The sequence below is a fragment of the Isobaculum melis genome, assembly GCF_900111355.1.
Lineage (GTDB): Bacteria > Bacillota > Bacilli > Lactobacillales > Carnobacteriaceae > Isobaculum > Isobaculum melis.
In genome coordinates, this window is the sequence record NZ_FOHA01000010.1 from 1 (window position 1) to 107310 (window position 107310).

General features: G+C 34.4%; 117 protein-coding genes and 1 pseudogene. 36 read left to right on the forward strand and 82 right to left on the reverse strand.

The window, feature by feature from the left end; genetic code table 11:
- Positions 1–346 precede the first annotated feature (346 nt).
- Positions 347–937 (reverse strand): glycerol-3-phosphate 1-O-acyltransferase PlsY, encoded by a 591-nt coding sequence (gene plsY / locus BMW29_RS08335; protein ID WP_092652550.1) that lies wholly within the window; start codon positions 935–937, stop codon positions 347–349.
- Between the two features lie 174 nt (positions 938–1111).
- On the opposite strand from plsY, the gene BMW29_RS08340 reads away from it, so the two are divergent.
- The 11 genes from BMW29_RS08340 to BMW29_RS08390 all read left to right on the forward strand — a co-directional run bounded on the left by BMW29_RS08340 (position 1112) and on the right by BMW29_RS08390 (position 14234).
- Positions 1112–1540: a CoA-binding protein gene (locus BMW29_RS08340; protein ID WP_092652330.1), complete on the forward strand. Its 429-nt coding sequence runs from the start codon at positions 1112–1114 to the stop codon at positions 1538–1540.
- 175 nt (positions 1541–1715) lie between these two features.
- The gene (gene parE, locus BMW29_RS08345; protein ID WP_092652332.1) at positions 1716–3719 is read left to right on the forward strand and encodes a DNA topoisomerase IV subunit B; all 2004 of its coding nucleotides are present in this window, start codon (positions 1716–1718) and stop codon (positions 3717–3719) included.
- Positions 3706–6150: a DNA topoisomerase IV subunit A gene (parC, locus tag BMW29_RS08350; RefSeq protein ID WP_092652334.1), complete on the forward strand. Its 2445-nt coding sequence runs from the start codon at positions 3706–3708 to the stop codon at positions 6148–6150. Before parE ends, parC begins: the two co-directional genes overlap by 14 nt.
- Positions 6151–6495: 345 nt before the next feature.
- Positions 6496–8742, forward strand: a complete 2247-nt coding sequence (gene pflB, locus BMW29_RS08355) for a formate C-acetyltransferase (RefSeq protein ID WP_092652336.1) — start codon at positions 6496–6498, stop codon at positions 8740–8742.
- 66 nt (positions 8743–8808) lie between these two features.
- The gene (gene pflA / locus BMW29_RS08360) at positions 8809–9573 is read left to right on the forward strand and encodes a pyruvate formate-lyase-activating protein (RefSeq protein ID WP_092652337.1); all 765 of its coding nucleotides are present in this window, start codon (positions 8809–8811) and stop codon (positions 9571–9573) included.
- A gap of 104 nt (positions 9574–9677) precedes the next feature.
- Positions 9678–10622 carry a LysR family transcriptional regulator gene (locus tag BMW29_RS08365; RefSeq protein WP_092652339.1) on the forward strand — a complete coding sequence of 315 codons (945 nt, stop codon included), beginning with the start codon at positions 9678–9680 and terminating at the stop codon, positions 10620–10622.
- Between the two features lie 45 nt (positions 10623–10667).
- Entirely contained in the window at positions 10668–11597 is a 930-nt protein-coding gene (locus BMW29_RS08370; protein WP_092652341.1) for a manganese-dependent inorganic pyrophosphatase, read from the forward strand.
- A gap of 176 nt (positions 11598–11773) precedes the next feature.
- Positions 11774–12115 carry a hypothetical protein gene (locus BMW29_RS08375; protein ID WP_092652343.1) on the forward strand — a complete coding sequence of 114 codons (342 nt, stop codon included), beginning with the start codon at positions 11774–11776 and terminating at the stop codon, positions 12113–12115.
- A 116-nt stretch (positions 12116–12231) separates the two neighbouring features.
- Positions 12232–12693, forward strand: a complete 462-nt coding sequence (locus tag BMW29_RS08380) for a DUF4303 domain-containing protein (protein WP_245706258.1) — start codon at positions 12232–12234, stop codon at positions 12691–12693.
- A 63-nt stretch (positions 12694–12756) separates the two neighbouring features.
- Complete coding sequence (locus tag BMW29_RS08385) at positions 12757–13758, forward strand: serine hydrolase domain-containing protein (RefSeq protein ID WP_092652347.1); 1002 nt, start codon at positions 12757–12759, stop codon at positions 13756–13758.
- A 20-nt stretch (positions 13759–13778) separates the two neighbouring features.
- Positions 13779–14234: an 8-oxo-dGTP diphosphatase gene (locus BMW29_RS08390; protein WP_092652349.1), complete on the forward strand. Its 456-nt coding sequence runs from the start codon at positions 13779–13781 to the stop codon at positions 14232–14234.
- 99 nt (positions 14235–14333) lie between these two features.
- Here the strand turns inward: BMW29_RS08390 and BMW29_RS08395 are convergent, their stop codons facing one another.
- A complete protein-coding gene (locus tag BMW29_RS08395; protein WP_092652351.1) occupies positions 14334–14819 on the reverse strand; it encodes a cysteine hydrolase family protein in 486 nt (161 codons plus the stop codon).
- A gap of 10 nt (positions 14820–14829) precedes the next feature.
- Positions 14830–16629 carry a M3 family oligoendopeptidase gene (locus BMW29_RS08400; protein ID WP_092652352.1) on the reverse strand — a complete coding sequence of 600 codons (1800 nt, stop codon included), beginning with the start codon at positions 16627–16629 and terminating at the stop codon, positions 14830–14832.
- A gap of 141 nt (positions 16630–16770) precedes the next feature.
- On the opposite strand from BMW29_RS08400, the gene BMW29_RS08405 reads away from it, so the two are divergent.
- The 13 genes from BMW29_RS08405 (at position 16771) to BMW29_RS08465 (ending at position 24308) form a co-directional block, all read left to right on the forward strand.
- On the forward strand, positions 16771–17820 hold the full coding sequence (locus tag BMW29_RS08405; RefSeq protein WP_092652354.1) for an immunity protein Imm33 domain-containing protein: 1050 nt from the start codon (positions 16771–16773) through the stop codon (positions 17818–17820).
- A 131-nt stretch (positions 17821–17951) separates the two neighbouring features.
- Positions 17952–18344 (forward strand): hypothetical protein, encoded by a 393-nt coding sequence (locus tag BMW29_RS08410; protein ID WP_092652356.1) that lies wholly within the window; start codon positions 17952–17954, stop codon positions 18342–18344.
- A gap of 114 nt (positions 18345–18458) precedes the next feature.
- The gene (locus BMW29_RS08415) at positions 18459–19190 is read left to right on the forward strand and encodes an ABC transporter ATP-binding protein (RefSeq protein ID WP_092652358.1); all 732 of its coding nucleotides are present in this window, start codon (positions 18459–18461) and stop codon (positions 19188–19190) included.
- Positions 19177–19968 (forward strand): ABC transporter permease, encoded by a 792-nt coding sequence (locus BMW29_RS08420; RefSeq protein ID WP_092652360.1) that lies wholly within the window; start codon positions 19177–19179, stop codon positions 19966–19968. Before BMW29_RS08415 ends, BMW29_RS08420 begins: the two co-directional genes overlap by 14 nt.
- Before the next feature lies 1 nt (position 19969).
- Positions 19970–20692 (forward strand): ABC transporter permease, encoded by a 723-nt coding sequence (locus BMW29_RS08425; protein WP_092652362.1) that lies wholly within the window; start codon positions 19970–19972, stop codon positions 20690–20692.
- Positions 20693–20730: 38 nt separating this feature from the next.
- On the forward strand, positions 20731–21207 hold the full coding sequence (locus BMW29_RS08430; protein ID WP_092652364.1) for an RNA polymerase sigma factor: 477 nt from the start codon (positions 20731–20733) through the stop codon (positions 21205–21207).
- A complete protein-coding gene (locus tag BMW29_RS08435; RefSeq protein ID WP_092652366.1) occupies positions 21204–21533 on the forward strand; it encodes a zf-HC2 domain-containing protein in 330 nt (109 codons plus the stop codon). Before BMW29_RS08430 ends, BMW29_RS08435 begins: the two co-directional genes overlap by 4 nt.
- A gap of 18 nt (positions 21534–21551) precedes the next feature.
- Positions 21552–21986: an NUDIX domain-containing protein gene (locus BMW29_RS08440; protein ID WP_092652368.1), complete on the forward strand. Its 435-nt coding sequence runs from the start codon at positions 21552–21554 to the stop codon at positions 21984–21986.
- Positions 21987–22103: 117 nt separating this feature from the next.
- Complete coding sequence (locus BMW29_RS08445; protein ID WP_092652370.1) at positions 22104–22346, forward strand: hypothetical protein; 243 nt, start codon at positions 22104–22106, stop codon at positions 22344–22346.
- 43 nt (positions 22347–22389) lie between these two features.
- Entirely contained in the window at positions 22390–22803 is a 414-nt protein-coding gene (locus BMW29_RS08450; protein ID WP_092652372.1) for a metallophosphoesterase family protein, read from the forward strand.
- Positions 22804–23017: 214 nt separating this feature from the next.
- Positions 23018–23467 (forward strand): SMI1/KNR4 family protein, encoded by a 450-nt coding sequence (locus tag BMW29_RS08455; RefSeq protein ID WP_092652374.1) that lies wholly within the window; start codon positions 23018–23020, stop codon positions 23465–23467.
- A 10-nt stretch (positions 23468–23477) separates the two neighbouring features.
- Positions 23478–23795: a hypothetical protein gene (locus tag BMW29_RS08460; protein ID WP_092652376.1), complete on the forward strand. Its 318-nt coding sequence runs from the start codon at positions 23478–23480 to the stop codon at positions 23793–23795.
- 27 nt (positions 23796–23822) lie between these two features.
- The gene (locus tag BMW29_RS08465) at positions 23823–24308 is read left to right on the forward strand and encodes an Imm26 family immunity protein (protein ID WP_092652378.1); all 486 of its coding nucleotides are present in this window, start codon (positions 23823–23825) and stop codon (positions 24306–24308) included.
- A gap of 639 nt (positions 24309–24947) precedes the next feature.
- Here the strand turns inward: BMW29_RS08465 and BMW29_RS08470 are convergent.
- The 5 genes from BMW29_RS08470 to trpX form a co-directional block, all read right to left on the reverse strand.
- Complete coding sequence (locus BMW29_RS08470; protein WP_092652552.1) at positions 24948–26309, reverse strand: Nramp family divalent metal transporter; 1362 nt, start codon at positions 26307–26309, stop codon at positions 24948–24950.
- A gap of 451 nt (positions 26310–26760) precedes the next feature.
- Positions 26761–27336, reverse strand: a complete 576-nt coding sequence (locus tag BMW29_RS08475) for a recombinase family protein (RefSeq protein WP_092652380.1) — start codon at positions 27334–27336, stop codon at positions 26761–26763.
- A 383-nt stretch (positions 27337–27719) separates the two neighbouring features.
- Positions 27720–28487, reverse strand: coding sequence for an ABC transporter ATP-binding protein (locus BMW29_RS08480; protein ID WP_092652382.1), 768 nt, complete (start codon positions 28485–28487; stop codon positions 27720–27722).
- Positions 28488–28491: 4 nt separating this feature from the next.
- Complete coding sequence (locus BMW29_RS08485) at positions 28492–29379, reverse strand: ABC transporter permease (protein WP_092652384.1); 888 nt, start codon at positions 29377–29379, stop codon at positions 28492–28494.
- Positions 29379–30374, reverse strand: coding sequence for a tryptophan ABC transporter substrate-binding protein (trpX, locus tag BMW29_RS08490; RefSeq protein ID WP_092652386.1), 996 nt, complete (start codon positions 30372–30374; stop codon positions 29379–29381). Before trpX ends, BMW29_RS08485 begins: the two co-directional genes overlap by 1 nt.
- 497 nt (positions 30375–30871) lie before the next feature.
- Between trpX and BMW29_RS08495 the strand changes: the two genes are divergently transcribed.
- Positions 30872–32560, forward strand: a complete 1689-nt coding sequence (locus BMW29_RS08495) for an NFACT RNA binding domain-containing protein (RefSeq protein ID WP_092652388.1) — start codon at positions 30872–30874, stop codon at positions 32558–32560.
- A gap of 137 nt (positions 32561–32697) precedes the next feature.
- Here BMW29_RS08495 and BMW29_RS08500 read toward each other — a convergent pair whose 3' ends face one another.
- From BMW29_RS08500 to BMW29_RS08585, 18 genes are all read right to left on the reverse strand, one after another.
- On the reverse strand, positions 32698–33483 hold the full coding sequence (locus tag BMW29_RS08500; RefSeq protein WP_092652390.1) for a Cof-type HAD-IIB family hydrolase: 786 nt from the start codon (positions 33481–33483) through the stop codon (positions 32698–32700).
- Positions 33484–33551: 68 nt separating this feature from the next.
- Positions 33552–34181, reverse strand: coding sequence for an orotate phosphoribosyltransferase (gene pyrE / locus BMW29_RS08505; RefSeq protein ID WP_092652392.1), 630 nt, complete (start codon positions 34179–34181; stop codon positions 33552–33554).
- Position 34182: 1 nt separating this feature from the next.
- A complete protein-coding gene (gene pyrF / locus BMW29_RS08510; protein WP_092652394.1) occupies positions 34183–34896 on the reverse strand; it encodes an orotidine-5'-phosphate decarboxylase in 714 nt (237 codons plus the stop codon).
- 2 nt (positions 34897–34898) lie between these two features.
- Complete coding sequence (locus BMW29_RS08515) at positions 34899–35816, reverse strand: dihydroorotate dehydrogenase (RefSeq protein ID WP_092652396.1); 918 nt, start codon at positions 35814–35816, stop codon at positions 34899–34901.
- Entirely contained in the window at positions 35816–36592 is a 777-nt protein-coding gene (locus BMW29_RS08520; RefSeq protein WP_245706259.1) for a dihydroorotate dehydrogenase electron transfer subunit, read from the reverse strand. The genes BMW29_RS08515 and BMW29_RS08520 overlap by 1 nt, the downstream gene beginning before the upstream one ends.
- A 17-nt stretch (positions 36593–36609) precedes the next feature.
- On the reverse strand, positions 36610–39789 hold the full coding sequence (carB, locus tag BMW29_RS08525; protein ID WP_092652400.1) for a carbamoyl-phosphate synthase large subunit: 3180 nt from the start codon (positions 39787–39789) through the stop codon (positions 36610–36612).
- Entirely contained in the window at positions 39782–40855 is a 1074-nt protein-coding gene (locus tag BMW29_RS08530) for a carbamoyl phosphate synthase small subunit (RefSeq protein WP_092652402.1), read from the reverse strand. The genes carB and BMW29_RS08530 overlap by 8 nt, the downstream gene beginning before the upstream one ends.
- A 30-nt stretch (positions 40856–40885) precedes the next feature.
- On the reverse strand, positions 40886–42166 hold the full coding sequence (locus tag BMW29_RS08535; protein WP_092652404.1) for a dihydroorotase: 1281 nt from the start codon (positions 42164–42166) through the stop codon (positions 40886–40888).
- A 75-nt stretch (positions 42167–42241) separates the two neighbouring features.
- Positions 42242–43159: an aspartate carbamoyltransferase catalytic subunit gene (locus BMW29_RS08540; protein ID WP_092652406.1), complete on the reverse strand. Its 918-nt coding sequence runs from the start codon at positions 43157–43159 to the stop codon at positions 42242–42244.
- 25 nt (positions 43160–43184) lie between these two features.
- Positions 43185–44480, reverse strand: coding sequence for a solute carrier family 23 protein (locus BMW29_RS08545; protein ID WP_092652408.1), 1296 nt, complete (start codon positions 44478–44480; stop codon positions 43185–43187).
- Positions 44481–44664: 184 nt separating this feature from the next.
- Entirely contained in the window at positions 44665–45210 is a 546-nt protein-coding gene (pyrR, locus tag BMW29_RS08550) for a bifunctional pyr operon transcriptional regulator/uracil phosphoribosyltransferase PyrR (protein WP_425431599.1), read from the reverse strand.
- Between the two features lie 213 nt (positions 45211–45423).
- The gene (locus BMW29_RS08555) at positions 45424–46332 is read right to left on the reverse strand and encodes an RluA family pseudouridine synthase (RefSeq protein WP_092652412.1); all 909 of its coding nucleotides are present in this window, start codon (positions 46330–46332) and stop codon (positions 45424–45426) included.
- A gap of 14 nt (positions 46333–46346) precedes the next feature.
- On the reverse strand, positions 46347–46805 hold the full coding sequence (gene lspA / locus BMW29_RS08560; protein ID WP_092652414.1) for a signal peptidase II: 459 nt from the start codon (positions 46803–46805) through the stop codon (positions 46347–46349).
- 238 nt (positions 46806–47043) lie between these two features.
- Positions 47044–49707 (reverse strand): DEAD/DEAH box helicase, encoded by a 2664-nt coding sequence (locus BMW29_RS08565; protein ID WP_218139658.1) that lies wholly within the window; start codon positions 49705–49707, stop codon positions 47044–47046.
- Complete coding sequence (locus BMW29_RS08570; RefSeq protein ID WP_092652416.1) at positions 49694–51466, reverse strand: site-specific DNA-methyltransferase; 1773 nt, start codon at positions 51464–51466, stop codon at positions 49694–49696. The genes BMW29_RS08565 and BMW29_RS08570 overlap by 14 nt, the downstream gene beginning before the upstream one ends.
- Positions 51467–51964: 498 nt before the next feature.
- A complete protein-coding gene (locus BMW29_RS08575; protein WP_092652418.1) occupies positions 51965–53335 on the reverse strand; it encodes a M20/M25/M40 family metallo-hydrolase in 1371 nt (456 codons plus the stop codon).
- Between the two features lie 386 nt (positions 53336–53721).
- The gene (locus BMW29_RS08580; protein WP_092652420.1) at positions 53722–54144 is read right to left on the reverse strand and encodes a hypothetical protein; all 423 of its coding nucleotides are present in this window, start codon (positions 54142–54144) and stop codon (positions 53722–53724) included.
- Between the two features lie 19 nt (positions 54145–54163).
- Complete coding sequence (locus BMW29_RS08585; RefSeq protein WP_177165727.1) at positions 54164–55162, reverse strand: nucleoid-associated protein; 999 nt, start codon at positions 55160–55162, stop codon at positions 54164–54166.
- Positions 55163–55589: 427 nt separating this feature from the next.
- Between BMW29_RS08585 and BMW29_RS08590 the strand changes: the two genes are divergently transcribed.
- Positions 55590–57086: a PTS transporter subunit EIIC gene (locus BMW29_RS08590; RefSeq protein WP_218139660.1), complete on the forward strand. Its 1497-nt coding sequence runs from the start codon at positions 55590–55592 to the stop codon at positions 57084–57086.
- A gap of 4 nt (positions 57087–57090) precedes the next feature.
- Positions 57091–57768 (forward strand): N-acetylmannosamine-6-phosphate 2-epimerase, encoded by a 678-nt coding sequence (locus BMW29_RS08595; protein WP_092652426.1) that lies wholly within the window; start codon positions 57091–57093, stop codon positions 57766–57768.
- 48 nt (positions 57769–57816) lie between these two features.
- Here BMW29_RS08595 and BMW29_RS08600 read toward each other — a convergent pair whose 3' ends face one another.
- The 12 genes from BMW29_RS08600 to BMW29_RS08655 all read right to left on the reverse strand — a co-directional run bounded on the left by BMW29_RS08600 (position 57817) and on the right by BMW29_RS08655 (position 66725).
- A complete protein-coding gene (locus tag BMW29_RS08600; RefSeq protein WP_092652428.1) occupies positions 57817–58647 on the reverse strand; it encodes a MurR/RpiR family transcriptional regulator in 831 nt (276 codons plus the stop codon).
- Between the two features lie 100 nt (positions 58648–58747).
- Positions 58748–59317 (reverse strand): histidine phosphatase family protein, encoded by a 570-nt coding sequence (locus BMW29_RS08605; protein ID WP_092652430.1) that lies wholly within the window; start codon positions 59315–59317, stop codon positions 58748–58750.
- A gap of 62 nt (positions 59318–59379) precedes the next feature.
- Positions 59380–60075, reverse strand: coding sequence for an HAD hydrolase family protein (locus tag BMW29_RS08610; RefSeq protein ID WP_177165728.1), 696 nt, complete (start codon positions 60073–60075; stop codon positions 59380–59382).
- Positions 60076–60278: 203 nt separating this feature from the next.
- A complete protein-coding gene (locus tag BMW29_RS08615) occupies positions 60279–60989 on the reverse strand; it encodes a GntR family transcriptional regulator (RefSeq protein ID WP_092652434.1) in 711 nt (236 codons plus the stop codon).
- Positions 60990–61016: 27 nt separating this feature from the next.
- A complete protein-coding gene (locus tag BMW29_RS08620; RefSeq protein ID WP_092652436.1) occupies positions 61017–61808 on the reverse strand; it encodes a BtpA/SgcQ family protein in 792 nt (263 codons plus the stop codon).
- Positions 61801–62766, reverse strand: coding sequence for an IF-2B domain-containing protein (locus BMW29_RS08625; RefSeq protein WP_092652438.1), 966 nt, complete (start codon positions 62764–62766; stop codon positions 61801–61803). The genes BMW29_RS08620 and BMW29_RS08625 overlap by 8 nt, the downstream gene beginning before the upstream one ends.
- A gap of 12 nt (positions 62767–62778) precedes the next feature.
- A complete protein-coding gene (locus BMW29_RS08630) occupies positions 62779–63507 on the reverse strand; it encodes an amidohydrolase family protein (protein ID WP_092652440.1) in 729 nt (242 codons plus the stop codon).
- Between the two features lie 16 nt (positions 63508–63523).
- Entirely contained in the window at positions 63524–64336 is an 813-nt protein-coding gene (locus BMW29_RS08635; protein ID WP_092652442.1) for a PTS system mannose/fructose/sorbose family transporter subunit IID, read from the reverse strand.
- A gap of 14 nt (positions 64337–64350) precedes the next feature.
- Positions 64351–65103, reverse strand: a complete 753-nt coding sequence (locus BMW29_RS08640; RefSeq protein ID WP_092652444.1) for a PTS mannose/fructose/sorbose/N-acetylgalactosamine transporter subunit IIC — start codon at positions 65101–65103, stop codon at positions 64351–64353.
- Positions 65104–65115: 12 nt separating this feature from the next.
- On the reverse strand, positions 65116–65601 hold the full coding sequence (locus BMW29_RS08645) for a PTS sugar transporter subunit IIB (RefSeq protein ID WP_092652446.1): 486 nt from the start codon (positions 65599–65601) through the stop codon (positions 65116–65118).
- A 12-nt stretch (positions 65602–65613) separates the two neighbouring features.
- A complete protein-coding gene (locus BMW29_RS08650) occupies positions 65614–65997 on the reverse strand; it encodes a PTS sugar transporter subunit IIA (RefSeq protein ID WP_177165729.1) in 384 nt (127 codons plus the stop codon).
- A complete protein-coding gene (locus tag BMW29_RS08655; RefSeq protein ID WP_092652450.1) occupies positions 65994–66725 on the reverse strand; it encodes an amidohydrolase family protein in 732 nt (243 codons plus the stop codon). The genes BMW29_RS08650 and BMW29_RS08655 overlap by 4 nt, the downstream gene beginning before the upstream one ends.
- 209 nt (positions 66726–66934) lie before the next feature.
- On the opposite strand from BMW29_RS08655, the pseudogene BMW29_RS14225 reads away from it, so the two are divergent.
- Positions 66935–67063: pseudogene (locus BMW29_RS14225) on the forward strand (IS3-like element ISErh1 family transposase); the annotation flags it as partial.
- Positions 67064–67201: 138 nt separating this feature from the next.
- Here BMW29_RS14225 and BMW29_RS08660 read toward each other — a convergent pair.
- The 7 genes from BMW29_RS08660 to BMW29_RS08690 form a co-directional block, all read right to left on the reverse strand.
- The gene (locus tag BMW29_RS08660) at positions 67202–67450 is read right to left on the reverse strand and encodes a helix-turn-helix transcriptional regulator (RefSeq protein WP_092652452.1); all 249 of its coding nucleotides are present in this window, start codon (positions 67448–67450) and stop codon (positions 67202–67204) included.
- 1 nt (position 67451) lies between these two features.
- On the reverse strand, positions 67452–67898 hold the full coding sequence (locus BMW29_RS08665; RefSeq protein ID WP_092652454.1) for a hypothetical protein: 447 nt from the start codon (positions 67896–67898) through the stop codon (positions 67452–67454).
- A gap of 185 nt (positions 67899–68083) precedes the next feature.
- Positions 68084–68410, reverse strand: a complete 327-nt coding sequence (locus BMW29_RS08670; protein WP_092652456.1) for an antibiotic biosynthesis monooxygenase — start codon at positions 68408–68410, stop codon at positions 68084–68086.
- 15 nt (positions 68411–68425) lie between these two features.
- A complete protein-coding gene (locus BMW29_RS08675) occupies positions 68426–69850 on the reverse strand; it encodes an ABC transporter ATP-binding protein (protein WP_092652458.1) in 1425 nt (474 codons plus the stop codon).
- Positions 69847–70545, reverse strand: a complete 699-nt coding sequence (locus BMW29_RS08680) for an energy-coupling factor transporter transmembrane component T family protein (protein WP_092652460.1) — start codon at positions 70543–70545, stop codon at positions 69847–69849. The genes BMW29_RS08675 and BMW29_RS08680 overlap by 4 nt, the downstream gene beginning before the upstream one ends.
- Entirely contained in the window at positions 70520–71137 is a 618-nt protein-coding gene (locus BMW29_RS08685) for an MptD family putative ECF transporter S component (RefSeq protein WP_092652462.1), read from the reverse strand. The genes BMW29_RS08680 and BMW29_RS08685 overlap by 26 nt, the downstream gene beginning before the upstream one ends.
- 1 nt (position 71138) lies before the next feature.
- The gene (locus BMW29_RS08690) at positions 71139–72305 is read right to left on the reverse strand and encodes a hypothetical protein (protein ID WP_092652464.1); all 1167 of its coding nucleotides are present in this window, start codon (positions 72303–72305) and stop codon (positions 71139–71141) included.
- 184 nt (positions 72306–72489) lie between these two features.
- On the opposite strand from BMW29_RS08690, the gene BMW29_RS08695 reads away from it, so the two are divergent.
- The gene (locus tag BMW29_RS08695) at positions 72490–72957 is read left to right on the forward strand and encodes a DUF2798 domain-containing protein (protein ID WP_092652466.1); all 468 of its coding nucleotides are present in this window, start codon (positions 72490–72492) and stop codon (positions 72955–72957) included.
- Between the two features lie 97 nt (positions 72958–73054).
- Here BMW29_RS08695 and BMW29_RS08700 read toward each other — a convergent pair whose 3' ends face one another.
- The 3 genes from BMW29_RS08700 to thiD all read right to left on the reverse strand — a co-directional run bounded on the left by BMW29_RS08700 (position 73055) and on the right by thiD (position 75136).
- Positions 73055–73624: a YdeI/OmpD-associated family protein gene (locus BMW29_RS08700; RefSeq protein WP_092652468.1), complete on the reverse strand. Its 570-nt coding sequence runs from the start codon at positions 73622–73624 to the stop codon at positions 73055–73057.
- Positions 73625–73750: 126 nt separating this feature from the next.
- The gene (locus BMW29_RS08705) at positions 73751–74302 is read right to left on the reverse strand and encodes an ECF transporter S component (protein ID WP_092652470.1); all 552 of its coding nucleotides are present in this window, start codon (positions 74300–74302) and stop codon (positions 73751–73753) included.
- A gap of 9 nt (positions 74303–74311) precedes the next feature.
- Positions 74312–75136 (reverse strand): bifunctional hydroxymethylpyrimidine kinase/phosphomethylpyrimidine kinase, encoded by an 825-nt coding sequence (gene thiD / locus BMW29_RS08710; RefSeq protein ID WP_092652472.1) that lies wholly within the window; start codon positions 75134–75136, stop codon positions 74312–74314.
- Positions 75137–75474: 338 nt separating this feature from the next.
- Here thiD and BMW29_RS08720 point away from each other — a divergent pair, with 338 nt between their 5' ends.
- Positions 75475–76920 carry an aminotransferase-like domain-containing protein gene (locus tag BMW29_RS08720; RefSeq protein ID WP_092652476.1) on the forward strand — a complete coding sequence of 482 codons (1446 nt, stop codon included), beginning with the start codon at positions 75475–75477 and terminating at the stop codon, positions 76918–76920.
- Positions 76921–77032: 112 nt separating this feature from the next.
- The gene (locus BMW29_RS08725) at positions 77033–77365 is read left to right on the forward strand and encodes a hypothetical protein (RefSeq protein ID WP_092652478.1); all 333 of its coding nucleotides are present in this window, start codon (positions 77033–77035) and stop codon (positions 77363–77365) included.
- A 54-nt stretch (positions 77366–77419) separates the two neighbouring features.
- On the opposite strand, the gene BMW29_RS08730 is transcribed toward BMW29_RS08725, so the two are convergent.
- From BMW29_RS08730 to BMW29_RS08775, 10 genes are all read right to left on the reverse strand, one after another.
- Positions 77420–78325: a magnesium transporter CorA family protein gene (locus BMW29_RS08730; protein ID WP_092652480.1), complete on the reverse strand. Its 906-nt coding sequence runs from the start codon at positions 78323–78325 to the stop codon at positions 77420–77422.
- Positions 78326–78366: 41 nt separating this feature from the next.
- A complete protein-coding gene (locus BMW29_RS08735; RefSeq protein ID WP_092652482.1) occupies positions 78367–78795 on the reverse strand; it encodes a MarR family winged helix-turn-helix transcriptional regulator in 429 nt (142 codons plus the stop codon).
- 150 nt (positions 78796–78945) lie between these two features.
- Positions 78946–79392 carry a hypothetical protein gene (locus tag BMW29_RS08740; protein ID WP_092652484.1) on the reverse strand — a complete coding sequence of 149 codons (447 nt, stop codon included), beginning with the start codon at positions 79390–79392 and terminating at the stop codon, positions 78946–78948.
- A gap of 176 nt (positions 79393–79568) precedes the next feature.
- Positions 79569–80306 (reverse strand): SDR family oxidoreductase, encoded by a 738-nt coding sequence (locus BMW29_RS08745; protein ID WP_092652486.1) that lies wholly within the window; start codon positions 80304–80306, stop codon positions 79569–79571.
- Between the two features lie 27 nt (positions 80307–80333).
- On the reverse strand, positions 80334–81050 hold the full coding sequence (locus BMW29_RS08750; RefSeq protein WP_092652488.1) for a dihydrofolate reductase family protein: 717 nt from the start codon (positions 81048–81050) through the stop codon (positions 80334–80336).
- Positions 81047–82213, reverse strand: a complete 1167-nt coding sequence (locus BMW29_RS08755) for an MFS transporter (RefSeq protein ID WP_092652490.1) — start codon at positions 82211–82213, stop codon at positions 81047–81049. Before BMW29_RS08755 ends, BMW29_RS08750 begins: the two co-directional genes overlap by 4 nt.
- A 42-nt stretch (positions 82214–82255) precedes the next feature.
- Complete coding sequence (locus BMW29_RS08760) at positions 82256–82570, reverse strand: carboxymuconolactone decarboxylase family protein (RefSeq protein WP_092652492.1); 315 nt, start codon at positions 82568–82570, stop codon at positions 82256–82258.
- Positions 82571–82599: 29 nt separating this feature from the next.
- Positions 82600–83007 (reverse strand): cupin domain-containing protein, encoded by a 408-nt coding sequence (locus BMW29_RS08765; RefSeq protein WP_092652494.1) that lies wholly within the window; start codon positions 83005–83007, stop codon positions 82600–82602.
- 36 nt (positions 83008–83043) lie between these two features.
- On the reverse strand, positions 83044–84027 hold the full coding sequence (locus BMW29_RS08770) for an aldo/keto reductase (protein ID WP_092652496.1): 984 nt from the start codon (positions 84025–84027) through the stop codon (positions 83044–83046).
- A gap of 108 nt (positions 84028–84135) precedes the next feature.
- A complete protein-coding gene (locus tag BMW29_RS08775; protein WP_092652498.1) occupies positions 84136–84543 on the reverse strand; it encodes a MerR family transcriptional regulator in 408 nt (135 codons plus the stop codon).
- A 226-nt stretch (positions 84544–84769) separates the two neighbouring features.
- Between BMW29_RS08775 and BMW29_RS14230 the strand changes: the two genes are divergently transcribed.
- The gene (locus BMW29_RS14230) at positions 84770–84856 is read left to right on the forward strand and encodes a putative holin-like toxin (protein WP_425431600.1); all 87 of its coding nucleotides are present in this window, start codon (positions 84770–84772) and stop codon (positions 84854–84856) included.
- Between the two features lie 460 nt (positions 84857–85316).
- On the opposite strand, the gene BMW29_RS08780 is transcribed toward BMW29_RS14230, so the two are convergent.
- From BMW29_RS08780 to BMW29_RS08820, 9 genes are all read right to left on the reverse strand, one after another.
- Positions 85317–86087, reverse strand: coding sequence for an ABC transporter permease (locus BMW29_RS08780; RefSeq protein WP_092652500.1), 771 nt, complete (start codon positions 86085–86087; stop codon positions 85317–85319).
- Between the two features lie 80 nt (positions 86088–86167).
- Complete coding sequence (locus BMW29_RS08785) at positions 86168–87082, reverse strand: ABC transporter ATP-binding protein (RefSeq protein WP_092652502.1); 915 nt, start codon at positions 87080–87082, stop codon at positions 86168–86170.
- A 91-nt stretch (positions 87083–87173) separates the two neighbouring features.
- The gene (gene arsB / locus BMW29_RS08790; RefSeq protein WP_245706260.1) at positions 87174–88256 is read right to left on the reverse strand and encodes an ACR3 family arsenite efflux transporter; all 1083 of its coding nucleotides are present in this window, start codon (positions 88254–88256) and stop codon (positions 87174–87176) included.
- 131 nt (positions 88257–88387) lie between these two features.
- A complete protein-coding gene (locus tag BMW29_RS08795; protein ID WP_092652506.1) occupies positions 88388–88666 on the reverse strand; it encodes an ArsR/SmtB family transcription factor in 279 nt (92 codons plus the stop codon).
- 160 nt (positions 88667–88826) lie between these two features.
- On the reverse strand, positions 88827–89372 hold the full coding sequence (locus BMW29_RS08800) for an NADPH-dependent FMN reductase (RefSeq protein ID WP_092652508.1): 546 nt from the start codon (positions 89370–89372) through the stop codon (positions 88827–88829).
- Positions 89373–89487: 115 nt separating this feature from the next.
- Positions 89488–89844, reverse strand: a complete 357-nt coding sequence (locus BMW29_RS08805; protein WP_092652510.1) for a nuclear transport factor 2 family protein — start codon at positions 89842–89844, stop codon at positions 89488–89490.
- A 57-nt stretch (positions 89845–89901) separates the two neighbouring features.
- Complete coding sequence (locus BMW29_RS08810) at positions 89902–91083, reverse strand: MFS transporter (protein ID WP_092652512.1); 1182 nt, start codon at positions 91081–91083, stop codon at positions 89902–89904.
- Positions 91084–91156: 73 nt separating this feature from the next.
- Positions 91157–91447 (reverse strand): ArsR/SmtB family transcription factor, encoded by a 291-nt coding sequence (locus BMW29_RS08815; RefSeq protein ID WP_092652514.1) that lies wholly within the window; start codon positions 91445–91447, stop codon positions 91157–91159.
- Positions 91448–91540: 93 nt separating this feature from the next.
- Positions 91541–92251 carry a DNA alkylation repair protein gene (locus BMW29_RS08820; protein ID WP_092652516.1) on the reverse strand — a complete coding sequence of 237 codons (711 nt, stop codon included), beginning with the start codon at positions 92249–92251 and terminating at the stop codon, positions 91541–91543.
- 323 nt (positions 92252–92574) lie between these two features.
- Between BMW29_RS08820 and BMW29_RS13990 the strand changes: the two genes are divergently transcribed.
- Positions 92575–92748 (forward strand): hypothetical protein, encoded by a 174-nt coding sequence (locus BMW29_RS13990; RefSeq protein ID WP_177165730.1) that lies wholly within the window; start codon positions 92575–92577, stop codon positions 92746–92748.
- 180 nt (positions 92749–92928) lie between these two features.
- Here BMW29_RS13990 and BMW29_RS08825 read toward each other — a convergent pair whose 3' ends face one another.
- On the reverse strand, positions 92929–93387 hold the full coding sequence (locus tag BMW29_RS08825) for a hypothetical protein (protein ID WP_092652518.1): 459 nt from the start codon (positions 93385–93387) through the stop codon (positions 92929–92931).
- A 313-nt stretch (positions 93388–93700) separates the two neighbouring features.
- Between BMW29_RS08825 and BMW29_RS08830 the strand changes: the two genes are divergently transcribed.
- Genes BMW29_RS08830 through BMW29_RS08840 form a run of 3 tightly spaced genes read left to right on the forward strand, consistent with a single transcriptional unit; the run spans position 93701 to position 95968 of the window.
- On the forward strand, positions 93701–94348 hold the full coding sequence (locus tag BMW29_RS08830) for an ArsR/SmtB family transcription factor (protein ID WP_092652520.1): 648 nt from the start codon (positions 93701–93703) through the stop codon (positions 94346–94348).
- 18 nt (positions 94349–94366) lie between these two features.
- Positions 94367–94687 carry a DsrE/DsrF/TusD sulfur relay family protein gene (locus tag BMW29_RS08835; protein WP_092652522.1) on the forward strand — a complete coding sequence of 107 codons (321 nt, stop codon included), beginning with the start codon at positions 94367–94369 and terminating at the stop codon, positions 94685–94687.
- A gap of 21 nt (positions 94688–94708) precedes the next feature.
- Positions 94709–95968, forward strand: a complete 1260-nt coding sequence (locus BMW29_RS08840) for an MFS transporter (protein ID WP_092652524.1) — start codon at positions 94709–94711, stop codon at positions 95966–95968.
- A gap of 365 nt (positions 95969–96333) precedes the next feature.
- Here the strand turns inward: BMW29_RS08840 and rplS are convergent, their stop codons facing one another.
- From rplS to BMW29_RS08910, 14 genes are all read right to left on the reverse strand, one after another.
- Positions 96334–96681, reverse strand: a complete 348-nt coding sequence (gene rplS, locus BMW29_RS08845; RefSeq protein ID WP_092652526.1) for a 50S ribosomal protein L19 — start codon at positions 96679–96681, stop codon at positions 96334–96336.
- Between the two features lie 148 nt (positions 96682–96829).
- Positions 96830–98179: a gluconate:H+ symporter gene (locus BMW29_RS08850; RefSeq protein WP_092652528.1), complete on the reverse strand. Its 1350-nt coding sequence runs from the start codon at positions 98177–98179 to the stop codon at positions 96830–96832.
- A gap of 26 nt (positions 98180–98205) precedes the next feature.
- Positions 98206–99744, reverse strand: coding sequence for a gluconokinase (gntK, locus tag BMW29_RS08855; RefSeq protein WP_092652530.1), 1539 nt, complete (start codon positions 99742–99744; stop codon positions 98206–98208).
- A 13-nt stretch (positions 99745–99757) separates the two neighbouring features.
- Entirely contained in the window at positions 99758–100654 is an 897-nt protein-coding gene (gene gnd, locus BMW29_RS08860) for a phosphogluconate dehydrogenase (NAD(+)-dependent, decarboxylating) (protein ID WP_092652532.1), read from the reverse strand.
- Between the two features lie 183 nt (positions 100655–100837).
- Positions 100838–101521: a FadR/GntR family transcriptional regulator gene (locus BMW29_RS08865; protein WP_092652534.1), complete on the reverse strand. Its 684-nt coding sequence runs from the start codon at positions 101519–101521 to the stop codon at positions 100838–100840.
- Positions 101522–101632: 111 nt separating this feature from the next.
- Entirely contained in the window at positions 101633–102100 is a 468-nt protein-coding gene (locus tag BMW29_RS08870) for a DUF7832 domain-containing protein (RefSeq protein WP_092652536.1), read from the reverse strand.
- 122 nt (positions 102101–102222) lie between these two features.
- Positions 102223–102948, reverse strand: a complete 726-nt coding sequence (gene trmD / locus BMW29_RS08875) for a tRNA (guanosine(37)-N1)-methyltransferase TrmD (protein ID WP_092652538.1) — start codon at positions 102946–102948, stop codon at positions 102223–102225.
- Entirely contained in the window at positions 102948–103463 is a 516-nt protein-coding gene (rimM, locus tag BMW29_RS08880; RefSeq protein ID WP_092652540.1) for a ribosome maturation factor RimM, read from the reverse strand. Before rimM ends, trmD begins: the two co-directional genes overlap by 1 nt.
- A gap of 114 nt (positions 103464–103577) precedes the next feature.
- Positions 103578–103817 carry a KH domain-containing protein gene (locus BMW29_RS08885; protein ID WP_177165731.1) on the reverse strand — a complete coding sequence of 80 codons (240 nt, stop codon included), beginning with the start codon at positions 103815–103817 and terminating at the stop codon, positions 103578–103580.
- 17 nt (positions 103818–103834) lie between these two features.
- Entirely contained in the window at positions 103835–104107 is a 273-nt protein-coding gene (gene rpsP / locus BMW29_RS08890; RefSeq protein WP_092652542.1) for a 30S ribosomal protein S16, read from the reverse strand.
- A gap of 132 nt (positions 104108–104239) precedes the next feature.
- Complete coding sequence (gene ffh, locus BMW29_RS08895) at positions 104240–105661, reverse strand: signal recognition particle protein (RefSeq protein ID WP_092652544.1); 1422 nt, start codon at positions 105659–105661, stop codon at positions 104240–104242.
- Between the two features lie 21 nt (positions 105662–105682).
- Positions 105683–106033: a putative DNA-binding protein gene (locus BMW29_RS08900; protein WP_092652546.1), complete on the reverse strand. Its 351-nt coding sequence runs from the start codon at positions 106031–106033 to the stop codon at positions 105683–105685.
- 229 nt (positions 106034–106262) lie between these two features.
- Positions 106263–106769 (reverse strand): LURP-one-related family protein, encoded by a 507-nt coding sequence (locus BMW29_RS08905; protein WP_092652548.1) that lies wholly within the window; start codon positions 106767–106769, stop codon positions 106263–106265.
- 341 nt (positions 106770–107110) lie between these two features.
- On the reverse strand, positions 107111–107310 hold a 200-nt coding region (locus BMW29_RS08910; protein WP_177165670.1), incomplete at its 5' end, for a transposase.

Genomic DNA, 107310 nt, shown 5'->3' on the forward strand with positions numbered 1-107310 from the left:
CCCTCGGAGAGACAACAATCCTCTTCATAAAGAACCTTATAACTTTTTCCCATAGAAACATCCAATGCAAGTACATAAGCCATATTTTCATCTTCTTTCTTTTTTTTCGAAAGGTTCTTCACTGTTTCATTTCGTTCCTAATTTCCTAAACACGAGCTCGAAGCCCCAACATACTTAAACCAGATTTTAAAATGACAGTGAAGGAGATCGTTTTTTTGTAGGGACTCGAAGTCCATCAGGTTATGATCGATCTTCCTTTCACTTCTTACTATATACCTAAAAATAGGGAAATAGAGGGTAAAGTCATCCGTCGATGACTTTACCCTCTATTCTTAGTATGTTTTCTTTACTTATCCGATTTTTGATAACCCAAGCCAAATGGTACTTTATTCTCAGTGCCATTTATAATACGTTTGATATTTGCACGATGACGTAGAATGACAAATACCATCAAAACACCAGCAACAGTGGTTAAAATCCAATCTTTAAACAGGAAGCTTAATAGGAAAACAAGTGTGATTCCTAACATACTTGCAACACTGACCATTCTTGTTAAATAAAGCAAGCTTAAAAAGATGGCAACAGCAATACAAAAAAATAGGGGATGATAACCAAGTAAGATACCGGCGCTTGTTGCTACCGCTTTTCCTCCTTTAAACTTCGCAAAAATAGGGAAGGTATGTCCCATAACTGCTGCAACACCAACTAAAATCGGATTGATATCACTTTGAAATAATAGAGGTAAGAGTGTTGCGATTGTTCCTTTTAAAATATCCATTACTAAAACGGTAGTTCCAGCTTTTTTGCCAAGTACTCTAAAGGTATTAGTTGTTCCAGAATTACCACTACCATGTTCTCGTATATCTTCATTGAAGAAAATTTTTCCTATCCAAACACCTGAAGGAATTGATCCCAGTAAATAAGCAATGACAAACATTAATATTGTATTAATCAATTTTATTCTCTCCTAAATTCAATCTATGTTTGTTATTTTATCATTTTATGAGGCTTGTTACCAGCTATTAAATGATAAAGTCTTGGAACTTAGTTTGTGGTTTAGGTTGAATGTGGTGTACAATGGAGGATAGGAGAAAAGAAGGGGGAAGTGACAATGACATTTATTAATCCAAGTAATGAAGAAATTTATAGTATTTTAGAAAAAGCAAAAAGAATTGCGGTAGTAGGCTTAAGTAATAAACCAGAGCGCACAAGTTATCATGTGAGTCAGGTGATGCAGTCTGCTGGTTATGAAATTATTCCAGTTAATCCAGTGTTGGCTGGGCAAAAGATTCTTGGTGAAACTGTTTATGCTACATTACAGGAAGTTCCAGGACAGATAGATATTGTTGATATTTTCCGTCGTTCTGAATTTTTGTTAGATATCGCAAAAGAGTTTAATAAAATTGATGCAGATGTCTTCTGGGCACAATTAGGGATTGAAGATGAAGAGACGGCTACTTATTTGAAGGAACATGGTCATCAGGTAATCATGAATCGTTGTATTAAGATTGAATATGGTAAGATGAATGAAGTGAAATAAATTTTAAAAAAGCCACCTTGGCTTTTTTGAGTTATTGATAAAAAAGTTACAAGCATCAATTGGCACAACTTCTCTATAAGTTAGACTTTTATTTTTATCTGAGATAGAGTATCATAATAGAGATGCAATATAAGCATAAGTTCGGCTGTTTAAGCAAGCTAAAGGAGATTTATGAATGAGCAAAGGGAATTATGAATATAATGATGAAGCGATTCAGGTTCTTGAAGGACTTGAAGCGGTAAGAAAAAGACCCGGCATGTATATTGGTTCTACTGATAGTCGCGGGTTACACCATCTTGTCTATGAAATTGTAGATAATGGGGTGGATGAAGCACTTTCTGGTTACGGAAAAGAAATTAATGTCACAATCCATGAAGATAATAGTATTAGCGTACAAGACCAAGGGCGTGGTATGCCTGTTGGGATGCACGCTTCTGGTATTCCAACTGTTCAAGTTATTTTTACTGTGCTTCATGCAGGTGGTAAATTTGGTCAGGGCGGCTATAAAACATCAGGTGGTTTACATGGTGTTGGTGCCAGTGTGGTAAATGCCTTATCCGAATGGTTAACCGTTACGATTATTCGTGATGGAATTAAGTATGAACAAAAATTTAAAAATGGTGGTATTCCAGATGAAACGCTGGTTAAAATAGGGAAAGTCAGTGCACCTAATGGAACAACAGTTCATTTTAAACCAGATTTAACTATTTTTTCTACCATTAATTTTTCTTATGATATCTTGTCAGAACGCTTAAGAGAGTCTGCCTTCTTATTAAAAGGATTGAAAATTAATTTAGTCGATAAAAGAAATGATGTTAGCGATACTTTCTTTTATGAAGAGGGAATTAAAGAGTTTGTTGGCTATTTAAATGAAGAAAAAGATACTTTACATCCAGTTGCTTATTTCTCTGGTGCAAGTAGTGAAATTGAAGTTGAGTTTTCTTTCCAATACAATGATGGGTATTCTGAAAATATTTTATCTTTCGTTAACAATGTGCGGACAAAAGATGGTGGAACACATGAAGCTGGGATGAAATCTGCAATGACCAAAGCTTTTAATGAGTACGCTCGAAAAACGGGTTTATTAAAAGAAAAAGATAAAAATCTTGAAGGAACGGACTTCCGTGAGGGGTTAGCCGCAATTATCTCTGTCCGAATTCCAGAAGAATTACTACAATTCGAAGGGCAAACAAAGAGTAAATTAGGAACACCTCAAGCAAGACAAGCTGTTGATGCTGTTGTAGGAGAGCAATTAGGCTTCTATTTAGTTGAAAATGGTGAGATGAGTCAAATGTTCGTGCGTAAGGCGATTAAAGCTAGAGAAGCACGTGAGGCAGCTAGAAAAGCACGGGAAGAATCTCGTAATGGGAAGAAGCGCAAGAAAAATGAATCCTTACTTTCTGGGAAGCTAACACCTGCGCAAGGAAAGAATCCTAAGAAAAATGAATTGTATCTTGTCGAAGGAGATTCTGCGGGTGGTTCAGCGAAGCAAGGAAGAGATCGAAAATTCCAAGCGATTCTGCCATTACGTGGAAAAGTGTTAAACACTGAAAAAGCCAAATTACAAGATATTTTAAAAAATGAAGAAATTAATACCATGATTTATACAATCGGTGCTGGTGTTGGTGCTGAATTTGATATTGAAGACTGTAACTATGATAAAGTCATTATCATGACCGATGCGGATACGGATGGCGCTCATATTCAAGTCCTCTTACTAACTTTCTTCTATCGCTATATGAAACCATTAATTGAAGCTGGGAAAGTCTATATTGCCTTACCACCTTTATATAAAGTTTCAAAGGGAGCAGGAAAAAAAGAAGTTTTAGAGTATGCTTGGACAGATGAGGAACTAGAAGGTAAAACACAAATCATTGGTAAAGGGTACATCTTACAACGCTATAAAGGGCTTGGTGAGATGAATGCTGATCAATTATGGGATACAACAATGAATCCTGATACACGTACGCTAATTCGTGTGCGTATTGATGATGCAACGCAGGCTGAGAAGCGTGTGACAACATTAATGGGGGATAAGGTTGAGCCGCGTCGTAAATGGATTGAAAGTCATGTTGAATTTTCACTAGAAGAAGGTGGCAGCATTCTAGAAAATAATAACATTATGGAACAAGCTGAATTAATTGAAGAAGAAGGAAGTGACATTCATGGATCCGAATAGAGTGGATGTGCAAGAGTTAACATTAGAAGAAGTCATGGGAGACCGCTTTGGTCGCTATTCAAAATATATTATCCAAGAGCGTGCATTGCCTGATATTCGTGATGGGTTAAAACCTGTGCAACGTCGTATTTTATATGCGATGAATATGGAAGGGAATACGGCTGAAAAAGGTTTTAGAAAATCTGCTAAAACAGTCGGTAATGTTATTGGTAACTATCATCCACATGGAGATACCAGTGTTTATGAAGCCATGGTTAGAATGAGTCAAGACTGGAAACTACGGAATGTCTTAGTCGAAATGCATGGGAATAACGGGAGTATGGATGGAGATCCTCCAGCCGCAATGCGTTATACGGAAGCACGATTGTCTAAAATTGCTTCAGAAATGCTCAAAGATATTGATAAAGAAACCGTTGATTTTGTTTTAAACTTTGATGATACAGAAGAAGAGCCAACAGTATTACCTGCGAAGTTTCCTAATTTATTGGTCAATGGTGCAACGGGTATTTCTGCTGGTTATGCAACAGATATTCCACCGCATAACTTAGGTGAAGTCATTGATGCAACAACTCATTTACTAGATCATCCTGATGCGACATTTGAGGATCTAATGAAGTTTATTAAAGGACCAGACTTCCCAACAGGTGGAATTCTGCAAGGTCTTGACGGAATTAAGCAAGCCTATGCAACTGGTAAAGGTAAAGTCATTGTTCGTTCTAAAACGCATATTGAAGATTTACGTGGCGGTAAACAACAAATTATCGTGACGGAAGTTCCTTATGAAGTAAATAAATCTGTTTTAGTTAAAAAGCTTGATGAAGTCCGTTTAAACAAACGTATTGAGGGCATTGCTGAAGTGCGAGATGAATCTGATCGTACTGGATTACAAATTGCAATTGAGCTGAAAAAAGAAGCCAATGCAGCTGGTATTTTGAATTATTTATTAAAAAATACAGATTTGCAGGTAGCTTATAACTTTAATATGATTGCAATTGATGATAAACGACCAAAATTAATTGGGATTGTTCGCTTCTTATCAGCATATATTGATCACCAAAAACAAGTGATTACGCGTCGTTCTATCTATAATCTAAAAAAAGCTGAAGCGCGTGCACATATTGTTGAAGGCTTGATTAAAGCCTTATCCATTTTGGATAAAGTGATTGCAACGATTCGTGAAAGTAAAGATAAAAAGAATGCCAAAGAAAACTTAATGGAATCTTTTGACTTTACTGAAAAACAAGCTGAGGCCATTGTTTCCTTACAATTGTACCGCTTAACAAATACAGATATCACAGCTTTAGAAGCTGAATCAGCAGAGCTAAAAGCATTAATCAGCTCTCTTAAAGAAATCTTAAATAGCGATGCAGTGATGGTTGATGTGATTAAAAGCGAGTTAAAAGAAGTAAAAAAACAATTTAAAACACCTCGTTTAACCGTTATTGAAAATGAAATTGAAGAATTAAAAATTGAAACTGAAGTTCTTGTTGTACAAGAGGACGTGATGGTATCCGTAACAAGCGATGGTTATCTAAAACGTAGTAGCTTACGTTCTTATGGTGCTTCAAAACCAGAAGAAATTGGTGCAAAAGAGGGAGATTACCCAATTTTTATTCAGCAAATGAATACGATGCACCATCTCTTAATGTTTACCAATAAAGGGAATTACATCTACCGACCTGTTCATGAAATTCCTGATTTAAAATGGAAAGACATGGGAGAGCATATTTCTCAAACAATTGGTTTAGATATGGATGAGCGGATTATTAAAGTCATTGGCTTAGAAAAATATCTACCAGAAGCTAATTTTGTCTTTGTTACCAAAGCAGGCATGGTCAAACGGACGCTTGTAACAGAATATTTACCAACAAGATATATTTCTAAATCTGCTAAAGCTATGAAATTAAAATCAGATGATGATGTTTTATTAAACATTTGGTATGTGGAGCAACCAGAAAATATGGAAATTTTCTTATCTACGTATTTAGCTTATGGCTTAAGATATGATTTATCTGAAGTTCCTGTTGTTGGTTCAAAAGCAGCAGGAGTAAAAGCGATTAGCTTAAAAGCAGATGATCATGTGATTAGTGGTATTGTTGTACCAAAAGATGAAAAAGCTAGTGTGATGATTCTAACTCAAAGAGGTTCCGTCAAGAAAATGGCGATTCATGACTTTGATAAACAATCTCGCGCCAAACGAGGATTAATGATTTTAAGAGAATTAAAACGCAATCCACACAGAGTTTTCTATATGGATTTGGTAACTGGTAAACATCAATTACTTGTCCAGACAGATAAAGAGAAAGAATTTACAATCAATAGTGCTGATTATTCAGTAAGTGATCGTTATTCAAATGGTTCGTTTATACTTGATGAACAAGAAGATGGTAGACCTCATCAAGTTTTGAAGAGCTTAGAACAATTAAATTAAATTAGTCGGAAAAACTCTTTAGCAATGTAAAAAGTTGCTAAAGAGTTTTTTTACTTCAGTACCTTTTTCACAAAGACAAGGTTCCTGTTCTAATATAACTTGAATAAACCTTATCTGTATTAGTACAGTTATCTGATGTTGGATGGTACAGTTTAATAAAAAATAAAAAAATGAAAAAATGCTTAGAAACGCTTTATAGATGCGCATTGTTCATTTATTCACTTGAATGTTATTCTTTTTTTCATGTCACTACTTGTCTTTTTTTTCGTCTGTGTTATACTAAGGATGTAAAAACTGTATTAATTGTGAAGAATTGAATTTGAAAACTCTGAGGAGGAACTTTTAATGGAACAATGGAATGGATTTAAAGGCGACGCATGGAAAACATCGGTAAACACACGTGACTTTATTCAAAATAACTACACTGAGTACACAGGTGATGACCAATTCTTAGAACCAATCGCACCAAGTACAGATAAACTATGGACAAAATTACAAGAATTATTTGAAGTGCAACATGAAAAAAATGGTGTATACGACATGGATACAAATGTCCCTGCAACAATCACTTCACACGCACCAGGATATTTAATTAAAGAAGAAGAAAAAATCGTTGGTTTACAAACTGATGTACCTTTGAAACAAGCATTCATGCCTTTTGGTGGAATTAAAATGGCAAACAATGCCTTAACTTCAAATGGCTATGAAGTCGATAAAGAAATGACTGACATCTTTACTGACTGGAGAAAAACACATAACCAAGGTGTTTTTGATGCTTATACAGCAGAAATGAGAATGGCTCGTAAAAATAAAATTATCACTGGTTTACCAGATGCTTATGGTCGTGGCCGTATCATTGGTGATTATCGTCGTATCGCTTTATACGGTATTGATTTCTTAATGGCTGAAAAGAAAAAAGACCATGACAATACTGGTAACAAAGTCATGACTGATGATGTGATTCGTTTAAGAGAAGAAATCTCAGAACAATACCGCGCATTAAACGATCTTAAGAAAATGGCTGCTTCATATGGTTTTGATATCTCACAACCAGCTAAAAATTCTCAAGAAGCTATCCAATGGTTATACTTCGGTTACCTAGGTGCAATTAAATCACAAAATGGTGCTGCAATGTCTATCGGACGTATCTCAGCATTCTTAGATATCTATATCCAACGTGATTTAGAAGCTGGAGCCATCACTGAATTCGATGCACAAGAAATGATTGACCACTTAATCATGAAATTACGTATGGTTAAATTCGCACGTACACCTGATTACAACCAATTATTCTCAGGTTACCCAATTTGGGCAACTTTATCTATTGCTGGTATGGGATTAGATGGCCGTTCATTAGTTACTAAAAATGATTTCCGTATTTTACACACTTTAACAAATATGGGACCATCACCAGAGCCAAACTTAACTGTTTTATATTCATCTCATTTACCAACTGGTTTCAGAACTTATGCAGCTAAAATTGCAAAAGAAAGTTCTTCAATCCAATTTGAAAATGATGATTTATTACGTGCTAACTGGGGTTCAGATGACTGTGCAATCGCATGTTGTGTATCTGCAACAGTTATTGGTAAAGATATGCAATTCTTTGGCGCTCGTGCAAACTTAGCTAAAGCCGTTCTTTATGCAATTAACGGTGGGGTTGATGAAATTACTAAAATGCAAGTTGCTCCTAAATTCCGTCCAATGACTGGTGATAAACTAGACTTTGATGAATTTATGGACAAATATAAAGACATGATGGATTGGTTAGCAGAATTATATGTTAACACATTAAATGTGATTCACTATATGCATGATAAATATGCTTATGAAGCACCACAATTAGCCTTAATGGATAGTGACTTAAAACGCACTTTCGCAACAGGTATTGCTGGTATTTCACATGCAGCTGATAGCTTAATGGCAATTAAACATGGTAATGTTGAAGTTATTCGTGATGAAGATGGCATGGCAATTGATTACAAACCAACAAAAGAATTCCCAACTTATGGAAATGATAGCGAAGAAGCAGATGCAATGGCAAACTGGATTTTAGAGTACTTTATGACACAAATCAAACGTCAACATACGTACCGTAATTCAACACCAACTACTTCATTGTTAACAATCACTTCTAACGTCGTTTATGGTAAAGCAACTGGTAATACTCCAGATGGACGTAGAGCAGGTAAACCACTTGCACCAGGCGCTAACCCAAGCTATCAAGATGGTAAATTCTTAGGTGAGAAAAATGGTTTATTAGCTTCACTTAACTCAACAGCTCGTTTAGAATATACTTGTGCTTTAGATGGTATTTCAAATACGCAAACAATCAATCCTACTGGTTTAGGTAAAGATGAAGGCACTAGAATTGATAACTTACGTAATGTAATGGATGGATACTTTGATAAAGGTGGTTACCACTTAAACGTTAACGTATTTACTAATGAATTATTATTAGATGCGCAAGCACATCCTGAAAAATACCCTAACTTAACGATTCGTGTATCAGGATACGCCGTTAAATTCCGTGATTTAACTCCTGAGCAACAAGCAGACGTTATTTCAAGAACTTCACATGACAGACTATAATCATTAAATAAATAGAAGAAGGGATGGCTCATAGTCATCCCTTTTTATCAAAGAAAGAGGGATCACATGACAAATCCTGTTGAAGGCAGAATTCATTCTACAGAAAATTTTGGTACGGTAGATGGACCTGGTGTAAGATTTATCGTTTTTGCCCAAGGTTGCCGTATGAGATGTCAATTTTGTCATAATCCAGATACTTGGAAAATTGGATCTGGTGGGAGAGTTGTTACAACTGATGAAGTATTGCAGGAGGCCTTAAAATATCGTTCTTACTGGGGCGAAAAAGGTGGTATTACTGTAAGTGGTGGAGAACCTTTGCTACAATTAGACTTTTTAACCGATTTATTTAAAAAAGCAAAAGCTGAAGGGATTCATACAACCATTGATACTTGTGGTAAGCCCTTTACTCGTGAAGAACCATTCTTTAGCCAATTTGAAGAACTGATGAAATATACTGATTTATTATTGTTTGATATTAAGCATATTGATAATGAAGCACATAAAATCCTAACCAGTTTAGGGAATGAAAATATCTTAGAAATGTCCCAATATCTATCTGAAATCGGTAAGCCAGTTTGGATTCGTCATGTTTTAGTTCCTGAGCGTTCTGACTATGATGAATATTTGATTCGTTTAGATGCTTTTATTAAAACCTTAAAAAATGTTAGAAAAGTTGAAATATTGCCGTACCATAAAATGGGCATTTATAAATGGGAAACTTTAGGGATTAAATATCCATTAGAAGGTATTGAACCACCAACTGAAGATCGTGTTTTAAATGCTAGAAAGCTATTGCATACAGATGATTATACAGGCTATTTGGAAGATTAATGTATAAAATAATAAAAAAGAGCAATTATTAGTTGCTCTTTTTGTCGTTCTTTAATATGATAGTTATTAGTGGAATGTGATCAAAAGAAAAGAGGAGACAAAAGATGCAAAACCAATCTGACAATGTATTCTCATCTAAAACCTTAAATTATTTTTTACAGCTATCAGAAACGATGAACTATACGCAAGCTGCTCAATTACTTGGTATTACGCAGCCAGCCTTAACTCAGCAAATTAAAAAGCTAGAAAGAATTGTTGGGGCACCACTTTTTTATTCAATCGGAAAGAAACTCCATTTATCAGAAGCTGGTAAAACAATGCTGCGAACCACACATGAAGTCTATGAACTGTTGAATACTGCAACTGATGAAATTCAGCAAAGCACAAGTGCTGATATTGGGCGAATAAGGGTAGGGATTCTATCTTCAATCGAATTAAGAGTCTTTACTGATTTTATTATTGAATACTTTAAAAATCATCCTAAAATTGAAATAGCTGTTTATACATTATCCAGAAAAGAAATTTGGGAAAAATTAGAAAATAATAAGATTGATTTAGCCATTATGTACTTGCCAGATGAAAGCATAAAAAATTGGAAGCCTTATAAAACCCGTAAAATTATTGAAGAAGAACTTTTATTCTTACACCATGATCAAGCACTTGAGAAAAAGAAAAAAATTCGTTTAGCGCAAACACTTTCAAATAGTTGGACGATGTATCCTGATTCATTTTATTTAAATGATATGATTAAAGAACACTATATTAATCATATGACAGATTTACCAACATTTTCAGTTTGCTTTACAACACCACAACAAATTTTCCGATTTAGTAATGCCACTGAATTTTATACAGCCTTACCTAAGTCTTATATTCGTGTTCATGAGCAAGAGGCTAGCCTAAAAGCTATTCCATTTGAACCAAGTATTAAATTTGATATGGTCTTTGTCTATCGTTCTGAAAAAGAAGATATTCCACGCATCCATAGTTTCCTTACTGGTTTTGATGATTATTTAAAAAAGATTGACTATTTAGCGAAATTAAATTAACCATAATATTATTATGTTAACTAAATTTAAAAGGAGTTTTTATTTATGACAAAAGTACTCATTTTCGGACATCAAAATCCAGATACAGATGCAATTACATCTGCGATTTCATTTGCTTATTTACAGAATGCACTAGGAGTGGAAGCTGAGGCTGTAGCTTTAGGCCCAGTTAGTGAAGAAACAGCCTTTGCCTTAAACTATTTTAACACTACAGCGCCACGTGTGATTGAAACAGCTTCAAATGAAGTAGATGCAGTGATGCTAGTAGATCATAACGAAGCACAACAAAGTGTTTCTGATATCAAAGATGTAAAAGTCTTAGCAGTGGTTGACCATCACCGTATCGCCAACTTTGAAACAGTCGATCCATTGTATTACAGAGCAGAGCCAGTAGGTTGTACTAATACAATTATTTATAAATTATTTAAAGAGCACAATATTGAAATACCAAAAGAAATCGCTGGCTTAATGGCTTCAGCTATTATTTCAGACAGCCTATTATTTAAATCTCCAACATGCACGCAAGAAGATATTGAGATTGCAAATAAATTAGCTGCAATTGCTGGAATCGACTTAAATGTATATGGCTTAGATTTATTAAAAGCGGGCACTAACTTAGCAGATAAAACAGTTGCACAATTACTAAATATGGATGCAAAAAGCTTCCCAATGGGAGACAAATCAGTTCGTGTTGCCCAAGTAAATACTGTTGATGTTGAAGAAGTCTTCCTGAAGCAAGCTGAACTAGAAGCAGAAATGGCTGTAGAAAATGAAAAAAATGGCTATGATTTATTTGTACTAGTTGTAACAGATATACTAGCAAGTGATTCAGCTATTTTAGCAGTCGGAGCTCCTTTAAGTGCAGTAGAAAAAGCATTTAATGTAACCTTAGAACATAATCGAGCTTTATTAAAAGGTGTTGTCTCACGTAAAAAACAAGTCGTACCTCAATTAACAGAAGCGTTAAGTAAATAAAATATCAAATAAATGTGGCACTCCTAACTTTTATAATTGTTAGGAGTACATTTATTTCTACTAATTTATCATTGAACCAAACTAAAAGAAAATGATATGATAGTATTAAATACATATACAAGGATGATGAAATGACATTAAAAAAAGTGCGACAGTATTATTAAGGAGATAAAAATATGAACAATGAACAAAGAGCAATGAAGTTGATTAAAAAATATGGACTTAGACCAAAAGTGAACCATCATTCTGAAATTCAAATGCTTTTACAAAAAGAAATTGATGATTATCAAAAAGGGAGTAGTGACTATCTTCGAATACTTTGTGGTATGCTTTATTCATTAGGTTTTATAGAAGATATCCCATTAATCAAAAAAGCAAAATATAGCATCAATATGGATGTTGGCGCAATGATTGATTTTGACTGGATTGATCCTGAAACCTGGGAATGTCATGAAGATTCAGAACGTGAACAATTATTGGCGAGTTTTGAAGCATACTATCAAAATTATTTTAACTAAAGGGAGTCAGATAATGAAAAATCAATTAACAGCATTTAGCAAAGTATTTAAAGAAGAAATTGGCAAATTTATGCCTAAGTTTCTTGAAGGAGTACAAAAATGAAACCGTATATGGCATGGCTTTTGTAACAGATGATTTCTTTGAAACTTTATATTGTGTCTTAAGCACTAAAGAACAATTTGAAGATTATCAGAAAAAGAATCCTGATTATACTACATATAAAGGACAGGAATGGGCCACATATGAATGGTTATATGGTGATAGTAATGTTGAAAATTCACCTTTTGGTAACAAGTTTTATCCGATTTTATCTAAACTTTCAAGTGAATTGGCTTTGCCTTATGATATGCATGACGAAAACAAACAGGCCTTTATCGCTGCTTTTATTGATGCCATTACTGAAGGTGTATTAGCTATACCAGATGAAGTATTTACAAGCAATCAGCAAAATAAAGAGACTATTACCTTTTTTATCAGCATATCAGATAACGACTATGCGGAGACAATAGAAAATGAATCTGCTAAACGTATGAATCATCAGGAACTTGCAAATCATTTTATTCAACGTTTTAATTAAATAAAGTGGTTAGCATCCTGAAGAATAAAAATAATTTTTTATATAGAAACGGAGTGGATATACATGCAAGAACAAATAACAGCTATTATTCCTAAAGAGTTCAGTGGTGTCATTAGTATTACGAAGAATCATCAATCTATTTACCAAAAAGCATTTAATTACGCTGATAAACCCAATAAAAGACTAAATCAGCTTGATACTAAATTTGGGATGGCTTCAGGCTCCAAAACATTTATAGCATTAGGTATTTTAACATTAATCGAAGAAGGTAAGTTGGCTTTAACAGATACTATTGGAGCTTTAATGAACATCGATTGGAAGCAAATAGATGCTGAAATTACTGTAGAACAATTATTAACCCATACATCAGGCATTCCAGATTATTTTGATGAAGATGTGATGACAGATTATGCAGAGCTCTGGGAAAACTTGCCTAATTACCGTATGCGCAAGTCGACAGATCTAATTCCTTTATTTATTGATAAAAAGATGGATTTTCCAAAAGGAACGAAGTTTAAGTATTCAAATACTGGCTATGTTGTCTTAGGACTAATCATTGAAGCTGTAACAAAAGAAAAATTTGATACTTATCTTGCAAAAGAACTATTTCCAACAATCGGAATGAATCAAACGGGATATTATGAGCTAGATCGATTACCTGGAAATTGCGCAGCCGGCTATCTTTTTGATGAACCTACTCAACAATTTTATAGCAACATTTATAGTATTGATGCAAAAGGGAGTGGAGCTGGAGGAGGTTTTACGACTGCAGACGATATTCATTCACTATGGAAACAGCTTCTTACCAATCAAGTCCTATCTGAAGCGATGACTAGAGAAGTACTTAGTCCTCAAACAGAAGATACTTACAGCTATGGTTTTTGGTTTATGAAAAATGAAGAAGGCAGAGCAATTCCGTATATGTTAGGTTTTGATCCTGGTGTTCGCTTTATTAGTTCCTACAATTTAGACAAGGATATCAATATTACGATTCTTTGTAATGTAGAATTTGATGAGGTGGTAGCACTTCATAGAGAGATTAAAGGATTGATGGATAGGCTCTAAAAAAGGAGTGTTGATGAATAATGTCTAGAGCAGAGAAAGTTATTTTAACCAATATGTGTATGATTTATGACGATGCTGGTAAGATATTGGTTCAAAATCGTTCAAATAAAAATTGGCCAGGAATTACTTTTCCTGGTGGACATATTGAAAAAAACGAAGCTTTTCATGATGCCGTGATTCGTGAAGTAAAGGAAGAAACCGGATTAACGATTAAAAATCCTATTTTATGTGGTACAAAGCAATTTCAAACAACATCAGATGAGCGATATATTGTTTTGTTTTATAAAACCAATCTTTTTTTTGGTGAGCTTGTTTCTTCAAGTGAAGGGGAGATATTTTGGATTAAGCGGAAGGAGCTTTTGCAGTATCCATTAGCACCGGACTTTGAAGAAATGCTGGCTATTTTTGAATCAGATACAAAATCAGAATTTTATTATCAAACAACTGAAGATGGTGTTGAAATAAAGTTATTTTAGGCTTTGATTCAGCTCATATAAAAGCACCAAAACTAAAAAATTAGTTTTGGTGCTTTTAATTTCTAAATTTTCTATTGTTGCTGCAGTTAATAGATTTAATTAAATAAATGTTAAAAAGCGATGGTTCCAGATATTTTCATGATGCTCAAGAATTGTTTTTGCACCTAATAAATCATCATTAAGTGTAGTGGACAAGCCTTTCTTCATTGTACAATGGTAGCCCAAACCATGAGCCATTCTGATGGTTGTATCTACACAATATTGTGTTTGCGCACCACAAAATTCTAGCTCAGAAATTTCATGCCGATCCAATAAGGCTTTTAAGTCTGTTTCAAAAAAGCTATTAGGATGTTTTTTTCCAATATAAAAATCTTCAGACTGGGCATCTAAAGCAGCCATTAATTCCCAATTTTCACTCCCTGCATCTAAACCCGGTCCCTCATGTTGGACAAAGATAATTGGTAAGTCATGACTGCGGTAATGTGCAATTCTCTTATTTACTCCAGCCAAAACTTCATCTAAGCGATACAAGCCAATATCTAAACCTTTTTGTAAATCAATAATAATCAATGCTTTGTTTCCCATATTTTGCCTCCTAATCTGTGATAGCCATAAAGCGAGCAACATCTTCTAAAACTAAATCAATCCCAGCTTGCCAAAAATCAGGCTTGGTTAAATCAACACCTAAATGTTTCATTGCTAATTCTTCAGTTGTCATGGCAGCAGTATCCTGTAAGAGGGCAATATATTTCTCTTCAAAGCCTTTGCCTTCCTCTAAAGAACGTGCATAGATCCCTAAACTAAACAAATAGCCAAAAGTATAAGGGAAGTTGTAAAATGACAGGTTTGTTTTATAAAAATGTAGTTTACTTGCCCAAAAATGTGGGTGGTAAGAGCTTAGCATATCTAAATAAGACTCTTTTTGTGCAGCTTCCATTAAATCGCATAATTGATCTTCTGATAGGACACCATTTTTTCTTTCCTCATAAAAATTGGATTCAAAAATAAAACGGGCATGGATATTAAAAAACATTGTTGTTGCATTTTCAATTTTATTATCTAATAAATTAATTTCCTCAGCAGTAGACGTTGCTTCTTTAACAGTCGCATCTGCCACAATCATTTCAGCAAAGGTACTTGCAGTTTCAGCGACATTCATCGCATAGTCACGGTTTAAAGCAGGTAATTCACGCAATACATGACCATGAAAAGCATGGCCTAATTCATGAGCTAAGGTAGAGACATTCCCAGGAGAACCACCAAAGGTCATAAAGATGCGAGATTCACCGCTTTCAGGGAAAGTTGTGCAATAACCACCAGGTCTTTTGCCAGGTCGATCCTCCGCTTCAATCCAAGCTTTTTCAAAAGCAGATTGCGCAAATTGTGCCATTTTATCCCCAAACTTACCAAATTGTTTGATAATAAAGGCCGCAGCTTCATCAAATGAATATACTTGTGGTGTTGCATCGCCAACAATAACTGGTGCAGCAACATCTTGCCAAGCTAACTTTTCTTTACCTAAAAGGGAAGCTTTACGGTCAAAGAAAGGCTTAAAGGCGGCTTTGTTTTTTGTAATGGTTTCCCACATTGCATCTAGTGTTTCTTTTGACATGCGATTATAGCTCAATGGTTCTTCTAAGTAGTCCTCAACACCATGAGCTTTATAATCAGTAAGCCTAGAACCTGCCAAGTGGTTTAATGTATCCGCAAATAGGGGAGCAGATGCTTTCCAAGAGGCTTCCCATGATTCAAACATTTGCTCTCTAACAGCAGCATCAGGATCATCCATCATTTTATTTTGGGCTTGACCAGCAGAAAGATAGGAAATTGTGCCATCAGCTTCTTTAAATGGAAATTGAATTAAATTAACAATTCTACCATAATGTTCACCCCAAGCATGAATACCATCAATATTTAAAGCATTCAGTAATACTTCTTCTGGTTCATTTAATAATGCTTGTGCTTTTTCTCGTGTTTCCTTTAGAACAAAGGCAATTGGCTCAAATTGCTCTGAAGTAAGTAGTTGGTTAAACTCTGACTCAGATAAGCCACCTATTTTTTTAATCAATAACGTCCAAGCTGTTAAATACTCACTGTTCAAACTAGCAAGTAGACCAGCTAATTTTGTAGCATTTTTATCAGATACATTGGCAGAAGCGCAACAGTTAACAAAGTTAAGACATTGTCTAAAACCAAATGTAACCGTCTCTTTTAAAGCTAATAGGGCAGCAAATTGTTGATAATCCGGTTTATCTTGCTGTGCATCCCATGCAACTACATGTTGTTCAAACAAAGCAAGTTCTGCTTTTAATTGGTTCATTCTTTCTTGTAAATCAGCTGACGTAGTACCACCAGCAAAAATTGTTTCTAAGTCCCAAGTTTCTGAATATGTCATATTTACACCTCATTTTTAACTACTATTATATCCTACATAAAAGAAAGATGATAGGAATTGTTGGAATTTTTTGATAATAAGAAAAATAATGGATATTTATTTTTTAAGAATGATGTTATGATTTATGAGAGGTGAAAAAACATGGGACAAGAAGAAGTGAAAACATATATTGAGAATGCAGGAGCTTGTATTGTGACTAAATCTGTTTTAAATAAAGAAACTGAGATAAAATGGTTGTTTCGCGATGAAGAGTTTGGTAATGGTTGGATTATTTCTGGAAAAGATGATTCTCAAGAATATATAGATCATTCAGAAAATTTAGCAGTAGTAAATTTCAATGTTTTAGCAAATATTGAGCCTCTTGTTGTACATATATATAGTATGCCTACTGGTGATTTAGAATTTGTAGAAGATGATACTGGCAAATATTTTATCGATACAAAAACTGGGCAAGAAATACGAGAAAAATATAAAACGCCGTTTGAGTTAGCACTTGAAAAACATTTCCGCTTTTTACGTAAAGATTATTATTCTGATGAATTTTTGAGCAGTCTGTTTATAGAAACAGAGAAAATTACTCTTTTTATTATTGGTACAGTTGATATTCCTTCTGGAGAAGTGATTGTAGCTGATCCAATATGTTATTTATATAATCATGCAGTCTCTAAGCCTTTAAATCGCACCATTCCAATAGGTGCTTATCCAGTTGAAGTTGCTATTTGTCAATCAGACATTGCTGGTACTCGAATTTCAGCAGCTAGATTAAAAATAAGAGAAAATAAGATTGTAAGGTATGAACTAGCTCTGGAAAAAGGGCAGATAATTGATCAAATAGGGGAATCAGGTGTATTTGGTGGTGTAGGAATCGATGCAGGTATTGCCAGTTTTTGTGATGGAAAAGTAAGAGATGAATATTTAGTATTTTTAGAAGAGTGGCACAAGACATATCCTAAAGGAAATCATTACGATGATTATTTTGCGACTTATTTTCAACAAAGTTATGAAGCACATCCAACAGGTCAACGAGAAGAGGGAGACTTTATTGAATGGGCGATTCCACAAACTGGAAACCGAATAACAATGTTTGCTAGTGGATTAGGGGATGGGTTTTACTCGATTTATTGGGGATTGGATGAACAAAATCAAGTTTGTGAAATCATCATACCATTTATGAATGTAGCTTATTTTTAAAGAGGGAGATAAATTATAATGGAGTTAGCTTATATGAGTCAAGACTTAAGTAAATTCATTCAAGAGGAGCACTTGAATGCTTTAGAGATTACTAATTTTTAATATTTATGAGAATATAAGAGGTGAAAAAAATGACAGACATCTATACTTTTTGTGATCAAGAATTGCCAAAATTAGTCACGGCTATTTCATTGATGCAGAACAAACAATATGAAGACTGTAATGAGCTTGTGTCTGCTTTATATGAAAATTTTCAAGATAATTTTGCTACTACTATCCCAAAAATCTATCTAAACAAGTTCCAATATAGACATTGGGAAAATTTAGTATTAAAGAATCTAATAGAACTACTGGAAAAGTTGGAATTTTTACTTGTAAAAAATAATGCGATTTCTAAAAATATTGTAATGGCCTATTTTGAAGGAGCTAGTGAGTCCATAAGAGAAGACCAGCATGAGCCTATTGCTGCTGAAAAAGCAATCATTTTGGTTGTGAAAGGACTCATTTATGCTTATAGTGCTTAATTTTAAAATAGCTAGAAACTTATTCATCTCATTGAATAAGTTTTTTTATTTTTTTGAAACGTTTCTTCTACTTCTGAGTCTTATAAATGTAAGTAAATTTTAGGAGGCATAAATATGGAACAATCAAAAACTTTGAAGCTAACGAATGTAAGAAAAAAACATGGGCGCAAGGAAATTCTTAAAGGCGTTTCATTTGAAGCAAGGCCTGGTCGAGTGACCGCATTTCTCGGACCAAATGGGGCAGGGAAAAGTTCTACTCTTCGTATCCTACTCGGGCTAGATCGAGCGACATCTGGTTCAGCTACTTTTGGCGGAACAAACTATCGAGAATTTACAACACCTTTAAAAATCGCCGGTGCTGCTTTTGATGGCATTGGTGGCGTGCCATCTAGGAAAGTGCAAACACATTTAAAAATAATCGCTCAGAGTAATCAGATTTCGTTTCGTCGTGTTTTAGAGGTCATGGAATTAGTCGATTTAACTGATAAAAGTAAAGCGCAGCTTGAAACTTTATCTTTAGGAGAAGGACAACGCCTTGGACTTGCTGCTGCCTTATTAGGTGACCCACAATATCTCATTTTAGATGAACCAACTAACGGACTTGATCCAATGGGAATTCGTTGGTTTCGCACATTTATTCGTCAGCAAGCAAGCATTGGGAAAACTGTTTTACTTTCTTCACATTTTCTTTCTGAAATAGAAGCGGTTGCTGATGATATTGTTGTGATCAACCATGGAGAGATTATTGCAACTGGTGAACTCAAAACAGTGCTACAAAGCATTGAATCTTTAGAAGATGTATTCTTTTCATTGACGGAAGGCGGGGATCTAAATGAAACGATTTAGTCGCAGCATTTATACTGAATTTATCAAAATTAAGACGACCCGAGCTTGGTGGATTGTTTGCGGCATTGTACTGATTGTTCAGCCAGTTATTGCGTTAATCGGAGCCAAGCAAATGGCACAAATAGGTCTGAATGCAACACCAGAGACACATCCTGAACTAGCGGTAGCCCTTCCACCAATTGATTATTTTGGCTTTGATTCAACTTTACTAGGTTTACTTCCAATGGTTATTTTAGGTGGAATATTCGGTGCAAGTGAGTATAAAAATCATCAATTGCGCACCTATTTTCTATACAATAATCACCGTCTTCAAGGTTTTTTAACAAAGAGTTTTACTTTACTGATTATGCTCACAATTGTATCCTTCATTTCTATTTTTACAACAATTGCAATCACTCATATTGGCTTAGGTCATCTTGGCTTACAACCTATTCAGTTAAGCCCAATTGCTTGGCAATTCATTGGCTTAACCTTGTTGAATTGGGTGTTTTTAACAATGTTTGCCTTTTTCCTTGGCATGCTTTTTCGTACAGCAATGGTTCCTTTAATCTTTTTAGTACCACAAATTTATAATTTAGGTGAATATCTTGCTGAAAAATGGTCGTGGGGTACTTATCTACCAGTTGCAGCTGGTAAACAAATATGCGGGATATCAACTGATACGATTCTACCTCATGATCCAATTAAAGGTGGAATCATATTGGGACTATGGACAATCATTGCCTTCGTTGCAGCAGGATATTACTTTAAAAGAAGAGATGTAGGAGGTGCATATTAATATGCTTTATTTGTTAAATAGTGAGTGGACAAAATTTCGTTCTTATCGTTGGTGTCTTTTTGGTGCAATGAGTGCGATTTTGATTGCACCAATGATGCTATTCTTTACAACAACAGGCAAAGAAACTTTCCAACTAAATGACTGGTTTTCAAACTTTCTACAAGGTTTAAACTTAGGACAAGTAGGAATTATTATTGCTGCAGCAGCTTTTTTTGGACAAGAATACACACATAAGGCTTTACGAACAACATTCCTGGCTGTTCCAACACGCCTAAAAGTTTTACTAGCAAAAAGTATCATGCTATTCATCATCGTGCTTGTAACAATCGCAATCTCAATTATATTATGTTTGATTGTTGCAATTTCCCAACCAAATGAAGCATTAACCATGACCTTCCTTTTAAAAATGCTGGGCCAAATAGCATTAATAGGCATTAGTTGGCTGCAACTAGCTATGATAGCTGCTAGTTTAACCATTCTCACAAAATCCTTGATAGTGCCAATCGCCATACTATTTTCACTGATTCTAGGAGTAAGCCGATTGTTATTTTTAGTTTCTACAACTGCAAAATATCTTCCTGATTTAGCTACAATGAATCTATTTCTGATGAATCAATCAACAACCTTTTTAGAAATAGGGGAGGGGATGATGACTCAGTTTGGCTGGTTAGCCTTATTAGGTACAGTTGCTGTTTACTTGACGTATCATCGTGATGTACAATAAATAGTAGCTAGTTTCATTAAAAGTAGGGAGGTGTGAGAATGACAGACTTTGAGGAAATTTATACAGAACATTTTGCAACTGTCTATAAATTTGTGCTAGCCCTTTGCCGAGATGAGGCACTGGCAGAAGAGGTCACACAAGAAACCTTCTTCAAAGCATTGCGTAGCATAGACAGCTTCAAAGGGAACTGTAAACTATCCGTTTGGCTTTGCCAAATTGCCAAGAATACCTATTATTCCATGGAGAAAAAGAAAAAGCGAGTGGGCAATGAAGTAGACATCCAAATAAAAGATCCCTCAACAGACCTTCAAAAACTGCTACTCCATGAAGAAGCAGCAGAAAAACTACATATCATCTTGCACAATCTAAAAGAACCCTATAAAGAAGTCTTTACCTTGCGTGTTTTTGGTGAATTATCTCATACACAAATTGCTGAATTATTTGGAAAAAATGCAAGCTGGGCACGACTGATCTTTTATCGAGCAAAAAAACAAATACAGGAGGCGCTAGAATGAAAGTATCATGTGAAGTTATTAAAGATTTACTACCTTTATACATAGACGATATTTGTAGCGAGGAGAGTCGCCAATTAATAGTAGAGCATTTACAAACTTGTGAAACTTGCAAAGCTGAATTAGCTGCTATGAAAGATGACTTACCAATTGATACCTATCAGCAAAATTTAAAAGAGGCACAGGTTGTAAAAAAAATAGCTAAAAAATGGAAAAAAGGGATGTTGAAATCCTTTGTTAAAGGGGGAATCATTACTTTATTGATTCTTGCAATCATTAGTATTATTTTATTTTTTGTGGCTGATTTGAGTCTTGTGTTTGGCAAATAATTTAGGAGGAAAACGACAATGAAAAGCTTTGGACAAAGAGATGATACCTTAATTTATGCACCACGTAAAGGAGCCTATGCAATTATCCAAAATACTGAGAATCAATTTCTAGTGGTGGAATCGCCAGATAAAGAGTTATTTTTAGTGGGTGGTGGCATTGAAGGGGAAGAGACCCCAATTGAAGCACTGCATCGAGAAACTTTAGAGGAAACAGGTTATACCATCCAGATTGAGCAAAATCTCGGAGAAGCAGAAAAACATTTTGTCTCATGGAGATATCCAACACTCTCACAACATAATATAGGCTACTTTTATGTCTGTTCATTAGAAGAAAAAATAGCAGAACCTATTGAAACTGAACCAATGAAATGGGTAACTTTGGATAAGCTAGAAAGTCACTTATTTCATGAACATCATTTATATATGGTAAAAAAAGCTTTACAGAATATTTAACTACCAATAAATAAAGTCTAATTTATCTCTAAAATAGCTCTATAACTATTCAAAAATAGATCCAAAATCGACAAACATTTCTGTTATAATAGTGTAAAATAAATACAGGAGGTTACCATGTTTGATTTAGGGATCACGATTACAAATACAGAATTAATTAAACAAGGTTTGTTTATTGAACTATTGTTGCTGATAGCTTTGTCATGCATCATCAAGTTTATTTCAGCACCTAAACAATCTAGTGCATTTTCAAGTAAAAACAATCATTCTTTTTTATTAATCGGAGCAGTTATCAGCATTATCATCGTTATGATTTATGCTGGATATATTATCTTTAGCCGGGCTTTCATTTCATTTTAGTCAGCTATGTAGATTCATTAGAAACAAAAGGAGAAGGTCAACTATGAAGCAAAGAATCGCATTATTATCAGATGTTCATGGAAACCAAACTGTGTTAGAGCCCGTTTTAAAAGATGCAAAAGAACAACATCTAACCGATTATTGGTTCTTAGGCGATTTAATCATGCCTGGACCTGGAGCAAATGCTTTATTTCAATTACTTGATGCAGTCCAAACTTCAGTTTTTGTAAAAGGAAATTGGGAAGATTGCTTTTTGGCAGTGTTAGAGCAACAATTAGATTTAGCTGATGCTTCTGATATCTATATTGGCATCTTGAGCAAGTATTTATATGAACATTTAGATAAACAATATATTGAGAAAATTTCCCAGTTACCATTACATACAATCAAAGAAATTAATGGACTCAAAATCAGTCTTGCTTATAACTTACCTGATAAAAATATAACCATATATTAATAAGCAACAGTGAGGGTGGAATGAGGATATTTTTTGATTAATAGAAAAGATTGATTGAGCGTTCAACAAAAAATAGGCAGTATTTTATATAAAATAGAATCAAATTCGCTAAAATAGGAAGACAAGGCTCTATAAAAAATGCCAGTATGGTTATACGATAAATCAAAATATTGTTATTTTGAGAGCAAAATTACTGATAAAGGAAAATGAATTTATGAATAGTTGTACTTTTGAATCTTCTCTTTTAAAATTGAAAAAGTTAGAGAAAAAAATTGATTTTTTAGAACAAAAAGAATCTCTTATTTCTGAAAATACGCTTGATTTTGTAGAAAATCTATTAAAAATTAACCTAAATAATGATTTAAGATTATTTTTTAAAATAATGAATGGTGGATTTATCGGTATTGATATTTTTTGTTTAGAAAAATGCGTTATTGAAACCCTAGAATGTCGAAGAAATTATACAGATAAAAGAAAAAAGAAGCTAAAAAATAGTATAGTAATTTCTGATGATGGAACAGGAAATCCAATATTAATCAAGAATACTGGCACAATTTATTTATTTCATCATGATGATAACACTTATGAAATTATTGAACAAAGTCTAACTTCCTTGATTGAAGACTACATTTCCAATTTAGAAAAAGTGGCCAAAAAATACTAAAGGAGAAAAAGTGAAGACAAAAGAAGAAATCTATGAACTAGTTTGTTTTATAGATGAGCAATTAGAACATTGTGAATATGAAATGGTTTTTCATAAAAAAAGAGTGGCTTGTGTAGCTGATTGCATTCTTAAAAGTGTTAATTTAAAGCTATTTTCCCCATTGTCGTTTGAAGATATTCAATTCTATCTTCAAAAAGTGGATCAATTCTGGAACAACGAACTTTCATCGATGAATGCTAAACTACTTCGAAAAGAATTTGCTGAAAATACTTTTTATAACCACAATATCTTTACTCCTGAATATGAAACACAAATATTATATAAGTAAAATCTTAAACTGAAAGAACGTGATTTTATGAATAAAATACCTTATGGTTCAATTGTTGAAATAAAGCTTCCAGATGACCGTTATGCTTATGGAAAATATTTTTTTGATAGTTATCTGGGAATATATGATATCTTAAGTATCAAACAATTATCAATAAATAATTTAGATGGAATAAAAATTAAGTTATATAAATGCGTGAATGAATTACTAATAAAAAAAGGTAAATGGTCAATAATTGGTTGCCATCCTTTAACAGGCAATAATATATATACTCCTAGTTTAGCTCAGTATGCCGAATGGATAGCCGAGGATAGTATCAGAAGAGGAGCTATCACCTATAAAGGAAATACACTCTATATTTCTGAAACAGAATATGTAGAACATTTAAAAAGAGGTCATACTACTAGTGTTTTTAATCGACCAGAACAGTTTCCAGAATTTATTTTGAATAATTTAGAAGAATGGCCTAATTATTCAATTCCTGTAACAAAGTTGAAAAACAAGGCTCTGTAGATGATATGATTTGTTTAATTAAATTCAATGTAGGTTCGATGCTAATTCAATAATACTTCGTATAATATATATTATGTAAACTAGTAAAGTAGAATAAATGGAGTTAACAATTTACTCCTGCTACCTCTTTTAGTTTGCAATATTATTTATGAGCTAAACTAAAATTTCGCACTATTCATTTGTTGTCTTACCAGCAGCTTAAATAAGTTCTCCAGTCTATTTCTTAGTAGCGTATGAAATATTAATGACCATACTCTAAATTGGTTAGTGTTGTATTTAACGACTGGTCTTCATATTTTGCTGATTGATGACAATTGTAAGTTCCTGCAGTAAAATAGTTCACCTATAGCTAACTATCCTAAATCTAAGCAATAATCTCATATGTAAAAATAATTTCTTTAACGATACACCAGCTTCATTTAGAGAACGTTTCATGATGTCCTCATCGATTCTTTTTCTTAAACGTCTTAGAATCGACCATACTATCTTAACAATTCAGCATAACATTCAATTTTTCATCCAATGCTTATTTCTTAAGATAGTATATGTTACTTTTTCTTTTAGTTTACATAATTATATTATGGTTTACTATTCCTCTTTAAAAAGAAAAAACGACTTTATGATAAGTCGTTTTTTTCTCTATCCTAAATCCTGTCCAGTCATTAAAATATACCCAACTAAGAATACATTCAATGCAATAATCACAATTGTAGCAAACCATGCTAGAATTTTAATCCATGTGGGATTTACAAAGCTTCCCATTTTTTTCTTATCACTTGTAAAAATCACTAATGGAATCACTGCAAATGGTAATTGTAAGCTTAGAATCACTTGGCTCCATAAAAGTAAATCAGAAGTGCCTGTTTCACCAAATATCCAAGTTACAATAAATACTGGTACAACCGCAATTAATCTAGTAATCACACGTCTTAACCAAGGCTCAACCCTTAAATGAATGAAGCCCTCCATCACAATTTGGCCACTTAAGGTTCCTGTAATGGTAGAGTTTTGTCCAGAAGCAAGTAAGGCAACGCCAAATAATGTACTGGCAATTGCAACACCAAAAGTTGGACTTAATAATTGGTAAGCATCCCCTATTTCATTAATCACTTCTCCGCTACCATGAAAAGCTGCTGCTCCTAAAATTAATATCATAGAATTGATTAAAAATGCAACAGTCAATGAGAAAAATGAATCAATTTTTGCAAATTTAACCGCTTCTTTTCTACCTGCTAAGGTACGATCATATTTTCTAGTTTGAATAATCGAAGAATGTAAATATAAATTATGTGGCATCACTGTTGCTCCTAAAATACCTAAAGCAATAAATAACATGCCAGGATTTGTCACAATTTGTTTGCTTGGAATATAGCCTTTTAATAAGCTTCCCATTTGTGGGTGAGATAAAATCACTTCAAATAAAAATACGACAAAAATAGTTGTCATTAACACAAACACAATACTTTCAATAATTCTGAAGCCTTTCTTTTGTAAAATCAGCAAAAGAAAAACATCTAATGTTGTAATGGCTACCCCAACAATTAACGGGATATTAAATAGTAAGTTTAATGCGATTGCAGAGCCAATGACCTCTGCAATGTCAGTTGCTATAATGGCTAATTCTGTTAAAATCCATAAAATAAAAGACAGTTTTTTCCCAACTGATGCTCGGGTAGCTTGTGCTAGATCCATATCAGTTGCAATTCCCAAACGCGCAGACATTTCTTGTAAAAGCATTGCAATTAAGTTGGAAATTAAAATTACACTTAATAAAATATAACCATATTTAGCACCACCAGCAATTGAGGTTGCCCAGTTCCCTGGATCAACATAGCCAACTGCAACTAATGCACCTGGTCCCATAAATGCAAATAATTTTTTCCAAAATCCAGCATTTTTTGGGATGTCAATGCTACTATTTACTTCCTCTAAACTCACGTTATGTGCTTTTCTTACCCAACCATGAGATTGGTGTGCTTCTTTTTCTTGATTATTTCCCATTTTCATCCCTCGTCCTTCATCTCATTCTTTCTAAATATAGAATACTCCTGTATTTTGGTTTATGCAACAAAAAAGTTAGGGCACCCTTAAATAGCAAATATAAAAAGATAGGTTGAATGAACGTATCTGCAAAAGCTAGTTTTTTATCTAACTTTTGAAGCCACTACATTATGACCTATCTTTTTTCTGTTTCATATGAAAGTATGTATGATTTATGCCCTATACTTCTATTCAAAGTAAACCATATCTGGGAAAAATATAAGACATGGCTCACACTGAATTGTTATTTGATAAACATTTCGTCTCATATTGGCATCAATCTTTTCAGTTTATAAAAATATACTAATATTGTTGTTTTTGACAATTTTTCAAAATCATTCCCTACAAACAAAAGTAACCAAAATTCCCATTTTTATCCAATATTGTACATATTCAAGAAAAAAGGATGTGCTTATTTTGTTTCATATTTCCGAATGTAGTTATAAACAGTGCGTACTGATACCTGATGTTTTTCAGCAATTTTGTTAATAGATAACTTTTGTTTTTGGTAATCTACAACAATTCTTTCAGCAATCTTTTTAGGTATTTTAGGACGACCACCTACACGGCCTTTTGACTTTGCGCTTTCTAAACCACTCTTAACACGTTCTCTAATTAAATCTGCTTCCATTTCAGCAAAAGCACTCATAATTGTAAACATGAATTTGCCCATGCTTGTTGTTGTATCAATCGAATCTGAGATACTAACAAAGTGTACGCCTCTTTCTTTTAGCTCATCAATTAAAAACAATAGTTGTTTTGTGCTTCTGCCCAGTCTGTCAAGTTTATATACTACTAGACTATCTCCTGGTTTTAGTTTTTTTAATAGTTTTTGCAATTTTGGACGGTCTTCTCTCCTACCGCTTTCAATTTCTTCCATAATGTAGTCGCAGCCATATCTTTTTAAAGCCAATCGTTGGCTCGAAGTAGATTGATAATTGGTTGAACATCTTGCATAACCAATCTTTTTATTTTTAGTTGCATTCAATCTTCTTCACCTCCTCATCTCCATTGTTGCTAATTTTTTCGTCTTTTACAATATAAATATTCTATAATGTTTGAATATTTTTAAATGTAGATAAAAAAAGAGCATCTTCAAAAAGATGCTCACACCGTTTTTAATTATATCAATATAGTTAAATCAGTGAGTATTAGCGTTTCGTATGTGTGTCATGATGTCGTATTGTGGAGTCAACCTGCAAGATCTTAGGAAATGAATCACTCTATAAAAATCTTTTCATAGTTATTAAGTCCAAAAAATCAGAACGACAATAGAAAGTTGCGCAAAAACATCTTATTTTTTCTACCAAAGAAGATTCATGTTACTGTCAGTATAGCGTTTTCTTACGGAAAATGGAACAAAAATGCGGTTTATTGAGAAAATAATTGATACAATTCTTCAACGGTCATTTTTTCTTTTTCTGTTTGATTCAAATCAAGCACAATTTTCCCTGCCTGCATCATGATCAAACGATTTCCATATGAGAGAGCATCTTGAAGATTATGCGTAACCATCATAGCCGTTAAATGTTGTTTGGTAATCAATTCATTTGTTTTTTTCATAATAAATTTAGCAATCTTAGGATCTAAGGCAGCAGTATGCTCATCTAAAAGCAATAATTCTGGTTTTTGAAGAACGGACATAAGCAGAGTAATGGCTTGTCTTTGGCCACCAGAAAGCAAACCAATTTCTGTATTTAACCGATTTTCTAAGCCCAATTCTAGCATTTCTACCTCCTTTGAAAACTGCTTGACTGCATTGCTGGAGGTTGCTCTTTTTATGAAGCTACGCTTTGCTCCTCTTTTTTGGGCAATCGAAAGATTTTCGGCAATCGTCATTCTTGGGGAAGTACCCAAATTAGGATCTTGGAAAACACGTCCGATAAACTTTGCTCTTTGATATTCTTTTAATGATTGGATTTCTTTTTGTTTTAAAAGAAGTTTCCCTTCATCTATGGGAAAAGATCCTGAAATAGCGTTTAATAAGGTTGATTTCCCAGAACCATTCCCTCCTATCAGACAAATAAAATCGCCTTTTTTTACCTTTAAATCAATCCCTTTTAAGACATGATGTTCATTGGCTGTTCCTTTATGAAAAGTTTGGTGTATATGTTGGATTTCAAATTGATAAGCGGTCATTTTGTTAAACCTCCTTTTTAAGAAAAACTAGTTGTTTTAATTTCATTCTTAGCTGTGGTAAGGCCAAACAAATGGCTAAAAGAATGGCTGAAATTAATTTTAAATCATTGGGATTTAATCCAAGACGAATCACTAGCATTAAGATAAAGCGGTAAATAATCGAACCCAAAATGACACAAATGAAACGATAGGTTAAGCTCACACGACCAAAAATGACCTCTCCAATAATCACAGATGCTAGTCCGATTACAATTGTGCCAATACCTGAACTAATATCAGCATAACCACTATCTTGGGCAATAAAGGCTCCAGCAAGGGCAATTAAACCATTTGAAAGCATGAGCATATAGATTTTCATTAAATCGGTATTAATCGCCATTGAACGGGCCATTTGTTCATTATCACCTGTTGCAATTAGGGCTTGTCCTGCCTCTGTTTTAAATAATAATGCTAAGAGGATAACAATCACACCAATGATGGCCACTGCGATAAATAGCATATTAAAATACGGTGGAAAATGAAATGAATCCAATAAATTATCCATCTTTTGATACCCATTTAAACTAAGATTTGCTCGTCCTAAAATACGTAAATTAATGGAGTACAAACCTGTCATTGTGAGAATTCCAGCTAATAAAGCTGGTAAGCCGCATTTGGTAATCAATAAAGCTGTCATAGCACCAGCAAGCATGCCTGAGAATCCACCAACTAAAGCTGCTATTAAGGGATGAACACCACTTCTGATTAATGTGACACATACTGCAGCTCCTAGAGGAAAGCTACCTTCTGCAGTCATATCTGGCATATCTAACACTCGAAATGTTAAAAAGACGCCAATCGCCATTAAGCCCCATAATAAACCTTGTAAAATTGTTGAAACAATGATGCCCATTAGTCAGCACTCCTTTCAATTTTCTCTATGATTTCTTGTGGAATTTTTATCCCTAATTTTTTCGCTTGCTTTTGATTTAAAACAATTGTTCCCTGTTTAAGGTATTCAATAGGTGTTGTTGCAGGTTTTAGTTCACCTTTTATCATTTTTGCTGTCATTCTACCAGTTAAAATCCCTAATTCATATTGATTAAGACCAATTGTGGCTAAACCTCCGTCTTCAACCATTGATTCAACTGCAGGGAACACTGGAATCTGCGCTGCATCTGTAATCTCAATCAAAGTTGGCATGGCTCCTGCAATGGTATTATCTGCAGGTACATATATAGCATCTACTTGACTAGCTAAAGTAGTGGCGTTTTGTCGGATATCGTTTGTAGAGGTGATGGTCATCGTAATCGGCTCTAATCCCTGTGCTTTTAATTCTTTTTCAGCATCCTGAGCTTGAAGATAGGAATTATCTTCACTTGAGGTGTAGAGAATCCCAACTTTTTTAGCAGCTGGCATCAATTGTTTTAATAACTCAATTTGTTCTTTGATTGGTGTTAAATCACTAACGCCTGTAATATTTCCACCAGGCGTTTGATTATTTGTAACTAGTCCTGCACCTTCAGGATCACTGACTGCACCTAAAATAATTGGGATATTTTTAGAGGCATTGGCTAAGGCTTGAGCTGACGGTGTTGCAATTCCAACCATAGCATCTACTGGTTCTTGTGAAAATTGTTCACTCATTGTTTTTAAATTACTTTGATCGCCTTGGGCATTTTGGAGAGTTAAGTGGACTGTTTTACCATCAACTAAGCCCTCTTCCTCCATGCCAGCAATAAAGCCTTGATAGATTTCATCTAACGAAGGATGACTCATTAGTTGTAAAATGCCAACTTTTGGTATGTCATTCTCCTTTTGCTCCTGATCCATTTTGTTATTTTCAGTGACAAACGCGATGATCAGTAGAATTACTAATCCTGCTATAAAACCATACATCTTTTTCATTTGCTCCACTCCTCATTTTTAATTTTCAGTATGTGTGCTATGCCATCGTCTTTTCATATAAAATTCCTCCAAATAAAAAACACCCTATTTCGTTTAGTGCGTACACTAAATGTAATGGGTGTTTTTGCCTTTTTACCTATCAAAAAACACCACATAGATTTTGTCTATGTGGTGTTTAAATAAACGTCTTAAACGAGCCCCATAGATACAAGTTCAGTTTCCTGTCGGTTGTATCTATGACAATTATCATATCTCCAACCTAATCTATGTGGCTTTGCCAGCTACTATTCAATTGTATGAATGTTTGGTTAAGAGATGTCATCATTGTAAATCGCTCCTTGAGTTAGAATTTCATTTATCATAACGGCTTTTTTAAATTTTGTCAAACAAATTCTTCATTTTACTTTGTAACTGTGAAAAAGACTACCTACTAAAGAGGCTATACAAACAGTATAAAACCGCTTATAATAAGGAGATAAACAAAAAGGAGTGAGCATATGTCTTTTGATGGTCTATTTACCCATGGAATGGTTGACGAACTAGGTCAGACATTAGAAAATGGGCGTATTTCTAAAATTCATCAGCCTTATAAAAACGAAATCGTCTTAGTCATTCGTGCAAATGGGAAAAATCATAAACTGTTGCTATCCTCTCATCCAAGCTATGCTAGAATTCAGTTAACAGAAATCCCTTATGAGAATCCTGCTGCACCACCGACTTTCTGTATGATCTTACGAAAGTATTTAGAAGGTGCTGTCTTAAAGGAAATTAAGCAAATTGAAAATGATCGAATCGTCCATTTTATCTTTAAAAATAGAGATGAAATTGGTGATATGAAAAATATTATTTTAGTAGCTGAAATTATGGGTAGACATAGTAACCTTTTCTTAATTGAAGAATCTGAGCAAAAAATTATTGATTGTATTAAACATATTTCGCCATTACAAAATAGTTTTAGAACCTTACTTCCTGGTGCGACCTATATCAATCCACCGAAGAGCAATCAGTTGAATCCATTTGATGCGGAATTCTTTTTACCAGTGGATCAGCCTGAATTATCTATGAAGCAATTAATTCAAAAAACTTATCAAGGAATTGGTGCTGATACAGCTGTAGAAATCAGCTATCAAGCAGAAGAAAAATTAGCACATTTTCCTAAAGCGATGCAAAAGATGGTTACTGATTTTTCTGAGAAAAATTTAACACCTACCTTAATCATACAAGGAAATAAATCATCCTTTGTCCCTCTTCCCTTTGCTTCTATTTCAGGAGAAAGACAATCATTTCAGACTTTGAGTGAATTATTGGATGCTTTTTATCAAGGGAAAGCTGAGCGAGATCGTGTGCAACAACAAGGGGCCGATTTGATTCGTATTGTACAAACTGAATTAAATCGTAACCAGAAAAAATTAGTGAAATTACAGCAATCTTTAGATGAAACGGAGCATGCAGATATTTACCGAATTAAAGGTGAATTATTAACTGCTTTTCTATATGAAATGGAAAAAGGCATGCCTGAAATTACACTTGCTAATTTTTATGAGGACAATCAGCCACTTAAAATTGCTTTAGATGTTAGGAAAACCCCTTCTCAAAATGCTCAAAAGTATTTTGCTAAGTATCAAAAGCTCAAAAATGCAGTTGCTTATATTCATGAACAGCAACAACTAACACAGGTAGAGGTGGATTATTTAGAATCTGTTGCCACCCAAATTGAACTAGCGAGTCCCAAGGATTTAGTTGCAATCAAAGAAGAGCTACAGCAAGAAGGTTACTTGAAAAAACAGAAAAAAATGCGAACTGAGAAAAAATCGATTCAAGCGGAGACGTATCTTGCAACTGACGGAACTGTGATTCTTGTTGGCAAGAATAATTTTCAAAATGATCAGTTAACCTTAAAAACAGCAAAGAAAACGGATATTTGGTTGCATACAAAAAATATTCCAGGTTCTCATGTCATTATTCAAAGTGCTGAGCCTTCAGAAGAAACATTGCTTGAAGCGGCCAATATTGCTGCTTATTTTTCAAAATCGCAATTGTCTGCTTCTGTACCAGTTGATATTGTGCCAGTGAAAAAAATTCGTAAACCTAATGGAGCGAAACCTGGTTATGTGATTTATGAAGGTCAACGAACAGTTCATGTAACACCTGATGCTGAATTAGTGAGTCGTTTGAGAAAAAAATAGTAAAAAGCCCATTATTTTGGGCTTTTTATTTATGTAAATTTTTAGTTACTTCAGTAAAAATACGATTTCATTCCTTTAATTATATGAGAATCTGCTAAAATTAAAGGTCGTAAAAAAACACCTCAAAATCGAGGTGTTTAAAGTAAGTTATATTCTTTCAAACCATTTAAAATACCATGTTCTAAATTGCTTGTCGTCACAAAATCAGCTAACGCTTTTAATTCATCTGTTCCATTTTCCATGGCAATTTTCACATCAACTGCTTCAAACATCGCAACATCATTGCCACCATCCCCAAATGCATAGCTAGGAATTTCGCCTGTTCCCATATGTTGAATCAGTCCTTGAATTCCTGCTTTTTTCGAAATCCCTTTTGGCACAACCGCCATTGAATAAGGGCTATCTCTAAAGAAGCTAAATTGTTGACCTAATTTTTCTTGATAAACCTGATCTAAGTGCTGGTCTTGAGTAAATAAATAAAGCATCAGTACATTATTTTCTAAATAAAAGGTTGCATCAATTTTAGGCAATGGGGCATTGTCTAATTCATAAAGTAAACGGGCACTTTCATCCACGCGAAGTAAAGCATTTTCAGTATTTGTATAAAAAGCTAAGGAATGATTTAACTCAAGAATGAGAGCAATCAAGGCTTCAATTTGTTCCTTCTCAATTCCTTGCTGGTAAATAATCTCATCTTCGACTTTGACATATTGACCATTTAAGCTCACATAAGAATGAAGTTCGGAGTTTTCCAAAATTTTCTCAATTTCAAATGGGGCACGCCCACTTGCTACTAAGGGTAAAATATTTCGTTCCTTTAATTGTTTAATCAGGGTAATATTTTCCTGAGAGATTTCAGAATGCTCATTTAACAAGGTTCCATCTAAATCGAAAAATACCAGTGCTTGATAATCTTTTGTCATGTCTAACGCCCTGCTTTCTATATGTATTCTTCCTCCATTCTACCATTTAAAGAATACATTGACACGCGTTATTTTTGCCAAGCTGCAGGATCTTTTTTCCATTCTTTCAATAGGGCTACTTCAGCTGCATCAATGGTTTGATTTTCTAATGCGACTTCAATTAAGGTTGAATAATTCGTTAGTGTTTCAAAGGCTAAATGATGCTGCTCAAAGTTTTCAATACCTTTTGGTAATTCATAAGTGAAGATGGCAACTGCACCTAGAACATCTGCACCCTCCTTTTTTGCCGCGTCTGCTGCTTCTATGACACTTCCTCCAGTTGAGATTAAATCCTCAACAACAACCATTTTTTGCCCTTGATGAATCCGTCCCTCAATTTGGTTGCCTTTTCCATGATCCTTCGCTTTCCCACGAATATAAACCATTGGTAAATCTAATAAGTCTGCAATCCATGCTGCATGTGGGATTCCTGCTGTAGCAGTTCCTGCAATGACTTCTGCAGTTGGAAATTTTTCTTTAATCAGTTGTGCTAAGCCTGCTGCAATTTCTTTACGAACTGCTGGATAGCTCATTGTGATACGGTTGTCACAATAAATCGGACTTTTAATCCCACTAGCCCAAGTATAAGGTGCATTCGGACTTAGGCTAACTGCTTCAATTTCTAATAAAGCTTCTGCTATTTTTTTTGAGTTGGTCATCTTATTTTACCCCATTCCATTGATTTTTAATTTGATGATAAGCAGCTACTGGATCTGTTGCTAAAGTGATAGGTCGTCCTACAACAATATGACTGGCACCTAAGGATAAGGCATTTTCTGGTGTCGCTATACGTTTTTGATCGCCACTCGCTTCACCACTTGGACGAATACCTGGTGTGACACATAAAAACTGGTCGTTTGTTTGGTCTTTAATCTTCTCTGCTTCAAGAGCTGAGCAAACAACACCGTCTAATTTAGCAGCTTGCGTTAATTTGGCATAATTTAGGACACTTTCTAATAAAGTCGTTTCAATGAATTGCTCTTTTTGCATCGCCTTTTCTGTTGTTGAAGTCAGTTGTGTCACTGCAATGAGCTTTGGTCTTTGTCGTCCAGTAGGTGTTCCTGCGATAATCCCACTCATTGCTGCCTCCATCATTTGCTTTCCACCAGCCGCATGAACATTTATCATATCAATATCCAATGCTGCTAACCCTTTCATCGCTCTTTCCACCGTATTTGGAATATCATGTAATTTTAAATCTAAAAAAATTTGATGGCCTAAGCTCTTCATCCACTTGACTACTTCAGGGCCGTTTTGATAATAAAGTTCCATTCCTACTTTAACAAATAGCTGCTCCTGATGAAAATGTGCTAAAAATTCTTTGATTTCAACTGTTGTTGAAAAATCTAATGCAATAATTGGATTTTTTTCCATGGTTATCTGCCCGCCTTTACTTCTTTTATTAATGTCTCTAATGTGGTCATGCCTAATTCATCCATACGATTAGGTAGTGCATCAATTAATTTAGGACACACCCATGGATCTGTGAAATTAGCAGTGCCTACTGCCACTGCACTGGCTCCTGCTAAATACATTTCTAACACATCATCAACGGTGTAAACTCCGCCCATTCCGATAATTGGAATCTCTACGGCACGACTCACTTGATGAATCAAGCGAATCGCAATTGGTTTAATGGCAGGTCCTGATAAGCCGCCTGTTTGATTAGCAAGAATTGGCTTTCTGCTTTTTAAATCAATCCGCATGCCTAGTAAAGTATTAATCATGGTAATCCCATCTGCGCCCCCTGCTTCTACTGCTTTCGCGATGGGGACAATATCCGTGACATTTGGTGATAGCTTGACATAAATTGGGACTTTTGACACTTTTTTAACCGCTTCTGTTAAGGTAAATGCCACATCTGGATCCGTGCCAAAAGCAATCCCACCATGCTTCACATTTGGACAAGAAACATTTAATTCAATTGCTGCAACATGTTTTGATTGACTGATTCGTTCGCAAACAGCCACATAATCTGCTTCTGTTGAGCCAGCAACATTGGCAATAATTGGGACATCATAGGCACCTAATTTTGGTAATTTCACCTGCATAATTTCATCAATTCCAGGATTTTGCAAACCAATGGCATTCAACATCCCACTTGGTGTTTCAGCAACTCGCGGAGTGGGATTGCCAAATCTGGGTTCTAAAGTCGCAGCCTTTATCATAATGGCACCTAGTTGGTTTAAATCAAAATATTTTGCATATTCTTCTCCAAAGCCAAAGCAACCACTAGCTGGCATAATTGGATTTTTTAGCGCTAAACCTGGTAAATTGACAGCTAATCGATTCATTATAGGACCACCTCTCCGACTTTAAAGACAGGACCTTCATCGCAAACTTTAAGACTTTCATTTCCAGTTGGGTCCGATTTTTTATGACAAACACAAGCGTAGCAAGCACCCATCCCACAAGCCATTCGTGCTTCAAGAGAAAAATAAGCATTTTGCCCTTCATAACGACTTTCTACAGCTAGCAGTAATCCTTTAGAACCACAAGCATATAAAACATCTGGTGCCGTTTCAGCTACTTGATCTAATAAATGCCCGACATGTCCATGAATGCCATAGGAACCATCATCAGTTGCAATTGTAACTTCTCCTAGTTGCTTAAAAGCTGCTTCATAAAAAATGACTTCTTTACTTGCAAAACCGAAGAAATGCTTGACCTTCACACCTTTTTTGACCAATTGCTTTGATAATTCATAAAGAGGCGGTACACCAATGCCACCACCGACAATATAGGCCGTTTGTCCAGTTTGTACCGCTTCAACCTGAAAACCATTACCAAGAGGCCCCATCACATCCAACTGATCCCCTGCTTTTAAATCCGCTAAAGCAGCTGTGCCCTCTCCTTCAATTCGGTAAATAATAATACATTCTTTTTTTTCTGGAATGATTTCAGCAAGACTAATTGGTCTTCTTAAAAGTAAATCACTTCTTGGAATTAAAATATGCAAAAATTGATCAGGTTGCTTCATTTCTTTGACCAGATTACCTGTTAATCTCATTTCATAAATTTTTGGTGCTAACCTCTTTTGTGCGACGACAGTCATCATTTCTTGTAACATGATAGGCCTCCTTTTAATTAAGATAATGGTGTCATACTAAAAGAACGTGATTCTAATACGCGTAAGATTGCATCTGCTGTATCTAAGGATGTAAATAATGGAATGCCTTGTTCTACTGCTTCACGTCTGATTAAAAAGTCATCTGATTGTGCTGCTTTGCTTTTTTCCATAGTGTTCATCACAACATGGATGATATTTTGTCTCATGGCTTCAATCAGATTCAAACCAGATTCAGCTAATTTAGGCACTTCTACTACTGTCAGTCCCTTTTCTTTTAAATAGCTTGCCGTTCCTGTGGTCGCCATTAATTGATAGCCAAGCTGTTGAAATCTTCTAGCTAAGCGTAAAGCCTCTTCTTTGTCTGTGTCAGCAATGGTAAATAAAACCTGTCCATGATGAGGTAAATGAAGCTGACTGCCCTCAAAAGCCTTATAAAGTGCTTTTTCTAAGGTTTTATCGGTTCCCATCACCTCTCCAGTTGATTTCATTTCTGGTCCTAGATACGTATCAACACTTAAGAGCTTGGCAAAGGAAAAGACTGGCGCTTTGACATGAACAAACTCAGACTCCTGATAAAGGCCATTCTGATAGCCTTGCTCTGCTAATGACATCCCTAAAATGGCGTTAGTTGCTACTTGTGCCATTGGGATACCAGTGACTTTACTTAGAAAAGGGACTGTTCGGCTTGCTCGTGGATTGACTTCAATCACATAAACTTCTTCATCATGAATGACAAATTGACAATTCATCATCCCAATGCAGTTTAAGCCTTTTGCTAGTTTTTCAGTGTAATCAGCAATTTTAGCTTTGATTGTATCAGATAAATGCTGTGGTGGATAAACTGCCATGGAATCTCCTGAGTGAACCCCTGCTCTTTCAATATGCTCCATAATTCCTGGTATCAGCACTGTTTCTCCATCGCTGATGGCATCCACTTCTACTTCTTTACCAAGCAAATAGCGATCAATTAAAACAGGCTGTTCTGGGGATGCCTTGACTGCATGGCGCATATAGCTTTCTAAATCTTGCTGATTCTCTACTATTTCCATCGCTCTACCACCTAGCACATAGCTTGGCCGTACTAAAACTGGGTAACCAATCTTGTTGGCGATGGCTACAGCCTCGTTTTCATTGGTTGCTGTATCTCCTAAAGGTTGAGGAATGGCTAATTCTTTTAATGCTTGTTCAAATAAATCACGATTTTCAGCTCGATCCAAATCCGCAACACTTGTCCCTAGGATGGGTACCCCTAGTCTAGCTAAAGGTTCAGCTAGATTAATCGCTGTTTGTCCACCAAATTGTACAATTACACCTTTGGGCTGTTCTAATTGAATTACATGCATGACATCCTCTAATGTTAAAGGTTCGAAATATAATTTATCTGAGATAGAGAAGTCTGTGGAAACTGTTTCTGGATTGCTATTGATAATAATCGCTTCATACCCCGCTTTTTGAATGGCTTTAACTGAATGAACGGTTGCATAATCAAATTCAACACCTTGACCGATTCTAATTGGACCTGAGCCCAAGACTAAAATAGAAGGCTGACTGGTTTGGATGCTTTCATTTTCATCTTCATAGGTGCTGTAAAAATAAGGGGTACTTGATTCAAATTCAGCTGCACAGGTATCGACCATTTTATAAACGGGTCTGATATGATGAGCCTCTCTAGTTTGCATAATTGTTGCAATAGGCATCTGCCAGAGCTGTGCAACTGCTTGGTCAGAAAAGCCATATTCTTTAGCATTTCTAAGCACTGCTAAATCGTCAATATTGGCTGCTAATGCTTGTTCGATTTCAACAATATGCAGGATTTTATCTAAGAAGAATAAATCTATCTTGGTTAGTCCTGCTAATTCTTCAATTGTATAACCTCGCCTAATGCCTTCAATTAGGTAAAATAAACGATCATCTTCTGGTTTCACTATTTTTTCAATTAAAGCTTCATCACTGATTGCAGTTGTTTCTGGTAAATAAAGATGATGAGTCCCAATTTCTAAGGAGCGAACAGCTTTTAGTAAGGATTCCTCCAAAGTTCGGCCAATTGCCATCACTTCTCCAGTTGCTTTCATTTGTGTTCCTAAGCGACGGTTACCATTTTCAAATTTATCAAATGGCCAACGCGGGATTTTCGTCACAACATAATCTAAGGCTGGCTCAAATTGCGCATAAGTTGTACCAGTAACTGGATTCTTCATTTCAGCTAATGTTAAGCCAATCGCAATTTTAGCTGCTAATTTTGCAATGGGATAGCCTGTTGCTTTGCTCGCTAGTGCTGAAGAACGGCTAACACGTGGATTCACTTCAATAATATAATAGTTAAAGCTATTTGGATCTAATGCAAGCTGGACATTGCAGCCACCTTCAATTCCTAAGGCACGAATAATTTTTAATGAAGCATCTCTTAATAATTGGTACTCGACATCAGACAAGGTTTGACTGGGTGCAACAACAATTGAATCGCCTGTATGAATGCCTACTGGATCAATATTTTCCATATTGCAAACTACCATCGCGTTATCTGCGGAATCCCGCATGACTTCATACTCAATTTCTTTAAAGCCTGCAATGCTCATCTCAATTAAGCATTGATTAGCTGGTGAGAGCTTTAATCCATTTGTGACAATTTCTTTTAGCTCTGCCACATTCTGACAAATACCTCCACCTGTTCCACCTAAGGTAAAGGCTGGTCGCACAATTAAAGGAAAACCAATTTTTTCTGAAAAAGCCATAGCCTCTGCTACTGAATGAACAATCTCACTTTCTGGTACTGGTTCTCCCAAAGAATGCATGAGTTGTCTAAATAAATCACGATCCTCTGCTTGGTCAATGGCGCTTAACTTCGTGCCTAGTAATTCAATCTTTAATTCCTCTAAAATACCGGTTGCAGCTAATTCCATCGCCATATTTAAGCCTGTTTGACCGCCTAAGGTTGGCACAATTGCATCTGGTCGCTCTTTTCTGAGGATACTTGAAACAAATTCTAATGTGATTGGCTCGATATAAACCTGATCCGCAATTTCTTGATCTGTCATAATCGTTGCTGGATTCGAGTTTACAAGGACCACTTCATAGCCTTCCTCTTTTAATGCTAAGCAAGCTTGTGTCCCTGCATAATCAAATTCAGCAGCTTGTCCAATCACAATTGGGCCTGAGCCAATCACCATAATTTTATGAATATCCGTTCGTTTAGGCATTGTTTTGTTGCTCCTTCCAAGCGTCCATTAATTCCATAAATTGATCAAATAAGTGGACAGCATCATGTGGTCCTGGTGCTGCATCTGGATGAAATTGTACGCTAAAAGCGGGATAATGGCGGTGTTTAATGCCTTCAACTGTGTCATCATTTATTTCTAGATGTGTAATCATCAGTTCATCTTTATTGATACTGCTAGGATCTACTGCATAGCCATGATTTTGAGAGGTAAAATCAATTCTTCCAGTGGCAATTTCCCTAACTGGATGGTTAAATCCGCGATGGCCGAATCTCATTTTAAAGGTGTCGGCACCATTGGCTAACGCAAGTAGCTGATGACCTAAGCAAATACCGAAAATAGGAACTTTACCTTGAATACCGCGTATCATATCTAAGACCTCTGGAAGATCTTTAGGATCTCCAGGACCATTTGTAAGCATCACCCCATCAGGATTTAAATCTAAAATTGTTTGAGCATCTGTCTGATAAGGTAAGATGGTTAAATGACAGTTACGCAGGCTTAATTCACGTAAGATACTATGCTTTAAGCCAAAATCAATGACTACAACATTCTTCCCGCTGCCTGGACTAGGATAAGGCTTTGTTGTTGAAACTTGAGCGACTTGATTGGTTGGTAAAACTACTGCTCTTAATTGATCAAAAGCATGGTTTAAGTCCTCTTTTTCTTGCACTAGCATTCCTTTAACCGTTCCTTTTTCTCTTAAAATGCGGGTTAATTTTCTTGTATCAATCCCTGAAATTCCAGGAATATTTTTTCTTTTTAGAAATTCATCTAAGGTAAATTGATTACGCCAATTTGAAGCAACACGGGCATGTTCTTTGACAATTACCCCTTTACAAGTTGGTGCGATAGATTCATAGTCATCACGATTAATGCCATAGTTTCCAACAAGCGGATAGGTAAAGACAATCATTTGTCCGTTAAAAGATTGATCTGTTATCGCTTCTTGGTAACCTGTCATGCCAGTGGTAAAAACAATTTCTCCGGTTGCTTCAACTGGGGCACCAAATGCATGTCCTCTAAAAATCGTTCCATCTTCTAACATTAACAACCGGTTTTTCACAGCAATTCCCCCTTATTTTGAGTACACAACTTGTCCATTTACGATTGTTAGCATTGTTTCACCATAAACCTCCCAGCCGATAAAGGGGGTATTGGTTGCAAGCGATGCAAACTCAGTTGCATCAATGGTCATTTTGTCATTTAAATTGAATAATGCTAAATCAGCTTTTTCTCCTACTGCTAATCTTCCACCAGCCAAACCAAAAGTATCTGCTGGCTTTGTGCTCATCCAATCAATCAGCTGACTCATTGTAAAGATACCTGTTTTAACAAAGTGGGTATAGAGCAAGGAAAAGGCTGTTTCGCTTCCAATAATCCCAAATGGTGCAGTTAGCATACTGGCTTCTTTTTCTTCTTTTCCATGTGGAGCATGATCTGTTGCAATAAAATCAATTGTGCCATCTAGTAATCCCTCAATTAAAGCTGCTTTATCTGCCTCGCCGCGTAAGGGTGGATTCATTTTATAAATACCAGTATCTCCAGGGATGTCTTCCTCTGATAGGAGTAAATGATGGGGTGTGACCTCTGCTGTGACATGAATACCAGCTTTTTTGGCATCTCGAATGACACGAACACTTTCTTTAGTTGAAACATGACAAACATGATAGTGCGCACCTGTTGCTTCGCTTAATAGGACATCTCTTGCGATTTGGGCAGCCTCTGTGATACTTAAAATACCTGGTAAATCATATTTTTGGGACATCTTTCCTTGGTGCATAACACCACCAAATAATAAGGAATCATCTTCTGTATGTGCCACAATCGCTGTTTTGTTTTTGGCAGCTTCAACCATTGCAAGATACATGGTTCCAGCAGTTTGAACCCCAACACCATCATTGGTAAAGGCAAAAGCACCTGCTTTTAATAAGCCTGCTTGATCGACTAATTTTTCACTGCGTAAGCCTTCAGTGATTGGTGCATACTGTAAGACATTGACAACTGCATCTGTTTTGATTTTTGCTTGAATCGCTTCAAATTTCTCAACAGTATCAGGAACAGGATTGGTATTTGGCATGGCACAAATCGTCGTAAATCCGCCTCTAGCTGCAGCCATACTACCTGATTGAATGGTTTCTTTATAGGTAAAACCAGGTTCTCTTAGGTGGACATGAACATCAATTAAGCCAGGGGCAATCAATGCACCTTTTCCATCGATGATGTTCACTTCATTGCTGTTTACTGCTGATAAAGTGGTGCCAATCGCTTCAATTTTATCCTCTTTTAGTAAAACTTCTATTGGTTGTTCTTGTCCCTGATGATTAAAACGGATGACATTTTTAATTAATGTATACATGCTGATTCCTCCTGAAGGTTGTTATTTATTCGATAAAATCAGCAAAAACAGAATCATTTTTGCTGATTTTAAGGGTTATTTATTTAAGACAGCTTCCAAAATGGCCATTCTGGTAAAAACACCATTCGCCATTTGCTGTACAATTCTTGAGCGGTCACATTCAACTAATGAATCTTGTAATTCAACATCACGATTGACAGGTGCTGGGTGCATAATAATCGCATGTGGCAACATTCTACTTTCACGTTCTTCTGTTAAACCATGCATATCTAAATATTTCTCTTGTGAAAAGTTGCCATAATATTCATGTCTTTCATGTTGAATCCGAAGCATCATCATCACATCAGATTGCTCAACGGCTTCATCTAGAGGTAAATAAGTGCCATATTCATTGTAGGAATCATCAAACCATTCTTTTGGTCCAGAGAAGAAAACTTCTGCTCCCAAACGCTTTAGCATTTGCATATTAGAGTTGGCAACACGTGAATGGGTTAAATCTCCAACAATTGTGACTTTTAAGCCTTCAAAGTGACCAAATTCTTCATAAATTGTCATTAAATCAAGTAGGCATTGACTTGGATGTTGTCCGCTACCATCGCCACCATTGACAATGGCTAAGTGAATGCCAGTACTTTCAATCAGTGACTTGTAGTAATCTTCCTCACCATGACGAATGACAGCAACATCTACGCCTAAAGCAGACATTGTCAGAACGGTGTCATAAAGTGTTTCACCTTTACTCACACTGCTTGTCGCTACTTCAAAATCAATTAAATCAATGCCCATTTTTTTCTGCGCCATTTCAAAGCTTTTATGTGTTCTTGTGCTATTTTCAAAGAAGAGATTGACTGCATATTTTTTCTCGCTCGGTGTATAAACTTCTCCATTTTTAAAATCCTGTGCACGTTTAATCAATTGCATCACTTGTTCATTGCTTAATGCCTCTACTGATACTAAATGGTCTAAGTGTAATTTTTGAGCTGTTGCTGTCATCTTGATTCCCCCTATTTTTTTAGTACTAAGCTTGTTCACTTCTAGCTTCTTTTGGTAAAACTAGATTTAAGATAATCCCTACAACTGTTGCTAAACTCATCCCTGATAGCGAGAGTGCGCCAAAGTTTAGATAGACACCCCCAATCCCAATAATGAGAATCACAGAGGTAATAATTAAGTTTCGTTTTTTATTAAAATCAATTTGATGATCAATGAGAATTCTTAAGCCACTTGAAGCAATGACACCGAATAATAAGAAGCTCACGCCAGCAATCACTGGCCAAGGAATACTTAAAATGATGGCACTGACTTTTCCAATAAATCCAAACAGAATGGCAAGAGAGGCTGCACCTGCTATCACAAAGACGCTATGAATTTTTGTGAGTGCAAGTACCCCAATGTTTTCACCGTAGCTTGTTGCAGGCGGTCCACCAAGTAATGAAGCAATAATGGTCGCAGTTCCATCTGCAAAAATCGTTCTTGAAAGTCCAGGTTTCTTAAAGAAGTTCCGATTTGTAATTTTATTTAATACCATAATATGACCGATATGCTCACTCATGGTAACAAATGCAATAGGTGCCATTGTTGCCAAAGCTGCAATTGAAAAACTTGGTTGATAGGATATGAATGGTACTTGGAAGTCTGGTAGCGCAAACCAACTCGCTTGTCCAACAGCTGATAAATCGACAATTCCTACTGCAAGTGCAATGAGATAGCCTGAAACAATCCCAATTAAAATTGGAATCAAGCTCATAAAGCCTTTTAAATACATATTGCAGATAATGGTAATCATCAATGTTGCCAAAGCCACTAATAAATAAGTGACACTGTAGTTTTCTGGTGCTGCCTCTGCTCCGATATACATGGCTTGATTCGCTGCAGTTGCCGCTAAGCTTAAACCAATAACCATCACAACGGGGCCAACAACAATGGGTGGTAAGACTTTATCAATCCAATTTGAACCTGCTTTTTTAATAATCAAAGCAACAATCCAATAGACTAAACCGGCATAAAAGGCACCTTGAAAGACTGCTGGAAAACCACCAGCTGTTTCTTTCATTAAAAGCATGGGTGTAATAAAAGCAAAGCTACTGCCTAAATAGGCTGGAATCTTTCCTTTTGTCAGTGCCAGATAGAGTAAGGTTCCTAATCCAGAGGTAACTAATGCGATGCCTGGATTTAATCCAACTAAAATGGGCACTAGCACATTAGCACCAACCATTGTACATAAATGCTGTAAACTTAAGCCAAACCATTGTAATGGTGCTGGTTTATCTCCTATATCTAAAACGACTTCTGTATTTCTTTCTTCTTCCAACATGCAAACGACTCCTCTAATTCATTCATTTTTTCTCAAAAAAAGAACCTGGCTGTCTATGGTGAGACTTCCAGGTTCTACGAAATATAGCTAGTCTAATCCCGCTTTTTTTACAAAAAAGGGTTTTCCTAACGATACCGCCATGACCTTCCGTGCCTCTCTGGACACAGTTAAAGCTTCACGATGATTATTTTATTTTTTGAATCCTTACACTATCTTTTTCATCAATCTCTTCAACTTCTACTTTAATTTGCTCATCTAAAGAAGTTGGTACATTTTTCCCAACGAAATCTGCACGTATCGGTAATTCTCGATGACCGCGATCCACTAATACAGCAAGAGAAATTTTTCTTGGTCTGGCAATATCCATCAGAGCGTCTAAAGCGGCGCGTATTGTTCGACCAGTGAAAAGCACATCATCCACTAAAATCACTTGCTTTCCTTCGATTGATACCGGAATATTTGAGCCATTGACCTCAGGCTCTCTGCCATCACTTTCATGAACATCATCGCGATATAATGAAATATCCAGCTCTCCAACTGGGATGGCTACACCTTCTAGTTGTTTTAAGCGACTAGCGATTCTTTGTGCGAGATAAATCCCTCTTGTTTTAATCCCTACTAACACTAAATCTTCAATCCCCTTATTTCTTTCAATGATTTCATAAGTGATTCTGGTTAGTGCGCGTTTCATGGCTGCATCATCTACTACTTCAATTTCATTCTTAGACAACAAGTCACCCTCCTTCTAAATTTTCCCCATCAAAAAACCTTCTTACCATGAATGATAAGAAGGCACAAAAATTGCATGTTTAAAAAGAATTCACCTATTTTTAGGCTTCCATCTTTTCAGTGCTCCTTCCTAGCCTCACAGGACTATTGTTAAAGGAAAAATATTTAATTTATTTCTTGCTTAAAGATAGGATATCGATTTACCAACTAAATGTCAACCGTTTTCTCTTAATTCAGCTAAAGTTTTTTCAAAAATTTCCGGTAGTGGTGCTTCGAAAGTGAGAAAATCGCCACTTGTTGGGTGTTTAAAGCCTAAGACTTTGGCATGTAAAAACTGCCCTTTACCAGCTAAAGTTTTTCTAGGTCCATAAGTTGGATCACCAGCAATTGGGAAGCCAATATATTTCATATGCACACGAATCTGATGGGTTCTACCAGTTTCAAGTTCTAGCTCAACCAGTGTGTATTCATTAAAGCGCTCTAATACTTTAAAATGTGTCACAGCAGGTTTACCGTCATCAATAATCCCTTGTTTTTTACGATCTTCTTTTGAACGACCAATTGGTGCATCAATGGTGCCTTTTTCATGTAAAATATGACCATGAACCAATGCGACATAACGACGTAAAGAAGTCTTCTCTTTTAATTGCTCCGCAAGCATTTCATGAGCTTGATCATTTTTAGCCACCATTAATAAACCAGATGTGTCCTTATCAATCCGATGAACAATCCCAGGACGAATCACCCCATTAATTCCTGAAAGGTCTTTCACATGGTACATTAAAGCATTCACTAATGTGCCAGTTAAATGACCAGCAGAGGGATGCACCACCATTCCTTGTGGTTTATTCACTACTAAAACAGCTTCATCTTCATAAACAATCTCTAAAGGAATATCTTCTGCTAAAATTTCTAATGGCACCACTTCAGGTTCAATCGCTTCAACAACATCCCCATTTTTCACTTTATAATTGCCTTTTTCAGGCTGACCATTGACTGTGACATATTCTTCTTTAATCCAATGTTGAATTTGCGACCTCGTAAACTGCTTCAAATGATCCGCTAAGACTTTATCTAAGCGTCCTTTTTCTTCATTTATGGTCATTTTCATTTTTTTTGTCATATTCGCCATCCTTTTTAATTGTTTAAGCTTTCATCTTTAATAATATAAATCGCAGCTAATGCAACACCAACTGTTAAACACATATCTGCTACATTAAATACTGGGAAGTTAAAGAAAGTCAATTGAATCATGTCTACAACAAAGGTATGCACAAGACGATCAATAAAGTTTCCAATAGCACCTGCTAAAATCAACATCAGAGACAGATTTAGGAGGAGATTCTTTCTTGGTTTTGCATATTTTTGCATGATATATAGAATCGCAATAATCACAATTGTTGTAATGATGTAGAATAACCACATTTTTCCTTCTAAAATATTCCAAGCAGCCCCTTCATTTTTCACATAGGTCCATGAAAGAATATTTGGAATGACTTCGATTGTATGATATAAATCAATTTGATTCATCACAATATATTTTGTCAGCTGATCAATTCCTATAAACAAAATTGCACCGATATAATAGTAAAGCATTGTATCCCTCTTTTCTAAATAAAAAAACCGTCTCCATCATTTTACACGATTTTGACGATTCTTTATACTATTTTCTTTTCAAGACTCAAATTTAGTAGTAATATTAATAATTCAAATAACTACTATTTTATGTCAAGCATATAAAATCAGATCTTATAATCCAACTAACATTGCTAAAAAAATAAAGTAAATGCCTACTAAAAAATAAAACAGATGAATTTTACCAAAAGTAAAAATCTTATTCTTCCTCAATAAATTGTTTTGAAAGTTGTTCAAATGATGAACTTTCTTGTATTTGCATTGAAGGAATAAATAAATATTCCCATTTCTTAAATCCATTTGCTCTACCCCAATTCGATACTACTTCACAATACTTTATAGCACGCTTCTTCTTTGCAATAACATCAGAATCATTTAACTTATCTTCACCTTTAACTTCAACAAGATATACTCTAGTATCAGTTTCAACAACAAAATCTGGTTCATATTGTTTGCCGTGATTATAAGTGATATTAAATTCTTTCTTAGCAGGGCGTAGCCAATTTTTAACAAATTTGTCTCGTTCAAGAACCCTCGCCAAAATAAGTTCAGGCTTACTGTCAAATTTAGCACAATCAAATATACCTTTTGTAATTCCTGTAAATAAAATAGAACGAATACTATCAGTATATGACTCATATAGATTTTTTTGTTCACTATAAGTATGTGCTTGTTTAAGATTAATATTACTCACGTCTACTACTTCTTCAACAAGAAATCCATTCTCACAATAAAAATGTTGCATCATTTGAGTGTATATTTTATTTCCAATATCTTTCCTATTCATCATAACAATATTATGCATACCATTATCTCCATAACTAGTTTGGTAAGAATCGATTACTTGTGTAATCAACTTAATTAACAATTTAGGATTTTTTTCATAATCAATTTCAGGCTTTTTTCTAAGTTCTTCTAAAATTACATTTTTAGGAGCATAACCTTCAAAGTCAATCATAGTGCCTTTAACACGTTCACTATCAGACATATTTTCAAGACTTTGTATTAAAATATCGTTTTCAATTGGAACATGTTTAAAATCTTTTAAGTCTATATCAAAATCAACAAAGCAATATTCTTCAACACCATCATCAGTTATTTTTATTTTTGGGATTGGAATGAATTTACTTACTACTGCTTGATATGTGTCCTCAGTTTCTTTTATAATCCAATCACTAAAAATGTCTTCATTATCATAATAGGTAGTTCCTAAGTCAATATCTTCATTAATTTTATTCTCAACTATAGAGACAATACTTTCTCTACCCAATCCATCTAATAATTCACTTAAACAATTTGTTTCGTAAACCAGTTTGTTTACTTCTTCCTTAATTGAATTATTCGCTTTACTAAAAACAGCTCTATTCTGATCTGTTCGTTCAATGTTTGTATGTTGAAATGCTCTTTCTAACCCATCTCCTTTACTTGTATCTAAAGCTAATTGAGTGTAAATAATATTTTCCTGTTCAATTTCTTCTGCCTTAATAACATTTCCAGCTTTGAATATAGAATCACCTTTTTGCGCCTCTAACAAAATTTCATTAAATTTATCATGCGCTGTTAACATCACTGCATCTATTTCTTTATCTCCAGTTCTTTCACCATAGGGAAGACGTAAGCCTCGGCCTATCATTTGCTCTCTAAGAATCTTAGATGTTGCGGTTCTTAAAGGAACAATAGTAAATAAATTATTTACATCCCAACCTTCTTTAAGCATGTTTACATGAATAACTATCTCAATTGGATTATTAACATCTTCAACTTCTAAAAGATGTTTCATATTTTGTTCACTTTCCGAACCACGCATTTTTGAGTGAACTGTAATTGTTTTATTTTTATATTCACCATTTCTAAATTCATCAGATTTAATGAAATTTTCTGTTAACGTTGCATGTTCAGTATCTTTACAAACAACTAGCATGAAAGGTTTAACTGTTGGTTTTTTATTATTACTAGCATAAACCTCAAGTTTATTTTTAACATTTTCATGACAAGTTATTCCGTCTAGTAACATTAATTTATCAATTTGTTCATCACCAAAATTATAAAAGTTAATATCTGACCTTGTGACTGCAAAGGGAGTTCTTGTGTATCCATCTTCGATAGCTTTAGAAAGAGGATATTCATACACAACGTTCTTAAATGGAACTTGTTTTGCACCTTTTTTTACAAGAGGTGTAGCTGTTAATTCTAAACCAAGTATTGGTTTTAAATCATTTAATGCTAAAGCACCTTTTTCAGCACGATAATGATGCGATTCATCCATTATCAAAACTAAATCATTTAAATTTGAAAGTTCATCATAAAAAGACTGTCCAAGATATTCATTAACTTTTTTCATATTAGCATTTTCTTTATTAAATTTATCAATATTGAATACAAAAATATTAATGTCTGATTCAAATAACGAAAGATTTCTGTTTCTATAGTCTTCATCAGCAATGATATTAGGGGGATTCACAAAACATCCTAATCCTTTAAATACATATTTTGAATGAGATGGATCTCCAAAATCTTTTTTTAATTTTTCATAAATAGTTGAGCTCGGTGCTACAACGAAGAAATTTTTAATATCGTGTTGTGTGTACAAGTAACTAATAAATGCGCCCATTAGTCTTGTTTTACCAACACCAGTAGCTAATGCAAATGTTAAAGAAATAAATTTTTTTTCAAAATCAGTACAAGTTGGGTACTTATCTTTAATTTCTGACAAGGAATCAATTAAATTATTACTTCTATTAACTAATTTAATATTACTAGCGATATCATCTAGTATTTCTAATGACCTAATTTGAGGTTTTCTTAACGACATAATTCTACTAATGTAATCAGGAGAGTATTGAGGGAATTTAGTATTGCTCATCAAATTCATCCTCCTTAAATTCATCATATACTGGTGGATTTATAATATTCAGCTTATAATCATCTTTATTAAATTCACAATGACCCAATAACATATTTGGAATCTTTTTTATTGTAATTTGTTTGTATGTTTTTTCAACACTTGCATCAAACGAACGACAAGCAATAACAAGGAACTCATTATCTTCCATAGTATCTTTTATAGAATCAACAAATTGTGCAGTTAGATGCCTCGTAGTTACAAAAAGATATGAATTTTCATTTCCGCGTGATTGCTTCCAAAAAAGATCTGATGAAGGTTGATAATAAAATCCTTCATGTAATGCTACTGCTGAAGCCAGCATATCTGCACTATATTCTTTGTTTATTACTGGTTCACCAAAAGTATCAATATTAATTAGTGAGGGTGCAAGTTCATAAAACTTATAACCTCCCCCACCTTTCCAATCAACTGATTTAGTAATACCACCTTTATCTTCGCCAGATATTACTTTATCAAGACGAACTTTACAATGAGTGTATGCTTGTTGCCCCATTTCAACACCTATCCACTTTCTGTTCATTTTGTGTGCAACAGAACTAGTTGTACCTGAACCTAGAAATGAATCCATGACTAAATCACCTTCATTACTTGCCAATGTGAATACTCTTTCTAATAACTTTTCGGCTTTCTTCCCATTAGGGAATTCAACCCCCCCTTCTTTGGTTAGGTTTTTGGTTTCTCCAACAAAGTCCCAATAAGTTCCTTGTAAATCTTTTTTACAAAGTTTGCCATCAATTTCAACCGAAACATCTTTAAGCCATGCGAAAAGTCTGAACGATTCCCCTTTATAAAACTGTTCATATAATTTCCCTTTATTTCGTCCGCTTCTTGGCACATATTCAATTGAATAGAGGTCACTTTCAAAACCAATTTCTTTAACCTTCTCTAATACTCTAGGTCTTATTGAACTTTGAGGCATAGCGGTTTGAAATATACAATGAGCATACTTAGCATAAATATCTTTTTCCGATTTTTTTTCATCTTTCATAAGTAATTTTACTGATTTAATTAAATAATTTTCCCTTTTATAAATTTTAATTTCATTTCCTTCTCCATCTACAGTTGAGCCAATATATATTTTATCACCCTTGTTTATTAGAGCAGTAGTATATTTCCAACTTTTATTTTCTTCTCTATATTGTTCAACTAATTTAGAAATCGGTGAATATGAGTATACAGGTGTGAACTGGCTTATTAATTCGTAATTTTTTGAGTATATTAATATATATTCAATGTTTTTTTTCAGTCTCTTATCTTGACCACCCCCAGAAGCTCCAGCTATATTTTTCATTAAAACACTTATAGTATTTATATAATTATTTCTTCCAAAAACTTCATCCATCAAAACCTTTAAGTATGCGTATTCTTCATCATCAATTTGTACGAAAATACTACCATCATCAGATAATAAGTTTTTCAACATTTCAAGTCTAGCTTTCATCAAACTCAACCACTGACTATGTTCTATATTATCATCGTAGTGTTCAAAAGCTGAACCTGTATTATAAGGTGGATCAATATAAATACATTTTACTTTACCCGCATATTTAGATTCTAAAGCTTTAAGAACTAGTAGATTATCACCGTGTATTAACATATTTTCTGTATCAACATCATACTTTATATTTGACAGCTCTTTATTTTCAATAAGTAATCTTGGTTCAATCTGAAATTTCTTTTCTTTTCCATACCATGTTAGTTCTAATTTATTACCCACACTAAATCCTCCAATTTCAGCAATATTAACTTTTGTTATTAATTTAACATTATTATTTAAATAACATCTATTATTAAATCTCAATAAAGATGTTATTCATTAGTAACTGTTGTTCATAATTCGGAGCTAAAACCCACACATAGTATAATAATATTTTAGTTACTTGAATATGTGATTCAGCAGTATCATTATACTTTATTTTAGAAGATTACTCAATTTGTTATTTAGGCATTAAATTAACTCATTTATTCTGATAATGTAATTTTTTTGTCCTTTGTATAGAATTTTAATTTCCCTTCATACAGTAGCCAATCATAAAATTTCTGTTCGTCATTCCTAAATTTTTAAACACAGTTCTTTCAGAGGTAGAAGCGCAAAGGGATACTTTACGCTTCACTAGACACTGGTTGATGTTTACCTCTGTATTGTTTAACTAGTCATTATGCCAAGCGCACACAATAAAAAAGAGAATGATTAACATTCTCTCGCAAACATACGCTATTTTCCAAACTCTCCCATTAAATAAATCATATGCATAATCCCTTCATAAAAATCAGCCATTCTAATGGATTCATTTGGCGCATGTGCTCTTGAACCAGACCAGCCTACCCCACTACATAAAATCGGTAGCTTTAGGTATTGATCAAAAATATACATGGGTCCTGTTCCTGCATTATTTGGTACTAATAAAATTTCAGTATCTGTGCCATAAGCTTTTTCAGCTGATTTTACGACTTGTTGAACAAAGGGATCTGTCATATTTGAACGGAAGGCTTTCTGTCCATCTAATAAGTGGACTTTCACATCTTCAAAGCCATGCTTATCTAAGTGTTTTTGTACGCAATCTGCAATATGAGCTGGTGTTTGTCCTGGTACTAAGCGGCAATCGACTTTTGCTTTTGCTGTACGTGGTAAAACGGTTTTTGTTCCTTCTCCTACAAAGCCACTTAAAATGCCACAAATGGTCATTGTTGGGTAAAAAACTAAGGCTTCACTTGGTGTGATTTCTTTTCCATCTGTAATTAAAGGTCTGGTTAAGCCATATTGCGCGACAGTACTTTCCAAGTTAAATGGAAGTGATGCCACCAATTCTTTTTCTTCTTTGGTTGGTGGGGTAATATCATCATAAAAGCCTTCAACTAAAATATTGTTCTCTACATCACGCATTGAAGCAAGGGCTTGTGTTAAGCGCCAGGCAGCATTGTCAACAATTGCCCCCATTGAAGAATGAATATCAATCCCCGCACTATCAGCAGTCAGTTCTAAATAAGCCATGCCTTTGATTCCAGCATCAATTACAAAGCGCTCTTCATTATCTTTTCCACCAAATTCCCAAATACAAGCATCTGCTTTGAATAAATCAGCATACTTTTGAAGATATTTTTCTAAATTGCGACTGCCAATTTCTTCTTCTCCTTCAACTAAAAATTTAATGTTACATGGTAACCCATCTTCTGTTTCTAGTAAAGCAGCGATGGCATTTAAACGGACAATGAAATTGCCTTTATTATCCGCCGTACCTCGAGCATATAAAATGCCCTCTTTTTCAGTGGCTGTAAAGGGATCTGTTTGCCATTCATCTAATGGCTCTGCCGGTTGAACATCGTAATGGTTATAAAAGAGTAAGGTTTTATTGGCATTGCCTGTCGGTGAGGCTTTAAAGAAGCCATAAACAACTGGATGGCCACCTAAATCATCTAATACTTGTGTTTCTCCCCCTAAATCCTGAATTAAATTTTCGACATATGTAACGGTTTCAGGAATTGCACGGTGCTCAGTTGAGACTGTTGGAAGCGCCAAATAGTCATAAAATAATGGCATTCTTTTATCTGCTAAGCTTTTTACTGCTTCTTTTGTAAGGTTATTCATGGTTTGTTCCACCCTTCATTTTTTAATTGTTGAAATATTCTGATTTTTATAATTGTACACAAATCAGCACATTTATACAAGTGTTAATCTCTTTAAATAATAGGACATTTAGGTGAATTATTGCTTGTTAAAGACAAGCTTATTAGGTTAAAATACAAGCAAGCATACTTTTACTCGTTATTCTATACTAATGGGGCTGAAAATCGTTGAAACAGAAAAAGTTAGCAAAAAATAGCTTCATCTTCATTCTTGGTATTTTATGTTTTTTTATTTTTCATTTTTTATTTAATTATTTTTTTTAACATCTTACATAGAAAAATAAGCCTAACTCTTCTACTGATTACAAACATAGAAAAAGTGAGGCTTATTTTTAATAGTTCATCATTTTATTCTGTGATAAAACGCTGCACTCTTTCATTCACTAATTGTGCAACATTTGAGCCAGCAACCATTATGGTATATAAAGGATTCATATCATCTGTTGTCCTACCATGAGCATGGATTTGCACTTCTCCATCACCATGTAAAGACACTTTATAATATAAAGCTTCGCCCTGATTCAAGTCATTTAATAGCTCTAAAACTGCTGCTTTTTTGCCATAGTCTTTTAGATAAGCCACACCACGATAAATGATTTGATAATCAGTTGGGGATTCATTTCTTTGGAAAACCACACCAAAGGGGATTTTATTGCCTTCTGGTGATTCAAAGCTGCCAGAATAAACCACATTGCCATGTTCATTTTCTTCTTTGATTAAGGTAAAACCTTTTTCTTCTAATAACGCATCAAATGCTTCAGTAATTGTCATTTTTAGTGCTCCTTTTCATTTAAATTGAAAATTTATTTTTAATACTATCAACATTTTTAATCATGACAGAAATAGTTCCATCTGGATTATTGATAAATTCAACTAAATCTTTGTTTTGATAAATATCAATTGGAATCGTTAATTCAATTCCGTTATCTAATTTAAATTTTTGCTTACTATATTTTTTTTCATATTTAATTGGATCAACAGGAATTTTCTCTTCAATCCCAGCCTCTTGTACAATGGCTAAATAGTCATTTTTGGCCGAAATATTTTCTTCAAAAACAGCTTCTGCAATTTGCATCACATCAACATTTCCTGTTTCTTCAACACTTTCATAAACAGCTTTTTGGGTATGAGATAAGCTAATATATTCATCTGTATTATATTTTCCTGAAACTTTACGAATCGCTTTTTTAACCACTTTCATATTTTCAACAGCTGATGGTGCAGGAGTTGTTTTTAAGAATTTCTCAGAGAAGTAAGAGATTTTTTCTCCTTCAAATAAATATTTCTTTTCTACAATTTGGCAGTTTCCAGTTGCTGTATCAATTATTACCCCTTCATCTACACGCTGGGTTTTAGAAGGTAAAATGGTCTTATTGACAATGATTTTATTTGCCAATGCTTCTTCATCGTAATCAAGAAAATGTGTAAACTGCTCCTTATAATTTAACTTAATCATCCCAATTAAGGCATTACTGGTATTGTCAACTCCAGAGAAAATCAATAAGTCCCCACCAGGAACCTCTTCTCCATGGGTAATCATATCAAATAATTGCTTAGCGAGTTCACTACTTTTTTCAATAAAATTTAATTCACTACTGTTTAATAATTGCATCACTTGATTTTGTTCATCTAAAAAAGCTTCTTTAATGTCTCCAGAACCTAATTTGGACACTAATTTTGTGACATATTCATTGACTGCTCCATTTGAAAAGTCTAGTTCCTTCTGAGAACATATTAATGAATCTGCTTCTTTATCTAAAATATGCAAAATTGCTTGTTGTATTTCCAAAATTCCACCTCATTTATTCATTCCATTTCTTATTATATACAATCTTGCGTTGAAATGAAAATAACAATTGCGATATTCTGAAAATAAGTTTTTTTTGCTCAGATAAATGAATGATTTTTTCCATGTAAAAATAAAAGTAAAGAATTTTTTTCATGTCATTTATGATACATCATTTTTCAGCTAAATCAAAAAAATAAATTGTATCCCCTTTCAACACTAGTCTGATACTATTCTCACTAACTGATTGGTGCAAGCATTTTTTTATTTCATCAGTCGCTACTATTTTTGAATAGATAAAAACCAAAGTCTAAAATTGCACTTGTTGTTTATTTTTTCATGTGATACCATTGTTTTGAAAATATTATCAAAGGAGTGGAATGTTTTGAAAACTTTTTTTGAAAAAGCACAACAATTTGGTAAATCATTTATGTTACCGATTGCAATTCTGCCAGCTGCAGGATTATTACTTGGGATTGGAGGTGCATTGTCAAATCCAAATACAGTCAATGCTTATCCTGTCCTAGATATCCCTTGGTTACAGGCTATATTCGCAATTATGTCCTCTGCTGGGAATATCGTTTTTGCTAACTTACCGGTTCTATTTGCTGTCGGTGTGGCTGTTGGTTTAGCGCGTTCTGATAAAGGAACAGCTGCCCTTGCTGCCTTATTAGGCTATTTGGTTATGAATGCCACAATCAATTCAATCTTGGTCATCACTGGTAAATTAGCGACAGATAACTTAGCAGGTGCTGGTCAAGGAATGGCTTTGGGGATTCAAACGTTAGAGTCTGGTGTATTCGGTGGTTTAGTTGTTGGTATTCTGGCATCATTTCTTCATAATCGCTTTAATAAAACGGAATTACCCCAGTTTCTTGGATTCTTTAGTGGCTCACGCTTCGTGCCAATCATCACTGCACTTTCATCTATTTTCTTAGGTGTGGTCATGTTTTATATTTGGCCATTATTCCAATCTGTTATTTTTAGTATTGGTGATGTTGTCAACTCAACTGGTTATATTGGTACTTTTTTCTATGGATTTATCTTACGTTTATTGGGACCATTTGGGTTACACCATATTTTCTATCTCCCATTCTGGCAAACAGCTCTTGGTGGCACTTTAGAAATTGGTGGAAAGTTATTCCAAGGCACACAAAACATTTTCTTTGCACAACTTGCTGATCCTAGTACAACTCAATTTTTCGAAGGAACAGCTCGTTTTATGTCAGGTCGTTTTATCACAATGATGTTTGGTTTAATTGGTGCAGCTTTTGCTATTTACCGAGCAGCTAAACCTGAAAATCGTAAAGTTGTTGGTGGCTTAATGTTAACAGCTGCTTTAACTTCTTTCTTAACTGGTATTACTGAACCACTAGAATTTGCTTTTCTATTTGTAGCACCTGCCTTATATGTTGTGCATGCATTTTTTGATGGACTAGCCTTTATGGTGGCTCATATCTTTAAGATTACAATTGGACAAACCTTCTCAGGTGGCTTTATTGATTTCATGTTATTTGGAGTTCTTCAAGGAAATGATAAAACAAACTGGATTATGGTACCTATTATCGGAGTTCTCTGGTTCTTCCTCTACTACTTTACCTTTAGTTTCTTAATCAAAAAATTTAATTTTAAAACTCCAGGTCGTGGGAATGACAAATTGGAAGAAAAAAATAGTGTTGCTGAAAACGGTACAGATCGAGCAGAAAAAATTGTAGCAGCACTTGGCGGAATGACTAACTTAGATACTGTTGATTGCTGTGCAACTAGATTAAGAGTGACCGTTAAACAAGGTAATTTAGTTGATGAGAAAGCTCTTGAAGCTACTGGTTCAAAAGGTGTCATAAAAAAAGGAAATGGTATTCAGGTCATTTATGGTCCTCAAGTCACCATTATCAAAAATGAAATTGAAGAAATGATTGGAGAATAGACTAGTGTTAAATAAAATTAAAAACAAGCTGATTGTATCCTGCCAAGCATTGGATCATGAACCACTACACAGTGATTTTATTATGTCAAAAATGGCTTTAGCCGCTTTACAAGGCGGTGCAGCTGGTATTCGTGCAAACTCTGTCATCGATATTAAAGCGATTAAAAAAGAAGTTGATTTGCCAGTCATTGGGATTATCAAACGTGATTATCCTGATTCAAAAGTTTTTATTACGGCAACTACTAAGGAAATTGATGAGTTGGCTACTTCAAACTGTGACATGATTGCTTTAGATGCAACCTCTCGTGTGCGCCCTAATGGACAATCTTTAGCTGAAATTGTTCAGTATGCTAAAAAGACTTATCCTCAGATCTTATTAATGGCTGACGTTGCAACAGTTGAAGATGTTAGAGTTGCTAATCAATTAGGCTTCGACTGTATCTCAAGTACTTTAATTGGCTATACGGAAGAATCAAAAAATGATTCTGTTGCAGCAGATGATTTTGCTATTTTAAGAAAAATGCTAGCGGAAAGTCAGTTACCACTCATTGCTGAAGGAAATATTGATACTCCTGAAAAAGCGAAAAGAGTCTTGTCTTTAGGTGTACACAGTGTTGTTGTAGGTGGTGCAATCACGCGACCGCAATTAATCACAGAAAAATTTGTGAACGCAATCGAATAAGTATAACCCCGTTACTTTTCTATCTTATAGAAGAATAACGGGGTTATTTTAATGATTATTTTTTAATTGACTCTCTTCATTTAAAATCAGTTGGAGAGTCTTACTGCGTTTATCATACATAACTGGATCTCCTAGAAGCTCATAGAAAATACAATCTAAAACGAAAAACATGGTCAGCTGCGTATTGATAAATCGACCATCATGCATCGATTTAACACTTGAAGTATAAATACAAATATCAGCTATTTTGGTTAGTGTGCTGTCTTTAAAATTGGTTAAGGTACAAATGTTCACTTGATTTTCCTTTGCAATATGACAGGCTTTAATTAAGGCTTGTGTTTCCCCTGAATTAGATAAGCAAATTAATAAATCATCTGGACCTAATAATTTAGCCCCCATTAACATCATATGAGGATCAGTCACACAATCAACAGTCAACCCCATTCTCATCAGCTGATATTTAAATTCATTTGCAGTTAAGCCAGAGCTTCCTATTCCACAAAGTGTAATTTTATTGGCAGCTTTAATGGCTGCAATTAAAGCTGCCAATTGAGTCGCATCAATTAGCATTTTTGAAGAGGCAACCATTGTATCATAAAAAGTGCCCACTACTTCGACTACCCCTTCTTCTTTATGCTCATCTTTTTTCGTTTCTCGGCTCAAATAAGATTTTAATTCAGCGAAGCTAGCATAATTTAATTTTTTACAAAAACGTGTCACAGTCGCATTAGATACTTTAGCGTTTGCAGCTAATTGCTGAATGGTCAATTGACTAATTTGCTCCATGTGAGCAACAATATAATCCCCTAAAGTTGATTCCGTTTTAGACAAATGCTTTTGTTCTTGAGTGAGTCGATTTGCAAAATTTAGTTCATTCATAGGTCACCTCATCTATTCATTTCATCACTTATTATATACAATATTACAATGAAATGAAAACAACAACTAGAAGATTCTTTAATAAAGTTGTCATCTCTTTTTATATTGGATGACGAATGACATCAACTAAACGGAATGATTCATCCTCACTGTCATATTCATATTTAAAGATACAGCAATTCGTAAAGCCTTTTTTCAACTCTTCTGTGGGGTCTTGCCAATGTCTTAAGAAATGTAAACAGGCTCCTGCATGAGACACTGCGAGCACAGATTGATGATCTTCGTTCTTCATGATTTTTTTACAAGTAGTAACCAATCTTTCGCGGACTTGTTCCCTTGATTCTCCACCAAATTGTAAAAAGAACGTACTTTTATCTTGTGGATTTAACTCTTCACTTTCCCCTTCGAAAGTACCAAAATCCATTTCTTTTAACCCTTTTAATCGGGTATAAGGCATTCGATTTTTGGTCACCAGCTCTAATGTGTCACAAGATCTTTCAGAGGTAGAACTATAAAGATGATCTAATTCAATTGAATCAAAGTAAGATCCAGCTATCTCTGCTTGTTTGACACCAAGCTCTGTTAATGGTGAATCACATGCTCCTTGAATCTTTTTTCTGACATTAAAAAGTGTTTGACCATGGCGCATCATGTAAAATGTTTTTTTCATAAATGAAGTATTCCTTTCTCTCATCGCTTACTCTTAGCTCTCATTTCAAATCAAAAAGAAAGCTATTTTTGATAGATAGTTTTTGACAAATCTTTGATTTTTTTAATTGGTTCAATTACGTTTACTAATTGATTGCCAAAATAATAAATATTTTCTCTATTGATAATCATCACTTGATTCAATAGTGTCAGCATTGCTTTAGAAAGCTCATTTTTTTTATTTCTTACTAAAAGTGAATAAAGGTCTTGCCTCTGACAGTCCAATGTTTGTTCAAAGAAAGTCTCATATAAAACATCTTTTTTGTCTTCTAAACTAAAAATTCTTAATTGATAGATGGCCTCTCTAGTATTGAAGGTATTGATTTGCTTAAAGTTTTCAACTGGAAAAATCTCTTGAAACCTTTCTACAACATCATTTTTATCATCGATAAAGGCCGCTTCACTTGTATAATAAGCGATTTGGTGTTGCATATGTTTAGAAACTTCTTTGATTTCATTTATCACACTGCTGGCAATTGGTAAATTAGCAATTTGTTGCCCGTTTAAAGCAACTAAACCACCATTAAATAGAATAAAAGCACCCTTAAATTCTATTCCAATTAAATATCGAGTGATTTCTAAAGAATATGGACTACAAACAACCAAAAGATAAGCATTATTTTGCATGCTCAGCAACACTTCTTTCGTTAAATCGTGACCGTTAAAAGTATTTTTTGAAATCATTTTCTCAATATCTAAAAAAATAACGCCCTGATACACGCTAGTTCCCCCTATCTTTTTTACTAGTTGTGATCGTATAAATAAATGTATCATCATCCTATCACTTAAAGTGAACTCCAAGTCAATTAAAATTTATTAGATTATGAATAATTCATCAAAAAAACAAGAAAACAACAGACAATTAAGCTGCTATTTCCTTGTTTTTCTTTTTATTGCATCAGTACGCCAAATTATTCATTCTTCTACTGATCCTCTAACTGCAGTTGAATCATATATTTATATTCATCTGAACGGTAATACATTTCACTATACTCAATAGCAGTTGCTTCTTTATCATAGGCAATCCGTTCACGATAAAATAAAGCAAAGTTTTTATCTAATTCCAATAATTCAGTAATGGTATGGTCAGCATACTTTACTTCAATATTCTCAACCGCATGATTAATCTTAATGCCGCATTGTTTAATCAACGCATATAATGAAGCATGTTCATCAAATTGATCGGCTGTCAGTAAAATGCCTTTATTTTTAGTCACATAGGTTCTCTGTAATCCTACTTTTAAATCAAAAATTTTTCTGACACGTTCAATATAATAACAGGTTTCATTATTGCCTAGCTTTAAGCTGTTTTTGACTCTTTGAGGTGGAATCAGTTCTTGAAATGAAACCAGTGTTGCACTTGTTTCAATGCCAGAGCCTTGAAATTCGTTTGTAAAACTATCTAATTTTTGTAAATTTAAAGATAATTTTTTACTTTTAACAACGGTTCCTTTTCCTCTGATTTTTTCAACATAGCCATCTGTTTGTAAGTCTTCAATTGCTTTTCTAACAGTTATCCGACTCACACCATAAAATGATTGTAGTTCTGGTTCAGCTGGAATTCGTTCATTTTCTTTAAATTCACCATTCACTATTTTTTTTAGCAAATCGTTATAAATATATGCATGTAACACTTGCTTAGCTATAGGATCACCTTCTTCTTAATTACTTCTGCTCTTTTTAACTTCCTCAATAAAATAGGCTGCTTTTTTAGGGTTAATCTTATTTCTCATATTACCATCTTTTATCCAAGTTGCAACCGAAACCCCATCATAAAAATCTAATAATTGAGAAATATTCTCTCCTGTAGCTCCTCCACCTAGATAAACAGGTACTTCTGGTACGCGCTCTTTTATTTGTTGAATAATATTTAAGCTTTCCTCAGTAGTTGCTCCTGATGTAAATAATCCATCAGCAAAAGCTTCATAAACAGCTTCCCAAGCAGCATCTTGATAAGTTTTACGACCAATTGGCACACCATGAACCTCATAGATATCAGCAAAAACCGGAATCTTTGAATTTAATTTCTTTTTTAAATTAATAATATCAACACATTGTGCTTGTAAAAGCCCTGCGCTTGTAATATTCGCTCCAGTATACAAATGTTCTACTCGAATGAAATCAGCTTCACATGCCTCAGCTACCGCCAAACTAGCAACGCCATCCCAGTTTACTAGCACACCTTGTAAAAGACTTGGAAAGCTATGTTTAATTTCTAGCAAAATTCTAGACATAAACGCGACTGTTTCAAAGTTTGAGTGCTGTTTGATCGGCATATCATTCATATTTTGGATAATGAAGCCATCAAAGTGATTGGCATGAATCATTTCAGCTTCTGCTAAGCATTCCTCAACAATTTGATGAATTGTTTTATCAGTGTGTGTATACGTTCCTGGTAACGGAGGCGGCTGTAGCATCGCTAAAGCAGGTTTATTTAATAATCTCTCATTCATCAAGACTGACACCTCCATAAATACTTTCCATATATTCTTTTGCAACACTATACATTTGTTTAGCTGGTACAACACCATATTCTGTAATAAAGCTATGGATAAATCGACTTTCAACCCCAATTAATTCTGGTACTTTAAAGTCAATTTTCTCTTGATAACTATTTTCTGCCCATTCCTTAGTCATCTTATGCTCTAAATCATCAATGACCAATTTCTTTTCAATCCCAAATTGTGCTTTCCCATCCAACTTAATCATCGGTGTAATAAAATATAAAGGTTTATGGAAATAATCACAGACTAATCCCACTAAATCTGAACCTAAAGTATTAAATCCTGTTCCATCTGGATAAAATGTCTCAGCTCCCATAAAGCAAGCTTCACACTCATCCATATAATAAAAGATGGCACAATCTGGAATAAATTTGATTTGATAATTTAAGGCTACGAGTGGCTCAATATATGGTTTACCACCATTAATAACTCTGCTCTCAGGAATATAGATAGTGCGCATTTGTTGATCTTTAGCTAACGCTTTTAAAAAGTTTTCTACTGTGCTTGAATAATCATAACACATGATTGTTGTATATTTTTTTGAAAGATTTACTGCATAGCTCAATAATTTTTCTTTATTTTTTTCTGTATCTACGAAATATTGATTTTTAGTATCAATGATTCCTTGTGCTGTTTTTTGTGCTTCAATCCCTTGAATCATTAAAAGAATCGCACTCGTAATAGCTTGACTGGCTTTCCCACGAGTATTTATATAATATTTTGCTAGTTTCTTAATTGCTGTTTTAATTTCTTCAAGTGATTTTTCTTGATCCATTGCTAAGTGCTCCATCATTACGCCAATTGCTGCTATATGATTTGTTGCACCTAGTAACTCATGATTTTCAATTTGATCAAATATGAATTGATCTTCTAGGTTCAATAGTTCTCTCATTTCAATTTTTTCCATTTGTTTTCTTCCTTATCTGCAATCTTCATTCATAAGATTTTGACTATTTTTATAGAAGATTTTCGCTTTTTCTTCTTCAGTAATTGTCAACATATCAAAAAGATAAATACTACTACTGGTTAATCTTTCTGGATATTTTGTCCCAAATACAATTTTATCAATCTTTAATTCTTTCAGCGCTTTTCTTAAAATTTGTAATTCATATTGATTAGAGGTTTCAACATAAATATTGTCATTTCTTTGCGCAACATCAATACATGTATACCCATAGTCGAAACAGCCCATATGAAGAAAGATAAATTTAATTGTTGGAAATGCTTGCGCATATTTTTCCCATTGCTGTGGAATGGTTCTAGCGCCAATTCCCACAAAAACTTTAACAATTAAATTGGTTTCTTTGACTAAATCAAAAATTTCAAACAAGTTCTCTTGCAATTCTGGATAATAACCATGCTCAAATGAATCAAATTCTAAAAATTGAATATATGGTAGCTCAATTGCCTCTTTTATTTGCTCCATCACATTTTTACACTTTGGATTAATCATGCTACAGCCAATTAATCGATCTGGATATTGGGCACACAAATCATTCATGCTACGATTATTTAATAAAAGATCTTCATTATTGATAGAAGAAATTACTCGTTTGTCAATCTGATTTTCATTCATATCTTCGAGCAACTCATCAATATGATATCGGTTCTGCGCAAACGTAATATGCGAATGAATATCAATATACATAGTCTACCTTCTTTCTTTATCCTAAAATCCCCAAGTAAACACCAGCAACACCAACAAGCATTGTCAGCAATATTAAGATTGTAGCAGAGATTTTTTTCTTTTTAATTAAGTAAAACATCAGCATGGTATAGCCTAAACCTAATACGCCAGGCATCAAACCATCTAGTGTTTCTTGTAAAATCAATTGACTTTCGCCACTTCCAACAACAATTGGCGTATTGATGACAACAAGTGCAGGAATGAAGCCACCAACAATCATATAAGCAGCAATTGATGCTAATTCTGTTACCTTATCAATTAAACCGCTATTTTGAATCGTATCGACTAATTTAATCCCTTGTTTATAACCTTGGAAAACGCCTAAATAACGTGTACCAATTGAAACAAAGCTCATGCTAATCACAAAAAATAATGGGCCTATCCATCCTAAACCACTTTGCACAAATGAAATCGCTAGACTCGCTAAAATAGGTCTGGCTGTTCCATTTAAAAGTGAATCTCCTAAACCGGCTAAAGGACCCATCAAAGCAGTTTTAATCGCACCAATAATCGACGGATCAAAGTCTTCACTATTGGCATTTTCTTCTTCCATCGCTGCACTAATTCCAATTGGAATCGCAGAAGTAATATCATTTGTTAAAAAATATTCCATATGACGCTCGTAAGCTTCTTTCTTCTCTTCATCTGTTTCATAAACCTTTTCAATAACAGGAATCATGCTTTGGGTAAACCCTGCATTTTGCTGTCTCTCATAGTTATTCGCCGCACGTATTGTCATTTGATTCCAAAATACTTTCCATAAATCTTTTTTATTTAGTTTCTTTCCCATTGATTTTCTCCTCCTTAGTTATGATTATTTTGATCATCTAATTTAAAGTAAAAATAAAGTGCACAACAGACAACTGCTAACATGGCAATACCAATCATATTTACATTCAGATAAGAAGCAAAGAAAAATCCTAATAAGAAAAATGGCCACATACGTTTAGATTTTATGGTTGTAAGTAGTAAAGCAAAACCAACTGCACCAATCATTCCGCCGCCAACCGATAAGCCTGTAATCAATTTATCTGGAATTGCACGAATGATTTGTGCGACAAAATCTGATCCGAAATAAACTGCAAGGAAGGTAGGAACACCATATAATAAAAAGTTAACGAGCATTGGATAAATCATATTATTACGACGAATCCCTTTAATATCTAACTTTTCAACCGCATGATCGACTTTATGCATAAACCAAATATTAATCACTGAGTTTTGGAAAGTTGCAGCAATTTGACCGATAAATGAAATCGGTAAAGCAGTTGCAACAGCGAGCTCAGTTCCTCCGCCACCTAAAATCGCAATGGCAGCAGCAATAGCTGTTGAAATAGTTGGGTCTGGTGGCAATGCTGTTCCAACAAAGATAACTGCCAAAAACATCAACTCAATACTGACACCAACAGCAAACCCAGTCGCTACATCTCCCATAATTAAACCAACAACTGGTCCTACCACAATCGGTCTAAAAATATGGGTTTGGAAAGTGTGAGAATCAATAAATGCAATCGTAACAAATAATGCAACAAGTAGTGCTTGTAAGAAAATACTCATCCTATATTCCTCCTATTGATTTGTTTTAGCAATTAAGTCATAGACATTTTGCGCATGGTCATTTGGCACAGTTCGGAATTCGCAAGTAATATTTTTTTCTTGCAACTCTTCAAATGCAGCAAGATCTTCAGGGAATAACCAAAAATTATCCAAGATTCTGGTTTTACCTTTTTTCATATTTTGATTGCCAACATTAATCGTTTTGAGATCATTGATACTATCAATAACAGCATTAGCTGCTGCTGGTGAACCAACTAAAAGTAAAGTTTTATCATCTGTTTCATCAGAACTTAAACGTTCTTTTCCTTCTTCAACACTTAAAACACTTAGCTTTACTTCCTTTGGTGTCGCCATTTGTAGTAAACTTCTTCTTAATTGATCCTTTGCTGCAGCATCATCAATCACAAGAATTTGTTTTGCATCAGCATATTGAAGCCAAGCTGTCACAATTTGACCATGGATTAATCGTTCATCAATTCTAAAAACAGTAACTTTCATTTTTTCCGCCTCCTATAAATTGCCAAATCCTAAAGATAAATTTTTATTGTCATTTAAAGAATCAACCAAAGCTTCAAACGTTAAGGTATTTTTTTGTGAGAGTGTTTCAATAAAGATAGGTAGATTTACCCCATAAAATACTGCAACATTTTCTTTTTCATGAGTTAATAAGCTAGCCACATTAAATGGTGATCCGCCAATAATATCTGTAAAAATCAGTATATCCTCATGATTTTTTTCTAAGTAATCATTAATTTGTTCTTCTAATTGTTCAATTCCCATTGTTTCATCAAAACTAATAGAAGAAACATCCTCTAAATTACTTCCTAACATTTTTGCTGATTCTACAAAGCTTTTTCCTAACTGAGCATGGGTAATTATCAAAATTTTTGTCATTTCATCCTCCATAAATATTCGGCATTTTTAAAGAATATATTTTCTAATGCTACATCTGAAAAGCCAAGATGTTGGAATTTTTCAATTTCAATATTTACTGGCTTATAGGGCCAATCTGTTCCAAACGCAACTCTTTCTGAGCCTAGCACTTTGACTGATTGTTTTAAGACTTCCGGGTCCATTTGTCCTGATGTTTCCACCCAAACATTTGGTAAATCCTTAATGGCTTCAATGGTTGAAAAGCCAAACTCATAATAGCCAGTATGTGTAAATAAAAAATCGACTTTTGGAAATTTTCTTGCCCACTCCGCCCAAATATAAGGTGTACTTAATGGTGCTGTACCCACATGCATTTGAACATGCTTTTGGTATTTTTGAATGGTTTCAAAAATGGCATCTAGTTCTGGTCGATTATCCGGATAATAACCTTGTTTCCAAGAATGAAACTTACAACCATTCATCTTGTAGTCGCCCAAACATTTTTCGACTTCATCGACTGCATCTTCATTTTTAGGATTAATAAAAGCATATCCTTCAATAAAATCCGGATATTCCTTCATTGCCTGATAAGTAATCTCATTTTGTGTTTGCGTATCATTACCTGATAAGCAACTAATCCCAACTTTTTCAATACCATACTGCTTTAGTTCATTCACCATCTCTGCTACAGGAACAGACTCACCAGAGCTTGTAGGTCCAAAATGGGAGTGAATATCATATTTTTTCATTCGATCCCTTCTTTCTTTAATAGTCATGACGTCATGATGTATTTTCATATTAGCATACCCACTTTACCTTTGCAACCGCTTTCTTAAAGGGAGTTTTCTTGCCTATTCTTAAATTATCGATTCTTTATATTGCGTTATATGAGTAAGAATGATTAAAATTATTGATTTTTTCCAACAAAAAAAACTCTTAAAATTAGAGAGAAGTGACCTATAAAAGCGAGATCCATCAAAAAAAAGACGAAAAAACAGACATTATCAGGAATATGTCCCGAAAAGGAACACCTGCTGATAATGCCTGTATAGAATCGTTTCATACCTCACTAAAATGCTTTAACTTCTATATTCTAACAAGTCTGATCTATCCTAACTACTTATTTTCCAATTTTTATTGAAATGATTCACTGGAAAATTTAAACCTTTAATGATTAACCAAAATGTAAAGGCGATTTCTCCAATTGTTAATTAGTCTTGCTTAATTATTTTTCAATTTTTTCTCCTTCACTTTCTTGATTATTTGTCCCATAAGAGAATACTTCTTCTAAAGGTAATCTAAACACTCTAGCAATTAAAAATGCTACTTCTAGTGATGGTGAATATTTTTCTTTCTCTATTGCAACAATCGTTTGTCTTGTAACGCCTACTTTTTCAGCTAATTGCTGCTGTGTCATTTCATCATGTAGAAACCGTAATTTCCGAATAGAATTATGCACGTTATTTTTTGACATATTATGCCTCTCTTTCATAAAAAAACACATATGAAGCTTCCAAAATTGTTCCAGCAATAATGAAAGAAAAAGCTAGAATAACGAACATCATATTGATTGATTGGTTCAATGCTAAAGCAGACATTGCAAGAAAGAAACCTATTGCAAATGTAAAGCAGAAATTTCTAACCGATTTCAATTCTATTAATTGATCACGTTCATCAACAATTTTGGGTTCACTTTCTCTTGTCATCATTGTATTGATGAGATTAAAAATAATCATGACGACAATCTTTACTACAATCTCTGCTAGTAAGAGATAGACAAAGAACATCCCCCATTGTTTTGCAACTGCAAGTGAATCTACTGATAATAATGCTGTTTTTCCAATTACATCAAGATAAAAGAAAATAAAAACAACAATTGAACTAATTCCTGACAAAATGGCTTTCTTTGAATAATAAGTCATATAAAAATCCCCTTTAAATATATAATTTTTTTTACACAAAGTAAAACTATATGTACAATATAACTTAACTCACAAACTATGTCAAACATTCTTTACACCGAATCAAATATTCTTTACTTAGGATAAATAAAAAAACACTTCCATGAGGAAATGTTTTTTTATCAACTTATTTTACATAACAGCAATTACAGCACATCATACTCCGCAATTTCACTAGAAATAATCATCGATGTTTCCTTTCCTTCATGCTCTTTTGGACGTTCTCTCTTATGCAGCTGTTTAAAACTATTGCTACTTACCCAAGCTTTTTGATGCGCTCTTGATTCCCAGTAACTTAAGACAACAATTTCACTAACAGCTGGATTTTTGCAGTTACTTCGGTTCAACAACTCAAATTTTTGAAAACCTGGAATTCCTTCCATAGCTTTTCCTGTGTGTCCACTCATAAACTGCTGAACGATTTTTTCCGCGTTCTCAGCTTGTGTTTTAATCGTATTTGTAACAACAAACATGCACTTTCCTCGATTTTATTTATTTTTGATAAAGTAATCATCAATAATTTCCCCTTGTTCAAAAGCTAAAATACGATGACAAGTTTTTTCTAAAAATTCTTGATCATGGGTAATCACTAATACTAAAATATTCTTTTGATGCAACCATTTAATCGTTTCACTGATTTCATGCATATGCACTAAGTCCAAACCGCTAGTTGGTTCATCAAAAATAATGATTTGTTTTCCTGATAATAAGGCAGTAGCAATAGCTACTCGTTGTTTTTCTCCACCAGATAGTGTTTGTGGATGTCGTTCAAGTAGATGAGATAGGTTCAACATCTCAACAACCTGTTCAAAATCTGCTACTTCCTTAGCATTTACAGTCATTTCCTTCTCAACAGTTTCAAAAAATAATTGTAAATTAACATCCTGCATCACAACATAGCTTTCAGCAATGAGTTGCTTAGGTGTTATTTTCTGTTGATTGAATAATAAATAACCTGCTTTAGGCTTCAGTAAGCCAGAGATTACTTTTGAAAACGTTGATTTACCAGCACCATTATGCCCAACAATTCCTGTAATATATTCATTGGTTAAAGTCAGTGAAGGAATAACCAGACTATTTTTTTGTTTACGATAATGAAACGTCATATCTTCACAGCTTAAAACAACTTTTTTCTCTTGCTGAAGTGAAAGGTCCGGCTGACTCATTTTTTCCAAAGTCGGTAATACTAACGTTCTAAGGCCTAACTGGTTGATTTCATCTGATGATTTTGCTAACATTTCTTTTGCAGTGTAACGCTCACGAATCATTCCTTCCTCCATCAAGAAATAATGATCAGCAACATCCGTTAAATAGTGCAAGCGATGCTCAGATAGAATAATCGTCATACCCTGCTCTTTTAATTGCAATAAATACGCTCTCAAATAACCAATTGTTGCTTCATCCAAATTACTTGATGGCTCATCTAAAATAAATAAACGATGTTGTAGCATACAAGCTGAAGCAAATGCCACCAGCTGCTTTTGACCACCAGATAAATGAAACATACTTTTTTCTAATAAATCAGTGAGTGAAAATTGCTCTGTAATTTCTTGGATGCGTTCAAGCATTTCTTGTCTTTCAACACCATAATTTTCTAATGAAAATGCTAATTCAGAATAAACATCATTGGTAAAGAATTGTGTTTTAGGATTTTGGAAAACAACCCCAATCTCTTTTACATAATCATAAAATTCCTTCTGAAAGAAATCATCATTAAAAACAATGCCAGCACCCGTCAAATCGCCTTCATATAGCTCTGGAATTAAACCATTTAAAATCCGTAATAAAGTCGATTTACCGCAACCACTTTTTCCGCATAAAACAATACACTCGCCAGCCTTCACCTGTAAATCTAGCTTCTTTAAAATAGGCGCTTCATCATATGCAAATTGAATATTTTTTAAATCAATCATTGTAGCCACCTACCTCCAATTAAAGCAAATATTAACACAGAAATTAATAAATAGTCCTGCACACGAAGCTTAATTTCATAAACACTTGTATGTTTTCCAGGATTTGCAATCCCTCTGACTAAGGCTGCAGCAGATAAATCTAAGGATGTATTTTCAGCGGACATTAAAATCGGAATAATGATATATTCCATGGTTTGCAATGGATGAATCAATAAATCTAGCGTTGTCACAGCAATGCCTCGATACTTCATTGCACTACGAATACTTTTAAAATCCTGAATAACAGTTGGGAAAAATCTAAATAGCACTGTCAAAGGAATAATGATTGCAAAAGGTAACCCCATTTTTTTTAACGCAGCAATCCATTCACTAATTTTCGTATGACTCATACCAAATGAAGCAGCCATGATTGTTGGTAACAATCTTCGATTTCCCACAAATAAAAAGGAAAGCAGGCTTAACCATGTATTTTGTACATATGGCAAAATAAAATAATCACCTAATACCAATAACCAAAAAATGATGTAGTAAATCAATCCTTTTTTTAAATCGCCATTTAATAGAAATAAGAAGAATAATAGTGTCACAAAGAAAATTTCAAGCGGAAAGGATAAATGAAGCATTAAGAGCACACTAGCAAATAAAATCGTACAGAGCTTACTTCTAGGATCAAACTTGATGCGCATTTTTTCCATGTCCTTTTCCCTTTACCTTACTAAAATGTTTGAGATAGAGCTTCTGACCAATCATGATACCAACCATACTAAACATGATAATCGCTAAAAAGCTAGCAATAAATGAGCCTGTTGTAATATGTGCAAAAACCCCATCAATATAAGCCGTATCTTTCCCTCTTGCGACTAACGAATCAATATAAGCATTTTTCATAAACCATAGGGGTAAAACAGGTCCAATTAAACCAAAGCTAAAGATGATATAACTTACTGAAGTGCGTAATTTCATTGAAATCGCTGTTTTATTTTGAAGCAAATCAGCTAAAACGGCACAAATAATATTTGGTAGAAATGACAATGGAAAATGTCCAGAAATTAGAAAAAAGATGCCCATTACTGAGCCCATAATTGTAATTGCACCAAATCTTGGAATCCGGTTTACAACTAATAGATAGACAATTCCAGCAAATAATGCTGTTAAAGCTGGGATAAAGATTGAACTATAACCAGGAATGGTAAATTGTAAAAGAATCATTGCAATACAAACAACGAGAAAGTAAATAGCGGTATAAATACCGATTAAAATATAGTCTTGAATTTTTAATTTTTTCATTCTAAGCTTGCTCCTCTAATTGGATTTTAAATAAGAATAACATCTCTCCATAAGTCGGACTCATCAGTTGTAATTGATAAAAACCTGGTCTTGAAAATTGATTGCAATCAAGCAGCAAAGCCTTTGCTGTAATGGTATAGTTTAGTTCGTTAGCATTTTGTTTCACTTTTTCTGGAGAAACAATTTCAAATTGACAGGTTTGTTCTGTTAGTTCCTGAAGGACACCTTGATCTATGGTTAAACTGAGTGTCTCTGTCATTAAGTAAATATTTTGAGAAAGCTGTGGTCTGATATTTTGTGGTTTTTTTAACTTCGTTTCAAAGGATACATCTTCAAAACCATCTGCCAAGATAGTCACTGTCACTGAATCATTCTCTTGCCAATACTCAAATGACTGATAACGTGGTGTACTTTCTGCCAAAACACCGAATTCTAAGTGATTCTCAGGTCGATGATACAAATAATCTGGCCAAACTAAAGGAATGGTCTCTCCTGATTTTGTGAGGGTTGCACTATAAATATATTGACCATAAGCTTCATGAAATTGCTCATAAGTATGGATTGCATATTCTGGTAAAAATCCAATCATTCCTGCATATTGATAATGTGCAAAGTCATATAATTCTCTCTCATACACTAATTGATTTTGGATGGTTTGAACATTGTTGCTATGCGTTACATCTAATAATGTTCGTTCAGAATACTGTCCATTTAGCAATAATTGTTTTCTTTTGTAAGTGTTTAATTGGATGATTTCTTCTTGCATGATTGGTTTTAAATTCTTAATTTTTGCGACTTCTAGAGACATTTCTGAGAACCGCTCAGGATGAATCAATGCTTGTACATAATCTTTTACTTCAATATAAATTGGTACTGCTTTGATGATATAAATAGCATCAGTTCCTAAAGTGAGACGAACCTGATTGGTATGTGGAAAACGCCGAATAATTTGCTGATACCCATCTGATAATACATAATCAGTCGCTGTTAATTGTGGACATGCTGCTTGATAAAATTGAGGCAAAGTCATATCACATTCACCAATTAAATATTTGGGTAATACTTTATCTTCTATATAAGTTGCTGAATCTATTTTAATTGGACAAGTTGTAGTTGGTTTTGTGTCATATTGGATAGAAAAAGATGCGATTTTCAATTGTTTTTTCAAAAGTATTCCCTCCTTGTTTGCTTAGTATATCACATGAAATTGATAATGAGAATCATTATCAATGATTAATTTTATGGATGATACAACAAAATATCCTGTAAAATAAAAAAATGCTTACGAAAAAATTTTCAATGTGCTACCATGGTAGACGTTACACAATTTTAGAATAAAGGATGTTTTACAAATGCCAACAAACAAAAAAGAGTCTATCCTCTTTACACTTACTATGTGCTTTCTCATGGTTTTAGGAATGAGTCTCTACAACACTATTTTAAGTAAAGGAATTGATAATCAATTATTCATCAATTTACTGACTGGTTTTATCCCTGCATTTATCGTTGCCCTCTTATTAGATATTTTTATTGTGGGACCTAATGCAAAGAAACTTGCATTTAAATTACCAATTAATAAAACAAAAAAAATACAAGTGGCATTATCGATTTCTTGCTGTATGGTACTTGGTATGGTCATGTTTATGTCAATTTTTGGTTTAATTTCACAAGGGAATTTCTCTGATAATCTATTTTTAGACTATTTAAAAACAGCTAGAAATAATGTAGTTTGTGCACTTCCCCTTCAATTATTAATTGTTGGCCCACTTGCTAGAAAGTTATTGGCAATTTATCAAGGAAAACAACAAGTTCAAGCGTAAAGCAAAAAAGAAGCATTTGACTAATAATTTTTATTAGTCAAATGCTTCTTTTAATGTCATCACTTTTTACAGCGGAAAATAGCTAGAATTATTTCAATCAATAGTCAAGTAATCGACCATTATCATGCCAGGAGCCATACATTTTTTGATTTTTTGTCTGCTCAATGAATTTTGCTAAGCGTCTTTCAAATAACTCCTCCTGTTTTTTATAGCTCTGAATCGTATCAATTCTGATTCGCTGATATAAAGGTGGAAAAGCTAAAAAATTTTCATATACGATCCTATCTTCTTCTAATCTCTTTTGAATAGCTTCATCTATTCTAAAAGAACTTTCAGTCATATTTGGAAGAACTTTTCTTCCAGCATCAGTCATTAGACCTAATTTTTCTAAACGACGTACACGCTCTTTATTCAATTCAGTCCATGAGCTTGTTTTAGCTCTAGGTGATAATCTTTGTGCTAATTCTGTCTCAGTTATCTTCTTCTTAACACCATCAATCCAGCCAAAACAAAGTGCTTCTTCAACTGCATCTAAATATTGAACTTTATCTACTTCAGGTTTCATACTCACAATAATCCAACAATATTTTTCAGTCCCAGCATTTTCAAGGAACCACTCTCGCAATGCAGTTCTATTTTTAATTGAAAATAAAACATCAAGCTCCATCCTCTTTCCCCCTCTTAGCCACGCTAAAACAGTATATATAATAAGAGGTTTGCTGTAAATACTTTATGATGATTTATTGTAAGAATTGTCTACTAGTAAAGATAAATAGGCATAAGAAATTATCCATTAAAAAGCTGATCGATTAAATATTTTCTCAAATTGCTTCTTTAATGGAAAATAGACAAGACTCACAATGATAATTGTGGTAAAAGTATTAATAATTGTTGGTAATAATTTTGAAATTGCACTAATAAATGCCACAGAAAAATCAGAACCTGTTAGCATAATTCCCACTGTATTTTTGAGCTGTGTCATGATAATTTTAGCAAAGCTTGATACAGCAGCAATCACAATTATTTTTTGTATAGAATCAATTTTCCGCTGAAAAGTCAAAACGGTTAATGCTGCGGCACCACCTACAATAAAACTTTCCAGAATAAAATAGGGTGCTTCAATGGCATAATCATTTAGCAAATCAAAAATAGCAAAACCTAAACCACCTGCTAGAGCACCTTTTTTATAACCAAGTAACAAAACCGCTAATAATAAAACTGCATTTCCTAAGTGTGCAAAAGCACCTGTTGGCATTGGTATTCTAATCATTGTACCTACAAAAGTTAAAGCAGCAAATAAAGCAATTAAAACAATCGATTGTGTATTTATTTTTTGAGTTGACATACAATCCTCCTAAATCTTAGACATGCGATTTTCAGCATGGTTATAAGCACCATGCCACACATGACCTAAATATGGATTAATTTTTTGTCCATTTTTAATAGCAGCTGCAACAAATTTTTTCGCCAAAGCTACAGCCTCTAATACTGAATCCCCCTTTGCTAATCCCGCTGTAATCGCAGCTGCAAAGGTACAGCCTGCACCATGATTAAAATCTGTTTGAAACAATTCTTCTTCAAAAATAGTCCATTCACTACCATCATACAAAACATCAATTGCTTGATGATTGTTTAAACGATGTCCACCTTTAATCACAACATTTGTTGGGCCTAAATCATAAATTCTTTTAGCTGCCTCTTTCATTTGTTCCACTGAGGTCAAATCCCCCATTTCAGATAATATCCCAGCTTCAATTAAATTAGGTGTGACAATCGTCGCTTTAGGCAATAGTAACTCACGCATAGCCATCACATTTTCTGGTTGCAGCAACTCAGTTGTTCCTTTACAAGCAATCACAGGATCAATCACGATAGCTGGCATATCAAATAAATCCAGATAATGCCTAGTCATTTCAATTGCTTCAACCGTACCCAGCATCCCTGTTTTCATTGCAGCCATTGCCCCTCCAGCAAAAATCGTCTTCAGCTGTTTCTCCACCAAATCAGGTGCAATTGGAGTAACCGTATGACTCCAGCCTTCATCAGGATCCATTGTTACAATACTCGTTAAGGCAGAAAACCCAAACGTACCATATTCTTCAAATGTTTTTAAATCAGCTTGAATCCCTGCTCCACCACTTGAATCTGACCCCGCGACTGTTAAAACTTTTTTAATCATCATTTTCCCCTCTTTCATTTATCTCATGCTCTGTATTATAAAGGATAGTCCATTTGACAAAAACAGCCAATTGGGTTATTTTTAGCTCATCCAATTGCTGCGAAACACAAAGAACGAAGTGATTTGATGTTGAGCAGTACAAGACGACCAAAGGGAGTGTTGATCCTTCGTTCTGAAACACAAAGAACAAAGTGATTTGATGTTGAGCTATCAGAAGTATTAATGTTTCATTCTTAATCACAAATAATGAAGTACATCAATATGCCCTTCTTCTATTCTCAAACCAAAAATACAGCTTTACCTTAAAATGCACCTATCAAACAGGAGGAATAACAAACATGTGGTCATTAAAAAAAGAAAAAGGTGTCCCCATCTACATCAGTATCATTGAATTAATTTTAGCTCATATAAAAACTGGCAAGCTCTTACCTGGAGATCGTTTGCCCTCTGAAAGAAAATTAGCCAGCTATTTTCAAGTTAATCGCTCAACTGTAGTCCACGCTTTAGACGAATTGGTTGCTTTAGGCTGGGTTGTTCGCAAACAAGGAAGTGGAACGATTGTCAACACTGGAAAATGGGGAATTCGGACGACACCAAGAACAGATTGGCGGCAATATTTAGAACAAAATGCTTTTCATAAAGTGGAGCCATTTACTGAGAAAGTTGAGCAGCTCCTTCAACAGGCGCCTAATAATTTAATAGATGGATATACAGGAGAATTACCACTAGATTTAGTGCCAACCTTTGAGTTTCCTCCCTTAACTTGGAAACATTTTTTAGAAGAAGAACAGCAAGATGATTTAGGCTATTTTCCTTTAAGACAATCGATTTGTCGTGATATTTCAGCACAATATGATTTTTCTTTATCATCAGAAAATATTTTGATTACATCTGGTGCTCAGCAAGCACTTTTTCTGATTCTTCAAGTTTTATTAAAACCCGGCGATAGTGTGGCAATAGAATCTCCTTCTTTTCTTTACTCGCTTCCTATTTTTCAGGCTGCTGGTATTCGTTTATATGGTGTAGAAATGGATGAGGAAGGCATTTGTGTAGATAGCCTTGAAAAAGTGGCACTAAAGCATCGCATTAAAATGGTCATGGTCAATCCTTCTTTCCAAAACCCTACTGGAAAAAGTATGTCTATGAAGCGACGACTAGACCTGATTGAATTCTGTCAAAGCTATCAAATGCCGATTGTAGAAGATGACGTATTTGGACAACTAAATTTTGAATCCTCTCCTCTTATTCAGCCTTTAAAGAAATTAGATCCGGAAAATGTTCTCTATATTGGCTCTCTTTCAAAAATACTTGGTTCGACTACCAAAATTGGCTGGTTAAGTGCACCACACTCTGTTATCAAACAATTGGCTGAAGCAAGAAAAATGATGGATTTTTCATTAAGTATTTTTCCACAGCTCTTAGCAAATATGGCGATGACTGATCCTCTTTATTTAACAAAAATTACCTTACTAAAAAAGGAGATAAAAAAAAGAGGTCAAGCAGTTTTTCAATTGCTAAATAGTATGAACGAATGGGAGGTCGAAATGCCTAAAGGTGGATTATATATATGGGCAAGGTGGAAAAAAGGGAATCTGAAACAAACAGATTGGTCGCTATTTTTACAAGAGCAACTCTTAATTGCACCAGGATTCTTTTTTAGTGAAAAGCAGGATTGTATCCGGATTAACTTTTCAAGAATTGATGAAACAAACTTTTTCAGCTTTAAAAAATCAATTGAAAAAATTACCTTAAAACTACTTTCTGAAAAAAATAAGATTGATTGACAAAAAATTTGATATAGAAAGTTTTTCATTTGGATCCAATCAAAAAAATGATTTGATTTTTCTATTTCAAAATGGTAAATTAACAGTATAGAAATATAAGGGGTGTAAAATGATGAAAAAATTATCAGCTTTTCTACTCGCTATGGTTGTAGTGGTTACATTAGTAGGATGCAATTCAAAAAAAGAAGCAACAGCGGATTATACAACAGCTGAGGCAGAGACAGCATTAAATGACGGAAAAGATCTTGTTGGTAAAACAGTAAAAGTGAAAGTAGACACATTTATTGAAGACGGTCCTCTTGGACATACGATTCAAGCTGGAGACCACTTAAACTTTATCTCTTCTAAAAATCCAAAAGTAAAAGATGGCGATGAACTAGTTGTGAAAATCACAAAAGTTGAAGATATGCTTGGTTCTTTTATTATTTCATATGACAAACAATAATTGATCAAGAAAGATGCTACCAAATTTAAATTTTTGGTAGCATTTTTTTGATGTTTATTTTAATATCAAACGCAAAATAAAAGAAAGACCAAACCAACCAATTAAACTAATCACAATCGCAAATACCCAACCTAGTACATTATGTTCAAATGGCAATGGCATATTCATGCCAAAAAATCCTGTAACAATTGTTGGAATCGTTAATAAAATAGAAAGTACAGTTAATAATTTCATCGTATCATTTAGATTGTTATTTAAAATATTATTATATGTTCCAGATAATTGCTGTAAAACTTGTGCTGTTAACTGCGCCATTTCGACTAATTGTTTTGCTTCAATTAAAGTATCTTCTAGCTGCTCTTTTTCAACTATATTTAATGACTGATAAATAATATTTGTTTTGATTTGTTCTAATAAAACGGTGTTTTGTTTTGTTGCAGATATAAAGTAGACAACACCTGTTTCAACAGCAGATAATGCCAATAAATTATTTTTAGTTGTTTTTTGTTTTAACATATCATTCATATGATTTCTTTCACGATTCATTTCCTCAATCATAGGGAAAAATTTATCCGTAATAATAAACAAACTTGCGAAAAGAAATTTAAAAACAGAATCATCTTGATTTTTTGCTAAATATTTTTCCATATATTGAATCACATAATGATTATCACTGTTGGTTATTGTTAATAATTGCTTATCTTTAATTAAAAATGTGATAGGAACCGCATCATAATGATTATCGTTTTTTTTCTTACGTGGAACATTATAAATCAAAATAAACGCTTCTAATTCATTATCATATTCAAAACGTGCACGTTCATTTTTGTCTAATGCATAAGAAATAATTTCACTATCAATTCCATATTGTTTATATAGTTCTGAATCCGTTGCAACATAATCTGAATGAATCGTAATCCAAATATTTTCTCCCTTACCAAATCGTTTTTCTGTCATCATATAAAAGCCTCCCACATTTATAAGGAACAAGATTTCCTTCTCTAATTTTCACTAAAACTTTTTTCAGCTTTTATTAGTATTTTTTTTAGCTGTTTTTTTTCTTCTATCGTTAAATCGTTACAAATTTTCTGATTCAACTGTTCAAAGATAAGATTGACTTGCTTAACTAATTGTTCTCCGTCAGATGTTAGAAAAATGTTTTTTTGCCGTTCATTATTTTTTGGAATTTCACGATAAATAATTTTTCGTTCTTCTAACCCTTTTAAAATATTCGTAATGGTTGCTTGTTGTTTTCCTAAATAAGTAGCAATATCCCTTTGTATGGTTCCAGGATAAAGAAAAATATAGGTAAGACTTCGAGCTTGTACACTATTCAATTGTAATTGCTTTAATTTATCTACTACATATTTTTGTTGTAATATACTAAGCATATAAATATGTTCAGCTATACTATCTCCTTTAGAAATCATACTGTTCACCTCTTCATAGATAGTTTAAACTAAAACACTTTAATTTACAACTGTTTATTATTAAAGTGTTTATGAATGGTTACCAAAAGTAAATAAACTCAAATAGTCGCAACTATCTGAGTTTATTTTTACTTATGTCATTTTCCCTCTTCACAACTCATTTTGAAACAATCTTAAGGCATAATCTTCCCAAACTGCAAGATATTCTTCTGTTTCTGAGGCTTCTCTTTTATTAAATAAGCTAGTAAATATGCTGCCAATTAGACCTGGATACATTTGAATACGCGAAATTTCACATCGCTTATCATCAATTTGAGAAACTGAGCAAGATAATCTTGAATTTAATAGAAAGAAATTGGCACCAATAGCTACTTTCATATGTTCAGAATCAATCATTTTCAGCTGACTTTTCATGCTAATTCCTTCTGGAGTATGTACATCATACATTTTTCCAACTTGAAAAAAAGGACTTGTCTCATCGTAACTGATGGTTGTAACTGTTTGTAACTTAGGCAACCAGAGATTCATTTGTGTCAGTGCTTGCCATGCATACTTTGCCTGAACTGGAATGATTTTTTCATGGGTATACGTTCTCATGTAACTCTCCTCCTTCTCATTGAGAATGGTTATCAACCAGAACAATACGCTTATTTTAATCAGGTGTCAATGGCCTTTAATAGTTCCCCATACAGCTAGGATTGCTCGTCAAAAAAAAATGCTGTGATAAAACGATTGTTCTAGTTTTATCACAGCAATCTATTTCAGTTTTGGATTTAAGCTTGTTTCGTTGGCAATATCGTCATTTCCGTAATCCCAACACTTTCAGGTTGAGAAATCGCAAATAAAACAGTTTGTGCGACAGCATCTGGGGTAATGGCGATTTGATAAAACTCCTCCATACCACTTTTTACTTCTGGAGTAGAAATCGTCTCTAATAATTCCGTTGCAATTGCCCCTGGATAAAGAGTAGTTGTACGAATGTTAGTACCTTCCATTGCAGATTCCATACGAAAACCATCCATAATCGCACGAACGGCATGTTTCGTTCCAGTATACACACTATTACCTGGAAAAACTTTCAGTCCAGCAATAGAACTTGTTGTGATCACATGTCCTGATTTTTGGGTAGTGAATTCTGGTAAAACAGCTGCGAGTGAGTTAAGCACTCCTTTAATGTTGATATCAACCATATCAGCCCACTCTTCTGTTTTCAATTCACTCATATTTGAAGCGGGCATGATCCCGGCATTCGCAAATAACACATCCACTTTACCAAATTTTTCTTTGGCCACTTGCACGAGGTTTTCTACCTCTTTCGCATGGCGAACATCCATCACAGCATAAGTACTATTTTCACCGAATTTTTTGACCAGTTCTTTTAAACGTTCTTCTCTTCTAGCCCCTAAAACTACTTTTGCACCGTTATCAATTAATAGTTGAGCTGTCGCTTCCCCTATACCAGATGAAGCACCTGTAATAACTACGACTTTATCTTTTAGATTGTTATTCATAAATAAGACTCCTTTAAATTTGTTTTTTTATTTATCCAGACCATATCGCAACCAAAGAGTATCTTCTTCAATAATCTCCACTGATTTCAATTTAAAACCAACTGGTGCTATTTCTGGCAGATTATCTGCTCGTTCAAATATCGTATTAGTATCTGTTCGTCCATCAGTTGACGGTGTCATCACAATACTGACTTCATCGATTAATCCCTCTTGTAAGAATGACCAATTGATATAGCCACCACCTGAAACCATCAATGTTTTAATGCCAAATAAAGCCAATAATTTTTCTGAAGCGAGTGTACAATCAATTAGGTCTTTTCCAGCAAAAATATAAGAAATCTGTTGTTCTCGAAGGTAAGCCACATACGCATCACTGGCTTTATCTGTTAAAATTTCAATAATGTGTGCTTCTGGACGATTTTCGTAGGTCACTGTATTTTTTGTCCAGCCAACTTTACCAGAAGGATCCGCTGAAACAATGTACATCTCAGCATTTGCTTGTGCAACATAATCTGTTCTAGGATAAGGTGTTGCGATTTCTTTCAACTCAGGTTTATGAAAATCAGTAAAATTCTTTTCCATTGTAACTCTACCGCATAGCCAAGCTTGACTATGGTAACTATCATTGGTAGTTTCATAGGCTTCACCGCCAACCACGGCATATTTTGACCCCATATATCCCCCACTAATTTTTCCATTGATAGATGTCAGCATGTGACAAATAATTTTTGGTCTGTTCATCATGTTGATTTCCCTCCATTGATTTTTTGTTTTTTCTTGATGATGCTGATTGTCGTGCCAAAAGCTAACAACAGCATGATGATTCCTTCTGCTATAAAAATATCAGTATTTTCTTTAGAAGGAAGGATATTTCCTAATATAGAAATTGAAATAGGTGCAAAAGCCGCGCCAATATTGAAACCGATTAACAGTAACGAGGTACTTTTTTCTGAATTTCCTTTTGTATCTTGATTGACCTCATTAAACAAATAAGGAATAAAGGTGCGAAAAGAAAAACCGCATAAAATTGCTGCGAATGAAACGGAAACTAAGTTTTGAGCAAAAGCAATCATAAACATTGAGATGCCTAAGACAAAAAAAGAAATCGGTAACGTCCGTTTTTTAGTTAAGGTAACGATTGACCCAAATAATGCACCTGCTGTCATGGCTCCTAAACCAACTAAGGCAAGGAAATTACTCCCATCTGTTGCATTGCCAAACCCTTTTTCAAGCAGTAACGAGGTAATTTTCACCGTCACTGACATATAGATGGTCACAACTAAAATCAATAAAGCGATATAGCCATAAGTTGAAGGATTAATTGTCTGCTTCTCTTGTTTGTTCTGCTTCGACTCCTTCTCAAGTGAAACATCTGGAACAAACCATGTGAACAGAAGAAAAATTTGTAAAGCTAGTAAATAAGCTAAAAATGAACTACGCCAATTCATTATCAGCAGTTGGCCTACTGTAAATGTAATGACCATACCACCAATTCCCTCAAATGCACTTTGAAAGCCAATCACAGATGAAAGTTCTTTCCCTTGATACAGTTTTCCCGCAAGCGAAAAGAGTAATGGATTAAATAAGCCAATGCCGATACCAAATAGGATTCTACTGAAAAAAAGAAGCCAAAAGGACTGTGCGAATACTGGGATAATCCCTGCGCCTAAAACAATGCCAATGCCAATCTGGACAGCTAACTTGTAACCAAATTTTCTAGCAAACCTATGACTGAATGGCACGGTTGAGATGATAAATAAAGAAGGGATTGTGGTAATTAATTCAACTAAAGTAGGATGAATAGTCGGATAAGCTATCATAATCGCTGGAATATTCCCAGCAATTGCCCCACCTGATACCACAAGTAGTGACACAGAAAGTAGCGAAAGTTTGGTTATTTTATTCACTGATTGGTCTCCTTTTAGATACGCTTAAAAGTGTTCTTATTTTTATTCACCAAAGATTTCTTTGGCTAGAGCAAAGGCTGACCATGCTTTGGGCCATCCTGTATAAAAAGCTAAATGAGTGATTAATTCCACCATTTCTTCTTTTGTCACACCGTTTTGTTTGGCGATGTTCATATGCGCTTCTAATTGCGGCACGCCTTGCGTTAATAAGCTTGAACAAGTAATCAAGCTACGGTCACGTGGTGAAAGTTGTTCTTCTCGCGACCAAACTTCCCCAAATAATACATCATCATTTAATTCTGCAAACTTTGGTGCAAATGCACCTAATTGATCTCTGCCAGCTGTTTGTTTTTTCATTAGGTAGGACTCCCATCTTTTATTTATTTTTATAATTGATTGTATAAGTCATCTGAAACAGGCTCTAACCATTCTGGTGTACCTGCTGTAATGGCTAAATGTTCAAACCAGCTCTCTTTTGCGGCACCATGCCAATGTTTCACACCATCATGGGTAACAATCACATCTCCAGCAGTTAAAAATTGCGCTGGTTTTCCCTCTTCTTGATACCAGCCTTCGCCACCTGTTACTAATAACAATTGAAACCCATCATGATGAATATGCCAATTATTACGACATCCAGGTTCAAATGTGACATTTCCTACCCCTACATTAACCTCGGGATCTGCAATTAAATTTTTTAAATAGCTTTGACCAATAAAATATTGCGCATAGGCATCATTTTTTTCTCCCACAGGAAAAATCACACCATTTTTTACTTCTTCAAATTTTGCCATCATTTATTCCTCCAACTATAGATTAGATTATATGACTTACTTATGACCAACAATAACATGAGGAACATAAGGTTCTTCTAAAAATTGTATGTCTTCTTCCGTCAAAATTAAATCCAATGCAGGAATCGCATTCGTCAAATGACTTTCTTTTGTTGCGCCAATAATCGGTGCGACAACTGGCCCTTTTTGAAGCAACCAAGCAAGTGCCACTTGGACACGTTCCACTCCACGTTTTTCCGCAATTTCAGCAACTCTTTCAACGATGATACGATCTTGATCTGCTGTTGTATCATATTTTGACCTCGCTGTTTTATCTGTTTCAAAACGTTTGGTTTGCGCGCTCCAATCACGGGTTAAGCGACCTGAGGCCAATGGACTATAAGGTGTCACCGCAATTTTTTGATCTTCACACAACGGTAGCATTTCTCTTTCTTCTTCACGATATAGCAAATTCAAATGATCTTGCATGGAAACGAATTTTGTCCAACCATTTTTTTCAGCTACTGCTTGGGCTTTAGCAAACTGCCACGCAAACATCGCAGAAGCACCAATATAACGGGCTTTTCCAGATTTCACGACATCATGTAAAGCTTCCATCGTCTCTTCAATTGGGGTGTTGTAATCCCAACGATGAATAATGTATAAATCAACATAATCCATCCCTAAACGTTCTAAACTCGCATCAATTTGATGGAAAATTTCTTTTCTTGAAAGTCCACCACTGTTTGGAACGTCTTTTTTCATGGTAGTAAATAATTTGGTCGCCACCACGATTTCATCACGATTCGCATATTCATTCAGTGCCTTACCAAGAATTCGTTCACTTGCACCATATGAATAAACATTGGCAGTATCAAAGAAATTAATCCCTAAATCTAACGCTTTTTTGATAACTTTTTTACTTTCTTCCTCTTCTAAAACCCACTCGTGAAAGCCACTATTCGGATCACCAAAGCCCATTGCCCCTAAACAAATTCTTGAAACTTCCATTCCTGTATTGCCAAATTTTACATACTCCATTGAAATTCCTCCTCTGTATTCATCACTAACCTCAGTTTAACTCTTAAAGTGCACTCGAAGTCAAGTTTTTTTAACAAATAAAAGAAGTGAAGCAAAACTTTAAAAGTCTTACCTCACTTCTTTATTACTATTCATATTAAAATCTCTTAATGTATTTTCAAATGGAATCATATGCTCATCATAATTAGCTAATTTAAACTCTAGCCGCTCAATAGCAGTATTTAACGCTGTGGCGTTTTCCTTTAATTGTGAAATTTGATTCGCAATGATTTCTTTACGAGCTGGAACCGTTTCATTTCCCACTTGAAATAAAGTCAAATATTCTACTAAAGACTCAATAGACAGACCTGCATTTCTCATTTGTCGGCTAAAAACAATCCATCGTAAATCTTCCTCATCAAAATCACGAATCCCAGTAGTACTACGTTTCACTGGTGGAATCAAGCCAATTCGTTCATAATACCTAATTGTATCTGCAGAAACACCACTTAATTCACTTGCTTTTTTTATATTCATCCCTTATACCTCCTCCACACCTTATTTAACAAGTATTTACCTTTTTATTATAAAGCAATTTTAACCCCTTTTACAAACTTTCCTATTGAGTAAAGTTCATTTTAAAATCAATTGATAAATTGATTGCGTATTTTTATAGTGTAGAAAAGTAAAAAAGATGGTGGCTAACTCTCTGATAAAGGGGTGATGCCTATGGTTCTTGGCTTTATCCCTAGAAAGAATAAGCATGTCCGTTTTTGAAGCACTGACACTAATGATTGCCTTTGCAACTTTAGTTGTGCTGATGATGGATTATAATAGACCAAAAAAATAACCATCTAACCTTTACTTTGGACAGTAATTAGATGGTATCAAGTATTTAATTATAGCCACCGTCTTTTGAACGGGTCTACAAGAGAGACAGGTTTCCCTGTCTCTTTTCATTTTTAATCCTAACATAATTTTTTTTGTTTGTCATTCTTTTTTCAGCCAAAATTAGAGCTAATCATCAAGTTTTATTTTTGACTAAAAAATCTAAATGAACAATGATTATTTAGTAAAAACTACATGATAAACACCAAATTTCAAATTGCTATCTAATCATTTAATTTTAAGAGTTTTTAAATCTGTAATATAAGCCTTATTCTCTTTTAAAGCAAGCCAAAATTTATCATGTCATCGTATAAACAAAAGGCACAACATCCCAATATTAGGATGTCATGCCTTGTAGTGATGTTACTCTAATTTTTTAATGTCATAAATTTTTCAGCTAAAACAATCAATAAGTAGAAGCATTAACTTCTTAATCCACGACCTCTATCTATCAAATACCAGCAAACAGAATAAAGTACCACAATAAAAAGAACCAAAATCCCCATTGATAACCCAATCGGTACATCTATCGTTCCAAGAAAACCATAGCGGAATCCTGAAATCATATAAACAATTGGATTGATTTTTGAAATAGCCTGCCAAACTGGTGGCAACATTGAAATTGCATAGAATACACCGCCAAGATAAGTTAATGGCTGTAAAACAAAGGTAGGTACAATAGAGACATCATCAAATGATTGAGCGAAAATACCATTTAGTAGCCCTGCTAGTGAAAATAAAATAGCGGTCATTAGAAGTGTGACGATGACAATGAACCATGAAAAAACATGAAGTGGCACAAAAAATAGTGAAATTAAGGTAACAAGTGTTCCCACTAAAATACTTCTACCAAGCCCTCCAATCACAAATCCCCAAATAATCACATGTGTTGGTACTGGTGCAATTAATAATTCTTCAATATTCTTCTGAAACTTTTGCGAGAAAAATGATGAAGCGACATTAGAATAAGAACTCGTAATCACAGACATCATAATAAGACCAGGTACAATAAATTCCATATAAGAGAAGCCGTCCATCTGTCCAATTCTTCCCCCAATTAAATTACCAAAAATGACAAAATATAAGGATGTGGTAATGACTGGTGGGACTAAAGTTTGAACCCAAATCCGTAAATAGCGATTGGTTTCTTTTACTGCCAAGCTTTTTAAAGCTGTAATATAAAGATTAAACATATTTCTCCTCCATCGTTGAGCTAAAGTATTGAGTTTTTATAAAAAATTGATACTTGTATAGCATTCCATTAAAAATCATTTTAACGTTTTTCTTCTGTAATTTTCAAGAATAGTTCTTCCAATCGATTCGATTTATTGCGCATTGAAAGGACCTGTATCCCTTGCGCCGAGAATTGTTCAAATAGATCATTAATTCCTTGATTCCGTTCAACCTCAACAGCTAATGTTAGCTGATCTTCAAAAATGCTTTGATAACCAGTAATTACTGGCTCTTTCTCATAAGGCGCTAAATCAAAAATAAATGTTTCAAATTGTAGCTTTGCTAACAGATTTTTCATACTCGTATTTTCAATCACTTCTCCAGTTTGAATGATTCCAATATTGCGACAAAGCATTTCTGCTTCCTCAAGGTAATGTGTTGTCAGAATAATCGTTGTCCCATTTTCATTCAATTTTCTTAAAAAGTCCCACATTTCGCGCCTTAGCTCAATATCCACTCCAGCTGTTGGTTCATCTAAAATTAGTAAACGAGGTTCATGCATTAACGCTCTAGCAATCATTAATCTACGTTTCATTCCGCCCGAAAGCATTCGTGCTCTGACATGACGTTTTTCCCAAAGATCTGATTGCTTCAAGTATTTTTCACTACGCTTTAACGCTTCTTTTCTTGGAACCCCGTAATAACCAGCTTGATTGACAACAATTTGCTCCACTGTTTCAAATGGATTAAAGTTAAATTCTTGAGGAACTAAACCAATTTGCTGTTTCGCTCGTACCAAATCTGTATCGATGTCATAACCAAAAACCTTTACTGTTCCTGATGTTTTATTGACAAGGGAGGTAATAATCCCAATAGTGGTTGATTTTCCAGCACCGTTTGGACCTAATAGTGCATAGAAATCGCCCGCCACTACAGTTAAATCAATGCCACGTAACGCTTCTACACCTGTTGCATATACTTTTTTTAAGTCTTTTATTTCGAGTGCATTTGTCATTAAATCACATTCTCCTTACTATCTGATTCCTTATTATATCATTTATTTATAACTGATAAAAAGTCATTAATGTTCATTTCAATCAAATCATCTATGATTTATTTGTTTCTATCACTTGATTAACATCAGAAAACCAAGATTTTGTTCCATTTGCAACCTTTACCAAAAATAGCATAACAGGTACTTCTACCAATACGCCAACTACGGTTGCTAAAGTAGCACCTGATTGCAGCCCAAATAATGAAATAGCTACAGCTACAGATAATTCAAAGAAATTACTAGCACCTACCATTCCTGCTGGTGCTGCAATTGAATGAGGTAGCTTCCACCACTTCGCCCAACCATAAGCAATAGCAAAAATCAATAACGTTTGAAGAACCAACGGGACAGCAATTAACACAATATGCAGTGGGTTACTTAAAATTCTTTCTCCTTGAAAAGAAAAAATCATCACTAAAGTTAATAATAAACCAATAATTGTTACTTTATCAAATTTCTTTAAAAAAATCGTTTCAAAATAATGGATTCCCTTACTTTTAATTATGAATAAACGTGTCACAATACCCAGTGTTAAAGGAATCACTACAAATAGAACGGTTGAAAGAATCAACGTCCCAATCGGAACCACAACATTTCCTATCCCTAATAACAATGCAACAATTGGAGCGTATAACACTAAAATAATTAAATCATTAATGGCCACTTGAACTAATGTATAAGCGGGATCCCCTTTTGTTAAATAACTCCACACAAAAACCATTGCTGTACAAGGTGCAGCCCCAAGTAATACTGCCCCAGCAAGATATTCTTTCGCTAAATCATTAGGAATCAATCCTTTGAATACAATAAATAAGAAAAAAGCAGAAATAGCATACATCGTAAAAGGTTTAATCAGCCAATTGACAGTACAGGTGACAATTAATCCTTTTGGCTTTTTAGCAGCACTTACAATACTTGTAAAATCAATTTTTAACATCATTGGATAAATCATTAACCAAATCAAAATGGCTGTTGGTACTGAAACTTGGTAATACTCAAATTGCCCCAAAGCTTGAGGAATCATTGGTAAATATTTTCCAATCAAAACACCTATCAACATACATAATATAACCCAAATTGTTAAATATCTTTCAAAAACGCCTAAGCCTTTTTGTTCTTCTTTATTCATCTTCATCCTTCTTCCTATAAAAGTTAATATAGACATACCTTAAAAAAAATCTATCAATATAAAATACATCCTTACGATACACAAATAGACAACCATCTATACATAAGTGATAAAAATAGGCTAACGAATCATCCAGCTTATGATTCTAATTTAAAAATTTGACTCATTAAATCTTGAAAGGTATCAATCTTTTCTACTACTAATGAATAATAATGCCATTTGCCTTCTTTACGAGCCGTTACAATCCCAGAATCAATTAACACTTTCATATGATGAGAAAGTGTTGGCTGTGTAAAATCAAAATGGTCTAAAATTTCACAAGCACATTTTTCACCTGAAGAAATCATATTTAAAATTTGTAATCGATTGGGTTCAGCTATTGCTTTCATCACTTTTGATAATGCTAAATAATTCATAGGTCTACCTCCAGATAGATATTCATCTATGCATAATATAGATGAATATCTATCCTTTGTCAACTACTTCGTCATTTTTTGATAGTACAACTCTCTTAGCTATCTATAAAAAATAGGACATAACTAGTTTTTTTCTAGTTATGTCCTATTTTTATTTTAATTATTTAAATCTAGCAACAAATTGACTGAATTTATTACCTGCATCAGCTAAAAATTCTTTTGTTCCTTCATTCGTTGGTTCAAGATTTTCATCAAATAATTTATCTGATTGACCAATGTATAATTCTGGTTGTTGCATGGTTGGCATATCTAAGAATACCAATGATTGGCGTAAAACATGATGTGCTAAGACACCAGAAATACCTGAAATAGATTGAGAAGCAACCAATGCAGGTTTGCCTGCCCAAACATTTTGACCCCAAGGACGTGAAGCAACATCTAATGCATTTTTTAATGCTGCTGAGATACTTCTATTATGTTCAGGTGTCACAAAAATAATCGCATCTTGAGCTGAAACAGCATTTCTAAAAGCTGTATATACTTCTGGAGAATCTGCATCAAGATCTTGATTATACAATGGTAAATCTTTAATGTTTAAAAATGTAACCTCTGCATCTGCCGGTAAACCTTTTACAATCGCTTTTGCAACTGCCTCAGAATAAGAATTTTTTCTTGTTGAACCAATTACTACACCATATTTTGTCATTTAAAATACTTCCTCTCTATTTAACTTACTTTTAGTAAGCTTCTATATTTTTATATTATCACATGTAAAAATATAATGCAAGTTTAATGTATCTCATTCACAGACTCAAGCAAAATCATTCATTATTTCCAACGACTTTTAAATAGACAATTTTGTTATCCGGATTTAATACTGCATAATCTGTGCCTACTAATGTAAATATCTGGCGATTCTTAGCTCTCTTTCCCACCACTCCCCAATGAGCTTCTATATATTTTTCACCTTGCGTTATTTCCCATACATGTTTTAATTCACTATTGGTATGAAAGAAATCCTTAAAAAAGCTGCTAATTGCTTTAATTCCTACAAACTTAGACTGATTATTCGCTTCAAGAATTGCATCATCAGCAAACAAAGCAACAATTTTTTCAAAACTTTCTTCATCACTTCCTGCTAAATCTGATAAGCTAAAATATTTGATTAATGTGTCCATTAAAATTCCTCCTCTTATCTTTTAAATTTGCATCAAACTTTCTTAATTTTGATTCTATTATTCTTCTTTTTTGCTAGCAGTAATTGATGTCTTTTTAAAGATACCTGACATTTTATAGATAACTAATACCACTAAATAAGTTAGGATCGTAAAATAAGCAATCCCAAAGAAACCCGGAAATCTAGTAAATAATAGCCCACCAACAATCCCTCCAACTGTTGTTCCAGCGTACATTGCCGCATTTGATAATGAAGAGACGGTACTTCTTGCTGTAGTAGTTGTGCTTTGTAAAGTAGTCATAAATAGAGGAAAAATAAAACCATTTACTAAAAATACAACCGCTAAGCCAATTGTGGCAAATAAAGCTGAATGAGAAAATGGAATAACTAAATAGACAAAAATTAGGGTTATCAGCCCAATAAAGAGCGATTTTGGAATGCCCCATTTCTGAATCAATTTATTTCCAAATAATGTCCCAATTAAATTTCCAGTTCCTATTCCAATCATTGCTGTGCCAACACTAGATAGCCCTAGAGAAAAATCTCTTGTAAACCATGATCCGATAAATGTGATGACACAGAAATTGCCTGTTTGAAACATAAAGTACGCAACCAAATAAGATAAGGCTTTTTTATTCTTCAATATCTGACCATAAATATGTAAAAATGAACTATTACCTGTTTTTTGACTTGTACTATTTAAACTAGGTAATAAGAAATAAATAACTAAACCCACTAAAACTGATACAAGCGAAATAACAAAAAATGGCATTTGCCAAGAAACAGTTGCTAAATAACTTCCTATTGGAACGCCAACCAATTGTGATACAGCTAATCCAGCAGATGTATACCCCATTAATTTAACAATACCATTTTTAGGCGCTATAACTGGAATGGATCCCCAAACTTGTGGTGTCACAAAAGATGCACTGACACCTGCTAAAAAACGAAAGCTAATCATCAAAGTGAAATTGGTTGCAAACCCACATAAAAGGGTTGAAACTGCAAATCCTATAAAGCCATATAACATAATCCTTTTTTTATCTTTCCCATCAGAAATTGGCCCGCTAATAAGCGCAAAAAGTGCGTAACCTAAAGCATACGCACTGACCATCCAACCAGAAATATTAGAGGGAATATTGTACAATTCTGTTAAGGTCGGTAGTAGCGGTGAGATTAACAATGTATCTGTCCCTATTAAAAACATAATTAAAAAGAAAATTAATGCATATTTTTTCATTTACTTTCCTTCTTTCTCATTTCTATAATTCTAAACATATCGAACTAAAAGATGAAATAATACCTAGATTCCATTATAAAGAATCTAGGAAATTAGTAAAATACTGCTCAAACGTATCATAACGAAGTTTGACAAATTTTTCTCTGGCTTCTCTTCTTGTTGTTGTTAAGCCAGCTTCTCTTAGTGTTTTAAAATGATAGGAAATCGTTGATTTACTTAACGCAAGATTCTCTCCTATCTCTCCACAGCCCATTTCATCTCCTTTATCTCTTAAAACTCTAATGATTTCCAACCTAGCAGGATCAGCTAATGCCTTAAAAATTTGTACTCTGACTTCGTCATCTTTTAATTGTTTTATATTCATAAAAGTATCATATTCCTTTTTACTTCATATTTCAAGAAAAATAATTCGATAACTTTAAAACTATAAAATATTTTATGATGAAATCATTGATTATTAACAAATCACATGTTTTCGTTTAACACCAAGTCGGTTATTATCCTTCACTTTTTGAATTTTAACAATAGGATCTGGTAAACGACAGCCTTTTGTAGCAAGCTTTACTTCAACTGAACGAATCTCATCAGCAATTTCCAAAGCTGAATTTGTGAAATCAGGTAAATAAGTGCCTACATAAATAATAAATTGATTCATACTATATCTAATTGCATTAGGAGCTGTATGAATTTCTTTTTTTAAACGTTGTAACAGTGCCTGTACCTCAGCTTCAGAAACTTGGTCATTTGAGCAAATCGTTAGATATTTTCCAAAAGTTAGCCAGCCTACATTTTGTGCTTTGAAATCTGACATCGATAGCCATTGTCGTGCTAATTCTAGCGCAAAGGGACTTTCTGCTGCAACACCAGCAACAATTGAGTCATCAATCGCGGACCAATTACTTTGTTTTAACCATAGTTGTATGTCAGCTTTCGTCATTTTTTGAGGATTAATGCCAAGACCAGCCAAATATTGTGCATCAGTATTTCCTGTCGCAAAAAGAGCTAAACAAAGTTCTTGTTGATGTTTTACCTTTTTTAATAAATGCTTTTTTAAGTCGCCAATCTTAACACCATAACAATTACTAGGTGCACCATGCGTCATAAAAGTTTTACGTGTTTGAGCTGTGCCTAAGGCTTCCAACTCAATCATTATTTCAGCTAAAGTCATTGTTTGTTGCCTCCATATTTCATTTTATTGCTAGGATTTCGAACCAATTATCTAGATACATTTCATGAGGTTATCGGTGCTCGTAATAAGAATTTCCAGTGTAGCATGAACCTATTTTTCAGTCAATTTTGATGTACATATATTGCTTTGAAACAACTTCTATCATTTGTAATTGTGAGCACATTTTCTCTATTTATCTAAAGTAACAATACCTGTTTAAGTTTTAACGAAAAATTCTTTTATATTTAAAATTTTCTAAAAAAATTGGATTTTTATCTATAATAGATATATAATAATTGATATCAAAATATTGGAGGTTAATGATGAATAAATTTAATCGCGCATTTTTCTCTGCAATTCTATTGTTTCTTTTAAGTCAATTATTGCTTGTCAAATTTTCAGGAAGTTTAGTAGATTTTTTTTCAGGTTTAACAACAGGCCTATTGATTGTTGCCTCTCTTCATCGCATAACCCATAAAAGTTCTTCAAAAAGTTAAGCTTCATTTTGAAAATGGACATTCATACATAGGTAAGATTTTAATAGAAAAAATAGTCTCTGGCAAAATAATATATGCCAGAGATTTTTTGTTTTAGATTAAAAGTTATGCTAAATCCTTCTATAGAGATCAGTTATAGAAACGCGTCAGCCATCATTATAAATAGGTAGGCTAACTCAACTATAAACCAAATTTATCCCAATCAGATACATTTGTAATAATTGGAAGCCAACATTTAATTTCAAATTTTCCTGTTTTATAAGGTTCTGAATAACCATCAATAACAGCTATTCCCGTACATTCAATATGTGCTCTATCATTATCGATATCAAGGATTGTCAGTTGATACTTTTCCAATGGCTCATGCTCAAATACATAAAATGTATCCTCACGCTCATCAGCTTGTTCTATGTTCTCTACACTAAAGCTCTTTCCAACAAGTTCTTCTTTATTAACCGCATTTGTGAGAATTGGATTGATACACAGAGATGGCGCAATCTGTTGCCCATAAAATTCTTTTGAATCAAAGGAACAATCAACCGCATATTCTAAACCATCTTCAGTATCAAATATAAAAAAAACAGTATCCCTTGTTCTTGTATTTAGTTCAAATACAACATTTTCAAAATTCATAGACATATCTCGTCCTCCATACTCTTTTTATTATTCTAATTCTAACATAGAGAGAACAAGAATTTCAACCTACCTATCCAAACACACCATGAGAAGTAATCAAGCCCCTCCTTCCATTTCCTTATCTCTTCCTAAAGATTCATAATCAATATCATTCTGCAAATGAACTGTTACTTATTCGTTCTTACAAAATCCGTTTATTAAGCTAATGAGATACACAGTATTTTTCCACTTTTAATTATCCAGTTGACAAGCCTATTTTTTTCAGATACCATTCAACTATATAGTTGAATAGATTTTTTGAAAGAAGGAAGTATTGATGAAATATACTCAGACAAATAAAGAAATATTTGCTGAATACGCTAAAATTGGTAAAGCAATATCCAATAATAATCGTTTAGAAATTTTAGATAATCTCATGCAATCAAAAAAAACCGTTGAAGCACTTGCAAAAAACACCAAACTTTCGGTAGCAAATGTTTCAAAACACTTACAAGTCCTACTTCAAGCTCATTTAGTCTGCAATAAACGAGATAAAAATTATATTTACTATCAAATTGCAAATGAAGAGGTTGCTACCTTTTTAACAAATTTTTTTAACATTGGAGAAAAACAACTAAAAGAAATTCAAGAAGTTCGCAATCATTTTTTCGAAAAAACTGCAACAAATGACGCAATTACTTTACAGGAAATGGAAGCACGATTAGCAAAAAATGAAATCATCTTAATTGATGTCCGTCCTTTTGAAGAATATTGTATTGCTCATATTCCAGGAGCCACTTCCATTCCAATTGAAGAATTGGAGCATTATATCAAAGAATTACCGAAAAATGCAGAATATGTGGCATACTGTCGAGGACCTTATTGTCTCATGTCAGCAGAAGCCGTTGAAATTTTGCATAATAATGGCTTATCCGCTGTTCGAATGGCTGAAAGTGTAAAAGATTGGGAACAACAATATCATTAAAATTGGAGTGTAAATAGGATGAATTTTGGAATTATTATTGAAACAAAGGAACCAGAAAAAGCTTGGAATGGTTTTAGATTTGCCAGTGCTGCTATAAGAAAGAATCATCAAGTAAAAGTCTTTCTAATGGGTGAAGCTGTCGAGTGTGAGGATATCAAAAACAAGCAATTTGATGTTCCAAGTGAAATGACTAAATTTGAAGAACTCGGGGGTGAATTGCTTGCCTGCGGGACCTGTTTGAAATCAAGACAATTAGAAGAAACTACAGCTTGTCCCATTTCAACCATGTTTGATTGTGTCGATATGATTGAATGGGCAGATCGAACAATTACATTTTAGAAATTGGATAAAGAATGAGAGGTGTTCGTTATTAAGAATCAAGCAATCAGTATTTCAGAAGAAAATCGAAACTATTATTATAGAAAATCTTTAAGGATAGTAGTATTTTCTCAGATATTAGGAGGACTTGGCTTAGCTGCTGGTGTAACGGTCGGTGCACTCATTGCTCAAGATATGTTAGGAACAGACCAATACGCTGGTATTCCTTCCGCTCTGTTTACTTTAGGATCTGCAGGTGCTGCACTCCTTGTGGGACGTATTTCACAAAACTTCGGTAGACGTCATGGTCTTTCTTTGGGTTTTCTGATTGGTGGTTTAGGTGCACTGGGTGTGATTTGGGCAACGACGATTCAAAATATCGTTCTATTGTTTGCTTCACTACTCTTTTATGGTTTTGGCACGGCAACAAATTTACAGGCACGATATGCTGGGAGTGATTTAGCTTTACCACAAAAACGAGCTTCGGCGGTTAGCATTGCCATGGTCTCAACAACTATTGGTGCAGTTTTAGGTCCAAATATGACAAGTACGATGAGCAAAGTCGCCATAATGTTTCATCTACCACCATTAACTGGCGCTTTTATTTTATCAGCTACAGCTTACCTTTGCGCAAGCCTCGTCTTATTTCTTTTCTTAAGACCTGATCCTTTCATACTAGCAAAACAATTGGATAAAATAACAACTTCAAAAAAAGAAATGATTACACCGGAAAAGCAAACCTTAATGAAGCAAAATATCATAATTGGGGCCGTCATTATGATTGTTACACAAATAGTGATGTTGGCAATTATGACAATGACACCTATTCATATGCAACATAATGGTCACGGCATAGGTGCTGTTGGTTTGGTTATTGGAATCCATATTGGTTCTATGTATTTGCCTTCCTTAGTAACAGGAATATTGGTTAGTAAAATTGGGACAACCAATATGGGAATTTTATCAGGTTTCACATTGCTCAGCTCTGCAATTATCACTTTAATTTCACCTGGAACTTCTATTATTGGACTGAGCATTGCTTTAAGTTTATTAGGTATCGGATGGAATTTTGGTTTAATCAGCGGAACAACTATTATTATTAACGCAACACAAATTGATAATCGAGCAAAAGTTCAAGGGACAATTGATGTATTTATCGCACTGGGCGGTTCTCTTGGTGGTGTGATGTCAGGTATTATTGTGAATGCTTTTAGTTTTGGAACTTTAGCTCTATTTGGTGCTATTATTTCATTATTACTTGTTGTCTACACTTGGATTTTTATGCTTAAACAAAAAATATAAACTGAATATCAATAGTAAATTTCCTTTAATACCATATAAAGTAAAGAACTACTTTCAAAATTAAAATAGGTGCATATTTCTTGTTCCAATATTTTTTCAATTATAACTATTGATTTCATCTTGAGACACTCTCCTTACTAGATGCTAAATCCAGACAATATTTTATTTTTATCGGACATCATTTTCAAATAGCTGATTTGCTATAATTTCATTCATGTACGCATTATATTCAGAGTCCTTTTTTCTCTCCCTACCTGATTGTTAAGAGACATTTTAACAACTATAAACATTCATTTTAAACAACATAAAAACAGCTCCAACTACTGAATCAATCAATAGTTGGAGCTGTTTCTGATAACAAATGCTTAACGACGAACCTCTCTAATACGAGCAGCTTTACCGTGTAATGCACGTAAGTAGTACAATTTAGCACGACGAACTTTACCGAAGCGAACCACTTCAAGTTTAGCTACACGAGGTGTGTGGATTGGGAAAGTACGCTCAACACCAACACCGTTTGAAATTTTACGAACAGTGTAAGTTTCGCTGATTCCAGCTCCACGACGTTTGATAACAACGCCTTCAAATAACTGAATACGTTCACGAGTACCCTCAACAACGCGAGCGTGTACACGGACAGTATCACCAGGGCGGAACGCTGGGATATCAGTTCTTAATTGTTCTTTTGTAATCTCATCAATAATATGACTCATTTTCTTTTTTCTCCTTCCAACAAACACTCTTACACCCTTTCATTACAGGCGCAGCGGAATATCGTTATATCGGTAGTCTTCTACCACATAAAATTTTAACATAATTACTGCTAGCTGTAAAGGGCTTTTCCTTGATAACTTTGATGCCTTAAACAATTAGATTTAGTGCTAATGCACCGATTAATCCTACAATCGAAATAATCGATTCTAAAACTGTCCAAGTTGCAAAGGTTTCTTTAATTGATAAATTGAAATATTCTTTAAACATCCAAAAACCTGCATCATTTACATGGGATGCAATTAAGCTACCTGAGCCTGTTGCAATAACCATGAGAGCTGGATTGGTTCCTGTTGCTGCCATCAATGGTGCTGCCAAACCTGCTGCTGTTAATGCTGCAACTGTTGCTGACCCTAAACAAACACGAAGCACTGCTGCAATGAGCCATCCTAAAATCAAAGGAGATAAATTTGAATGAATAAAGAGGTTTGCCACATAATCACCTACCCCACCATCAATCAGTACTTGCTTAAAGGCACCGCCTCCACCAATAATTAACAGCATCATTGCAATCTGTTTAATCGATTCCTCAGCAGATTTCATAACTTGTGACATGGTTTGATGACGACGTATCCCCATTGTATAGATGGCAAATAATAATGATAATAACATCGCCATTCCTGGTGTCCCAATAAAAGCCACGGATTGATCAAATAGCGAGGATTGCTCTGTTATTTTTCCACCACTAAGTAACTCATAGCAAGTTGAAATGGCCATTAAAATAACTGGAAATAGTGAAGTCAACGTACTGATTCCAAAACTTGGTGTTTCCTCTAAAACAAAGTCTTTTTGTTCCCCTAAAGCTTGGATATTTCCTTTACGCTTAAATGCATCTGGGACAATTTTTTGAGCAAATTTCGTATATAAAGGCCCCGCAATAATGCTGGTTGGAACAGCAATGATAAAACCATATAATAACACCATCCCAATATTTGCATCATAAATACCAGAAATTGCTGTTGGCGCAGGATGTGGTGGTAAAAAGCCATGTGTAACAGATAGTGCAGCTGCCATTGGAATCCCTAAATATAAAATAGAAATGCCTAATTCACTTGCAATACTAAAGATAATTGGAATTAATAACACTAAGCCAACTTCAAAAAATAAAGCAATCCCAATAATAAATGACGCAACTAGTACCGCAATTTGAATCTTTTTACGTCCAAATTTGCGAATCAGCGTTGTTGAAATTCGATAAGCTCCTCCAGCATCTGCTACCAACTTCCCTAAAATAGCACCAAAGCCAAAAACTAAGGCTAAATGTCCTAATTGACCACCAATCCCATTTTCAATGGTTGTAATAATTTGAGTTAATGGCATCCCTAGTCCAATTGCAACCACTATTGAAACAATCACCAAAGAAACAAATGTATTGAGCTTTACTTTCATAATCAAGAATAATAAGACTAAAATGCCAAGACCAACAATGAGTAATTCCATCCTATCTTACCCCCTAATGCTTTATTTTACTGAACATATTTCCTTTGAAAATCTGAAATCGCTTGAAATTCTTGTTGTAATAATCTTGTAGTTCGAATAAAAATCGGTAATAATTCACGATAAACTGGAAAATGTGCTTCATTTGGAATATGCTGGTTCGTCACACCGATCATTTTTGACACTTCATCAATGCTCTGAATGAAGCCTAAGCTTTCCATACCAATAACAGCAGCTCCTAAACAAGAGCTTTCATAGCTTTCGGGAATAGAAACTTCTTGTTCAAAAATATCAGCCAATAATTGACGCCATAATGCTGAACGAGCAAATCCACCTGTTGCATGAATTCTTTTTGGTCTATCTACTAATTCTTCTAAAATCAATAACACTGAGTAGAGATTAAAGACAATCCCTTCCAAGGATGCGCGAACCATATGCGCTCTAGTATGTCTTGTGGTTAAACCAATATAGGAGCCTTTCGCATTTGCATCCCAAAGAGGTGCTCTTTCTCCACCTAAAAATGGATGAAAAATTAAGCCTTCTGATCCTGCTGGTATTTTCTCTGCAATTTGTGTCAGAATCTCATAGCTATCAACCTTCATTTGCTCAGCAGTTATTTTCTCTGGGGCAAAAAGCTGATCTCTCACCCAGCGGAAAACAATTCCTCCATTATTTACTGGACCACCAATGACCCATTTGTTTTCAGCTAAAGCGTAACAAAATGTTCTTCCTTTAGCATCTGTCACTGGCTTATCAGCTACCATTCTGACAGCACCACTTGTGCCAATTGTAATCGCTAGCGTCTCTCCATCAATCGCATTTACCCCAAGATTAGACAAGCAACCATCACTTGCCCCAACGATAAAAGGGACATCAATAGGTAAATCCATTACTTCTGCATAAGATTCATTTAAACCAATTACTTGTTCACTAGTTGGTACCAATTCAGAGAGTTGTTCCTTTGTAATCTCTAATAAATCTAAGACTTCTTGATCCCAATCTAATTGATGAATATTAAATAAGCCTGTTGCCGATGCAATTGAAATATCGACTTTAAATTGATGAAATAACTTATAAAAAATATATTCTTTAATCCCAATAAAATGTGCTGTTTTCTGATAGAGTTCAGGTTTTTCCTCTTTTAACCAAAGCATTTTATTTAATGGTGACATAGGATGAATTGGTGTCCCTGTTCGATGATAAATGGCAAGTCCTTGCTCACTTTCTTTAAGACGCTCTGCTTGATGATACGCACGATTATCGGCCCAAGTAATGCATCTAGTTAATAAGTGATTGTCTTGATCTAATAAAATTAAGCTATGCATGGCACTTGAAAAAGAAATGCCTGCAATTTTTTTAGCATCTGCGCCACTTTTTCGGATGACTTGGGTCAATACATCAATCACTGCTTCAAATATTTCATCTGGATCTTGCTCTGCCATATCGGGTATCTCTTGATAAAGAGGATACTCTTGATTTGCATAGCCTTTTACCTGACCCTTTGGATCATAAAGAACTGCTTTTGTACTGGTTGTTCCGATATCTACACCAATGACATATTTTTCCATTATTTTTTCACCTCTATTTTTTCGTTACCTCATGTCCGCCAAATTCATTTCGTAAAGCTGCAACGACTTTGCCACTAAAAGTATCAGGGTACAGTGAGCGATAACGCATCATTAATGACATGGTAATAATCGGCGTTGGAATTTGTAAATCTAAGGCTTCTTCAACGGTCCATTTCCCCTCACCCGAAGATTGCATGACACCTTGAATCCCTTCCAACTTCTCATCCTTTGCAAAAGCTGATTCAGTCAGCTCCATTAGCCATGAACGAATCACAGAACCATTGTTCCAAACTTTTGCTACTTTTTCATAATTAAAATCAAAAGGTCCATGCTCTAATACATCAAAGCCTTCAGCAATGGCCTGCATCATGCCATATTCAATCCCATTGTGAACCATTTTTAAATAATGTCCACTGCCTAAATCTCCTGCATAAAGATAGCCGTCCTTGACAGCGATTTTCTCAAAAATAGGTTCAATCCTTTGAAAGACCACTTCATTTCCGCCAATCATAAAACAAGCACCAGTTCTTGCGCCGTCTGTTCCCCCAGAAGTTCCCACATCAAAAAAATGAATGCCTTTTTCAGCCATTTGAGTCCCTCGTACAATTGAATCTTTATACTTTGAATTGCCTCCATCAATAAATAAATCATCTGCCTCAAGCAAGGTGAACAGCTCTTGAAAAACAGCTTCTGTTGCTTCACCACTTGGCACCATAGACCAGATAATTCTTGGCTTTGGTAAATTAGCTAACATTTCTTGAAAAGTCTCTACATAAGAAACCCTTGAATGTTTCTCCTTTAGTGATTCAGTTAAATACGGATCATAACCTGTAATATCAATTCCCGCATCTAAACAGTTTTCTGCTAAATTCATCCCCATTTTTCCTAATCCAATAATACCAATATGCATCTAACCACTCCCTCTTCTTTTTAAGACGTCATACGTCGTATGTCTAAACAAATGATAACGCTTTCCATTAGTGATGTCAATCATTTTATAAAAGAGAATAGGAATTTTATAAGCAAATAAAAATAGAACCTAAAAGGATAGCCTTTTAGATTCTATTTTTAGTAGTTTATGAATAGCTAATTGTTATAATTTTAATTCTTTTTTATTAAAGCCTAGATGTCTTTCCATGGCTTCTTTAGCTAGCTTCTCATCTTTATTTTTGATCGCTTCTACAATTTCACGATGTGTTTCAATTGTTTCCTCTTTTAAGCGACGATTGGTTAAATTAATAAATAAAGAAATCGCTGTTTGAATAATTGGAATCAAACTTGGAACCACAACATTCTTACTCGCTTTAGCAATTAAAGAATGTAATTCAATATCCTTACTTTCATGGTTTTTATTTTGATAAATCAGCTCTTCAATTTCATGACAAATAGACACCATTTCTTGAACCTCTTCCTCGGTTGCATGACGCGCAGCTAATTGACAAATTTCAGGTTCAATCATCATACGAACTGCCATTAAATCATGACTTAATCTCTGTTTATCCTCAATAAAATTGAGCCCTAATGGATCCTCTGTTAAGCCTGGTGTTTCAGAAACAAAAGTGCCTTTACCTCTTTGAATCCTTACAATATTACGCGCTGCTAATAATTTAATCGCTTCACGAATCGTGCCACGACCAACATTCAGCTCTGCTGCTAAATCAAACTCATTTGGTAATTGTTCACCAATTTTAAAAATTTGATTTTGAATCATCAACTCGATTTTATTAGCTACTTGCTGAGCGAGTGATTGTCCACCTCTTTGGTTATTTTGTAGCATTTTATTCACCTCAAATACATTGCTTTCCTATTCATTGTAAGCAACTTTCGCTAATGAAGCAACTCCGACTATTTTTACTAAACTTTATCCCTTTTATTCATCCTATTGTACTTATTTTTCCATTTCAAAATCTAAAAATTCTTGATAACGCAAATCAAGCACCTTTTTTACTTTTTGATAATTTTCATCGGAATAAATAACGCCATAAGCCGACGCTTCAATACCTTCCAGATAGTTTAGATCTAATTCTCCATAATCTTTTAAATAAAAAGCATACTTTTCAGCAAAAGGCGTTTCAGCCTCATAATATTGATTTGCAAAATTCATACCAGCAGTATTAAAATCTTCTTCAAGTAACACACCATCATTAAATTCAAATAATAAATCAAGCGCACTATATTTTCCGTTTTTAACTAATTCGACTTCTTCCAACATGTCTTCCAGTAAATCTTCACCAGCAAATCCCTGTTCTAGCATCCAACGGTAAAAGAAGGCAATATGCACACCGCCTTGTTCAATGTCAATTTCTTTTGGGAAATCTTCAGCATCAAAATGCCATTTAGCCTTATCATAAGCCATATAAATTCATCCTTTCTTCAATCATAAAATCTATGTATCTTATATTTATCATATCAATATTCTTGCTCTGAAACAATAAAAAAGCTGTGGAAGACATTTATTCCGACAGCTTCAATATCACATTATTTCATTTCATCCAACCATTTCTGTTGTTGCTCTGTTAACTCAATTTTCTCCAGCATATCTGGTCTACGCTCTAAGGTCCTTCTTAAAGACTCTTTTTGCTGCCACTCATCGATTAGTTTATGATTTCCATTCGTTAGTACCTCAGGAACCTTCATGCCCCTAAAATCGGCAGGACGTGTGTATTGAGGATGCTCCAATAAACCAGTCGAATGAGAATCGGTTTGGGCAGATAATTGATTTCCTAAAACATCTGGTAACAAACGAACAGTTGCATCAATCATCACCATGGCACCTAATTCGCCGCCTGTTAACACATAATCCCCTAAAGAAATTTCATCAGTCACTAAACTACGAATGCGTTCATCATAGCCTTCATAATGGCCACAAATAAATACTAAATGCTCTTCCTGTGACAATTCCTCAGCAACACTTTGATTAAATGGCTTCCCAGCAGGATCAAGCAAAATCACCCGCTTCTTGGTTTCAGGGGTCGCTGCATTAATCTCAGCAATCCCATCAAAAATGGGCTGTGCCATTAACAGCATTCCTGCTCCTCCGCCATAAGGATAATCATCCACATTTTGATGCTTATTATCAGAAAAATCGCGAAAATTATGCACATTAATTTGTAGCAGCTCTTTTTCAACCGCTTTGCCTAAAATCGACTCAGTTAATGGACCCTCAAACATTCTAGGAAATAAGGTTAAAACATCCATTCTCATTAGTCAATCAATCCTTCCAATAAATGAATCGTCACCATTTGATGCTCAAGATCGACTTTTTTCACAACTGGCTCAATATAAGGAATCAATAAATCCTTTTGCTTAGGACGTTGAATCACCCAAACATCATTTGCACCAGGAGACAAGACCTCTTTAATCTTCCCAAGTAACTCCCCATCCTCAGATTGAACAGACAAACCAACAATCTCATGTAAATAAAATTCATTTTCTGGCAAATCTTGTAATTGATCTGCAGTTATTTTTAAAATACCCTCTCTAAATTTCTCTACATCATTGATTGAAGACATTCCTTCAAAAGAAAGAATATCAAAATTTTTGTGTTTACGATGGCTAGCAACAATTAACTCAATGGGTGCTTTACCTTCTTGAATTAATAACAAACTCGCCCCTTTTTTATAGCGTTCATCAGGAAAGTCTGTCCGAGAAATGACACGTACCTCTCCTTTTAACCCTTGTGTATTGACAATTTTACCTACATTATATAATTCGCTCACAATCAACCCTCATTTTCCATTAGTTTTCCTGTCTATGATTGTATCATAATAAACAAAAAAATAGTATCAGCACTTACAGTAAAGTAGGCACTGATACTATCAATTTATGGATTGTTACTCTACAATATTCAAACGTACTTTCTTAGGTCCGTTAACACGAACACTATAAACGATTGTACGAATGGCTTTTGCAACACGGCCTTGTTTCCCAATTACACGCCCAATATCATCTGTATGGACTGTTAATTGATACTCAAGGTAATCATTTGATTCCTCAATTTCAATCTTCAAACTTTCCGGATGATTGACAAGAGGACGAACAATGGTAAGAATTAATTCTTTGATTTCAGCCATTAGATAACATCCTTTTTTTATTTAGCATTTTTTGATTCGTGGAATTTTTTCATAACGCCTTCGTTTGAAAGGATGTTACGAACTGTATCAGAAGGTTGAGCACCATTTCCTAACCATTCAAGCACTGAATCTTCGTCTAATTTTACCTCTGCTGGATTTAATAACGGATTATATGTTCCAACAACTTTGATGTAACGACCATCACGTGGAGAACGTGAATCAGCTACGACAATACGGTAAAAAGGTTTCTTTTTAGAACCCATACGTTTTAAGCGAATTTTTACTGACATCTTTTACTACACCTCCATTTAAATATGATAGAAACGAATTTGTTCCTAATCTATCTCACATCTACGTATATTACCAGTATTTCTCCCCCTTGTAAAGTGTTTTTTCTTTACAGGTGATTTTTTTTGATAAATTTAACGTTTTTTGTTCTTTTTACGCATTTTTTTCTTATTTTTACGAATCATTGAGTTCATGGCCATTTTACCAATCTTCCCACCAATACCATTTCCAAATAAGCCATCCATGCCTTCAAAGTTCCCTTTATTCATTTTACTCATCATTTTTTTAGACTCATTGAATTGTTTGATCATACGATTCACTTCTGCAATGGGTCTTGCTGAACCACGCGCAATTCTTCTTCTACGACTTTGTGAAAGCATATCAGGATTTTCACGTTCTTGTGGCGTCATTGATAAAACAATAGCTTTCATGCGCCCCATATCTTTTGGATCAATTTTCATCTGATCTAAGCCTGGTGCATTGCTCATTCCAGGAATCATTTTTAAAATATCTTCCAAAGGGCCCATATTTTGTAGCTGATCCATTTGCTCAATAAAATCATTAAAGTCAAAGCTATTTTCTTTGAGTTTTTGCGTCATTTCAGCTGCTTTTTTCTCATCAAAATCTTGTTGTGCTTTTTCGATTAATGTCAGCATATCTCCCATGCCAAGGATACGGCTAGCCATACGATCTGGATAGAATGGTTCTAAATCTTCTAATTTTTCTCCTTGACCAGTAAACTTAATGGGTTTACCTGTAACCGCTCTAATAGATAGTGCAGCACCACCGCGAGTGTCCCCATCTAATTTAGTTAAAATGACACCCGTAACATCTAACTGCTCATTAAAGCTATCTGCAACCGTCACTGCATCTTGCCCGGTCATGGCATCAACAACTAAGAAAATTTCTGATGGATTAGAAACTTCTTTTACATCTCGTAACTCAGTCATTAAGGTTTCATCAATATGCAAACGACCTGCTGTATCAATTAATACATAATCTAAATGCTCATCTTTTGCTTTTTGAATCGCTTGCTTCGCAATTTCAACTGGACTCACTTGGTCTCCTAAAGAAAAAACAGGAATGTCTAATTGTTTTCCTAAGGTTTCTAATTGTTGAATCGCAGCTGGACGATAAATATCAGCAGCCACCAATAACGGTTTACGATTTTGTTTTTTCTTTAATAATAAAGCTAGTTTACCAGCAGTGGTTGTTTTACCTGCACCTTGCAAACCAACCATCATAATCACAGTTGGAGATTTTGGTGCAACCGCAATTTGTGATTGCTCCCCACCCATTAATGCGGTTAATTCTTCATTAACAATTTTAATCACTTGTTGTGCCGGAGATAAGCTTTCTAAAACTTCTGCACCAACAGCACGATCACTCACTGTTTTAACAAAGTCTTTGACAACTTTAAAGTTGACATCGGCTTCTAGTAAGGCTAATCTCACCTCACGCATCATTTCTTTTACATCAGCTTCACTAATTTTCCCTTTTTTACGCAACTTCGCCATTGCGTTTTGGAGACGTTCTGATAATCCTTCAAATGCCATTTTTTCTCACCTTTTCTTTATCTATTCATCTTCTTCTGCTAATTCTTCTTGTAATACTTTGACAAGAGACAACAACTGGCTATCTTCTTGATAATGAGCTGTAACATAGTCCATTATTTTTTCTATTGCATCATTTTGCTGTTGGAAATGCTCTAATAAATGCAATTTTGCTTCATAAGATTCTAAAATGTGTGCGGTACGTTTAATATTGTCATAAACTGCTTGACGACTCACTTCAAACTCTTCAGCAATCTCGCCTAAAGAATAGTCATCCCCATAATAAAGTTGCATATAATTTTGTTGTTTCTCAGTCAATAAGGCTTCATAGAACTCAAAAAGAGCATTCATTCGATTCGTTTTTGCTAATTCCATTTTGTCCCTACTTTCTCTTAAAAGAAAACTGTCAAGTAAATTTCCTTTCATACTTGTCTAGAGTACCGATTTCTGAGGAAATAGTCAATAGTTAAGATAAGAAAAGATGAAATCAATCTACAAAAAAATGCTCAAGACAAAACTCAAAAGTTTCATCTCGAACACATAAATGGTCACCAAAATTCAGGTTCCTATTAAAAGTAATGATTGCTTGCTATTTTTTAAATAATTATTTTTTTGTGTAATAAATGCGATCTAGAGCAATTGCTGTTAATAAGAAGGCTAGTTGATCTTGATTCTCCTCAACTTCAACATGGTATTCATCGCCACCCATTGTTAACTTTCTTTTATCAATATCACAAAGTGTTTGACCATTTAAAGTAAATTGCTGACTTCCTGTTTGCGAATAACCAAACTCAAGGGCTCCAATTGAAGAATCAATATTAAACTTGTAGCTAAAAATATTCATCGAACGTGCCATTGAAATCACTTTTTTCTCACCATTTGTTGTAATATGGTATTTTTTGAAGTTGTATCTTAAAAATGAACCAATCATACTTAAAATATTCACATCTGTTGAACATTTTGCCAAAGTTTGTCCTGTTAAATCAGTAATTTCAAAGTGCTCACGTCCTAAAAAGCTTCCTTTTACTTTATACAAACTTCTATTTGCACCATCTAAAATTTCATAAGTTGGTTTTAGTGCAACAATTTTTTGCTTGATAATGTATTTCATAATAATATCTCCTTATGTAAAAATATTTTTTTTAACAGGTATAATCATAGCAATATTTAACAAACCACACAATACTTCAACACCAAAAGGAAACAAATTAGCTAAAACCAATCAGATTGAACTTTTGCAAGAAAAGTTAACCTAATAGCGCATTAGAAATATTTGTATTCCATCATACGATTTCTATCATTCAATTATCATAATCAAAACCACCCGTGTGAACGGGTGGTTTGCTCTTTGGCTGAAAGCCAATGTTACTGACCTTAGCCTAAAGGCTTACGAATAAGTCCGCCAACTGTACTACATTCACGCGCAAATCCTCAAGGATTTGTTTTATTTTATCATCTCTTCGTTTCTTTCCCAGTAAAGGGATCTACATACTCCATCAAACTTAACTGTTCTGCTACTACGTCTTCTTGTATCTGGTTTCTTATATACTCTGCTATCGCTTTTTTATTTCTGCCTACTGTATCCACATAGAATCCTTTACACCAAAATTTTCTATTGCCATATTTATATTTTAAATTGGCATGTCTATCAA

Bases quoted from the DNA above. Each gene is read 5' to 3' on its own strand.
- plsY (WP_092652550.1), bottom strand. From the start codon at position 937: ATGTTTGTCATTGCTTATTTACTGGGATCAATTCCTTCAGGTGTTTGG.
- BMW29_RS08340 (WP_092652330.1), top strand. From the start codon at position 1,112: ATGACATTTATTAATCCAAGTAATGAAGAAATTTATAGTATTTTAGAA.
- parE (WP_092652332.1), top strand. From the start codon at position 1,716: ATGAGCAAAGGGAATTATGAATATAATGATGAAGCGATTCAGGTTCTT.
- parC (WP_092652334.1), top strand. From the start codon at position 3,706: ATGGATCCGAATAGAGTGGATGTGCAAGAGTTAACATTAGAAGAAGTC.
- pflB (WP_092652336.1), top strand. From the start codon at position 6,496: ATGGAACAATGGAATGGATTTAAAGGCGACGCATGGAAAACATCGGTA.
- pflA (WP_092652337.1), top strand. From the start codon at position 8,809: ATGACAAATCCTGTTGAAGGCAGAATTCATTCTACAGAAAATTTTGGT.
- BMW29_RS08365 (WP_092652339.1), top strand. From the start codon at position 9,678: ATGCAAAACCAATCTGACAATGTATTCTCATCTAAAACCTTAAATTAT.
- BMW29_RS08370 (WP_092652341.1), top strand. From the start codon at position 10,668: ATGACAAAAGTACTCATTTTCGGACATCAAAATCCAGATACAGATGCA.
- BMW29_RS08375 (WP_092652343.1), top strand. From the start codon at position 11,774: ATGAACAATGAACAAAGAGCAATGAAGTTGATTAAAAAATATGGACTT.
- BMW29_RS08380 (WP_245706258.1), top strand. From the start codon at position 12,232: ATGGCTTTTGTAACAGATGATTTCTTTGAAACTTTATATTGTGTCTTA.
- BMW29_RS08385 (WP_092652347.1), top strand. From the start codon at position 12,757: ATGCAAGAACAAATAACAGCTATTATTCCTAAAGAGTTCAGTGGTGTC.
- BMW29_RS08390 (WP_092652349.1), top strand. From the start codon at position 13,779: ATGTCTAGAGCAGAGAAAGTTATTTTAACCAATATGTGTATGATTTAT.
- BMW29_RS08395 (WP_092652351.1), bottom strand. From the start codon at position 14,819: ATGGGAAACAAAGCATTGATTATTATTGATTTACAAAAAGGTTTAGAT.
- BMW29_RS08400 (WP_092652352.1), bottom strand. From the start codon at position 16,629: ATGACATATTCAGAAACTTGGGACTTAGAAACAATTTTTGCTGGTGGT.
- BMW29_RS08405 (WP_092652354.1), top strand. From the start codon at position 16,771: ATGGGACAAGAAGAAGTGAAAACATATATTGAGAATGCAGGAGCTTGT.
- BMW29_RS08410 (WP_092652356.1), top strand. From the start codon at position 17,952: ATGACAGACATCTATACTTTTTGTGATCAAGAATTGCCAAAATTAGTC.
- BMW29_RS08415 (WP_092652358.1), top strand. From the start codon at position 18,459: ATGGAACAATCAAAAACTTTGAAGCTAACGAATGTAAGAAAAAAACAT.
- BMW29_RS08420 (WP_092652360.1), top strand. From the start codon at position 19,177: ATGAAACGATTTAGTCGCAGCATTTATACTGAATTTATCAAAATTAAG.
- BMW29_RS08425 (WP_092652362.1), top strand. From the start codon at position 19,970: ATGCTTTATTTGTTAAATAGTGAGTGGACAAAATTTCGTTCTTATCGT.
- BMW29_RS08430 (WP_092652364.1), top strand. From the start codon at position 20,731: ATGACAGACTTTGAGGAAATTTATACAGAACATTTTGCAACTGTCTAT.
- BMW29_RS08435 (WP_092652366.1), top strand. From the start codon at position 21,204: ATGAAAGTATCATGTGAAGTTATTAAAGATTTACTACCTTTATACATA.
- BMW29_RS08440 (WP_092652368.1), top strand. From the start codon at position 21,552: ATGAAAAGCTTTGGACAAAGAGATGATACCTTAATTTATGCACCACGT.
- BMW29_RS08445 (WP_092652370.1), top strand. From the start codon at position 22,104: ATGTTTGATTTAGGGATCACGATTACAAATACAGAATTAATTAAACAA.
- BMW29_RS08450 (WP_092652372.1), top strand. From the start codon at position 22,390: ATGAAGCAAAGAATCGCATTATTATCAGATGTTCATGGAAACCAAACT.
- BMW29_RS08455 (WP_092652374.1), top strand. From the start codon at position 23,018: ATGAATAGTTGTACTTTTGAATCTTCTCTTTTAAAATTGAAAAAGTTA.
- BMW29_RS08465 (WP_092652378.1), top strand. From the start codon at position 23,823: ATGAATAAAATACCTTATGGTTCAATTGTTGAAATAAAGCTTCCAGAT.
- BMW29_RS08470 (WP_092652552.1), bottom strand. From the start codon at position 26,309: ATGGGAAATAATCAAGAAAAAGAAGCACACCAATCTCATGGTTGGGTA.
- BMW29_RS08480 (WP_092652382.1), bottom strand. From the start codon at position 28,487: ATGACCGCTTATCAATTTGAAATCCAACATATACACCAAACTTTTCAT.
- BMW29_RS08485 (WP_092652384.1), bottom strand. From the start codon at position 29,379: ATGGGCATCATTGTTTCAACAATTTTACAAGGTTTATTATGGGGCTTA.
- trpX (WP_092652386.1), bottom strand. From the start codon at position 30,374: ATGAAAAAGATGTATGGTTTTATAGCAGGATTAGTAATTCTACTGATC.
- BMW29_RS08495 (WP_092652388.1), top strand. From the start codon at position 30,872: ATGTCTTTTGATGGTCTATTTACCCATGGAATGGTTGACGAACTAGGT.
- BMW29_RS08500 (WP_092652390.1), bottom strand. From the start codon at position 33,483: ATGACAAAAGATTATCAAGCACTGGTATTTTTCGATTTAGATGGAACC.
- pyrE (WP_092652392.1), bottom strand. From the start codon at position 34,181: ATGACCAACTCAAAAAAAATAGCAGAAGCTTTATTAGAAATTGAAGCA.
- pyrF (WP_092652394.1), bottom strand. From the start codon at position 34,896: ATGGAAAAAAATCCAATTATTGCATTAGATTTTTCAACAACAGTTGAA.
- BMW29_RS08515 (WP_092652396.1), bottom strand. From the start codon at position 35,816: ATGAATCGATTAGCTGTCAATTTACCAGGTTTAGCGCTAAAAAATCCA.
- BMW29_RS08520 (WP_245706259.1), bottom strand. From the start codon at position 36,592: ATGTTACAAGAAATGATGACTGTCGTCGCACAAAAGAGGTTAGCACCA.
- carB (WP_092652400.1), bottom strand. From the start codon at position 39,789: ATGCCTAAACGAACGGATATTCATAAAATTATGGTGATTGGCTCAGGC.
- BMW29_RS08530 (WP_092652402.1), bottom strand. From the start codon at position 40,855: ATGTTAGAAGATGGAACGATTTTTAGAGGACATGCATTTGGTGCCCCA.
- BMW29_RS08535 (WP_092652404.1), bottom strand. From the start codon at position 42,166: ATGTATACATTAATTAAAAATGTCATCCGTTTTAATCATCAGGGACAA.
- BMW29_RS08540 (WP_092652406.1), bottom strand. From the start codon at position 43,159: ATGACAGCAACAGCTCAAAAATTACACTTAGACCATTTAGTATCAGTA.
- BMW29_RS08545 (WP_092652408.1), bottom strand. From the start codon at position 44,480: ATGTTGGAAGAAGAAAGAAATACAGAAGTCGTTTTAGATATAGGAGAT.
- BMW29_RS08555 (WP_092652412.1), bottom strand. From the start codon at position 46,332: ATGACAAAAAAAATGAAAATGACCATAAATGAAGAAAAAGGACGCTTA.
- lspA (WP_092652414.1), bottom strand. From the start codon at position 46,805: ATGCTTTACTATTATATCGGTGCAATTTTGTTTATAGGAATTGATCAG.
- BMW29_RS08565 (WP_218139658.1), bottom strand. From the start codon at position 49,707: ATGAGCAATACTAAATTCCCTCAATACTCTCCTGATTACATTAGTAGA.
- BMW29_RS08575 (WP_092652418.1), bottom strand. From the start codon at position 53,335: ATGAATAACCTTACAAAAGAAGCAGTAAAAAGCTTAGCAGATAAAAGA.
- BMW29_RS08580 (WP_092652420.1), bottom strand. From the start codon at position 54,144: ATGACAATTACTGAAGCATTTGATGCGTTATTAGAAGAAAAAGGTTTT.
- BMW29_RS08590 (WP_218139660.1), top strand. From the start codon at position 55,590: ATGTTACCGATTGCAATTCTGCCAGCTGCAGGATTATTACTTGGGATT.
- BMW29_RS08600 (WP_092652428.1), bottom strand. From the start codon at position 58,647: ATGAATGAACTAAATTTTGCAAATCGACTCACTCAAGAACAAAAGCAT.
- BMW29_RS08605 (WP_092652430.1), bottom strand. From the start codon at position 59,317: ATGAAAAAAACATTTTACATGATGCGCCATGGTCAAACACTTTTTAAT.
- BMW29_RS08620 (WP_092652436.1), bottom strand. From the start codon at position 61,808: ATGAATGAGAGATTATTAAATAAACCTGCTTTAGCGATGCTACAGCCG.
- BMW29_RS08625 (WP_092652438.1), bottom strand. From the start codon at position 62,766: ATGGAAAAAATTGAAATGAGAGAACTATTGAACCTAGAAGATCAATTC.
- BMW29_RS08630 (WP_092652440.1), bottom strand. From the start codon at position 63,507: ATGTATATTGATATTCATTCGCATATTACGTTTGCGCAGAACCGATAT.
- BMW29_RS08635 (WP_092652442.1), bottom strand. From the start codon at position 64,336: ATGGGAAAGAAACTAAATAAAAAAGATTTATGGAAAGTATTTTGGAAT.
- BMW29_RS08640 (WP_092652444.1), bottom strand. From the start codon at position 65,103: ATGAGTATTTTCTTACAAGCACTACTTGTTGCATTATTTGTTACGATT.
- BMW29_RS08645 (WP_092652446.1), bottom strand. From the start codon at position 65,601: ATGAAAGTTACTGTTTTTAGAATTGATGAACGATTAATCCATGGTCAA.
- BMW29_RS08650 (WP_177165729.1), bottom strand. From the start codon at position 65,997: ATGACAAAAATTTTGATAATTACCCATGCTCAGTTAGGAAAAAGCTTT.
- BMW29_RS08655 (WP_092652450.1), bottom strand. From the start codon at position 66,725: ATGAAAAAATATGATATTCACTCCCATTTTGGACCTACAAGCTCTGGT.
- BMW29_RS08660 (WP_092652452.1), bottom strand. From the start codon at position 67,450: ATGTCAAAAAATAACGTGCATAATTCTATTCGGAAATTACGGTTTCTA.
- BMW29_RS08665 (WP_092652454.1), bottom strand. From the start codon at position 67,898: ATGACTTATTATTCAAAGAAAGCCATTTTGTCAGGAATTAGTTCAATT.
- BMW29_RS08670 (WP_092652456.1), bottom strand. From the start codon at position 68,410: ATGTTTGTTGTTACAAATACGATTAAAACACAAGCTGAGAACGCGGAA.
- BMW29_RS08675 (WP_092652458.1), bottom strand. From the start codon at position 69,850: ATGATTGATTTAAAAAATATTCAATTTGCATATGATGAAGCGCCTATT.
- BMW29_RS08680 (WP_092652460.1), bottom strand. From the start codon at position 70,545: ATGGAAAAAATGCGCATCAAGTTTGATCCTAGAAGTAAGCTCTGTACG.
- BMW29_RS08685 (WP_092652462.1), bottom strand. From the start codon at position 71,137: ATGAAAAAATTAAAAATTCAAGACTATATTTTAATCGGTATTTATACC.
- BMW29_RS08695 (WP_092652466.1), top strand. From the start codon at position 72,490: ATGCCAACAAACAAAAAAGAGTCTATCCTCTTTACACTTACTATGTGC.
- BMW29_RS08700 (WP_092652468.1), bottom strand. From the start codon at position 73,624: ATGGAGCTTGATGTTTTATTTTCAATTAAAAATAGAACTGCATTGCGA.
- BMW29_RS08705 (WP_092652470.1), bottom strand. From the start codon at position 74,302: ATGTCAACTCAAAAAATAAATACACAATCGATTGTTTTAATTGCTTTA.
- thiD (WP_092652472.1), bottom strand. From the start codon at position 75,136: ATGATTAAAAAAGTTTTAACAGTCGCGGGGTCAGATTCAAGTGGTGGA.
- BMW29_RS08720 (WP_092652476.1), top strand. From the start codon at position 75,475: ATGTGGTCATTAAAAAAAGAAAAAGGTGTCCCCATCTACATCAGTATC.
- BMW29_RS08725 (WP_092652478.1), top strand. From the start codon at position 77,033: ATGAAAAAATTATCAGCTTTTCTACTCGCTATGGTTGTAGTGGTTACA.
- BMW29_RS08730 (WP_092652480.1), bottom strand. From the start codon at position 78,325: ATGATGACAGAAAAACGATTTGGTAAGGGAGAAAATATTTGGATTACG.
- BMW29_RS08735 (WP_092652482.1), bottom strand. From the start codon at position 78,795: ATGATTTCTAAAGGAGATAGTATAGCTGAACATATTTATATGCTTAGT.
- BMW29_RS08740 (WP_092652484.1), bottom strand. From the start codon at position 79,392: ATGAGAACGTATACCCATGAAAAAATCATTCCAGTTCAGGCAAAGTAT.
- BMW29_RS08745 (WP_092652486.1), bottom strand. From the start codon at position 80,306: ATGAATAACAATCTAAAAGATAAAGTCGTAGTTATTACAGGTGCTTCA.
- BMW29_RS08750 (WP_092652488.1), bottom strand. From the start codon at position 81,050: ATGATGAACAGACCAAAAATTATTTGTCACATGCTGACATCTATCAAT.
- BMW29_RS08760 (WP_092652492.1), bottom strand. From the start codon at position 82,570: ATGAAAAAACAAACAGCTGGCAGAGATCAATTAGGTGCATTTGCACCA.
- BMW29_RS08765 (WP_092652494.1), bottom strand. From the start codon at position 83,007: ATGGCAAAATTTGAAGAAGTAAAAAATGGTGTGATTTTTCCTGTGGGA.
- BMW29_RS08770 (WP_092652496.1), bottom strand. From the start codon at position 84,027: ATGGAGTATGTAAAATTTGGCAATACAGGAATGGAAGTTTCAAGAATT.
- BMW29_RS08775 (WP_092652498.1), bottom strand. From the start codon at position 84,543: ATGAATATAAAAAAAGCAAGTGAATTAAGTGGTGTTTCTGCAGATACA.
- BMW29_RS14230 (WP_425431600.1), top strand. From the start codon at position 84,770: ATGTCCGTTTTTGAAGCACTGACACTAATGATTGCCTTTGCAACTTTA.
- BMW29_RS08780 (WP_092652500.1), bottom strand. From the start codon at position 86,087: ATGTTTAATCTTTATATTACAGCTTTAAAAAGCTTGGCAGTAAAAGAA.
- BMW29_RS08785 (WP_092652502.1), bottom strand. From the start codon at position 87,082: ATGACAAATGCACTCGAAATAAAAGACTTAAAAAAAGTATATGCAACA.
- arsB (WP_245706260.1), bottom strand. From the start codon at position 88,256: ATGAAGATGAATAAAGAAGAACAAAAAGGCTTAGGCGTTTTTGAAAGA.
- BMW29_RS08795 (WP_092652506.1), bottom strand. From the start codon at position 88,666: ATGAATTATTTAGCATTATCAAAAGTGATGAAAGCAATAGCTGAACCC.
- BMW29_RS08800 (WP_092652508.1), bottom strand. From the start codon at position 89,372: ATGACAAAATATGGTGTAGTAATTGGTTCAACAAGAAAAAATTCTTAT.
- BMW29_RS08805 (WP_092652510.1), bottom strand. From the start codon at position 89,844: ATGGACACATTAATCAAATATTTTAGCTTATCAGATTTAGCAGGAAGT.
- BMW29_RS08810 (WP_092652512.1), bottom strand. From the start codon at position 91,083: ATGAAAAAATATGCATTAATTTTCTTTTTAATTATGTTTTTAATAGGG.
- BMW29_RS08815 (WP_092652514.1), bottom strand. From the start codon at position 91,447: ATGAATATAAAACAATTAAAAGATGACGAAGTCAGAGTACAAATTTTT.
- BMW29_RS08820 (WP_092652516.1), bottom strand. From the start codon at position 92,251: ATGACTTTAGCTGAAATAATGATTGAGTTGGAAGCCTTAGGCACAGCT.
- BMW29_RS13990 (WP_177165730.1), top strand. From the start codon at position 92,575: ATGAATAAATTTAATCGCGCATTTTTCTCTGCAATTCTATTGTTTCTT.
- BMW29_RS08825 (WP_092652518.1), bottom strand. From the start codon at position 93,387: ATGTCTATGAATTTTGAAAATGTTGTATTTGAACTAAATACAAGAACA.
- BMW29_RS08830 (WP_092652520.1), top strand. From the start codon at position 93,701: ATGAAATATACTCAGACAAATAAAGAAATATTTGCTGAATACGCTAAA.
- BMW29_RS08835 (WP_092652522.1), top strand. From the start codon at position 94,367: ATGAATTTTGGAATTATTATTGAAACAAAGGAACCAGAAAAAGCTTGG.
- rplS (WP_092652526.1), bottom strand. From the start codon at position 96,681: ATGAGTCATATTATTGATGAGATTACAAAAGAACAATTAAGAACTGAT.
- BMW29_RS08850 (WP_092652528.1), bottom strand. From the start codon at position 98,179: ATGGAATTACTCATTGTTGGTCTTGGCATTTTAGTCTTATTATTCTTG.
- gntK (WP_092652530.1), bottom strand. From the start codon at position 99,744: ATGGAAAAATATGTCATTGGTGTAGATATCGGAACAACCAGTACAAAA.
- gnd (WP_092652532.1), bottom strand. From the start codon at position 100,654: ATGCATATTGGTATTATTGGATTAGGAAAAATGGGGATGAATTTAGCA.
- BMW29_RS08865 (WP_092652534.1), bottom strand. From the start codon at position 101,521: ATGCTACAAAATAACCAAAGAGGTGGACAATCACTCGCTCAGCAAGTA.
- BMW29_RS08870 (WP_092652536.1), bottom strand. From the start codon at position 102,100: ATGGCTTATGATAAGGCTAAATGGCATTTTGATGCTGAAGATTTCCCA.
- trmD (WP_092652538.1), bottom strand. From the start codon at position 102,948: ATGAGAATGGATGTTTTAACCTTATTTCCTAGAATGTTTGAGGGTCCA.
- BMW29_RS08885 (WP_177165731.1), bottom strand. From the start codon at position 103,817: ATGGCTGAAATCAAAGAATTAATTCTTACCATTGTTCGTCCTCTTGTC.
- rpsP (WP_092652542.1), bottom strand. From the start codon at position 104,107: ATGTCAGTAAAAATTCGCTTAAAACGTATGGGTTCTAAAAAGAAACCT.
- ffh (WP_092652544.1), bottom strand. From the start codon at position 105,661: ATGGCATTTGAAGGATTATCAGAACGTCTCCAAAACGCAATGGCGAAG.
- BMW29_RS08900 (WP_092652546.1), bottom strand. From the start codon at position 106,033: ATGGAATTAGCAAAAACGAATCGAATGAATGCTCTTTTTGAGTTCTAT.
- BMW29_RS08905 (WP_092652548.1), bottom strand. From the start codon at position 106,769: ATGAAATACATTATCAAGCAAAAAATTGTTGCACTAAAACCAACTTAT.